General features: G+C 55.7%; 98 protein-coding genes (2 of these 98 only partly in view). 43 read left to right on the plus strand and 55 right to left on the minus strand.

Features of this window, described 5'->3' with window-relative positions; all coding sequences use genetic code 11:
* From QEH53_RS04855 to QEH53_RS04880, 6 genes are all read right to left on the minus strand, one after another.
* Positions 1–857 carry the beginning of an ATP-binding protein gene (locus tag QEH53_RS04855; protein WP_309022012.1) on the minus strand. Its footprint begins 1,048 nt before the window's first position, so the window shows 857 of its 1,905 coding nt (coding positions 1–857); the start codon lies at positions 855–857; its stop codon lies off the left edge, out of view.
* Positions 854–1,414, minus strand: a complete 561-nt coding sequence (locus QEH53_RS04860) for a YfiR family protein (RefSeq protein ID WP_309022013.1) — start codon at positions 1,412–1,414, stop codon at positions 854–856. The genes QEH53_RS04855 and QEH53_RS04860 overlap by 4 nt, the downstream gene beginning before the upstream one ends.
* A 113-nt stretch (positions 1,415–1,527) precedes the next feature.
* Complete coding sequence (locus tag QEH53_RS04865; protein ID WP_309022014.1) at positions 1,528–2,514, minus strand: PmoA family protein; 987 nt, start codon at positions 2,512–2,514, stop codon at positions 1,528–1,530.
* A gap of 40 nt (positions 2,515–2,554) precedes the next feature.
* Positions 2,555–4,117 carry a TolC family protein gene (locus QEH53_RS04870; RefSeq protein WP_309022015.1) on the minus strand — a complete coding sequence of 521 codons (1,563 nt, stop codon included), beginning with the start codon at positions 4,115–4,117 and terminating at the stop codon, positions 2,555–2,557.
* A complete protein-coding gene (locus QEH53_RS04875) occupies positions 4,114–7,185 on the minus strand; it encodes an efflux RND transporter permease subunit (protein WP_309022016.1) in 3,072 nt (1,023 codons plus the stop codon). Before QEH53_RS04875 ends, QEH53_RS04870 begins: the two co-directional genes overlap by 4 nt.
* Positions 7,182–8,366 carry an efflux RND transporter periplasmic adaptor subunit gene (locus QEH53_RS04880; RefSeq protein WP_309022017.1) on the minus strand — a complete coding sequence of 395 codons (1,185 nt, stop codon included), beginning with the start codon at positions 8,364–8,366 and terminating at the stop codon, positions 7,182–7,184. The genes QEH53_RS04875 and QEH53_RS04880 overlap by 4 nt, the downstream gene beginning before the upstream one ends.
* A gap of 185 nt (positions 8,367–8,551) precedes the next feature.
* On the opposite strand from QEH53_RS04880, the gene QEH53_RS04885 reads away from it, so the two are divergent.
* Complete coding sequence (locus QEH53_RS04885) at positions 8,552–9,637, plus strand: amidohydrolase family protein (RefSeq protein ID WP_309022018.1); 1,086 nt, start codon at positions 8,552–8,554, stop codon at positions 9,635–9,637.
* 77 nt (positions 9,638–9,714) lie between these two features.
* Here the strand turns inward: QEH53_RS04885 and QEH53_RS04890 are convergent, their stop codons facing one another.
* Entirely contained in the window at positions 9,715–10,965 is a 1,251-nt protein-coding gene (locus QEH53_RS04890; RefSeq protein ID WP_309022019.1) for a GTP-binding protein, read from the minus strand.
* 111 nt (positions 10,966–11,076) lie between these two features.
* On the opposite strand from QEH53_RS04890, the gene QEH53_RS04895 reads away from it, so the two are divergent.
* Together QEH53_RS04895 and QEH53_RS04900 are read left to right on the plus strand one after the other, a co-directional pair.
* Positions 11,077–13,905, plus strand: coding sequence for an insulinase family protein (locus QEH53_RS04895; protein ID WP_309022020.1), 2,829 nt, complete (start codon positions 11,077–11,079; stop codon positions 13,903–13,905).
* Between the two features lie 123 nt (positions 13,906–14,028).
* Complete coding sequence (locus tag QEH53_RS04900; protein WP_309022022.1) at positions 14,029–14,313, plus strand: hypothetical protein; 285 nt, start codon at positions 14,029–14,031, stop codon at positions 14,311–14,313.
* A gap of 76 nt (positions 14,314–14,389) precedes the next feature.
* Here QEH53_RS04900 and QEH53_RS04905 read toward each other — a convergent pair whose 3' ends face one another.
* From QEH53_RS04905 to QEH53_RS04930, 6 genes are all read right to left on the minus strand, one after another.
* Positions 14,390–17,602 (minus strand): DEAD/DEAH box helicase, encoded by a 3,213-nt coding sequence (locus tag QEH53_RS04905; protein WP_309022023.1) that lies wholly within the window; start codon positions 17,600–17,602, stop codon positions 14,390–14,392.
* Between the two features lie 129 nt (positions 17,603–17,731).
* Positions 17,732–20,506, minus strand: a complete 2,775-nt coding sequence (locus tag QEH53_RS04910; protein WP_309022024.1) for a tetratricopeptide repeat protein — start codon at positions 20,504–20,506, stop codon at positions 17,732–17,734.
* An 84-nt stretch (positions 20,507–20,590) separates the two neighbouring features.
* Positions 20,591–21,292 (minus strand): hypothetical protein, encoded by a 702-nt coding sequence (locus QEH53_RS04915; protein WP_309022025.1) that lies wholly within the window; start codon positions 21,290–21,292, stop codon positions 20,591–20,593.
* A 73-nt stretch (positions 21,293–21,365) separates the two neighbouring features.
* Entirely contained in the window at positions 21,366–22,289 is a 924-nt protein-coding gene (locus tag QEH53_RS04920) for an SDR family oxidoreductase (RefSeq protein ID WP_309022026.1), read from the minus strand.
* A gap of 65 nt (positions 22,290–22,354) precedes the next feature.
* Entirely contained in the window at positions 22,355–22,843 is a 489-nt protein-coding gene (gene sixA, locus QEH53_RS04925) for a phosphohistidine phosphatase SixA (protein WP_309022027.1), read from the minus strand.
* Between the two features lie 71 nt (positions 22,844–22,914).
* Positions 22,915–23,940 carry an NAD-dependent epimerase/dehydratase family protein gene (locus QEH53_RS04930; RefSeq protein WP_309022028.1) on the minus strand — a complete coding sequence of 342 codons (1,026 nt, stop codon included), beginning with the start codon at positions 23,938–23,940 and terminating at the stop codon, positions 22,915–22,917.
* A 140-nt stretch (positions 23,941–24,080) separates the two neighbouring features.
* On the opposite strand from QEH53_RS04930, the gene QEH53_RS04935 reads away from it, so the two are divergent.
* The 3 genes from QEH53_RS04935 to QEH53_RS04945 all read left to right on the plus strand — a co-directional run bounded on the left by QEH53_RS04935 (position 24,081) and on the right by QEH53_RS04945 (position 27,994).
* On the plus strand, positions 24,081–24,773 hold the full coding sequence (locus QEH53_RS04935) for a hypothetical protein (protein ID WP_309022029.1): 693 nt from the start codon (positions 24,081–24,083) through the stop codon (positions 24,771–24,773).
* Entirely contained in the window at positions 24,774–25,088 is a 315-nt protein-coding gene (locus tag QEH53_RS04940) for a hypothetical protein (protein WP_309022030.1), read from the plus strand.
* 92 nt (positions 25,089–25,180) lie between these two features.
* Positions 25,181–27,994: an insulinase family protein gene (locus QEH53_RS04945; RefSeq protein ID WP_309022031.1), complete on the plus strand. Its 2,814-nt coding sequence runs from the start codon at positions 25,181–25,183 to the stop codon at positions 27,992–27,994.
* A gap of 155 nt (positions 27,995–28,149) precedes the next feature.
* On the opposite strand, the gene QEH53_RS04950 is transcribed toward QEH53_RS04945, so the two are convergent.
* Complete coding sequence (locus QEH53_RS04950) at positions 28,150–29,841, minus strand: Na/Pi cotransporter family protein (protein ID WP_309022032.1); 1,692 nt, start codon at positions 29,839–29,841, stop codon at positions 28,150–28,152.
* Between the two features lie 195 nt (positions 29,842–30,036).
* On the opposite strand from QEH53_RS04950, the gene QEH53_RS04955 reads away from it, so the two are divergent.
* The 7 genes from QEH53_RS04955 (at position 30,037) to QEH53_RS04985 (ending at position 41,327) form a co-directional block, all read left to right on the plus strand.
* On the plus strand, positions 30,037–32,187 hold the full coding sequence (locus QEH53_RS04955; protein ID WP_309022033.1) for a hypothetical protein: 2,151 nt from the start codon (positions 30,037–30,039) through the stop codon (positions 32,185–32,187).
* A gap of 167 nt (positions 32,188–32,354) precedes the next feature.
* Complete coding sequence (locus QEH53_RS04960; protein WP_309022034.1) at positions 32,355–34,178, plus strand: assimilatory sulfite reductase (NADPH) flavoprotein subunit; 1,824 nt, start codon at positions 32,355–32,357, stop codon at positions 34,176–34,178.
* A 265-nt stretch (positions 34,179–34,443) separates the two neighbouring features.
* Positions 34,444–36,870, plus strand: coding sequence for a VIT and VWA domain-containing protein (locus tag QEH53_RS04965; RefSeq protein WP_309022035.1), 2,427 nt, complete (start codon positions 34,444–34,446; stop codon positions 36,868–36,870).
* 102 nt (positions 36,871–36,972) lie between these two features.
* Positions 36,973–37,593 carry a rhombosortase gene (gene rrtA, locus QEH53_RS04970; RefSeq protein ID WP_309022036.1) on the plus strand — a complete coding sequence of 207 codons (621 nt, stop codon included), beginning with the start codon at positions 36,973–36,975 and terminating at the stop codon, positions 37,591–37,593.
* 103 nt (positions 37,594–37,696) lie between these two features.
* Positions 37,697–38,551 carry a hypothetical protein gene (locus tag QEH53_RS04975; protein ID WP_309022037.1) on the plus strand — a complete coding sequence of 285 codons (855 nt, stop codon included), beginning with the start codon at positions 37,697–37,699 and terminating at the stop codon, positions 38,549–38,551.
* A gap of 10 nt (positions 38,552–38,561) precedes the next feature.
* Positions 38,562–39,674 (plus strand): HRDC domain-containing protein, encoded by a 1,113-nt coding sequence (locus tag QEH53_RS04980; protein WP_309022038.1) that lies wholly within the window; start codon positions 38,562–38,564, stop codon positions 39,672–39,674.
* Positions 39,675–39,701: 27 nt separating this feature from the next.
* Positions 39,702–41,327, plus strand: coding sequence for a fatty acid CoA ligase family protein (locus QEH53_RS04985; RefSeq protein ID WP_309022039.1), 1,626 nt, complete (start codon positions 39,702–39,704; stop codon positions 41,325–41,327).
* A gap of 30 nt (positions 41,328–41,357) precedes the next feature.
* On the opposite strand, the gene QEH53_RS04990 is transcribed toward QEH53_RS04985, so the two are convergent.
* The 4 genes from QEH53_RS04990 to QEH53_RS05005 form a co-directional block, all read right to left on the minus strand.
* Positions 41,358–42,569 (minus strand): GAF domain-containing sensor histidine kinase, encoded by a 1,212-nt coding sequence (locus QEH53_RS04990; RefSeq protein ID WP_309022040.1) that lies wholly within the window; start codon positions 42,567–42,569, stop codon positions 41,358–41,360.
* A 115-nt stretch (positions 42,570–42,684) separates the two neighbouring features.
* Entirely contained in the window at positions 42,685–43,200 is a 516-nt protein-coding gene (locus QEH53_RS04995) for a DNA mismatch endonuclease Vsr (RefSeq protein WP_309022041.1), read from the minus strand.
* Between the two features lie 87 nt (positions 43,201–43,287).
* The gene (locus QEH53_RS05000; protein WP_309022042.1) at positions 43,288–44,421 is read right to left on the minus strand and encodes a hypothetical protein; all 1,134 of its coding nucleotides are present in this window, start codon (positions 44,419–44,421) and stop codon (positions 43,288–43,290) included.
* A gap of 130 nt (positions 44,422–44,551) precedes the next feature.
* Positions 44,552–44,746 (minus strand): hypothetical protein, encoded by a 195-nt coding sequence (locus tag QEH53_RS05005; RefSeq protein WP_309022043.1) that lies wholly within the window; start codon positions 44,744–44,746, stop codon positions 44,552–44,554.
* A 210-nt stretch (positions 44,747–44,956) separates the two neighbouring features.
* Here QEH53_RS05005 and QEH53_RS05010 point away from each other — a divergent pair, with 210 nt between their 5' ends.
* The 7 genes from QEH53_RS05010 (at position 44,957) to gmk (ending at position 50,471) form a co-directional block, all read left to right on the plus strand.
* A complete protein-coding gene (locus QEH53_RS05010; RefSeq protein WP_309022044.1) occupies positions 44,957–45,889 on the plus strand; it encodes an HDOD domain-containing protein in 933 nt (310 codons plus the stop codon).
* A gap of 62 nt (positions 45,890–45,951) precedes the next feature.
* Complete coding sequence (locus QEH53_RS05015; protein ID WP_309022045.1) at positions 45,952–46,329, plus strand: Hpt domain-containing protein; 378 nt, start codon at positions 45,952–45,954, stop codon at positions 46,327–46,329.
* 41 nt (positions 46,330–46,370) lie between these two features.
* The gene (locus tag QEH53_RS05020) at positions 46,371–47,636 is read left to right on the plus strand and encodes a hypothetical protein (protein ID WP_309022046.1); all 1,266 of its coding nucleotides are present in this window, start codon (positions 46,371–46,373) and stop codon (positions 47,634–47,636) included.
* On the plus strand, positions 47,637–47,813 hold the full coding sequence (locus QEH53_RS05025; RefSeq protein WP_309022047.1) for a hypothetical protein: 177 nt from the start codon (positions 47,637–47,639) through the stop codon (positions 47,811–47,813).
* Between the two features lie 113 nt (positions 47,814–47,926).
* On the plus strand, positions 47,927–49,288 hold the full coding sequence (miaB, locus tag QEH53_RS05030) for a tRNA (N6-isopentenyl adenosine(37)-C2)-methylthiotransferase MiaB (RefSeq protein WP_309022048.1): 1,362 nt from the start codon (positions 47,927–47,929) through the stop codon (positions 49,286–49,288).
* A gap of 18 nt (positions 49,289–49,306) precedes the next feature.
* The gene (locus QEH53_RS05035; RefSeq protein ID WP_309022049.1) at positions 49,307–49,852 is read left to right on the plus strand and encodes a hypothetical protein; all 546 of its coding nucleotides are present in this window, start codon (positions 49,307–49,309) and stop codon (positions 49,850–49,852) included.
* Between the two features lie 4 nt (positions 49,853–49,856).
* Positions 49,857–50,471, plus strand: a complete 615-nt coding sequence (gmk, locus tag QEH53_RS05040) for a guanylate kinase (protein WP_309022050.1) — start codon at positions 49,857–49,859, stop codon at positions 50,469–50,471.
* Positions 50,472–50,570: 99 nt separating this feature from the next.
* Here gmk and QEH53_RS05045 read toward each other — a convergent pair whose 3' ends face one another.
* From QEH53_RS05045 to QEH53_RS05055, 3 genes are all read right to left on the minus strand, one after another.
* Positions 50,571–52,322 (minus strand): DEAD/DEAH box helicase, encoded by a 1,752-nt coding sequence (locus tag QEH53_RS05045; RefSeq protein WP_309022051.1) that lies wholly within the window; start codon positions 52,320–52,322, stop codon positions 50,571–50,573.
* Positions 52,323–52,431: 109 nt separating this feature from the next.
* On the minus strand, positions 52,432–53,556 hold the full coding sequence (locus tag QEH53_RS05050) for an ATP-binding protein (protein WP_309022052.1): 1,125 nt from the start codon (positions 53,554–53,556) through the stop codon (positions 52,432–52,434).
* A 2-nt stretch (positions 53,557–53,558) separates the two neighbouring features.
* Complete coding sequence (locus tag QEH53_RS05055; RefSeq protein WP_309022053.1) at positions 53,559–54,410, minus strand: HDOD domain-containing protein; 852 nt, start codon at positions 54,408–54,410, stop codon at positions 53,559–53,561.
* A gap of 415 nt (positions 54,411–54,825) precedes the next feature.
* Here QEH53_RS05055 and QEH53_RS05060 point away from each other — a divergent pair, with 415 nt between their 5' ends.
* The 3 genes from QEH53_RS05060 (at position 54,826) to QEH53_RS05070 (ending at position 56,816) form a co-directional block, all read left to right on the plus strand.
* The gene (locus QEH53_RS05060; RefSeq protein ID WP_309022054.1) at positions 54,826–55,317 is read left to right on the plus strand and encodes an RNA polymerase sigma factor; all 492 of its coding nucleotides are present in this window, start codon (positions 54,826–54,828) and stop codon (positions 55,315–55,317) included.
* A 21-nt stretch (positions 55,318–55,338) separates the two neighbouring features.
* A complete protein-coding gene (locus QEH53_RS05065) occupies positions 55,339–55,929 on the plus strand; it encodes a hypothetical protein (RefSeq protein WP_309022055.1) in 591 nt (196 codons plus the stop codon).
* Between the two features lie 110 nt (positions 55,930–56,039).
* Positions 56,040–56,816, plus strand: coding sequence for a type 1 glutamine amidotransferase (locus QEH53_RS05070; RefSeq protein WP_309022056.1), 777 nt, complete (start codon positions 56,040–56,042; stop codon positions 56,814–56,816).
* 14 nt (positions 56,817–56,830) lie between these two features.
* Here the strand turns inward: QEH53_RS05070 and QEH53_RS05075 are convergent, their stop codons facing one another.
* Positions 56,831–58,123, minus strand: coding sequence for a UDP-N-acetylglucosamine 1-carboxyvinyltransferase (locus tag QEH53_RS05075; protein ID WP_309022057.1), 1,293 nt, complete (start codon positions 58,121–58,123; stop codon positions 56,831–56,833).
* Between the two features lie 220 nt (positions 58,124–58,343).
* Between QEH53_RS05075 and panB the strand changes: the two genes are divergently transcribed.
* The 8 genes from panB to ftsY all read left to right on the plus strand — a co-directional run bounded on the left by panB (position 58,344) and on the right by ftsY (position 64,310).
* Positions 58,344–59,156, plus strand: a complete 813-nt coding sequence (gene panB / locus QEH53_RS05080; protein ID WP_309022058.1) for a 3-methyl-2-oxobutanoate hydroxymethyltransferase — start codon at positions 58,344–58,346, stop codon at positions 59,154–59,156.
* Between the two features lie 4 nt (positions 59,157–59,160).
* A complete protein-coding gene (gene panC, locus QEH53_RS05085; RefSeq protein ID WP_309022059.1) occupies positions 59,161–59,934 on the plus strand; it encodes a pantoate--beta-alanine ligase in 774 nt (257 codons plus the stop codon).
* A complete protein-coding gene (locus QEH53_RS05090; protein WP_309022060.1) occupies positions 59,931–60,728 on the plus strand; it encodes a type III pantothenate kinase in 798 nt (265 codons plus the stop codon). Before panC ends, QEH53_RS05090 begins: the two co-directional genes overlap by 4 nt.
* 19 nt (positions 60,729–60,747) lie before the next feature.
* Positions 60,748–61,119 carry an aspartate 1-decarboxylase gene (gene panD / locus QEH53_RS05095; RefSeq protein WP_191615397.1) on the plus strand — a complete coding sequence of 124 codons (372 nt, stop codon included), beginning with the start codon at positions 60,748–60,750 and terminating at the stop codon, positions 61,117–61,119.
* A 101-nt stretch (positions 61,120–61,220) separates the two neighbouring features.
* Positions 61,221–62,303 carry a 3,4-dihydroxy-2-butanone-4-phosphate synthase gene (gene ribB, locus QEH53_RS05100; protein WP_309022061.1) on the plus strand — a complete coding sequence of 361 codons (1,083 nt, stop codon included), beginning with the start codon at positions 61,221–61,223 and terminating at the stop codon, positions 62,301–62,303.
* Positions 62,304–62,418: 115 nt separating this feature from the next.
* On the plus strand, positions 62,419–62,889 hold the full coding sequence (gene ribH, locus QEH53_RS05105) for a 6,7-dimethyl-8-ribityllumazine synthase (RefSeq protein ID WP_309022062.1): 471 nt from the start codon (positions 62,419–62,421) through the stop codon (positions 62,887–62,889).
* 4 nt (positions 62,890–62,893) lie between these two features.
* Positions 62,894–63,343, plus strand: a complete 450-nt coding sequence (gene nusB, locus QEH53_RS05110) for a transcription antitermination factor NusB (protein WP_309022064.1) — start codon at positions 62,894–62,896, stop codon at positions 63,341–63,343.
* 40 nt (positions 63,344–63,383) lie between these two features.
* Positions 63,384–64,310 (plus strand): signal recognition particle-docking protein FtsY, encoded by a 927-nt coding sequence (gene ftsY / locus QEH53_RS05115; protein WP_309022065.1) that lies wholly within the window; start codon positions 63,384–63,386, stop codon positions 64,308–64,310.
* 11 nt (positions 64,311–64,321) lie between these two features.
* On the opposite strand, the gene QEH53_RS05120 is transcribed toward ftsY, so the two are convergent.
* Positions 64,322–65,746 carry a hypothetical protein gene (locus QEH53_RS05120; RefSeq protein WP_309022066.1) on the minus strand — a complete coding sequence of 475 codons (1,425 nt, stop codon included), beginning with the start codon at positions 65,744–65,746 and terminating at the stop codon, positions 64,322–64,324.
* A gap of 181 nt (positions 65,747–65,927) precedes the next feature.
* Here QEH53_RS05120 and QEH53_RS05125 point away from each other — a divergent pair, with 181 nt between their 5' ends.
* Entirely contained in the window at positions 65,928–67,814 is a 1,887-nt protein-coding gene (locus QEH53_RS05125) for a TRAP transporter large permease subunit (protein ID WP_309022067.1), read from the plus strand.
* 8 nt (positions 67,815–67,822) lie between these two features.
* Here the strand turns inward: QEH53_RS05125 and QEH53_RS05130 are convergent, their stop codons facing one another.
* The 8 genes from QEH53_RS05130 to QEH53_RS05165 form a co-directional block, all read right to left on the minus strand.
* Positions 67,823–68,047: a hypothetical protein gene (locus tag QEH53_RS05130; RefSeq protein ID WP_309022068.1), complete on the minus strand. Its 225-nt coding sequence runs from the start codon at positions 68,045–68,047 to the stop codon at positions 67,823–67,825.
* 98 nt (positions 68,048–68,145) lie between these two features.
* A complete protein-coding gene (locus QEH53_RS05135) occupies positions 68,146–69,726 on the minus strand; it encodes a peptide chain release factor 3 (RefSeq protein ID WP_309022069.1) in 1,581 nt (526 codons plus the stop codon).
* A 133-nt stretch (positions 69,727–69,859) separates the two neighbouring features.
* Entirely contained in the window at positions 69,860–70,702 is an 843-nt protein-coding gene (locus tag QEH53_RS05140; RefSeq protein WP_309022070.1) for a carbohydrate ABC transporter permease, read from the minus strand.
* Positions 70,703–70,758: 56 nt separating this feature from the next.
* Complete coding sequence (locus QEH53_RS05145; protein WP_309022071.1) at positions 70,759–71,688, minus strand: sugar ABC transporter permease; 930 nt, start codon at positions 71,686–71,688, stop codon at positions 70,759–70,761.
* Positions 71,689–71,743: 55 nt separating this feature from the next.
* Positions 71,744–73,138 carry an ABC transporter substrate-binding protein gene (locus tag QEH53_RS05150; protein ID WP_309022072.1) on the minus strand — a complete coding sequence of 465 codons (1,395 nt, stop codon included), beginning with the start codon at positions 73,136–73,138 and terminating at the stop codon, positions 71,744–71,746.
* 100 nt (positions 73,139–73,238) lie between these two features.
* Complete coding sequence (locus tag QEH53_RS05155; RefSeq protein ID WP_309022073.1) at positions 73,239–73,583, minus strand: hypothetical protein; 345 nt, start codon at positions 73,581–73,583, stop codon at positions 73,239–73,241.
* A gap of 310 nt (positions 73,584–73,893) precedes the next feature.
* Entirely contained in the window at positions 73,894–74,742 is an 849-nt protein-coding gene (locus QEH53_RS05160; RefSeq protein ID WP_309022074.1) for a universal stress protein, read from the minus strand.
* Between the two features lie 74 nt (positions 74,743–74,816).
* A complete protein-coding gene (locus tag QEH53_RS05165; protein WP_309022075.1) occupies positions 74,817–76,295 on the minus strand; it encodes a SulP family inorganic anion transporter in 1,479 nt (492 codons plus the stop codon).
* Between the two features lie 179 nt (positions 76,296–76,474).
* Between QEH53_RS05165 and QEH53_RS05170 the strand changes: the two genes are divergently transcribed.
* The gene (locus QEH53_RS05170) at positions 76,475–77,533 is read left to right on the plus strand and encodes an ABC transporter ATP-binding protein (RefSeq protein ID WP_309022076.1); all 1,059 of its coding nucleotides are present in this window, start codon (positions 76,475–76,477) and stop codon (positions 77,531–77,533) included.
* Entirely contained in the window at positions 77,530–78,357 is an 828-nt protein-coding gene (locus QEH53_RS05175; protein WP_309022077.1) for an ABC transporter permease, read from the plus strand. Before QEH53_RS05170 ends, QEH53_RS05175 begins: the two co-directional genes overlap by 4 nt.
* Before the next feature lie 59 nt (positions 78,358–78,416).
* Here the strand turns inward: QEH53_RS05175 and QEH53_RS05180 are convergent, their stop codons facing one another.
* From QEH53_RS05180 to QEH53_RS05190, 3 genes are read right to left on the minus strand one after another with little or no spacing between them, the layout of a single operon-like run.
* Positions 78,417–79,262, minus strand: coding sequence for a sulfotransferase family 2 domain-containing protein (locus QEH53_RS05180; RefSeq protein WP_309022078.1), 846 nt, complete (start codon positions 79,260–79,262; stop codon positions 78,417–78,419).
* A 34-nt stretch (positions 79,263–79,296) separates the two neighbouring features.
* Positions 79,297–81,276 (minus strand): glycosyltransferase, encoded by a 1,980-nt coding sequence (locus tag QEH53_RS05185; RefSeq protein WP_309022079.1) that lies wholly within the window; start codon positions 81,274–81,276, stop codon positions 79,297–79,299.
* Entirely contained in the window at positions 81,273–82,460 is a 1,188-nt protein-coding gene (locus QEH53_RS05190; protein ID WP_309022080.1) for a glycosyltransferase family 61 protein, read from the minus strand. The genes QEH53_RS05185 and QEH53_RS05190 overlap by 4 nt, the downstream gene beginning before the upstream one ends.
* Positions 82,461–82,668: 208 nt before the next feature.
* Here QEH53_RS05190 and QEH53_RS05195 point away from each other — a divergent pair, with 208 nt between their 5' ends.
* Both QEH53_RS05195 and QEH53_RS05200 read left to right on the plus strand, forming a co-directional pair.
* The gene (locus QEH53_RS05195) at positions 82,669–83,562 is read left to right on the plus strand and encodes an ABC transporter permease (RefSeq protein WP_309022081.1); all 894 of its coding nucleotides are present in this window, start codon (positions 82,669–82,671) and stop codon (positions 83,560–83,562) included.
* Between the two features lie 22 nt (positions 83,563–83,584).
* Complete coding sequence (locus tag QEH53_RS05200; RefSeq protein ID WP_309022082.1) at positions 83,585–84,841, plus strand: ABC transporter ATP-binding protein; 1,257 nt, start codon at positions 83,585–83,587, stop codon at positions 84,839–84,841.
* 243 nt (positions 84,842–85,084) lie between these two features.
* Here the strand turns inward: QEH53_RS05200 and QEH53_RS05205 are convergent, their stop codons facing one another.
* Genes QEH53_RS05205 through QEH53_RS05220 form a run of 4 tightly spaced genes read right to left on the minus strand, consistent with a single transcriptional unit; the run spans position 85,085 to position 89,550 of the window.
* Positions 85,085–86,023 (minus strand): hypothetical protein, encoded by a 939-nt coding sequence (locus QEH53_RS05205; protein ID WP_309022083.1) that lies wholly within the window; start codon positions 86,021–86,023, stop codon positions 85,085–85,087.
* Positions 86,020–87,258, minus strand: coding sequence for a polysaccharide pyruvyl transferase family protein (locus QEH53_RS05210; protein WP_309022084.1), 1,239 nt, complete (start codon positions 87,256–87,258; stop codon positions 86,020–86,022). The genes QEH53_RS05205 and QEH53_RS05210 overlap by 4 nt, the downstream gene beginning before the upstream one ends.
* Positions 87,249–88,274, minus strand: coding sequence for a sulfotransferase (locus tag QEH53_RS05215; protein ID WP_309022085.1), 1,026 nt, complete (start codon positions 88,272–88,274; stop codon positions 87,249–87,251). Before QEH53_RS05215 ends, QEH53_RS05210 begins: the two co-directional genes overlap by 10 nt.
* 10 nt (positions 88,275–88,284) lie before the next feature.
* Complete coding sequence (locus tag QEH53_RS05220) at positions 88,285–89,550, minus strand: glycosyltransferase (RefSeq protein WP_309022086.1); 1,266 nt, start codon at positions 89,548–89,550, stop codon at positions 88,285–88,287.
* A gap of 322 nt (positions 89,551–89,872) precedes the next feature.
* Between QEH53_RS05220 and QEH53_RS05225 the strand changes: the two genes are divergently transcribed.
* On the plus strand, positions 89,873–90,592 hold the full coding sequence (locus QEH53_RS05225; protein WP_309022087.1) for an RsmE family RNA methyltransferase: 720 nt from the start codon (positions 89,873–89,875) through the stop codon (positions 90,590–90,592).
* A gap of 18 nt (positions 90,593–90,610) precedes the next feature.
* On the opposite strand, the gene QEH53_RS05230 is transcribed toward QEH53_RS05225, so the two are convergent.
* From QEH53_RS05230 to QEH53_RS05270, 9 genes are all read right to left on the minus strand, one after another.
* Positions 90,611–90,967: a hypothetical protein gene (locus QEH53_RS05230; RefSeq protein WP_309022088.1), complete on the minus strand. Its 357-nt coding sequence runs from the start codon at positions 90,965–90,967 to the stop codon at positions 90,611–90,613.
* Between the two features lie 148 nt (positions 90,968–91,115).
* Positions 91,116–93,185: an elongation factor G gene (locus tag QEH53_RS05235; protein WP_309022089.1), complete on the minus strand. Its 2,070-nt coding sequence runs from the start codon at positions 93,183–93,185 to the stop codon at positions 91,116–91,118.
* A gap of 179 nt (positions 93,186–93,364) precedes the next feature.
* Entirely contained in the window at positions 93,365–93,922 is a 558-nt protein-coding gene (locus QEH53_RS05240; protein WP_309022090.1) for an RsmD family RNA methyltransferase, read from the minus strand.
* A 14-nt stretch (positions 93,923–93,936) separates the two neighbouring features.
* Positions 93,937–94,665: a MotA/TolQ/ExbB proton channel family protein gene (locus QEH53_RS05245; protein ID WP_309022091.1), complete on the minus strand. Its 729-nt coding sequence runs from the start codon at positions 94,663–94,665 to the stop codon at positions 93,937–93,939.
* Positions 94,666–94,712: 47 nt separating this feature from the next.
* Positions 94,713–95,459, minus strand: a complete 747-nt coding sequence (locus tag QEH53_RS05250) for a hypothetical protein (RefSeq protein ID WP_309022092.1) — start codon at positions 95,457–95,459, stop codon at positions 94,713–94,715.
* A complete protein-coding gene (locus QEH53_RS05255; RefSeq protein ID WP_309022093.1) occupies positions 95,456–98,119 on the minus strand; it encodes a tetratricopeptide repeat protein in 2,664 nt (887 codons plus the stop codon). The genes QEH53_RS05250 and QEH53_RS05255 overlap by 4 nt, the downstream gene beginning before the upstream one ends.
* Before the next feature lie 106 nt (positions 98,120–98,225).
* On the minus strand, positions 98,226–99,092 hold the full coding sequence (locus tag QEH53_RS05260; RefSeq protein WP_309022094.1) for an HDOD domain-containing protein: 867 nt from the start codon (positions 99,090–99,092) through the stop codon (positions 98,226–98,228).
* Positions 99,093–99,283: 191 nt separating this feature from the next.
* Positions 99,284–101,020, minus strand: coding sequence for a sodium/solute symporter (locus QEH53_RS05265; RefSeq protein ID WP_309022095.1), 1,737 nt, complete (start codon positions 101,018–101,020; stop codon positions 99,284–99,286).
* 201 nt (positions 101,021–101,221) lie between these two features.
* Positions 101,222–102,007, minus strand: a complete 786-nt coding sequence (locus tag QEH53_RS05270) for an AAA family ATPase (protein ID WP_309022096.1) — start codon at positions 102,005–102,007, stop codon at positions 101,222–101,224.
* 166 nt (positions 102,008–102,173) lie between these two features.
* On the opposite strand from QEH53_RS05270, the gene QEH53_RS05275 reads away from it, so the two are divergent.
* The gene (locus QEH53_RS05275) at positions 102,174–104,237 is read left to right on the plus strand and encodes a M3 family metallopeptidase (RefSeq protein ID WP_309022097.1); all 2,064 of its coding nucleotides are present in this window, start codon (positions 102,174–102,176) and stop codon (positions 104,235–104,237) included.
* A gap of 29 nt (positions 104,238–104,266) precedes the next feature.
* Here QEH53_RS05275 and QEH53_RS05280 read toward each other — a convergent pair whose 3' ends face one another.
* The 5 genes from QEH53_RS05280 to mtnN are packed head-to-tail and all read right to left on the minus strand — an operon-like array spanning position 104,267 to position 108,126.
* Positions 104,267–104,743 (minus strand): GNAT family N-acetyltransferase, encoded by a 477-nt coding sequence (locus tag QEH53_RS05280; protein WP_309022098.1) that lies wholly within the window; start codon positions 104,741–104,743, stop codon positions 104,267–104,269.
* Between the two features lie 5 nt (positions 104,744–104,748).
* Positions 104,749–105,762: an adenosine deaminase gene (gene add / locus QEH53_RS05285; RefSeq protein ID WP_309022099.1), complete on the minus strand. Its 1,014-nt coding sequence runs from the start codon at positions 105,760–105,762 to the stop codon at positions 104,749–104,751.
* Positions 105,759–107,114 (minus strand): hypothetical protein, encoded by a 1,356-nt coding sequence (locus tag QEH53_RS05290; RefSeq protein WP_309022100.1) that lies wholly within the window; start codon positions 107,112–107,114, stop codon positions 105,759–105,761. The genes add and QEH53_RS05290 overlap by 4 nt, the downstream gene beginning before the upstream one ends.
* Entirely contained in the window at positions 107,111–107,374 is a 264-nt protein-coding gene (locus tag QEH53_RS05295) for a hypothetical protein (protein ID WP_309022101.1), read from the minus strand. Before QEH53_RS05295 ends, QEH53_RS05290 begins: the two co-directional genes overlap by 4 nt.
* A complete protein-coding gene (mtnN, locus tag QEH53_RS05300) occupies positions 107,371–108,126 on the minus strand; it encodes a 5'-methylthioadenosine/S-adenosylhomocysteine nucleosidase (RefSeq protein ID WP_309022102.1) in 756 nt (251 codons plus the stop codon). The genes QEH53_RS05295 and mtnN overlap by 4 nt, the downstream gene beginning before the upstream one ends.
* A gap of 219 nt (positions 108,127–108,345) precedes the next feature.
* Between mtnN and QEH53_RS05305 the strand changes: the two genes are divergently transcribed.
* From QEH53_RS05305 to QEH53_RS05315, 3 genes are all read left to right on the plus strand, one after another.
* The gene (locus QEH53_RS05305; protein ID WP_309022103.1) at positions 108,346–108,516 is read left to right on the plus strand and encodes a hypothetical protein; all 171 of its coding nucleotides are present in this window, start codon (positions 108,346–108,348) and stop codon (positions 108,514–108,516) included.
* Positions 108,517–108,772: 256 nt separating this feature from the next.
* Positions 108,773–110,317, plus strand: a complete 1,545-nt coding sequence (locus QEH53_RS05310; RefSeq protein WP_309022104.1) for a DUF2868 domain-containing protein — start codon at positions 108,773–108,775, stop codon at positions 110,315–110,317.
* The gene (locus tag QEH53_RS05315; RefSeq protein ID WP_309022105.1) at positions 110,314–111,702 is read left to right on the plus strand and encodes a GTPase/DUF3482 domain-containing protein; all 1,389 of its coding nucleotides are present in this window, start codon (positions 110,314–110,316) and stop codon (positions 111,700–111,702) included. The genes QEH53_RS05310 and QEH53_RS05315 overlap by 4 nt, the downstream gene beginning before the upstream one ends.
* 152 nt (positions 111,703–111,854) lie before the next feature.
* On the opposite strand, the gene QEH53_RS05320 is transcribed toward QEH53_RS05315, so the two are convergent.
* Entirely contained in the window at positions 111,855–112,172 is a 318-nt protein-coding gene (locus QEH53_RS05320; RefSeq protein WP_309022106.1) for a hypothetical protein, read from the minus strand.
* A gap of 178 nt (positions 112,173–112,350) precedes the next feature.
* On the opposite strand from QEH53_RS05320, the gene QEH53_RS05325 reads away from it, so the two are divergent.
* Positions 112,351–112,521 (plus strand): hypothetical protein, encoded by a 171-nt coding sequence (locus tag QEH53_RS05325; RefSeq protein WP_309022107.1) that lies wholly within the window; start codon positions 112,351–112,353, stop codon positions 112,519–112,521.
* A 242-nt stretch (positions 112,522–112,763) separates the two neighbouring features.
* Here QEH53_RS05325 and QEH53_RS05330 read toward each other — a convergent pair whose 3' ends face one another.
* Positions 112,764–113,612 carry a rhomboid family intramembrane serine protease gene (locus QEH53_RS05330; RefSeq protein ID WP_309022108.1) on the minus strand — a complete coding sequence of 283 codons (849 nt, stop codon included), beginning with the start codon at positions 113,610–113,612 and terminating at the stop codon, positions 112,764–112,766.
* 326 nt (positions 113,613–113,938) lie between these two features.
* Between QEH53_RS05330 and QEH53_RS05335 the strand changes: the two genes are divergently transcribed.
* Entirely contained in the window at positions 113,939–114,109 is a 171-nt protein-coding gene (locus QEH53_RS05335; protein WP_309022109.1) for a hypothetical protein, read from the plus strand.
* A 227-nt stretch (positions 114,110–114,336) separates the two neighbouring features.
* Here QEH53_RS05335 and QEH53_RS05340 read toward each other — a convergent pair whose 3' ends face one another.
* Positions 114,337–115,343: the 3' portion of an acyltransferase family protein gene (locus QEH53_RS05340; protein ID WP_309022110.1), read on the minus strand. 241 nt of this gene lie beyond the right edge of the window; 1,007 of the gene's 1,248 nt are visible here — the last part of the coding sequence; the start codon falls outside the window, past its right edge; its stop codon occupies positions 114,337–114,339.

Below are 115,343 nucleotides of genomic sequence, written 5' to 3' on the forward strand. Positions count from 1 at the left end.
ATCTCGACGTATCCGATGATTGGATTCAGAGGCGTCCGTAGCTCATGGCTGATCACGGAAAGGAAGTCGTCCTTGGCCCGACTGGATGCCTCCGCATTGTCGCGAGCCTGTATGAGTGCTCCGGAGCGATCTTCGATCTCGGCCATCATTTCGTTGAAAGCGTCCACCAGCTTACCGGTTTCGTCATCGCTCATTCGCTCTTGTCTCGTAGAGAAGTCGTGATCCTTCGTGATACGCTCCGCTGTTTCAGCAAGCTCGATAATGGGTTGTGAAACGTGTTTTCCGACCCGCTTTGCGATTATGATCGCAGTCCCCAGAGAAGTGACACTGATCGTCAGGAATATGACGATTCGGGCGAGGACGAAGTCGTTGAGTTCCCCGACCTCTGCTTTGAAGACGAGGTATCCATCGAGGTTTCCTCTTGGGGCGATGGGTTGGTTTACGGTTATATAGCCATCGGATATTCGTGTGGTTTCGGATACGGCCGGAAAGTCTGTTCGCGTATCAGCGTTTTCACGACGGAACTTGGCGAGCGCGGTCCCATCGACAAGATAGACGATGGCGCAGGTGATTTGCTCTCTCTGCGAGAGCACCTTTATCATATCGTGGGCGTCATACTCGTCTCGGAAGCTGACGGAGGTCTCCAAGTTGCTCGCTGTCATTCGGGCTGTGCGTTCATACTCCTCGAGGAGGCGCACGCGGAATGAGGTCAGCTCGATTATGGAGGAGACGAGCATGGAGACGAGCGTGACGAATCCGGCTACGGCGGATATCAATACGACTATCTTTTTTCGTATGGATAAGCCATTGAAGCGGTTGAACAACGGACTTTTGGTGCTTGGGTCTGTGTAGCTCATTCTTGCACGATCCGTGTTGCGAGCCTCAGCAGCTTGGCTCGGTATTCTATGCCGCGTCGGTTGGAATTGTCCAAATGGATTTCGAATCCGAGGCGTTTCTGCTTCTTTACGATGTTAACAAGACCACCTTGCTCTAGGAAGTCTTCGAACGTGCCGATCAGAACGATGGGACGGTTTTCGAGCCGTTTGATGATTCGAGGAATTTCCCTAGGGTCGGGGTCGCTGAAGAATATGGCGTCGTAACTGAAAAGAGCTTCATTCGGAGTCCCCGAGTCGACCCGATCGATTGCGAAGCGTCCCGCGAAACGCGGATCGGTCAGCAGGGCTTTAAAGGCCACATATGTCGGCTCCGAATTCATGATTCCGATGGTTCTCGGAGTGGATTCGTCTGCGGGTTCCTTATCCGGCCACTCGGTGAATCCGAGCAACTGGAGGGTCATGGCTGCTTCCACGGTGTCTTGTTCGATGGGCTGCGTGAAGGCGTTTACACCCAGCATGCTTATCAGCAGGCAGGCAACAAAACGGGTGGCCTTGATTCCACGCGGAAAGAAGTTCATCGGTTACGGCAGGGCGAGAGCAAGAGTTAGTCTCTCGTTCTAGGGCTTAGCAGAGCTAAGTCGATAGCGAAGAAAGGCTTCCGGTCTGGGTTTTTACCCTATCGCTCTGTCTTTCAGGACTCTTGGGCGAATCGGTCCCACTCCGAGTCGATCGCTTCCGCAGAAATCTCGCCGGAATAAATGATCATTCGATAGCGGAGCGTGTAGGCTTGGCCTGGCTCGAGCACCCAGTCTTGTGTTTTGGTGGGCGCGAGATTGATGAGGGTGGCTCCATCATGGTTGTCTCTTGCCCAAACGCGCAGCGGGGTTGGACTATTGTAGTTGCTCGGGTGTGACAGGATGGCGATCCCGGCGTTTTTGCCTTCGAGCGGGCCTTCGCTGAGAACCCAGCGGGCGCGTGTCCCATCCGTCGTTTCGCGATCGGTTCCTTCTGAAGTGAGTAGGGTGCTGTTGGCGCTGTTCCAAGACTCGGGCCCGCGCCATGCCATGCCTCCGTAGCGATACTCCACGATAGTGAGTGGTTCCTCGGTGCCGCAGCTATATTCTGACTCGACGTCGAGAAGGTAGGCATTCGGCAGGGAGGAAGCGCTTACGCGAATGTCCTGCTTTTCGACGAGGGCGATGGTTTCTGTGGCGTCTTCGTCAAAGACGACGTGTTCATGTGTGACGCGGATCGCGGCAAAGTTCGGACCTTGGCTTAACTTTTCGAGGCCAGAGAAGCGGACAGTGCCTTGCTTCTTCTTTAGATTCCAGAAGTCGACTTCCTCGCCGCGGAATGAGGTGCGTGTCCAAGGATTCCAAATACCGTAGTGGTGATAGTGGTCGGCTGGCTGGATGCGGGTCAGCAACTGGCCGGCAACGGTATTCACAGGGTGGATAAATCCGCTGCGGGCGAAAGCGGGATCCTCACCTTCCGGGGCGGGATAAATCGCGTGCTGGTAGCTAAGCAATGTTTGGCCGTCTTCCTTGACGAAGTCATAGCGACCCTCTTGGTCGACGACTTCGACGAAGGATTCGTGCGGTGCAGAGCAGGAGGCGAGTAGTAGGAGGAGAGAAGCGTGGAGGGTTAAGCGTGAGCACTGGAAGAGTTTGCGGTGCATGAGGTGGAGAGGTTGGGGATTGAGAGGAAGAGTAGGAACGTTAGGGTAGCGAGATGCCGCGGCGTTCGAGAAGGCTGCCTTCGGCGAGGTAGAGATCTATGAGAGCGAGTCGATAAGAGATGAGCGCTTCCACTTCCTGGATACGGCTGGCGAGGAGGTCGCGCCGGGCGGCTGCGACTTGCAGGGCGGTGGTGGAGCCTACTTCGAGGCGTTCGACTTCGCCTTGTACCGTTTCTTCGAGGTGGATGCGGATTTGGGCGGTGGCTTCGATTTGCTGGCGGGCGCGTTCGACCTCGTTGGCGGCGAGGCGCACGTCGAGTCGGACGATTTGCTCGTGGTTCAGGACGGCGTCGGCGGCTTGTTCTCGGTTGGCCCGGGCGATGATGTCGCGACCTCGGTTGGCGGAGTTTCCGATGAATTGGTTGAAGCGAAGGCCTGCGGTGACGTCGTAGCTGTCATCCTGGATGTTTTCGAAGGAGTCCACAAACGTGTCTGCGTAGCCGGTCTTGCCGAGGGTGACGAAGAGTTCTAGGCGCGGTAGGAGTCCGTTTTTGGTGACGATGGTCTCGAGTCGGTCTTGAGCGAGGCGGAGGCGGGCCTCGTTGAGATCTGGGCGCTTGTTCAGGGCGAGTTCGATGCGTTCCTCCAATTCGTGCAGCGGTTCGTGGTCAACGTCTGGCTCGCTGCTGGCCGTGATTTGGAAGTCGAGGGAGCCGTCGAGGTTTGCATTGAGGAGGCGGACGAGGCGGAAACGTTGCGCGTCGAGGTAGGCGTTTGCATCGATGAGGGCGCTCTCGCGTCGAGCGACTTCGCCCCGGGAAAGGGCGCCATCGGTTTGGGAGAGGGAGCCTACTTCGATGCGGCCGGCTATTTCGTCTCGTTCGCGCCGCGCGAGTTCCAGAGAGCTATCGAAGATGGCGATTTCTTCGCGTGCCAGCACGTACTGCCAGTAGGCGCTTTCGACTTCCGCAACGAAGGCTTCGACGTAGCCGCGTAGCTCGTATTGGCTAGCGAGCGTATCCAGTTTGGCCTGACGGATGGAAGCGAGGTTGACTGCGGGGCCGAAGCCTCGAAGGAGAGACTGAGTGACGCTAAGACCGAGACGGGCTTCTTGCTGCTCGGGTGTACGATTGGAAATAGAGCGATCCTGCTCGACGGAAACTTCGATATCGGTACCGGAGGCTAGGTTTTGGCGGATGCCGATCTCACCTCTGGCGTCGCGGCCCGTGACGCTGAATTGCTCGCCTGTGGCTCTTGAATTTTCGGAAACCTCTTCTTCTCCTGCTTGCAGGACGCCGTAGAGTTCGGGTTGGAATTGGCCACGCTCGATGAGCTCGAAGGCTCCGGAAATGACGGGTTCCAGTGTTTGGATACGCAGTTCTCTATTTCGTTCTAGGGCGGTGAATATCGCGTCTTCGATGGAGAGGGTGAGCGTCTCGCCTTCCACGGAAAGCGGACGTGGATTCCACTCAAAGTAGGGAGTGATGCTACGATCTTCCGGTTTGGCGATGATTGTCGCTGGATCGAGTGGGGGCGTTTCAGATACGGAGGCACAACCGCCGAGGAGGGTGGTTGCGAGGAGAATTGAGAGAGTGGGTTTCATTGAGCGTCGCTGCTGCTGCGCTTGCTGTGGACAATGGAATAGACGACGGGTGTAAGGAGGAGGGTGATGACTGTCGAGCCGACGAGCCCACCGATCACTGCTCGAGCAAGCGGTGCTTGGGCGTCGGCCCCTTCGCCGATCCCGAGGGCTAGTGGAAGGAGTCCGAGCACCGTGGTGAGTGTGGTCATCAAGATAGGGCGGAGTCGCCGCCGCCCAGCTTCGGCCACCGCATCGCGAGCTCCGGTGCCTTCCAGTCGGAGTTGGCTGGCTTGGTCGACGAGCAGGATAGCGTTGTTGACCACGATACCACCCAGCATGATGCAACCGATGCCCGACTGAAGATTCATGGTGGTATCTGTGATGATGAGAGTGATAATCACGCCGATCGCTGCCATGGGTACGGCCACCATAACGATGGTGGGGTCGCGCAGGGACTCGTATTGGCAGGCGAGCACCATGTAGACGAGCATGATGGCGAGGCCGAGGGCTATAAAGAGTTCGTTGAAGGTTTTTTGCTGCTCCTCCCAAGAGCCGGTGATGCGGAAGGAGTAGTTGGCTGGGCGAGGGATTTGGTTGAGGATAGCCTCTATTTCCGCGGATACGTCGCCGAGGGCGCGTTTCTCGAATTCTGTGTCGAGGGTGACGAGACGTTGTTGGTCGCGCCGCTCGATTTCCTCCGGAGCGCGTCCGAAGTCTGAAGTGACGAGGTTACGCAGCGCGACGAGTTCACCCGACGGTGTACGCAGGGTTAGGTCGAGGACTTCGTCGATGGAGAGCTGTTCGGCGTCGGCCATTTGCACGAGAATGCGATAAGAGTTACCGGAGGTGCGGTAATCTCCGGCTCGTGATCCAGCGATGGCGGTTTGCAAGACTTCCGAAACATCGCGAGCGGAGAGGCCGAGGTCGGCAACCTTGTCGCGGTCGATAGTGATTTCTTGGCGGGGAGTGCCCTCATCAAAGCTGGTATCGACGTCGGTAACGCCTTCGAGAGTCTCGATGCGTTCTTTGGCTTCGAGTGCTAGCTTTTCGAGAGTGGGAATGTCGGGGCCGCGGACTTCTACTTCGATACCTTGTCCACCACCGCCTAGGAGGCGGTTAAGCAGGTTTTGCCCTCGCGGTGCCCATGAGCCTGCCCTTACTCCGGGGATTTGCCCTTCGAGAAGTAGTCGTAGGTCCTCGGCGATTTCTTCGTTGGAGCGCTCCCGCTGGCTGGCGGGCACGAGAGTGAAGTTGATTCCCGCTCCGTCGCCACGGGCGTCGGTGACATGCGATACGGCTTCGGGCACGGCTGGTATGGCTATCTCCTCGAGTCGTCTGGTCAGTTTATTCACGATCTCGAGTCGCGTCGAGTTTTCGGCACGCATCCAGACGTTTACTTCCCCTTCGTCGCTCGGTGGCATGAATTCGCTGCTGATCATTGGGGAGAGAAAGAAGCTGAGCACTAGGGTGGAACCTGCTCCGGTTAGGACCCAGCGTCGATGGCGCAGGGCTTTGTTGAGCAATTTCTTGTAGCTGCCTTCTAGAGCTTGGAACCAGCGCTCAGAGGTTTCGGAGAGCCGGCGGAAAGGGCTTTTCTTTTGCTCCTCGAGCGAGATTTGCCCTCGCAGGATCCTGGCGGAAAGCATGGGCACGAGGCTTAGCGAAACGACAAGCGAACAGATTAGGGAGAAGGACACAGTGTAGGCCAACTCGCGGAAGAGTATCCCGGAGACGCCGGGGACAAAGATGAGGGGCAGGAAAATAACGAGTGTGGTGATGGTGGAGGCGATGATGGCAGTCGCCACCTCTCTTGCTCCATTGGCCGCGGCGACGCTTGGCTGTTCTCCTTCCTCATCTCTCCGTCGGAAAATGTTTTCCAACACCACAATGGAGGAGTCGACCATCATTCCGACGCCCAGGGCAAGTCCACCGAGTGACATCATATTTAGCGTGAAGCCCCCAAAGTAGAGCAGTGCGAAGGTGGCTATGATGGAGATCGGGATGGCGAGCGAAATGACGAGGGTAGATCGCCAATCACGCAGGAAGAACAGCAGTACGAGGATGGCGAGACCGCCACCGTAGAGGACGGAGCGAGATACGTTTTGGATGGAACGCTCGATGAAGTTGCCCGAGTTGGAGACGGGCACGATGTTGATGAGCGGGTAGTCTTTGTTTGTGCGATCGATCTCCTCGAGGATGGCTTGGGAAACCTCGACGGTGTTCGCATTGTCCTGCTTGCGGATAGCGACTCGGATGCCTTGCACGCCGTTGACGCGCACGATGCGGGTCTCCTTTTCGTAAGTATCCTTGATGACTGCGACTTGTTCGAGGGTGACGGTGGCGCCTTCTCGCGTGTCGACTACCGTGTTGCGGATTTGGTCGAGGTTTTGGAATTGGGCAGGGGCGCGGAGGGAGACTTCGTAGCGGCCCTCTTGGATGGATCCGGATGGACGGTCGAGGTTGGAGTCACGTATGGCTTGCAGGATCTGGTTTAGGGGGATGCCGAGGGCTTGCAGGCGCTGGCGGTCTATTTCCACACGAATCTCTCGATCGAAGCCGCCCCATAGGTCGACTTGGGCCACTCCCGGCACGCGGGAGAAGCGGAAACGGATCTCGTTGTTGATGATATCGGTCAGCTCGACCGGGTCGATGTCGCCGGAGACGCCGAGTATAACGACAGGGAAGGAGTCCACGTCGAACTTGGATACGCGTGGTCGCTCGATATTGTCCGGCAACTCGTTGAGCTCGTCCTCAAGGGTTGCTTGGAGTTCGAGCGCTGCGGCGTTGACTTCGGTGCCCCAGGAGAATCTCACGCGCACGCGGCTGCGGCCCTCGCTAGATTGGGAGGTGACCTCCTCGACGCCTGGCACGGTGGAAACGATTTCCTCGATGATCTGGGTGACTAGGGTTTCCATGACCTCGGGACTCGCTCCCGGGTAGCTGGTGCTGATGGTAATGGTGGGCAGCTCGATGCTCGGAAAGAGGTCGATCTTCAGCCGAGCGAGTGAAACGGAGCCGAGGACCACCACGATGAGGGTCACCATCGTGGTGAAGATGGGGCGTTTGACGCTAAGGTCGGAAAGGCTCATAGCTCGATCGATAGAGTTGAGTCGTCGGGGATGGTGATAGTAGATCCGTCATCTAGCAGATGTTGGCCTAGAACGACGACGCGGCCGTCGAGATCTGCCTCGAGGATCTGCACTGTGTCTTCGGAGCGGATGCCGGTTTTTACCTTATGCCAGCGCACCGTTTTCGAGTCTTCGGAGACGATGAAAGTCCCGGTGTCAGATCCTCTGCGAGCGAGGGCGGCGTAGGGGATTACGGTGGCTTCCTCGACGCGGTCGAGCGTGATGTTTGCCCGAACAAACATGCCTGGCTTTAGCGAGTGGTCTGGGTTGGAAAGGGAAAGTTCGACACGAGCTTGGCGGCTGTTTTCGCGGAAGATGGGCGAGATGCGGTCGATTTGCCCCTCGAAGACCGTGTTAGGGAAAGCGTCGGTACTGAAGCGGGCGACCTGGCCTGGTTGGAGAGAGCCGTAATCACGCTCGGTGACGTAAATCACAGCGGTGATGGGATCCAACTCGACGATCATGAGCAATGGCTCGTTGGCGGAGACGGTTTCCCCTTCGTCCACGTAGCGCTCAGCGACCACGCGTCGATCTTCGTCTCCCGACCAATCGGCGGTGATGCTTGTGTAACTGAGGCGGATACGGGCAGATTCGAGCGAAGACTCGGCACGGATGACTTGGGCCTCGGCGACTTTGACTTGGGCTTGGCGGGCGAGGAGCTCTGCTTGCACGTTGTCGTACTCGGTTTCCGAAGCGATGCCTCGCTCGCGAAGGGTAGTGGTTCGCAGGTCGGCACGAAGGGTGATTTCGAGAGAGCTTTTGGCTTCGGCGAGGTTGGCCTCGGCTACGGCGAGATCGGCTTCAGCTTGGCGAACAGCTTGGTCGAACTCAGCTGCGTCCAGCATGACAACGGTATCACCGCGCTGGACGACGTCGGAGATGTCGACAGGAATGTCCTTCACGCGCCCTGCTACCTTGGGAGCGACCACAAATTTGGAATGGGCTTCAAGCGCTCCGCTGAAGACGCGTCGCAGCTCGATGGGCCTGTGCTCGATAGGGGCAACCGCTACTGCGGCGGCTCTTTCGCCGCGGCTTTCTTCTTCATCCTCGCTGGAGGACTTGAAAATAAAGAAGCCGAGGATGCCGAGACCTGCGACTGCGAGTAGAATGAGAGGGAGTTTTGATTTTTTTTCTGAGGACATGAGCGAGGTAAGTGGGAATTCCCACACATGTGGGACTTACGACTGCGATGCTTGCATGAATGCTGTCTTTTTGGCGAGTTTGGAGCTGTATAATGGCGCTACAAAATCGGATCGTCAGATTCTTGGCTAAGCCATCCCTGTTTCACGGCTTGTAGCAGCTTGGGATTTCGGGCTTGGTTGGACTCATGGGTCTCCTCTTTGTGCTGCTTTCGATCTTGGGCGCTGTCCTGCTTTTGCGAATACTATTATGGAAGGGGCCGATCGGACCGGTTTCGGAGCGTTTACCGATGGGCGTAGTCGACATGCACTGCCACACGGCAGGTATCGGAGCGGGCGGTAGCGAAGCTCGGATCTCCGAGGCTCTGCGTGGAAGCTGGCGGTTTCGCGTGTACCTGAGGATCTTTGGGACCAGCGAGAAAAACTTGATGGCTGGAGGTGATCGCTCGCTTATGGAGGATATTGATCGGGCGATCTCGGATTCCGAGCACGTTAGGTCTGCGGTGATTCTCGCGATGGACGCGCCTCACAAAGATGACGGAAGCCTAGATCTGGAAGCGATTGAGGTTTGGGTGCCGAACCGCTTTGTGGGGGAGGTGGTGAAGGATTTTCCAAATCTGCTGTTCGCGGCGAGCGTGCATCCACTGCGTGGAGATGCACTGGAGGAGCTGGAGTGGTCGAAGGCGAATGGCGCTGTATTGGTGAAGTGGTTACCCAATATCCAAAACATCGATCCGAGTGACGAGCGACTGGTGCCGTACTACGAGAAGCTGGTGGAGCTTGATCTGCCGTTGCTTACGCACACGGGGCATGAGGATTCGTTCTCCCGCACGGACAATTGCCTAGGTGACCCCAAACTCTTGGAGTTGCCCCTTCGTTTGGGTGTGCGAGTAATAGCTGCTCACGTGGCGAGTGCAGGTAAGAACGAAGGGCAGTGTAACGTAGAGAGGCTGCTGGAGATGATGCCTCGGTTTCCGAACTTGGTGGCGGATATCTCGACGCTGACACAGTTTAACCGGAAGCGATTCTTGCCGCGGGTCTTGGCGGATGAGCGTTTGCGAGGAAGGCTTCTGTACGGGACAGATTACCCCTTGACCAACACGCCTATGGTATCGCCTTGGCTGTATCCACTTCGTCTGACATTTGGTAAGATGTTGCGGATTTCTCGGGTCAAGAATCCGTGGGACCGCGATGTAAAGCTGAAGACGGCTTTAGGCGTTCCGGTGGAAGTCTTTGAGGAGAGCGGGCGGTATTTGTTGGGTTCCTGGAACTAGGATGAATCGGCGCTCGCCGCGAAATCGGGGGCAGCTTGAATAGGCTTTGCGGATCACGTGAGAGTGGTCCCTCCCTTTCAGTCGACGAGGCAAGCGTCCAGCTCGGCTTGCAGGCGGTCGCGGTCGAGCTTAAAACCGATAAATACGAGCTCTTGGCGGCGGTCGCCGTGTGGAGCTTCCCACTTCTTTTCCACTTCGGCCGGGACTTGCGAGCGGTCGATGTTCCCTTTTTCGAGCGCGGTGATCCACCAACTGCCGATGAAATCGCAGCGGGTGGTGGAGCCGGCAATGGAGAGGAAGCCGACTTGCTGGTCGTTTCCTTCGATCCAACAGTAGCCTTTGGCGCGAAGCAGTCCGGGAATGGAGGTGTTGATGATGTTGGCAAACGTGTCTGCCTGGAAACGTTTGCGGGAGCGGTAAACGAGGGTGACGAGTCCTTGCTGGGCTTTAGCGATGGGGTCGAGGGCCTTGGAGATGCTGGGGAAGAAAAGCGAGCTGGGTGAGGAGCTGACTTTTCGAAAAAGGGTTGGGGCGGGTCGCTCCTCGATCGGGTCGGCGGGTCCGGAGTCTCGGTCTTGTTTGTCGAGGCTTTGAAGCCAGCTGGCGCCAGATAGGGTGGAGTCGAGGTCGAAAGAGCCGTTGTGCAGGATGTCAGAGTTGGGCAGCTTGCCGTTCTCGCACTCGTGCTTGATGGCGCGTCGGTTGAGCTCGTCCAAGATGACTAGCACCTCGCTACGTTCGTCTGCCGTGACTTGGTCCATCTTGTTGAGGACGAGCAGGTCCGCGCACTCTATTTGCTCGATAATCAGCTCGAACACGGGCCGCTCGTCCTCTTGGCGTAGAAGCTCGCGGGAGGTGCCCTTCGCAGCGTTGGCCTTCCATTCGCGGAGGAAGAAGGCAGCGTCGACCACTGTCACCAAACTGTCGATACGAACGACTTCTTCGAGCGATTTGCCGTTGGGTCCGGGTGTGAGGAAGGTGTGGACGATCTGGGTGGGCTCCGCCACGCCAGTGGATTCGATGACGATGTGGTCGATGTTACCCTTTTTGGGCAGATCCATGACGGCGAGGGCGAGATCGCCCTGGATGGTACAGCAGATGCAGCCGCCGGATAGTTCGACGACCTCGTTTTGAGTTTCGCCTTCGAGGGTTCGCACTTCGCTCTGGATGAGCGCGGCGTCTATGTTGACCTCGCCGATATCGTTTACGATGACAGCTATTCGTTCGCCGTTGGCATTTCTGAGCAGGTGATTGAGCAGAGTGGTTTTGCCGGCGCCGAGGAAGCCGGAGAGGATGGTGACAGAGAGTTGTGGCGTCGATTCGGGCATTGCGGGTCCGTTTTTAGGGGGAGGGTCTTGAAAGGAAAGGCTATTTGGGGAGGAACGAATTGCTAATTCGTTTTTCTAGGCCAAGGGTTATCACCTTTGTCCCCTATTTAAATGCGTTTCATATCCAAGCTTGTAACCGTTTTCCTTTTAATTGCCCTTTCCTCGACGATCTGGGCTCAGCTTCCAGAGGATTTCGACCTGTCGGCTCCATTGCCGGTCGACCCGAATGTACGCGTCGGCGAGCTGGACAATGGCTTGCGCTACTACATCCGCAAGAACCCGCGACCGGAAAACCGCGTTTCGCTGCGTCTGGTGGTCAATGCTGGCTCGTTGCAAGAGGATGACGACCAGCGGGGGATCGCCCACTTTCTCGAGCACATGGCCTTCAACGGGACGAAACATTTCGAAAAGCATGAACTCGTTAACTTCCTGGAAAGCATTGGGATGCGTTTTGGCCAGCACCTCAATGCGAGCACCTCTTTCGATCAGACGATCTACAAACTAGAGGTGCCTTGGGACGATCCGGAAACGATCGACAAGGCGTTTCTGATCTTGGAGGACTGGGCTTCGAACATTTCGCTCGATCCGTTCGAAATCGAGGCGGAGCGTGGGGTCGTGGTGGAAGAATGGCGCTCGGGCCAAGGAGCTGGGCAACGCATCCGCGACCAGCAGTATCCGCTCGTTTTCTTCAATTCGCGCTACGCTAAGCGACTTCCCATCGGTTCGATGCTGGTAGTGCAGAACGCCCCTGCTGAGCGCTTCGCGGATTTTTACGAGAAGTGGTACCGTCCGGACTTGATGGGCGTGATCGCGGTCGGAGATTTCGATCCAGAAGAAGTTGAGCGTCAAATTATCACGCGTTTTTCCAGGCTCGAGAATCCGGAGGACGCGCCGGAGCGTGTGGAGGCCAAAGTGCCGGACCACGAGCAAACTTTATTCTCGGTCGTCTCGGATCCAGAAATCACCAGCATGTCGGCGAGGGTTTATCTCAAACTTGACCCAGACAGCGATGAAACAGGGGAAGACTATCGTCGCCATCTCATCGAACGCATCTACTTCTCTCTTCTCAACAAGCGCTTGAGCGAGCGTACCCTCGAAGCGAATCCTCCCTACATCAGTGCTAGCGTAGCAGCCACGGGACTGGCCCGAACCAAGCGAGCTTACGTCATGTCGGTGGGCTTAGTGCAGGGAAAAGTGCAGGAAGGGATCCAGCTATTGACTGCGGAAGTGGCTCGGGCGAGTAGAAATGGGTTCAGCCAAAGCGAACTCGATCGCGTCAAAGCGGACATGATTCGCGGAATGGACCGAGCATATGAGGAGAGGGAAAATACGCCCTCGAGCGTTTTTGCCAGCGAGTACACCCGGGCTTTCACAGTCGATGAACCAATTCCCGGCATCGCGCTGGAGCGTGCTATGCACCATGCTTTTTTGAAGGACCTCGACGTGGAGGAGGTCAATCGAGTGGGTGACGTTTTTCGTACCGAGAAAAACAGGGTCATCCTTTTCACCGCGCCCGAGGCAGAAGGGTACGAATTGCCAGCAGAGAAAGAGCTCTTAGCCGCTTTGGAAGCTGGCCGGGCGATGGACTTGGGCGAGTACGTTGACGATGTTTCCGATGCCCCGCTGCTTGCGGAAGTCCCCGAGCCTGGCGAAATCGTGGAGGAGCGTTTCCACGAAGCGGTCGAGGTTCACGAGTGGACGCTGTCTAACGGAGCACGGGTCGTCATCAAGCCCACCGACTTCAAGAATGACCAGATCCTCATGTCGGCTTACAGTGAAGGGGGCAGCAGTCTCGTGGCGGACGACGAATTTATCCCCGCGATGACCGCGACAATGCTGCTTGGCGAGGCTGGAATTGGCCCCTTCAGCACAATTCAGCTGGAGAAGAAGCTAGCTGGCAAAACGGTGCGACTCTCGCCCTCGATCGGCTCCAGCGCTGAATCGCTCAGTGGCTCGACTTCGCCGCAAGATTTGGAGGACTTCTTCAAGCTTGTTTACCTGCAGATCACCGACCCGAACGAAAAAGACCTCGATAAGGCGTACGAGTCGGTGAAATTTCGCCTCTCGGAAATGGTCGCCAATCGCGACAAGTCGCCCGGATCGGTTTTCCAGGACGCGATTGAGGAAGAGTTTTACGGAGACCATCCGCGCCACCAACCGCTCGACCTTGAACGTCTCGAGGAGATGGAAGCCCGTTTGTCGTTGGAGATCTTCAAAGATCGGTTCCAGAATGCCGGTGATTTCACCTTCGTCTTCGTGGGTGCGATCGAACTGGAGCCGTTCCGCGAGTATGTTCGTACGTACCTTGCAAGTTTGCCGACCCGAGACCGTCCCTCGGAAAAGGCCCGCGAATTGGGCGACAAACCGAAATCGGGTCGCCTCTCGGTCGATATCAAGAAAGGGCTCGAAGAAAAGACGACGGTGCGGGTCTTCTTCAATGGCGATGCAGAGTGGACGCCGGAGAACCGCTACGCTTTGGCTTTCGCTCGTGGGTTGCTCAACATTCGCATGCGTGAAGTACTTCGCGAAGACAATGGCGGGGTGTACGGCGTGAGCGTGTTTGGTTCGCTGGGACGCTTGCCGGAAGGCTCCTACTCCACCGGTTTCGGTTTCTCCTGCGATCCTGGAAACGCGGAGAATTTGGTGCGGCTTGGTTTGATGCAAATCATTGAACTGCAAGAGGAAGGAGCTCGTGCGGAGAATGTTCAGAAGGTTCGCGAGCTGCACCTTCGCGAGCACGAACGCGGCATCAAGGAGAACGGATTCTGGTTGAACAATTTGGTGGGCATGGTCGCCGAAGGGCGGGAATTCGAGGATATTTTGGAATTTCCGGAACGCGTCAGAGCATTCGATGCGAAGGCGGCTCAAGAAGCGGCAGTATTATATTTCGATATGCGCAATCTATTGGTCGCCTATCTTCGTCCAGAATATGAGGAGTAGCGAGATGGATGACTGAGCCTAGGTTCGGCCCCGATCAGAGGCTAGGGTACAAATTCCCGATGAACTCTACTAGGTTTCCAGGGTCCAAAGAGCGACTTATCATAATCTACGAAGACCCCGCCAATGACCGACACAACTACATCACGAGACCTTGCCAAGAAGATCGAATGGATCGGCTTGCGCAATTTGTCTTATCACGAAAAGGAGCGTGTACGGAACGAACTTGTTGAAGTGAGTTGCTACTTGCCCCGTCTCTTGGCCCTTGCTCTTTGGAGCTACTATGGCCGACGCCCACCCGAGTACATGGTAACCAGAGGTTCCGAAAGTAGCCTGCAAACCTACCGTGAACGGGAAAGGACGAAAAGCTACATCCGCGAGCTCATGGCGGACTATAGGGAAGAGGACTAGAATTGATTTTAGCGAAAGGCCGCCAGCTGGGCGGTCTTTTTTTGTTCGTAGCGCGGAGCTACGGGGTCGCCTCAGCCTATTGGCTGAGCACGCGCTTGAGGTTGTCGAGGTCGAGGATGTCGGAGAGGGATTCTTCGCGCACGATCTCGTTGGCGAGGTTTTCCTTTTTCACCTGCAAGGATTGGATCTTTTGCTCAACGGAGTCTTTCGCAATCAAGCGGTAAGCGTTCACTGTGTTCTTCTGGCCGATACGGTGGGTACGATCGATTGCCTGCGCTTCGACGGCTGGATTCCACCATGGATCATAGAGCACCACGTAGCTGGCTGCGGTCAGGTTTAAACCAGAACCAGCGGCTCGGAGCGAAAGCAGGAAGGCGGTAATGGATTCGTCATTCTGGAATTGATCGACCAGTTCTTCGCGATTCTTGGTTTGTCCGGTGAGGGTGAGGTGCTTACAGCCGATGCCGTCGAGAGCCACGGCGATGATCTTGAGCATCTCCACGAACTGGGAGAAGATCAGCACCTTGTGGCCCTCCTCTTGCAGCTCGGAAACGAGGTCGACGAGGCCTTCCAGCTTAGCGCTTTTGACGGTCTTGTACTCGGGGCTGATGAGAGCGGGATGGCAGCAAATCTGGCGCAAACGCAAGAGAGAGGCGAGGATGTTGAATCGTTCTTTTGCGAACGCGGATTGGGAGTCGATTCCGAGGACCTTTTGCTGAGTGAGCTTGAGCTCGGCGAGATAGAGGTCCTTTTGTTCGCCTTCCATCTGGCAAACGAGGGATTCCTCGATGCGGTCCGGAAGGTCGGTGGCTACCTGCTTCTTGCTACGGCGTATCATGAAATGCGATACGCGATTGGCGAGTCGGGCAGGAGTTTGTGGGTCGGTTTCCTTGTAGTGCTTGGTGAAGGAGGTCTTGCTGCCAAGCAATCCGGGCATGGCGTAGGAGAAAATGGACCAGAGGTCGGTGGCTTTGTTCTCGACGGGGGTACCAGTGAGTGCGAGGCGGTGTTCGGCCTTGAGGTCGCGGGCTGCCTTGGCGGTTTGGGAAGTAGGGTTCTTTATGTACTGAGCTTCGTCGAGGATGGTGACGGTCCACTTGACTTGGTGAAAGAGGTCCTTGCGGATGCGCAGCTGCGAGTAGTTGGCTACGAGAATGTCGGCTCCGTCGAGCTGCCAGGTGGCAGCGAGGTGGACGTCGGGATCGAAGATGGCGATCTTTAGCACGCTAGAGTGGATTTCCACTTCCTTGTGCCAGACGTGCATGACGGACTTTGGACAGACCACGAGACACGAAAAGCGAGGCTCGTCCGCAGGGCGGTTGAGCTTGAGCCAAGTGAGCCAGGTAAGAGTTTGCAGGGTTTTACCAAGACCCATGTCGTCGGCGAGCACGCCACCGAAATTGTTGTGGGCGAGATAGGCTAGAAACTTGAAGCCTTCCACCTGATAGGGGCGGAGTTCGGAAGTGATGCCCTTCGGAACGGCGGCGGCAGTTTTGGCAGTGAGTTCTTTGGAACGCTTGCGGATGGCCTCGCGCTGCTCTTCGAAGGCAGTTTCTTCGAGCTTGGCTTCGGCGAGCTGGAGGGTGTGGAGGGAGTGTTGACCGGTACCCGCTTCGTCAAAGTGGACGCCGAGGGTGTCGAGCAGTTGCTTGTCGGTGTCGACCACTTCACTTTCGAAGCGTTTCCAGCCTTTGCCAGGCAGGTAGGTGTATTCGCCGCGGGCTCGCATGACGAGCTGTTGTTCTTCTTCGGAGAGATTCGTATCCGCGAACTGGGCATCGAGTTTCAGGTTGAACCAATCCGCGTTGTCGTCGGGGGAGACGGTGAGAGCGTATCGCCCGGCGGGGCGTCCGTCTACGAGGGTGTCTAATTCCTCGTCGGGGATGAGCTGGATGTCGTCCGGTATCTCCTGTATCCAATCGATGAATTCGCGTGCGAAGCCTTGCTCGATGGTGCGGCTCCAAATGCCCTCGTCTTCATCCTCCTCGAGGTCGAAGGCTTCGAGGACTTCAGGAACGTAGTCGCTAGGGGGTTGCTCGAAAAGGGTGCGTTCAGGGGCGACCGCGACGTCGCCCTCGTCTTCCGGGTTGCTGCTGGGTGTCCATCCGTCGCTGGTGAGTAGGAACCAGAATTCTTGGTCCGGCGAAACGGAGAAGAGGCGACAGTCGAGCCAAGTTTTCTTGGCCCACTTTTCTTCGTTTTTGCGGATTTGGCAGTAGAGGCGTGCCTGCATGGGAATGCAGACAAGATCGTCGCCGACTGATTCCGGTAGCGGCAATTTCTGGTTACGTAAGAAGAGAAGGCCTTCGGGTGCTTCGATAGCAGCCGCGGGAATGGTGAAGAGTTTGTTCGGTCGCTCGTTGGGGCGGAGTAGGGGGGGGCCGTGGTAAAGGGTGTCGCTGCAGAGGTAAAGTGGGGTCTCGCCTGCTAGGTAGACGAGAGGGAACGGAGCGGCGTTGCCGTCTTCGAGTTCGAGTTGGAGAACGTAGCAACCATCGTCGCCTATGCCGTTTTGGATGCCAGTCCAACGTAGGGCGGTTTCGGATACGTTGAAAGGGAGGTCGTTTGTGCCGACAATCTGGTCCTTGGTGATGGGGTGGTGGAGCAGCTTGTTGAGAAAGGAGCAGTCCTCAGGTTTGTCCAGGTCGATGCGGGCGCGCTGGGTGGACTTGTAGTACTCTTGGAAGAGGGCGCAGAGGGTGAGGCTTTGCGGGGCGAAACGTTCCAGGAATCCATAGTCCTTGGAGAGCCATTGCCCAAAGTCTTTGGCGGTGATGTTGAAGTACGCCTCCTCTTCCGATTGGCGGCCCTCCCACTTGAGCGTTTTGCCGTAGAGCTTGAGGCGTATCTCGAGGGTGGAGACCGGGGTGACGTATTTACGCTGGGAAAGGTTTCCGAGACGATTTCGCCAGAGTCGGGTCTCTTTGACGCGGGCTCTCTCGATAAGGGCTTGCTCGATCGGAGTCGTATCGATGAGCGAACTGAGGAAGGCTGGTACCGGCGCGTCGAAGCGTTGCAGAAGGAAGGCGATGTACTGCAGGAGCTCCAGCTCAGTTTCCGGTTTTTGGACCCAAATGCCGTCGCTGATGGGCTTGCTCGGATCGGGGACCTTGATCTTGATCTCGGGGTCGAAGGGTTCGAGGTCCTTTGCGTAAAGTGCTTCGCGCCAGTCAAACTCCTCCGCAAGGTCGCTGATGACCTGCATTTGTTGGCGTTCGCTGGTAGTGAAAGAGCGCCCGAGTTTGTCTTCGAGTTCAGCTTTCCAGTTATTCGATTCTTCGGAAGACATAGATCTTGGTTTAGGAAGGGGGCTATTACGAGGGTCTCTCATTGGGGCTCAGAGTCGAGCTTCCGATTGGAAATGCAGGCAGGTTTTTTTGCTGCGGAGCAACAGTTCGATGGGAAAAGTGCGTTTTGCTCAGGCGACATCGAGGTCGATGGCTCCGTCGAAGCCGTCATCTTCGCCTTTGCGCTTGGGGTCAATCTCTCGGTGGGGTGGCTCGGAGTCGGGATCGATAGGGATCCCTTTTTCCTCGAGTAGCTCCTGGGACGCTTTGTGGCCAGCGGTGGCGGCATCTCGGAGGAGTTTGACTGCTCTTTCCTGAGTGAGCGTTGGGTAAGTGCCGTCGAAATGTCGGGCGGCTGCGAAGTGTTTGGCCTCAGGGAGGAGAGTGGCGCTTTCGAGGATCCAGCGCCAAGCTTCGCCTACGTTGGTTTCTACGTATTTGCCGTTTAGGTACATTCTGCCGAGCTCAAATTGGGCTTTTTCATGGCCGAGTGCGGCTGCGGTTTGGAACCATGGAATTGAGTCCTCGGGTTTCGTTTTGTTGACTTTTCCTTGCAGTAGGAGCTTGGCGATTTGGTAGCAGGATTCAAGTCCTGCGGAGATGAGCTCTTCGTCCTCGAAGATGACGGGGATCTCCCGATCCTTCAGCTCGTCGGTACTTCCGTAGTATTTTTCGTAGGAGTCGCCGAGCCGAGTTTTTAATTCGCTTCCTACAAGCTTAGCGGCTTTGAGGAATTTTTTGTACGCCTTTTTATCGTTTTGCTTCAGGCCGACTCCATCGAGGTTCATAAAAGCTAATTCGTATCCAGCGAGTGGGTACCCTCCGAGCTCTTGAGCTCGGATGTCCAATATGGCAGTGGGAAAGGATCTGGTTTTGTCCGGGAATCTGAGACTAAGTATCCAAGTCCTGAGGTTGGTGCGTTCGTCGGGATAGTAGCTGAGGCGCGACGATTGGGCATAGTAGTTCTCGGCCATGGAAATGTTTTGCGGAACGCCTGAACCATCGCGGTAGGCGTCACCCAAGCGAATGAAGGCGCCTCTGATGCGGTACTCGGCGGCTTGCTCCCAGTGGGCGATGGCTTCCTCCCACGCGCGTTCGCCGAGCTTTCCGCTGGCGAGGAGGTTACCGAGAGTGAACTCCGCGTAGTAGGAACCGAGGTCGAGGGCTTCTTGGTAGAGCTGGTAGGCTTTGGGGGCGTCGATTTCCACGCCGTGTCCGTACTCGTAAGCGATGCCGAGGTTGAGGGCTCCGATCGCGTCTTCGTTTTCCGCGGCTTGGCGGAAATAGCTAAGAGCCGTTGGGTAGTCTCGCTGCACGCCGTTGGCGTCGCGGTAGAACTTTCCGATTTTATAGAGGGATTCGATATGGCCGAGCGAGGCCGCCTTTTTGTAGTGTTCGATAGCGATCTTATACCGCGCATTTTGCTCGGCTTTCTGGCCGAGGTGGTGGATGGCGGGTGGGTAGCCTGCATCGGCTGCAGCTTGGATGGCTTTGTCTTCCTCTGTGGCTCCGAGCCAGGCGAAGTCCTTTGCGACATAGACACCGTAGAAGTAGCGGGCTTGGGCGTTTCCGAGTTCGGCGGCTTGGAGGATGAGGGTTTTCGCGTTTTCGAAATCGGAATCCATGCCGAGTCCGAAGAGCTTGCGGCGGCCGAGGCAGTAGAGGGCGTCGGGATTTTTATTATCCGCTTCTGTGGTGACGAGTTTGATGGCTTCGCGCTCGGTGATGAATCTAGCGTCAGCAGGGTTTTTGTAGTGGATTGCAGGATACCAGCTGCTTTTTGCCGCTCGATCGATCAGGGTGGCTCCTCGCTCCGGATCCGCAGGTCCACCTTGTCCGTTGATGAGCATGACACCTAGGTTGTATTTAGCCATGGTGTTTTGCTTGTGGGCGAGTTCGAGGAGCTCGCGGGCTTTTGGGAAATTTTGTTCGGTGCCTTCTCCTTGGTAGTAGAGATTGGCGATGCGGGAGCAGGCGAGCGGGTTTTCTTTGACGGCGACGGATTCGAGCCAGACGAAGGCTTGGGCCGGATCGAAGAGATCCTCCTCATCGAGGAGCGAGACGCCGAACGATGTCTGCATAGTTTGGATACGCTTAGTCATCTGATCCTCGTAATTTGCCACCAGCCGGTTGAGAGATTCATTGATGGCTTGGCGGTCCATGCCCTGAAAGTAGGTTTGGCTGTAGGAGTTGTGCATCTTGTTGACGGCGGCGACCTTGAAGCGCTCGAGATAGGAGAGGGACTTGTCTTGGTCTTGCTCGACACCCTCTCCGCGGGCGTAGCGAATGGCGAGAATCATGGCTGCCGAGGGTTCGTTTAGTCGATCCGCTTGCAGGAACATTTCCGTCGCCTTTTTATTGTCGAAGTGGACGACATCGTCCTCGTCGCCATAGATCAATCCGAGGTAGAAGTAGGCAGAGGCTCGAGCGTTGCGAACGGTGCCGAAATCGTCGGGGCTAAGGTTTTTGGAGGTGGAATCGTCGACGACCGCGAGCAGAAGCTCCGCAGCTTTGGCGTTATCGACGGGGGTACCGCGTCCGGCGAGGTATGAGTATCCGGCGTTGTACTGACCGAGGGCATCGCCGAGCTCAGCTGCTTGCTCAAAGCTGCGCAAGGCTTTGCGGGGGCTGCTGAAAAATCCGTTTCCTTCCAAGTAAAGCAGTCCGAGCATATTGTGGGCGGGAGCGAACCCACGTTCGGCTGCCTTTTTGAGTCGGGACATCGCATCAGGGCGACTCGGCTTGTATCCGTCGATTCCGTACAGATGTTGCAAGGCTTCATCGTAGAGCTCGGTCGGACTAAGCTCCATTTCGCCATAGTCGAAATCTTGAGCGGTGACGCTGATTACAGCGATCAGGGGTAGGAGAAATGAGGGTGAGATTCGGTTTAAAAAAGATCGGATCACCCCACATTTAGTATCCAGGAGTCTTATGGGGACAAGCGGAAATATTTGATGCGTGGCCTGCTTTACGGCAGCGGCCTGGGGCGACTAGCGTCGCTGGTTCCACTCGTCCGAGTCGAACTGGTCGGTAAGGGCAAGCTCTTCTTCTGGACGCCAGGAAGGGGAGCTGACGTACTCGATCTCGGCTTCCAGCAAGGCGGCGAGTCCCATCGTGAAATCGTTGTAGAACTGCTCCCAGCTAACCTTGCTGGCGAGCGGCTTCCAAATGGACCCCTGCAACATGTAGCCGTTTTTCGTGCGTTTTTGGGCGGCTCCGGCGAGCTTGCTAGGCAGGTTTTTTAGGATGACGTCGTAGAGTTCAGCTTTGTTGAAGCAAACGCTAGGCGTGATCTTGTCTGGTGCGGTTAGGTTTAGCTCGGAGTGGAGGTCCTGTTTTTCCATGGCGTCCACGATGCATTGGTGTACGGCTCGGTAGCTCTCGACGGGCTGTCCTCTGGAAAAGGGATGGCTGCTGGGAATAACCAAGGTGTAGGTCCAGTCGTTGGTATGGTCGACGAGACCGCCTCCGGTTGGACGACGCACGATTTCTGCGCTGTGGTCGGACACTTCTGAGGTAACGTACGAATAGTGTTGGCTAAGGCCGAAGGTGTACGCGGCGCGGTTCCACTCGTAGTGGCGGAATCGGATGGCGTCTTTTGGCTCATAACGCTGCAGCAGCAGAGCATCGAAAGCCATGTGCTGGGCGGCAGATCCAGTTATGTCGGGGATGATGTGAAGAGAGTGCGCCATGTGTCGGGAGCTACAGTTGGCCAAAGTCTGCTTAGGTCAATTATTTAGGTGATGGGTTATGGGTTCTCGACGTTCATGGCAGGGCGTTGAACCAAGAGCGGACGGGCTTGGGAACGATAAGGGCGTCGAGCTGGTCGCTGAAGGCCTGCGGCTGGGTCTTGAGTTTGCTCGCTAGCGGAGTGAGGTCGAAGACGAGCCGAGCCTGGCGATTGGCGAAGCGGGGGTTGTCGCCACGCTCGGCTGCGACTACGAGTTGTTCGGCGGGCAAGCCGAAGTGTTTGGCGATGCGTTGGCCCATCTCGAAACGGGAAAGGGACTTTTCGCCCGCCCAGTGGTAGACACCTTTGAGGTCCGGGCGTTCGCAGAGCTCGACCATGGCAGCGGCGGCGTTTTCGACAAGGCAGGGCTGGCGGTATTCGTCGGTGAAGAGGGGGGTGGGTCGGCCTTCGGACCAGCTTAGCAAGAGGCGTTCGTGCAAGCTGCGGGTGCCGGTGAGGCTGTTGCCCATGAGGAGGGGAAGGCGCAAGGTGGAGGTGAATTCGGCGGCAAGCTCGTTGACGCGGTGTTCGGATTCAAGCTTTTGGCGAGCGTATTCGTTTGGTGGGGACGGCGGAGAGTCGCGGTAGTAGAGTTCAGCGGTTCCGTCGAAGACTTGCTCAGAGGAGATGTGGATGAAGGTGGCGAAGAGGTGGCGGGCTAGCAGGGCTAGCTTTTCCGGCAGGGCCACGTTGATGAGACGACTGGAGGAGGGATCCCGCTCGCAGGATCTGGGTTCGGAGATGGCGGCGCAATTGACGATTGCATCCGGGAATTGCTCAAGGATGAGTGCTTCGAGTTTGACGAGATCAGATAGGTCGAGCCGCTTCTTTTCGGCGAGTCCTTCGAGGGGTCCTTCGTATTGTCCTATGATTCCAACTACATGGTGGCCGCGGCGCTTGGCGGCTTGGGCGAAGGCGGTTCCGAGAAGACCGGAGGCACCGGTTAGGAGGATTTTCATTTGTTAGGTTCTTGGGTGACGGGTTTCGGGTGCCGGGTTGATGGATCGCAACCAAGAGGCCGCTCCTACTTGAAGTGCTTGTGGCTGAGGTGCCAGACGATTTGCCAAGGGGTCGCTTGGGTGCCGGCTTTCATGCGGCTAAGGCAGAGGATAGAGGCTTTGGGGAAGACGACTCGCTGGAAGCTGTCGTGGCCTGCGAGGAGGAGAGAGGCGAGGTAGGAGAGGTTGGGTTCGTGTCCGGCGACGAGGCAGCTTTGGTCGAGAGCGTTCATTTCGGCGGCGATTGTTGTTGGGTCGTCGTAGGGGGCGAGGCCGTCTTTTTGAACGAGGTGGGTGCCGAGTTTGAGGCCATTGGCGAGCGCTTCGGCGGTTTCGAAGGCGCGGACGAGGCCGCTGTGCCAGATGGTACTGGCTTGGATCATCTGGTTCTTGGAAAACGCTTCAACGAGACGGGAGCACTGGCGATGGCCTTTGGGGCTGAGCGGACGAAGAGCGTCGGTTGGGGCATCGCTTTCAGCGTGGGCGTGGCGTACGAGATGGAGGTGTTGGAGCATCTTTTGGCTTCTCAGTGGACTGGGTTGTGTTCTCTTGCATAGCGGACGGGGTGGAACCCGTCCCTCCGGATTTACTTCGAGAGGAGGCGGGCCATGCCTTCGGCCATATTGATACGGGGGCGGTAGCCGAGGTCACGTTGGGCGGCGGAGATGTCGAACCAGTGGTCCTTGGCGAGTTCGCTGGCGACAAAACGTGTCATGGGGGGCTCGCCGTGGAGGCGGAGGAGTTTCCAGAGGGTCTCCATGACTGCTCCGATGCGGCGGGCGTTGGGGAGGCTGATGCGGCGGTGGACCCGGGGTATGTCGTGACTTTCGAGCAGCTCGTTGATCCATTCCCAGAGTTTGACGGGTTCGCCATTGGAGATGAAGTAGGCTTTGCCGCCTGGGTTGTGCTCGGTTCGGTCGAGGGCAGCTTCGGCGAGCAGGTGGGCGTCGACGACGTTGTCGACGTGAGTGAGGTCGACGCGATTGTCGCCATCGCCTACGATGCGGAGCTTGCCAGCCCGAGCGCGTTCCACGACGCGAGGGACGAGGTTCGTGTCGTCGTTGCCCCAGATAAGGTGGGGGCGCAGGGCCACGGTTTTGAGGTGGCCGGGCGGCAAGTCATGAGCGGCGAGAACTGCTTTTTCGGCAATGACTTTCGTAGTGGGATAAGGGCACGGGATGTTTTCTCCGTAGGGGAGGGATTCGTCTTGGCCGGCGATACTGCGGCCGTTGAAGACAACGGAAGGAGTGGAGGTATAGACAAGTTTTTTGACCTCGAAGTCACGGCAGCCATTGATGATGGCTTGGGTGCCTTCGACGTTGGCGGCTTGGAAGTCTGTGAGCTTGCCCCAGATGCCGACTTTGGCGGCGACGTGGAAAACGGTATCGCGGCCTTGGCAAGCTGCCCGGATGGCGGAGGCATCGGCGAGGTCTGCGTAGATCATCTCGATGCGGCATTTTTCGAGGTCGGGGCGAGGCTTGCGGCAGATGCCTGCCACTTTACAATCTTGGGCGAGCAGGCGTTTGGCGAGTTTGAGGCCGACGAATCCGCTAACACCGGTGACGAGCACAGATCGTGGTGGGAGGGCGATTGGTTCGGGAGCGGAAGGCATGGGGCGGAATGGTGAAGAGTGAAGTGTTAAGGGTGAAGATTGAAATGTAGAAGGGTCAGGATTATTAGGATGAGCTTAAGGGATGGTTGGAATTGGGTTGCGTGGCGGGAGAGCTTTCATAGCTAGGCGGAACGGTTTCCATGAAAAATGACGAAGTGAAAGTGTTGGTAAGCTCGCTGGCGATTGTGGGCAGGACGCGGGGAGAGGTGCGACGATTGGCAGCCTTCGACAAAAAGCGTCACACGGTGCCGGATCGGGTTTGCGGAGCCACGCAGGCATTTCTAGAGAAGCTTTGTGAGGAGGAGCTGACAGGGGAGGCCGAAGAACTATTTCAGGCGGTACGGGAGCAGTTCGGCTACAAGCGAAAGGAAATTTCGCTGGATGTGGGAGCTGGCTTTGCCCGGTTGCAGACCAAGGATTTTGTTTTGGAGATTCGCTACGAACTCGAGGAGGAGGATCCGGGCGATTACGTGATCGAGACCAGTGTGAAGGATGTGGCGAGTCGCGATTTGCTGGAGTCGGCTCCATTTAACGCATCGGTGGGGCGGCGTTTCGACCGCTTGCGCTGTAGCTTGTCCGGCCAAGTCTCGGTTGAGTCGGTGATCGATGCTGTCGAGGAAGATGAGAGCGGAGAGACGCGAGTGGATTATCCGTCGGATTGCTCCAACTGCACGGTGACGATCGAAGGCGTGGCGGGCGAGGTGTTCGTGGATGGTTTGGTGCTGGAGGTGCGTTACGGCAAGCTGACCTCGGCGGGAGCGTTGATGGAGACGTTTGAACGGATCGGGGCTCAGTTTTTGGCAGCGGCTGGGTTGGGGAGTTTTTTGAAGTAGATGGACGACGAGCAATTGAAGAGGACGAAGGCTTGGGTGGGAGACGCGGTTTTGGCGTTGTTTGCTCGGGAGTGGATTTTACGCCAGACGGACATAGCTCTGGGTGAGCGGGCAACGGTTTTCAAGGCAATGACTTGCAACCAGTTTCTCTCGAGTTTTGGTCAGCCGACTCAGGTGGAGGCGGATATCGGGATAGTTTACGAGCGTGAGGGGCTGCAAGCCGCATTTGAGTATATGGAGGAGCGATTGTTACCTGTATTCAAGAAGCAGCGACGGAACGCTCGGCAACCGGGCAACTGGAAAAAGCGTCGCTAGGACCTCAGCTGTTAAAGGAACAGAGGCGGATTGGGGGTTGTCTTCTTGGGGCTAAGGACAAGTGTGTCCCGATTAATCCCGTACCCTTTTCCATGTTAAAACGACTTTTTGCCTTCCTTTCACTTTCGATCTCCCTATCCGTCCTCACCCCTATCGTGGATGCCAGCAACGCATTTGCGGGTCAGTGGCCGCTACTTCCCGAAGGCAATAGCCCCGAAGCGGGGGAGATCTGGGGCGAGTTACCCAACGGGCTCCGCTATGTGATCGTGCCAACTGACTCGGCTGCGGAGGCGGTGAGCCTACGGCTCATGGTTGCAGCTGGGCGAGCGCAAGAGGAAAAGGGCAAGGCAGGTGTCTCGCAGTTGCTTATCGACCTGGCGAATTTCGGGACGAGCGGTGTAAGTCGCGATCAGCTTGTGCAGTTCAAACTTGCGAACGGAATTAACCCGCAGTCCGGTTTCTTTTCCGAGGTGGATCTGCGCCACACCTTGTTTCGGCTAGACCTAGAGGAACCGCGCTCTGGGGGAGTGGATATCGGGTTAGGGCTCTTGTACGAGATCGCTGCTGCTCCTAGGTTCGATGAGGTATCTTTTGGCGAAGTGAAGGCTCGCATGGAATACTTTTCGGGACTGGGAATTTCTGGTTACGAACCGAAACAGGCCGTGAAGGAGAGGGTACTGTTACGTTCGAGTCCGTATTCAAAATTGAGTGACACGGATATCCGAGCTTCGCTTCCGGGTATAGAGCTGAGCGATGTGAAGAGCTTTTGGTCAAATTGGTACAAGGCAGATCGGATGGTGCTGGTCGTGGCGGGAGTAGTCGAATCGGAGCAAGTGGAGTCACTGATTAAGGAGAAATTCTCGACTTTGGAAAGCAGTGCCGAGCTCGTGCCGCTCCCGAGCAAAGATAATAAATTTCGTTCTGGTGGGGATGTCGAGACCGCAGATTCCCGGTCGAGTACAGCCGGTCTTTGGATTTCGAATACAGTTGAAGTGGGTAGCTTGTTTAAACGTGCCTCAGAGCTTGAATATTACACTTTGGACTTCATCGGACGCATAGCCCAGTCGTATGCGACAGACAGTGAGAGCTTACCGAATAGCATCGTGGAAATGTATGGGGATTTTGCTGCGGTGAGCATCAACAGACGAGGCCCGGTCATGAGTTTGCTCGAACAGATACTGAGCGCGGACAAGGCAGTTCACCGAATCGCTCAACATGGGGTGAGGGCTGAGGATCTTGAGCTAGCTAAGGCCGAGTATTTGAATTTACGCTACAGCTACGATATGGAGGTCAGCTCTAAGGAGTGGTCGCCTCTGGTCGCGGACCGGCTCGTCAGGTGTGTTTTGGAGCAAATCCCGTTTCGCTACGGAGCAAAGTTATCCGATTACCTGCAGGGAATCATTTCGAGAATGACCTTAGAATCGGTGAAGGAGCGTTGCGCTCAGTTGTTCCGCGAGAAGGCGCTTAGCTACTACTTGGAGTTACCAGATGGAGTGCCTCTCGGCGCGAAAACTATCGCCAAGCGCCTCAAGGGCATGCGCAAGTCCTACGACTTTACTTGGGAGCAGGCAGGCAGCGCTGACCAGGACTGGAATTTTGGCGCGGGTTTCGAGTCAGGAGGAATGGTTAAGTCCACTGAGATTATCAGGTTTGAGGAGTATCCAGTTTTAAAGTACGAGTTTGCCAATAATCTTCGCATGAATCTTGTCCGTAGCGACGCTTTCAAAGGACGGGTGCAGATGATGGTCTCCCTCGGAAATGGAACTTCGGAAATGGGAATTGCGAATCCTGCCTATGACGCGCTGCTACGTACCCTGATGCTCAGTACGAAGATCGGCAACGGAGTGGAGGCTCCCACCGTGAAGGATGTTCTTCGGGACAAGGGGATCGATAATATCGAAGCGGGTGTGACGAAGGATCATCTTTACTGGAGCGGAGTGGCGAGCGATGACGCTGCTGTGGAGTCTTTTTTCTCCACCATCCTTATCTGGATGGTTACGGGAAACCTTAATGAGGAGAATTTTAACGACGAGTTGGAGAAGCTCGAGACGCTTGTTGAGGATAGCTTTGAGGAGAACAGCTCTGTGCAACTGGATACGTTGTTGTACGCTCAAGACGATCGGCTGCGAAACTTCTTCAGCAAGGAGGATGTCGAGGCTCTAAAGTTCAGCGACATGCAGCAGTGGCTGGGAGCGGTCCGAGAGAACGCCTACATTGAAGTGACGGTGGTCGGCGACGTGCTGCCACGCACTGTGTTGCGAGATGTGCGAAAGACATTCGGTTCGGCTCCGAGTCGCTCGGGTAAAGTGCTCCAACCTCGCCACGGCAAGAAGGTAAAGTGGAATGAACCGGGAGTCTCTCGCGATACTTTCAAGAAAGGTATTACAGTTGGAAACATAACTCTGCTCTTTCCGCAGGTGGGAGAGAAGTCGTGCACGAGCGATCGTGTCGGTTCTGTTTTATTGCCTTTGTTCGAGGAACATCTCAAGAGGGCTTTAGCGTCGAATCCGGCTTTTGCCGGAAATCTTTCAGTTGAATTGGTGGGTGAGCAAATGATACCGCTTTCAAATGCAGTGAAGGTTCGACTGTTTTGTTCAAAAGAAGACGCAGCCGAAGCGGAGGCTATGATGTTGCAGGCTGCGGGAAGCTTCGAGGCGTCTTTGACCGAGCCGCTTTTGATTGCAGCGGAGCGGAATGCTCTACTGGGACTTAAGCGGATCGCCCGCTCTCAGCCGTCTTTGGTGAATCTATTCAAGCAGTCTCAGGGCAAGCCGAACACATTGGGCTGCGTCGTGGATCTGCTGGAGAATGGGTTTGGCCTTTCATTCGACGAGTACAAGGACCTTGCGGCTCGCCAGTTCTCAGAAGAGAACGTGCGTGGGGTTTCGCTGATGCCAGCGAAGTAGTTTGAATGGCGTTCGATCTCGTCGCCTTAGGTTAACGATGAATTGCGGCTCGCGGAGCGGAGGACCCATTTTGACCGACTTCCAGCTGAGCATGAAAAGGCCGCCCCAATAAAGAGGGCGGCCTGTGTTAGGAATTCTGATACGACCGTCTGGCGCTAATCGTGCGACTTGGGCAGTCCTTGCATAATATTGCGGGAGTGGTTGGCGATGCGCTCGAAGGTATTGACGATATCGATGTAGAGCAGCTCCGGCTTTACGTTTTCTGGCGACTCAATCATACGGTTGACGGAACGCTTGCGAAGCTCCTTGCGCTTTTCGTTGATCGCCTTTTCGAAGTCGAGGGTGAGCTCCATATCTGCCGCGGAGACTTCTGATGAGAGCTTGGAGCTGTAGAGGTCGATGAATCGTTCGACGAGCTTGCCGAACTGGACGACTTCCTTCTCGGCGAGCTCGGTGACGAGGCGGTCTTTCTTGTATCGACGCACGGCACGGTTGGTCATGCGGTGGCAGCAGTCACCGATTTCCTCGAGCTCTGCGGCGACGCGTAGGTAGGAGTAGGCGATTTGTCGTGTTTCTTCGGATACTTCGTCGGATGTACAGCGGATGAGGTATTCTGTGAGTTCGTCGGTGAGGGCGTTGCTCTCCTTTTCGAGGACGTCGATTTCCTTAACTTGCTTGGACATGTCTTGGTCCGGGTGCTCGTAGATTTCGATGAACTTCTTAAACATGTTCTTGGTGAGGTCTCCTAGACGCTGCACGGCTTTCGTCGCTTCCTGGAAGTTCAGCTCGCCGGTGCCCAGAGTGAAGGTGCGCAGGTAGCGGAAGGTGGTTTGGCGGGCGGCGTCGGGGCGGTCTTTGACCATGCTCGTGACGAGGTTGGCGATTTGACGGGTGAATCCGACGAGGATACAGATGTTGAAGAGGTTGAACATCGTGTGGAAGAGGGCGAGCTTGGTGGTAAGCTCATTGCCCTCGAGGAGTAGGCCCGGGGCTACTCCGGACACGGTGTCGTAGACTGAGAGAACCAAGTTGCTGAACGGTGTGATCAGGATGAGCATCCAGGTGACCCCGATTATATTGAACATGAAGTGAGCTCGAGCGGCTCGCTTGGCGGCGACATTGGCGGGAAGGGAGGCGAGGAAGGCGGTGATGGTGGTACCAATGTTTTCGCCGAGAATGATGGCGGCGCTTTGCTCGAAGTTGAGCCAGCCGAGGGATGCCATGGTGAGGGTGATTGCCATGGCGGCTGAAGAGGATTGGACGATTACGGTGAGAGTCGTGCCGACCAGGATGAAAATGATGAGGGAGAAGAATCCGTAGTTAGAGAGGTCGGCGATCCATGCCAGCATTTCTACATTGGCCTTAACATCGGGCACGGAGCCCTTCAGTTCGCCTAAACCCAGGAAGAGCAAGCCGAAGCCGGTGAGAAAGTTGCCGAAATGGCGGAACTTCTGGCCTTTTAGAAAACTGAGGACAACGCCGATGCCGATGATGGGAATTGCGACGGAGGCGAGGCTGAACTTGAAGCCGGCCGCTACGATCCAGGCGGTGATGGTGGTGCCGAGGTTGGCTCCCATGATCACTCCGATGGACTGGGTGAGGGTGAGCAGCTGGGCGTGTACGAAGCTGACAACCATGACGGTTGTTGCTGACGAGGATTGGACGAGGCTTGTGATGAAGAGCCCGGTCAAGATACCCATAAAGCGGTTGGTGGTCATCGAGCTCATTATCGAGCGGAGCTTCTCTCCGGCGAATTTGAGGATGGACTCGCTCATCAGCTTCATGCCGAAGATAAAAATACCCAAGGCGCCGAGGACCTGGAGGAGGAGCATCAGAGTGTCGTACATTGTGTTGCTTTATGGTTACGGGAGGAGATCGAGCCGCTACGGGGAAACTCGATGGGCGAGAGGAGAAGAAAGCTGGGGGCAGGGGGCAACGAGAAATGTTACAAATTCGTACCCCCATTCAGGGGTCTCGTTCTTCGACTTCGCAACAGTGCTTGCTCTGCCCCGAGGATTGCGCGATGGACCACGCTTTCTCGTATGGAAAAGCCAGCTCAGAAATTTGGAACGTTTGGTGGGGTGTTCGTGCCGAACGTGCTTACTATCCTCGGCGTCATCCTCTTCTTGCGTTCCGGCTGGGTGGTCGGAAATGCGGGCCTCATTGGCGCGATCGCTATGCTTTGCATCGCCAACCTGGTGACCTTCATCTCGGCGCTGTCGCTGTCGGCGATCGCCACCAATACTAAAGCCCAGGGGGGCGGCGCGTATTTCCTGGTCTCCCGAAGCCTGGGCTTGGAATTCGGTGGAGCGATCGGCTTGCCGCTTTACTTGGCCCAAGCCATCTCGGTGGCATTTTATGTGGTCGGCTTTACGGAGTCGGTGCAATACCTGTTTCCGGATTTGGATGCCCGCAGCTTTTCCTTGATCACGCTCGGAGCAATCACTGCGGTCGCTTGGATCGGGGCGAGCGTGGCGGTGAAAACGCAGTACATTATCTTAGCTACCCTTGCGGTCTCCTTGATCTCGTTTTTCGTGGGTTTCCAAATCAGCGATGGTTGGGAAGCTCGCTCGGAACCAGCGTACATCGAGGGGCAGTCCTTTTGGAGCGTGTTCGCGATCTTCTTTCCAGCGGTGACTGGGATCATGTCCGGTGTAAGCATGTCGGGAGATTTGAAGGATCCGACCAAATCGATCCCGCGCGGAACGCTTTGGGCGGTGGGATTTACCTTCGTAGTCTACCTTTTCCAGCTGGTTTGGCTGAGCTTGGGTGCGAGTCGCGAGGACTTGATAGGCAACGCCCTGGTCATGAAGACCATCTCGGTTGCCCCGCCACTGGTCATCGCTGGCCTTTGGGCGGCGACTTTGTCTTCGGCGCTCGCTAGTTTGGTCGCCGCTCCGCGCACGATGCAGGCCTTGGCCAAGGACCGCGTGATGCCGCGTTTTCTCTCGAAGGGGCATGGCCCGAGCAAGGAGCCTCGCATCGCGCTGGTGCTGAGCGCTGCGATCGGCGTGGTCTGCGTTTGGGTGGGGGACCTGAACCTGATTGCTCCCCTGATCTCCATGTTCTTCCTCGCCACCTACGGAGCGGTCAATCTCGTGGCCGCTCTGGAGAGCTGGACGAGCAACCCGACCTACCGTCCGACCTTCAAGGTACATTGGCTGGTGTCGCTGGTAGGAGCGATCGCCTGTTTCAGCATCATGCTCTTGCTCAATCCGTTAGCGACTTTTGCAGCGGTGGCGCTGATCGTGACCTCATACACGGTGCTCGCGCGCCGCTCCTACCGGACGGCCTGGGGAGATATGCGCAGCGGATTTTGGTTCGCGGTCGCTCGGATGGGCTTGCTCAAGCTCTACTCATCTCGCCAGCACCAGCGCAATTGGCGGCCGGCGATCCTCATGTTGATGAGCAACCTCAAGGAAAACAGCCAGCTGCTGCGTTTCGGTCGCTACCTAGAAGCCAATAAGGGAGTGCTTTTCCTTTCCCACATCATTCTCGGGGATTGGAAAACCTCCATGGAACGCCAAAAGGCCCTGACGCGCCAGATGGACGAGCGTATCCGTGAGGAAAAAATGTCGGCCTTCTCCAAGGTCGTGGTGGCCAAAGACTTCGAGCAAGGCGTGACCTCTTTGCTGCAAGGGTCCGGCCTTGGCAACCTTCAGCCCAACACCCTCATGATCGAGTGGGGCAGCGGCTGGTTGCGCGACCACGACTTTCCCAGCACGGTGCACCAAGCCCTCGAGATGGAGACGAACCTGCTGGTTTACTCCAAGGCTAAGGAACCTGACTCGCATCTTTACTCGGTGATCGACGTTTGGTGGTCGGCCCGAGCCAACGGCTCCATGATGATCACGCTGGCTCACTTGATGCAGAGCAATCGCGCTTGGCAAGACGCTCGGATCCGCATCTTGCGCATTATCCGCGACGAGGACGGGCGGGAAGCGGCTGAAGTTGGGATGGCGGATTTGCTCAAGGACTCGCGGATCGAGGTTGAGCCCGTGATCGTTGTCTCCCAGGATCCGCCTTTAGAATCGATCGCTCGCGAAAGCGCTCGTTCGGCGGTCACATTCGTCGGCGTTTCAGTTCGCACATTGGAGGAGACAGCTGGCCCTCTATCCAGCTACGCCCCGCTGGTGGACGGCATTCATGGGCACCTCTTTCTCACCAAGAACTGGCACGACTTGGAGTTGTAGGGTTTGCTCTCTATTAGAGGCTTGCCAAAAATTAGCCTCTGGCTTTTTTACTGCCCTCCCTGCCGGTCATATTTCCTGCTGACACCACCCTTTGGTAAGGCACCTGCTGACAGTTTTATCTTGTGGCATCGCAGACGCCACCGATCTTGACGGACTTTTTTAAGCTTATGAGCAACACGCCTACTCAATTCATTCCTGCCGACGCTCCTTTTGCTCCGGAGCAGACGGCCGCGCTGAACGCTATACTTGGTTCGGCCAATGCCCAGCAAGCCGCCTGGCTCAAGGGCTTTTTCTCTGGCCTCGTCGCTGGCGATCAAGGGTTTGGCTCCGCTGTTGCCGCGGCGGCCGCGGGTGGCTCCGCTCCCTTGACGATCCTCTTTGGATCCGAGTCCGGCAATGCCGAGGGGCTGGCCGACCGCGTCAAGGACTCAGCCACTGCGGAGGGGTTTAAGTGCAAGGTTGTCGATATGGCTGACGCTAAGCTTGACGATCTCGCCAAGGCAGAAAACCTGCTCGTACTCGTCAGTACTTGGGGCGAAGGCGAGCCGCCATCCCGCGCCTCGGATTTCTACGACGCGATCATGGCCGACAAGGCTGTGCTATTGGATGGAGTTAATTTCTCCGTGCTCGGTCTGGGAGACAGTTCCTACACGCAGTTCAACCAGATGGCCAAGGAGTTCGACAAGCGCTTGGAAGAGCTCGGCGGCACTCGCATCTACGACCGCGTCGAGTGCGACGTCGATTTCGAAGGCGCTTACAGCGGCTGGGCGAATGGCGCTATCGCCAAGCTCAAGGAAATCGCCAAGCCCGTGGCCAGCGGAGCCCCGGTGATCGCCTTTCCGGGCGGCGCCGCAGTGGCGGCTCCGATTGCCCCAGCTTACAGCAAGGCAAATCCGTTTCCTGCGGAGATGCTCTCCTGCATCAATCTCAACGGAACGGGTTCCGCCAAGGAAACCGTCCACGCTGAGATTTCTCTCGAAGGCTCTGGCCTCACCTACCAGCCGGGCGACGCTCTGGGCGTGATCCCTGAGAATGCTCCAGACTTGGTCGATGAATTCCTCAACGCGGCCAAGCTCAATGCCCGCGAAAACGTTTCCTTTAAGGACGATCTTTCCGTTCCGTTTGGCGAAGTGCTCCGCAAGAGCCTAGATCTGCGCACGATCAATTCGGTTATCCTGAAGAAATATGCTCAAGCCTGCGACCACAAGAAGCTGCTCAAGATGTCGGAGGATCGTGATGCGGTGAAGGACTGGGCGTGGGGCCGTGACATTGTGGATCTCGTGAAGGAGTATCCGTCTTCGTTACGTGCTGGAGATTGGGTGTCTCTTCTCCGTCCGCTCTCGCCCCGCCTCTACTCGATCGCATCTGCGATTTCGGCTCATCCAAACGAAGTGCACCTCACCGTCGGTGCAGTTCGCTACGAAGGTTACGGCCGTAAGAAAAAAGGCGTTTGCTCCACCTTCATCGCTGACAGCTGGAAGGAAGGCACAAAGGCCGGCGTCTATTTCCACAGCAATAAGAACTTCAAGCTCCCCGCTGATCCCAGCACTCCGATCATCATGGTTGGGCCCGGCACCGGCATCGCTCCTTTCCGCTCTTTCGTGGAGGAGCGGGCGGCAACGGGCGCGACGGGCGAGAACTGGCTCTTCTTCGGAGACCAGCGCTACACCTACGACTTCCTCTACCAGACCGAGTGGCAAGACTACCTCAAGAAGGGAGTCCTCACCAAGCTCGACCTAGCCTTCAGCCGCGACCAGCCCGAGAAGGTCTACGTCCAGGACCGCATGCGGGAGAATGGGGCGGAACTCTGGGAATGGCTCGACAAGGGCGCTTACTTCTACGTCTGCGGCGACGCGACTCGTATGGCCAAAGACGTGAACCAAGCCCTCATCGACATCGTTCAGGAGCACGGCAAGATGAGCGAGGAAGACGCGAATGCTTACGTGAAGCAGATGACCAAGGAACGCCGCTACGGCCGCGACGTTTACTAGTCGAAAACCTGCGAGTCCGGAAAGCGGATACATTTTCAAGCCCGGATCCCAATGGGGATCCGGGCTTTTCTGTGCGGAGCCGGTTCGGTGGATCGGGTAAGGACTGGATTTTAACCATACATAAATAGTATAAATTGTATGGGCATAAAACGTATGTGATTTCGGACTAACGATTTGAAAAGTGCATAAGTTGTTGACTGTCAATGTTTGAATTCTTCTTGGCATCAGGTGTGCGAGAGGGTGAGCAGCAAAACGCTTACCTATCATGAAAAAAGAAACACATACACTTGGCCGTGGCCTGCTTTTGGGCTTTGGCATCGTAATCAGCTCGGTCGCGGCTTCCGCGGCGGGTCTGCTTTCCCCGGTTTCCTCTACGGACCACTTGCTTGATTTGCAGAGCCACCATGTTCGAGTCGTCATCAACAATGGATTTGCCCGCACCGAAGTGGAGCAGGTTTTCTCGAATCCAAACGACCATGAACTAGAGGCTATTTACACGGCGCCGGTACCGGAAGCGGGGTCGCTGGCGGAACTCACTATCCACGCGGGCGAGCGCGTCTTGGAGGGAGAAGTCGTCGCCAAAGCGGATGCGGAGCGAATCTACGAGGACGAGAAAAGCCAAGGCAACGATGTTGGCAAGGCTGACAAGAATTCGTATCAGAATTTTGAATTCAGTGTCTACCCAGTGCCGGCTCACGGCAGCGTGCGCATGCGTTACGTTTATTATGAGCCGCTGAAAATCGATACCGGAGTGGGGCGCTACACTTATCCTTTGGAGGAGGGTGGTACCGATGACGGGGCGACTGCGTTTTGGACGCAGAACGACGTGGTGAGTTCCGACTTCAGCATCCAGGTCGAGCTAAAGTCGGCCTATCCGGTGGCGCGTACTCGCGTACCGGGATTCGGTGGCGTTGCCCAAGCTCAGGAGGACGGAACCTTGCTCTACCGCTACGAAAACCAAGGGGCGGTGCTCGATGAGGATTTTGTCTTCTACTACATATTGGAGGAGAATTTGCCAGGACGCCTTGAGATGCTGACGTATCGGGAAAATGAGGACAAGTCCGGTTCGTTCATGATGATAATGACTCCGGGCGTCGACATCAAGCCGCTCGAAGGCGGGGCGGATTTCGTTTTCGCTCTCGATGTTTCGGGTAGCATGCAGGGTAAGCTGCACACCTTGGTCTCTGGGGTTAAGAAGTCGATTGGGCAGCTCAAGCCGCAAGATCGCTTTCGGATCATCGCTTTCAATGATACCGCCTTTGACCTGAATCGTGAGTGGGTAAGCGCCACGCAAGCGAATATAGATCAGACTTTGCTTCGACTTGACCAACTGCAGTCGAGCGGTGGTACGAATGTCTATGCGGGGGTACATCTCGCCCTTGAGCGATTGGATGCGGATCGGGTGGCGACCTTGATCCTCGTGACCGATGGCGTAAGCAATCGCGGGATCGTTGACCCGAAAGAGTTCTACAAGATCATGCAACGGCAGGATTTGCGGTTCTATGGATTTTTGCTCGGAAACAGCAGCAATTGGCCGCTTATGCAGCTAATGTGCGATGCAAGCGGAGGCAGCTATCGCGCGGTTTCCAACAGCGACGACATTATCGGTGAGGTCTTGATTGCGAAGAATAAGATCGCGTTCGAAAGCATGCGTCATGCGGAAATAAGTATCGAAGGAGTGAATACGCACGATGTGAGTGATTTCAAGATTGGAAAAATCCACTTCGGCGACCAGCTTGTGCTCTTTGGGCGCTACGAGGAAGGCGGTCCAGCCCGCGTGACTTTGAAGGCTCGCGTCAATGGAGAGGATCGGACTTATTCGACCGAGTTCGTATTTCCAAAAGTGGATCAGTCCCACCCAGAACTCGAGCGCATGTGGGCGATGGATCAGGTGCGCAAGATTCAAGTGAACCAGATGGCGGGCTTCGTGGAGGAAGGCGAGGCTACTGCGGCGATCCGCGATATAGGTGTGGCCTATCAGATCGTGACCGATGAGACGTCGATGATCGCTCTCGATGCGGCGGGACACGCACGCCATGGAATCGACCGTCGGAATGCGGAACGGGTTGCACACGAGATGAAGGCACGCCAGGCGTATTCATCATCGACGGGTGCCCAGCGAGTAGATACAAACGCCCCGATGTACAAAAAGAAGTCCCACTCCATGGGGGGCGGTGCGGGCGCTATCGAGCATTGGTTTTTTGGTTCGATTGCGTTGGGGGCGGGCGTGTTGTTGTTTCGCAAGCATCGCCGTTCTGCGGCTAACGCTGCAGTCGTGGGAGCTATCGTATTGGGCGGTATGATGGTCGGTGAGCTGGAGGCGGGTGATTTGCGAGGGACTCGTTGGACGGAACGCCAGCCAGCGATGACGGCTCCTTCGGGATCGATCGATCATTCTATCGCTCAGTTCTGGGAGGTGAGCGAGAAGGACGCTAGGGAAGAGCCTCGACGTCAGCCGCCGGTGGCGGGTTATGTGGCACCACCGGTTAAGCAGGTTGCGAGAAGCTGTGTGAGTCCAGTCTACGAATACGACGATGGACGGGACTCTCATCGGGTGAAGCAAAATCGCGACAGGGGAAGTCGCCGCGGGCATTTTGGATTGAATCTTTTCAATGCGATTCCGTTGGTCGACATCGTCTGGGGAGAGGATCGATTGGATGAGTCTGACTCCTATTCTGGGATCGTTAGATAGTAGGCCAAGGTTAGGAGGGGAAGACAGCGACGAAGCGGTGATAGCTTCGTCGCTTTAAGGTAAATACACAACGGAATGGCGAAACTCGCTTCTCGGGAATTTATGAAAATCCAAACACGGATCCCTTGGATCACCTTGTTACTGGGCGCATTCGCAGCCCTAGCGTTTGCGGGCGGTACGGCGACTTTCGAAGCGCTCGCATGGCGTGCGGACTGGTTGCAGTCGGGCGAGTATTGGAAGGTCGTGACCGGACACTTTGCCCATGCGTCGGCTTCGCATTTAGCATGGGACTTGAGGGCGTTCCTGATTTTGGGAGCCTGTGTCGAGCGCAGATGCCGTGGGCGTCTGCTGGCTTTGCTTGGCGGAACGATGCTTCTTTCGGAGATCGCTCTTAGCTGGAGCGGACGTTTCGCACTTTACTGTGGCTTGTCGGGCCTTGACGTTGCTTTGTTCGCAGCGGCTGCGTTCCAGCTTCTTCAAAAGGGGAAGATGGAAGGAGATCGCGTCTTGAAAGGCCTGGGCGCTGGAGCATTGGTTCTAGCGATCTGCAAGGTCGGGCTAGAGGTTTTCGGAAGAAGCCCCTTTTTCGTAAGTGGCTTGCAGGCGAGTTTCTCGGTGGCTTGGGAGGCTCACCTCGCGGGGCTTGCCGCCGCGTTGCTCGCAGGGGGTTATTCTCTATCGCGGTCTGGCTCACTGACGATATCTAACGAACGGCTTGGCTGACGCCTCGATGCGACGTGCCAAATTGGGGTCGCTTTTGGGGCTGTAGGGAGTGGCTCTGACTCGCCGTTGCAATTCGAGCAAAGTTCGCCCATGGTCCTTAAGCATGCTGATTTTTTCCGACAAGCGCTGTTTGGCTTACGAGGCTCTCGGACATCCGGAAAGGGCGAAACGCGTCTCGCGTACGGAGAAACATCTTCGGGACAGGCATCCGGATTGGAAGTGGCCCACATTCGAGGCCGCGGTCGAGGCTGATTTGCTGAGGGCTCACTCTGTATCTCACCTAGAGCGCTTGCAGGTGGCCGAGCATTTTGACGCGGATACGGCCTACCACGAAGGGATTTACGAGGTCGCGAGCCTTGCCTGCGGAGCATCCTTGGCCGCGGCGGGCGCGGCAATGGCGGGTAGCAACGCCTTCGCTCTCATGCGCCCTCCAGGGCATCATGCGGAACGACAGAAAGCGATGGGGTTTTGCTATATTAACCACGTGGCGGTTTGCGCTTTGGCAGCCCTGGCGAAAGGGATATCGCGGGTAGCCGTATGGGATTTCGACGCCCACCATGGCAATGGGACTGAAGCGATCCTCTCAGGGGTTGGAGGCGCTTTGTATGTATCTGTGCATCAGGTGCCATGTTATCCTGGAACAGGCTTGGTTTCGAAGGCGAACTGCCGGAATTTTCCAGTGGCTCCGGAGGGTGATCCGGCCGAGCATATTAGAATATTGGAGGAATCTTGGCGCGAGGTCCTTCATTTCGAGCCAGAACTCGTACTTGTATCCGCAGGATTCGATGCCTATGAACACGACCCAATTACCCAGATGAGTTTGCGCATGAACGATTTCAGAACCCTTGGCCAATGGATGGCGGCGAATAAAACGCCGACCATGGCCTTGCTTGAAGGCGGTTATAGCGATGATCTACCGGAGTTGGTGGAGGCGTTTCTCGAGGGTTGGAACGATTGATTATCCCTGTATGCAAGAAGACGGATTCATCTACGTAGACAAGCAAATCGACTTGGAAAAGCTGTGCGACCATCTCGCGGGTGAATCGGAAGTCGCTTTAGACAGTGAGGCGGACAACCTGCACCATTTCGAGACCAAGCTTTGCCTCCTGCAGCTCCGCTTCGCCGATACTATCTATCTGCTGGACGTCACGGCGGATCTCGATCTCGAACGGTTTTGGGAGATCCTCTCAGGCTTGCACCTCATCATGCATGGGAGCGACTTCGACCTGCGACTTTTTGAAGAGTTTTGCCAATTTGAGGCTAAGAGCCTTTTCGACTCCATGCTCGCGTCTCAGCTGCTGGGTATCAAACGCATCGGCTTGGCGGCATTGCTCGAGGAAAATTTCGAAGTCAAGATTCCGAAAGATAGCCAGAAGAGCGACTGGTCGCAGCGTCCATTGACACCTAAGATGCTCAAGTATGCGGCGACGGATGTACTCTATTTGCACGAGTTGCGCGACAAGCTGATGGCTCGTATCAACGAGCTAGGCCGCGCGTCTTGGCTCGAGCAGCGGTGTAACAACCAGATCCGAATTGCCAAGTCTGGCTTCCCTCGCAACGACGAGAATTCCTGGCGTATTTCCCGCTCTGATCGTCTAGACGAGCGCGGTCAGGCCGCAGTCTACGAGCTTTGGCACTGGCGTCAGAATCTGGCCAAGCGCCTCGATCGCCCGCCATTCAAGGTGTTGGGCAATGACTACATCATCGCCTTGGCGGAAGGCGTATCCGAGGGCAACTGGGAGTTCGTTTTCGAAGGGCTTCCCCAGGGTATCCAGCGTCGCGCTCGCCAAGGGCTCAAGGACGCCCTCACGCTCGGAGCCTCCCGCGACGTGAAAACCTTGCCGCAACGCCCTCCGCGCCCCGAGCGGCGGGCTCCGCTTTCGCAGCAGGAGCTCGATCGTCAAGATACGGTGAAGGCGTTTCGCGATAAGCTCTCCAAGGAGCTTGAGATCGATCCCACTTTGATTGCGACTCGCAGCCAAGTTGCCCAAGTTGCCCGCGATCCGGATGACCTCAGCGGGTTCCTCGATTGGCAGCAGCAATTGCTCGCTCCTTGCCTCGAGGAATTGAAGGCTCAGTAGTTGTTCGGGTGCTGTAGTTGATTTACAATGATGATCGCCAATGTGTCCCGCTTTCTCGACGAGAAGGCGCAGTCCCAACCGGAGATCCCCGCCCTAATGGTGCCCCGTGGGCGTACGGCGGATGGAGCGATCGACTATCTCAGCCTTACGTTTCGCGAACTGGCGGCTGAGCAAAACGAGTGGGCTCGGCGCTTTCGAGCTAAGGGTATGGGCAAGGGCTCGCGCGTGTTGCTGATGGTAAAGCCTGGCCTGCCATTGATCGCGATTTGCTTCGCCCTTTTCAAGATTGGAGCTGTCCCGGTAGTGATCGACCCTGGCATGGGCTTGAAAAGCTTTCTTAACTGCGTACGGCGCTCTAAGCCTGAGTACTTGGTCGGCATTTCGCTAGCAATCTGGGTTTCGCGTGTATTCAGAAAATCGTTTCGTTCGGTAAAAGCTAAGACGAAGGTTGGCGGGCCGTTGGATCGAGTAGCGGAGTCTTTCAAAGAAGTGTCAGCTGAATCGACGTTAAGAGACGATCTGGCGGCGGTGCTTTTCACGTCCGGTTCCACCGGAGCTCCTAAAGGTGTTTGCTACGAACACGGCATGTTCGAGGCTCAGGTAGAAGCCATTCGTGCACAGTATCAGATTCAGCCCGGTGAAGTCGACCTGCCCATGCTGCCGATTTTCGCCCTTTTCAACCCGGCCTTGGGCATGACGACGGTGGTTCCTGAAATCAATCCCAGCAAGCCGGCTACGGTGGACCCGAGGAAGATTGTGCAAGCCATCCAACAGTGCGGGGTGACGAACTCGTTCGGCTCGCCAGCTCTTTGGGCGAAAATTGGAGTGTATTGTGATTCTCATGACATTGAGTTGCCAAGCTTGAAGCGAATTTTGATGGCAGGAGCTCCAGTGCCACCACCTCTCATGAAACAGTACCAGCGTATCTTGCCAAATGGGCATGTGCATTCGCCTTATGGAGCGACTGAGGTGTTGCCCGTTTCATCGGTGGTGGACGAAGAGGTTTTGCAGATAGCAGCTGAGCGTTCGGCTCGGGGCGAGGGAACCTGCGTAGGAAAGATCCTGCCTGGCGTCGAAGCGCGAATCTTGCCCTTGAAGGAGGGAGCGATGGATGCGAGCGATCTGGCGAACGCTTTGCCAAACGGAGAAATCGGCGAGATCGTGGTGACGGGTCCCAGCGTGACCAAGGCTTACGACCAATTACCGGAAGCGACTCGTCTCTCGAAGATCGAAGAGAGCGAGCGCGTGTGGCATCGAATCGGCGATCTTGGATATTTGGATACAGATGGATTCCTCTGGTTTTGTGGTCGCAAGATGGAGCGGGTTGAAACGGATGAAGGCATTTTTTATTCGGATCGCTGCGAAGGCGTCGTCAATGTTCACCCGAAGGTTTTTCGCTCTGCTTTAATTCGTTTCGAGGAGGTTGGGGGAGTTGTACCTGCCTTGGTGGTGGAACCATTTTCGGATGTGTATCCGAATGATAAATTCGAGGAAACTGCCTTGCTGGACGAGGTTCGCGAATTAGCGGCTGCATGCCATGTGACGCAGGGGATTCGCCACTTTTTCTTGCACAAGGGATTTCCTGTGGACGTGCGTCATAACGCCAAAATCCACCGCTTGACTTTGGCGAAGGAATTCGCCGGTAAGCGATAGAGGTTGTATTCTGCTTTGCAGGCTGCGGGCTTAACCGTCAGCGGGTTCCCGGGCGGGTATCGTGAGAACTGCGGTGGTGCCACCACCGTATTCAGAGACCAATACAAGATTTCCGCCGAGGCGTTTGGCGAACTGCTTGCAGAGAGTAAGGCCGAGGCCGGATCCGTGTTCGCCAGCGGTACCGGAGGAGCTGTAGGAGGACTCGGACGTTAAGATGTTTTCCAAAACGTTTGCTTTGATACCCTTTCCGAAGTCTTGGACACTGATTTTGACGTTTTCTCCGTCGGAAGTAGCGGTCAGTATGACCTTGTTGCAGAGCGGGGAGAACTTTACCGCGTTGGAAAGGAGGTTTTGGGTAATCGACTGCAAGAGCCTTGGGTCTGCCCAAGCCGTAATTGAGGGGTCGCAGATAGTGAGGATGTCGATTTTTTTGCTTCTGCAAGCACCGGAGAGAGAACTCTCGCTTGAGCTGAGTATTTCTCGAATGACGACTGTTTGCGGATCGAAGTTGAAGCGGCCTTCCTCGAACTGGATGAGCCCTAGAAGGTTTTCGGCAGTTTGGGATGTGACGCGAGCGTTGTTGAGGAGATGCTTTTTGAATTCCTCTTCCTGGGTTGCGTTCAGTCGGGAGTCTGGGTCGACGAGTAATTCTGCAATGGAGAGAATGGAGTAGATGGGAGAGCGGAGATCGTGAGCTAGCACAGAGAAAAACTTGTTTTTCGCTTCGTTGAGTTGCTCCAGCTTTTTGCGAGCGAGACGAAGTTCCAGGTTGGCGCAAACTTGCTTGGAAAGGTGGCGTAGGGCCTCGCGCTGCTGTTCGGTCAGTTCGCGGGTTTTCGTATCGATTACGCAGAGTGTGCCGAGTGGCTGACGGTCGTGGGTGACGATAGGAGAACCTGCGTAGAAGCGAATGTCAGGCTCTCCGGTGACGAGGGGATTTTCTCGAAAGCGCGGATCGATGCTGGCGTCTGTCACTACTAGGAGGCTTTCGGGATCGAGGATGGCGTGGGAGCAAAACGCGTATTCGCGTGGCGTTTCTTGGGCGTCGATTCCGATCCTTGACTTGAACCACTGGCGTTCTTCGTCGATGAGGCTAATCAGGGCGATCGGTACATCGCATATCGTAGCTGCGATCTTGGCGATGCTGTCGAATAGCTCCTCTGCCTCGGTATCGAGAATGCCGTATCGCTTTAGTGCTTCGAGCCGGTCTGGCTCGTCTTCTGGGAAGGGTGCAATGGTCATTTACGATTTGTGAGGCTGGACGCTGAACTGCACTGATTGAATGCTAGCTTCTTTCCGGATGCAACGAGGCGGCCCGCTTTTTAGCGAGAGTTTACAAGAAGATAAGTATTTTCCGCTACTTCTCGTGCGGTGCTCGGAAGGTCGCGTAGGCGGATTGGGTTTCCGCAACGAGCTGTTGGTCGTCTAGGTCTTCGGGCAGATTGAGAAATTTGGCGCGGGGAAGGGAGTTGACGAGGCGGGCGGCCAGTTGGTCGAGTTGCTTGAGTTCGCACTCCCAAATGGTGATGGTCTGCCAGCCTTGTAGGAGGAGTGCAGCTTCCGTCTGGCAGTCTCGCTCGATGTTACGGGCGAACTTGGCATCCCAGTATGCGGTATTGCTTTTCGGTGTGGTAGCGATTTTGCAGTCCGCATGGCGGTGCCAGAAGCAACCATGCACGAAGACGGCGATTTTGCGCGAAGGGAGCACGATATCTGGGCGTCCGGGTAAATTCTTGTTCTTCGGGCCGTTGACCGTGAAGCGGTAACCGAGGCGATGGAGTAAGCTGCGAACGAGGCGTTCGGGCTTTGTGTGCTTGCTGGCGACTCGCGACATGAGCCAAGAGCGTTTCGCCTTCGAGATTTTGTCCGCCATCTTTCGTTGGGTTCCGCAAGCGGGGATCCAAGTTCCAAATATTTAAGTGCAAGCGCTTCGCATGACAATCACGCTCCTACGAGGTACTCAGAGCCAGCGGATGATGGCGTGTAGGGCGGTGAGGTTGGTCAGGCTGAGAGCTGTCCAGAAGAAGGTTTTGCTACTAGAAGAAAGTAAGATGTTGAAGGCGATGGTGAGGGGCAGGGCAATGCGGCAGCCTGCCCAATAACCTCGCCAGACGGCGTCGCCGAGAGTGAGGAAGAGGCAACCATAAACGATGCCGAGGAGCCAGAGCCGATTTTTCGGCTGCGGCTTTGCCGCCAGATATACGAATTGAAAGAGAAGGCCAGCGATGGCGACGATGCGAAAAAGGTAGCGATCGGAGAATCCTTTTGCGGCTAGCTGTTGGATGGCGTCGCTGACTCCGCGGTATAGCCCAGCGAAGGGTAGGCCGATGTTGTCCGCTGAGTTGACGGTTACAGGAAAGATGGAGGAGACGTAGAGCATCCATAGCCCAAGACTGGCGAGGGCGGTTGCTCCGGCGATACATCCTTGGAGGAGCCGGCGATTATTTGGAGTAGGGTCGTTTCTGCTCGGTGCCAAGAACGTGATGGCGTTGATGAGCGAGGTTTCCTTGCTGAGCGCGGCGAAGGCGTTAGTGCCGATGGCGGACTTCATGCGACCCTTGTCGATCAATGTGATAGTCGCGAGGGCTAGGGTGGTCGCGGGCAGGTCGGCGAGGGAGTAGCGAACGCTTTCCAAGGCTCCCATAGAGAAGATGCAGGACGCCCAGCGGGCAAAGTTTTGCCAGCTGTCAGGGGGAAGCCAGCGGAGGAGCAGAACCCCACAGACCGCGAGGCAGGCGACATTGAGCAGTGAGTGGACCTGTAAGACGAGCGCAGGCTGGCCGAAGCCGAGCACATAGGAGAGGGCGGGCTGCAAGATGCGGCGTGCCCGGTAGGAGGGGTGGTCGACAGCGTTCGCGAAAGCGGGGTCGGAGAGGCTGGGGTCGAGGGCGAACTGGACATAGAATTGCCCGTCGTACCCGGTAGAGTCGGGTTTTTCGTAAACCGTAAGTTCTTTGAGGGCGGCGATCTGCGGGCGTTCGTAGTCTTGGCCGAAGCCGGCGAGCTCGCTAAAGCCGTACTCTGCGTCAAACTTGTTGGCGAGTAGGGCTAGAAAGAAAAGGGCTGCTATGAAATGGGGGAAGTATCGTCTCACACCGGGAGTCAGTGGCGGTGAAACTTTTATAGGCGCGGTCGCTTGGCGAGTCCAAAGGACTAGCGGATGCTTGCGCGACCTCGCGAAGCGGGGGTTTGGAGGCGTGTGCTTCGGTAGGCGAGTACGATGGCTAGTTGAGCGAAAATGCGTGCCCGACCATGCCGCGAGTGCTGTCGCAAATATCGTCGTCAACCGACATTACCATGCAGCGTTGCATCAAAGAGATGCGCGCTAGCTCCTCCGGGGAGGATTGGATGCTGTCCGCCGCGGCGTTCAACATGGACCACTCGTCTTCGTCTAACTGGATTTCTATTCGTGTCTTCACGATCCGAATAATCGGTATTTGAGTAGAGGAGTTTAGGCTTTCGTACAAATCTTGTGGGTATTTTACTCTACGTTCACATGCGAAGGAGGTCCAAGGGGCTGTCGTGGAGTGCTCGATTAAATTGGCCTACTAGAATAAATTCATCCGGTGAATAGCTCAACTTTGCCTACGAGGGGTCGATGTCACCCTACGAATAATTTTCGGCCTACTATGATCAACTACCCTTTAAATGTAGAAGAGCTCGTATGCGACCTAGAGGAGATGTCGGTCGCACCGCAGATTTTGCCTCAGTTGCAGGCGATGGTCTCGGACTGCAATACGAACCCAGACGAAATCCGCGAGATGATCCGCCTCGATGCCGCTCTCAGCTCGATGATTTTGAAGACGGCCAATAGTGCCTATTTCAATCCAGGCTACCACATCGACTCGATCGACGACGCGATCATGCAGCTGGGATTCAACGACGTTTACCAGATCCTCACCATGCTGGCGTTTTCCGACATCATGGCCAAGCCGCTCGAGACCTACGCTCTCGGCCCGGGGCAATTCTGGCGTCGCTCTGTAGCCTGCGCTCTCGCGATGGAACGTCTCGCCCGCAAGTACGGCGAAGATCCGGGCGTGGCATACACGATCGGTCTCCTGCATGGGATCGGCATGGTCTTCATCGAGAAGGAGCTTTCGTCACGCGGCAAAGAGGTCGCTTTTCAGAATTCCCTTCCGGAAGACGTAGCGATCGCCTCCGAGGAAATGGAAATTTTTGGACTCACCCACGCCAAGGTTGGAGCCGCCGTAATGCGCCGTTGGGGCTTTTCCGACGAAATCGTGGTTCCCGTCTACAACCAGTTCGAACCTTCGGAAGCGGGTAACCACGAACGGATGGCGTGTCTCATCTCCTTCGCGAAACGCATGATCGGAACCATCATCGACGATGGTCTCGGCGGCGTTGCGATGCCCGGCCCGGATCCCTTGCTCATCGCATTGCTCCATTTGAGCAAAGAAGAGTACCAAAAGGTGGTGCTGGCTCTACGAGAAGGTTTCGCGAAGGCGCAAGGTCTTGTCGGCGACGTCACTCCAGGCAAGAAGGGCGTCAAGAAAGCGGTGGAAAGCAAGCTAGGCTACGGCAACCGGCGCATTGGCAGCTGAGACAGAACCTCCGCGATTATTCTCACTTTACAATCCCAACAGCAAAACAGTAATCAACAGCAATGAGCGACTCAGAACTTATCGACTGGGAACAGTTGGAAATGATCTTTGGCGAAGAGGAAGACGAATTCGACGAAGACATGGCAGAGCTATTCCATGAATTCGTAGAAGATGGCAACGGCCAGTTTGGCAAGATCGACGCAGCGGAATTCAGCACCGACCGCGTCATCATAGCCAAGGAGTCGCACAAGCTCAAAGGATCGGCTAGCAACTTTGGATTTACCCGCGTGGCGAATCTGCTCGCTCACATCGAAGACGACATCGAAACGCTGACGGCCGAAGACTTTGAAAAGAGTCTAGAGTCGGCACGCGCGGATTTCGAGAAAAGCATCGAGACGGTGATGGCTCGTTATCCCGGACTTGCCGCGGGTGCGAACTAGAGCATATCGGCTTTCTATTAACTTTAGGAAAGGGCGAACCGTTGAGTACGGTTCGCCTTTTTTATGACGTAGCTCTCGAGCAGGTAAAAGAACCTGCTCCGGCGGAGCTCGACAAATGCGAGCCCAACTCATCTTTTGGGCTCATGCTTCGTGTCTCCTTTTGGGTTATCCTTTTATTTCTCTCGCGAGCTTTGAGTGGGGGGGCGGAGCCAGATCGTTTTCTCGATTTCGAGCGATCTCAGATCGAGCGGATCATTGAGATGGGCTACAATATGGATCCGCGGACAGCGGCTGAGATTAATACCTTAAAGAATGCGTTTCCAGAGTCGCTGGTGCCAGGACTATTAGATGCGGGGTATCTGTATTGGATGCAGAACTACAAAGCTTGGGATGAGGTTGCTAAAGCAACGTTCGAGGAACATTCGGAAACGGCGTTGGAGCGGGCGAAGGATTACCTGGAGGCCCACCCTGAAGACCCTGATGCGCGCTTCGCGGTGGCAATGGTGGAGCTGATGCAGGTGATATATTACGTCGACCATCATCGTTGGTGGCCGGCTTTTTGGAAGTCGCGTTCGAGCTTGAGGACCATGCGTCGTCTACATGCGGAGTATCCGAATTACCATGACACTAAACTGCCGCTGGGAATGCACAATTGCTATATGTCTCGTACACCGGCGTACTTGAAGCCTTTGGCGTTTTTGATGCGTTTCAAGGGGGATTGGGAAACTGGGATTCGTTACATGGAGGAAGCAAGGGAAAGCGGACTCCTCTGCAAGGTGGATGCGGGTTATTACTTGTCAGCGATCCGCTTGGAGCTCGAGGGGGATCGGCAAGCGTCACGCGACGAGATGGCAAAGCTCGTTGAGCTTTTTCCGGGAAATTTGAAGTTTCGTGCGATGTTGGCGGAGCTGGAGAGAGGACTCGGCAAGCAGGAAGTCGCGATGTCGGAGGCTTTGGAGGTGATGGGCGACGAGCGGTTAGGGCAGTTCCCGGGGATCGAAGGGCGGACCTATGTGACCTTGTTGTGGAGTTCTTTGGGAGCGAACGCGTTGGAGATTACCATGGACACCGCCGAATCGGTGCGAGAGTTTGCGGGGGCCCACGAAGGTTTCGACAACGATTTAACGTGGGTAGATTTCGTCGAAGCAGAGGCATCGTGGGGCCTAGGCCGGTTCGAGGAGGCAATCAGGCTATGGAGATTGGCGGCGAAGGGGAGTGACGCGGAATTAGCGGCGACAGCTGAGGCACGCTTAGCGAAGGCGGCGAAACCACCGAATTCGGTTGAACCTCGGCCGCCCGTTCGCTGAATGCTCGCTGACATGGGAAACAAGAAAAACGGGAAATGGGTGGTCGCTGCGGTCTTAGGAAGCGTGTTGCTGGCAAGTGGCATTGCCTTCGCGGTGCAGCAGATGATAAACGCGAACCAAGGCAAGCCGCCTCGTTCGCAACCCTATCAGCCGGAAGCGGCCGAGCAAACGGGATAGCTTCTCCGAATCTCGTTGCAGTGCTTCAGCTGGTGGCTGAGGCGTTTGGAGGGACAAGCTCTAGGATTGACCTAAATCTGATCACCTCTATGGCGTTTGGGTTCTTTTCGACCATGAATCGTGTATACATCAAGACCTACGGCTGCCAGATGAACGAGCGAGACAGCGAGCAAGTCGCTTCGGACCTACGTCATCGCGGGTACAGCATCGTTGATACTGAACATGATGCAGATGTTGTGCTGCTGAATACGTGCAGCGTACGCGACCAGGCGGAGCAGAAAGCTATCGGCAAGGCGGGCTACCTCAAGAAGAGGAAAAGAGAGAACCCGAACTTCGTGATCGGGGTCATGGGCTGTATGGCGCAGAACCATGGTTCGACCTTGGTGGATCGACTGCCGGACCTAGATTTGGTTGTAGGGACGCAGAAATTTCATCGTGTTCCCGATCACTTGGACAACTTGATCCAAAGCTTGAATGGTCAAGGCCCGCGTCCGAGCTCGATCATTGACCTCGACGCTGAAGAAGGCTCGCAAAACACCATTCGCGACCATCTGGGCAAGAAGGGGCAAGTCAGCGCCTTCGTGTCCATCATGCAGGGTTGCAACATGAATTGCGCGTTCTGCATCGTACCGAAAACCCGTGGCCGCGAGCGGGCTCGCCCGATCGAGGAAATAGTGGACGAGGTGACTCGGGTGGCGGAAAGCGGGGTGAAGGAAGTTACTTTGCTCGGTCAAATCGTCACCAGCTACGGTCGTCGCGAGTTTCCAGTGGTGGGCGGCAAATCGCCGTTTGTGCAGCTCCTTGAGAAGATCCAGGATGTCAAGGGGATCGAACGGATCCGTTTCACGTCGCCGCACCCGCGAGGGTTCAAGCAGGATCTAGTGGAGGCCTACCGCGATCTCTCAAAGCTCTGCGAGTACATCCATCTGCCTTTGCAGTCAGGATGCGATAAGACACTGCGGGCGATGAATCGCCCTTATACCAAGGATCGTTATCGCGAAATCGTCGACTCGCTTCGGGAAATGGTGCCGAGCATGTATTTTTCGACGGATATCATCGTGGGATTCCCGGGAGAGACGGAAGCCGATTTCAATGAAACGGCTGCTTTCTTCGACGAGATTCGCTACGATATGGCATACATATTCAAGTACAGCATCCGCACCGGCACCCCTGCTGAAACGATGCCTGACCAGATTCCTCAGGAGGAGAAGGAGCGCCGCAACCAGGTGTTGCTCGACCTGTTGCACAAACATTCCCTCGCACGCAACGAAGGGCTGTTAGGCACCACGGAGCAGGTCCTTGTGGAAGGACCGGCCAAGAAGGGCGACAAGTATGTGGGTCACACACGAGGCTGGAGAAACGCGATTTTCGACGCGAATCCGCGTCTCGTTGGCCAACTCGTCGATTTGAAGATAGACCGTGCCACAGCTAGCACGGTCTATGGTGACTTGGTGCTTGCCGGGGTGGACGCCTAAACCTTTTCTCATCTCACTGTGGAACTTAGCCTCACCCAATCGTCCCTCTTTTTCGGGCTCTTGCTGCTTGCCGCCGGAGGCAGCCTCCTACTCAAGTACAGCTCGGCCTCGGCCATTGCCCGTAATTTTCCTCGATCCGAACAGGCGGGCAAGGCTCTCATGATCTTGGCCATGGTGTGGACAGGGTGGAAGGTGTGGCACCTCGGTTCAATGGACTATGGAGACTACAAGCAATACATCCTCATAGGGTTTGGAATACTGGGTGTCTTAAGCTTCAAGTATGCAGCGGATTTTCTCTCCGTTCGGGCGAGCTGCATCTTGTATTTGTTTTTTGCGGACATGCTAGTGGATAGCGCTTGGATGCGTTATGAAGAACCTCTGCGTCTCCTTATGGTAGTGCCGGTCTATGCTGGTATCGCTTTGTCGCTCTATTTGGCATATGCTCCGTACCGCTTACGCGATTTCTTCGGTTGGGCGTTTGGACAGGAGTCACGCGGAAAGACGCTGGCGATGGTATTGACGATCTACGGCGTAATTCTCTCCGGCGTAGCATTCACTTTTTAGGGCAATGGTTGCTCCCAAAGAAGACGTCTCACTCCTCCTTGTGCTCGCTGGTCCCGCTGGTAGCGGTAAGACGACGCTTTGCGAGCGAATGGTAGTGGAGCTCGATAATGTGGAGCGGGTGGTGACTTGCACCACGCGTCAGCCGCGGGAGGGCGAGAGGGATGGGGTCGATTATCACTTTCTCGACGACGGGCAATTCGATCGGGCAATCGAGACCGGTGCGTTCCTTGAATGGGCGAAAGTACATACCAACCGATACGGCGTATTGAAAAAATCTATACAGGACAAGCTCGGTCAGCATATTGATATTGTGATGAACGTCGATGTGCAAGGAGTGGCTAATATCAAGGCCGCAGCGGAAGGGGACGAGCTCTTGTCTAAGCGTTTGGTAACGGTCTTTATCTTGCCACCAGATTTGGAGGTCGTGCGTGAACGCCTGCGCGGGCGCGGTAAGGATGACGAAGCTGAGATAGAGCGCCGTATACAGACTGCGAAGGGGGAGGTGACCCTTTGGCCAGAGTTCGACTACGTCATCACGACCAAGACAAAGGACGAGGATTATGTTTCCTTGCTCGGAATCTGGAAGGCTGAGAAGTTGCGGTCCTTGCGCTTAGGATAGGTTGGGAGAGATTTATTTTCCCCACGAAGTGGGCCAAGAAGCACCGAGATTGATTGGTCTTTTTTGTCTTTCGAAGACAAAATTCTCCAACCTTCTCTGTCAATGAGTCACCGACCGGAGCTCTTCCGCGAATATCTTTTCGGTGATTTTCCAGAACTTTCCCTGTTTGCGGCCGATCACGAATGCGGGCATTCTGAGTTGTGGCTGCATTTGCACAATCTCGTCCACTGAGCTGATGTTGAGCGTCATCTCTGGACGCTTCAGGTGCGATCTCAGAAAGTTGACATTAAACTTCTTGAGGCTCGTTTGATTGTTCACGTAGTGCATCTCGGAAAGGTAACGGGCATCGTAATCGTAGTACCTGACCTGCAGGTAGGCATTCCCATTCTTGTCGAAACGTTCCAGCATTTCGATTGAGTCCGGCGTGAGCACATGTGCGCTTTTGGAAAGCTTAGCCTGCTTGAGTTTTGTGTCCGGATCGATAAGCACGCTGCCGCAGCTATGGCATTCTTGGGCGGAGATATCGTTTTGAGCCGAGCATTGTTCACAGACCTTGAAGCGAAAGCGATATCCACACGGGATGAACACGTAGGTATCTGGATTTTGAGTACCTCCGCGACACTTCCGGCCGAAGTGTTCGATGACGTTTCCATCGTCATCGACTCTGCCCCAGAAATCGTTTATGAATCCGCACTCAGGGCAGGGCACTTGCACGGCCACCGACTCAGGCACTGGTTTCCTCTCGCCTACCTCGGGGCTGAAGATGCTATGGCCCATTCCCGTGTAATCCAGGACGAGGCAATCCTTCTTGCCTGTATCCAAACGAAGGCCACGGCCGATAATTTGCTGGTACAAGCTGATGGACTCGGTGGGCCGCAGGATCGCGATAACATCGACGTGGGCTGCGTCGAAACCGGTAGTGAGAACGGATACGTTCACCAGGTACTTAAATGCTCTCTTCTTGAACGCTTCTATAATCTGGTCGCGTTCGCTATCGTCCGTATCGCCCAGGACGAGTCGGGCTTGCCCGTCGGGAAGACTCTCCATCACTTCCTGGGCATGCTTTACTGTGGAGCTGAATATCATCACGCCGCGCCGCTGGTAGCTTTCGGTGATGTCGACGATGTTTTTGATGATTAGAGGCGTAAGGCGTCTTTGTTGCTGCAGCGCTTCTTCGAGTTGGGCCATGGTGTAGGTTTTGCCTCCCTCCACAAGTTCGGAGAAGTCGTAGGACGTGACCGGAATGTCGACCTTGACGGGTGGCGTCAGGTATTCGTTCCGAATCATATATTGCAGGGGCAGTTCGTAAATGCAGTGCTTGAAGAAGCGAAGCTCCTGCGTTTTCACCTCTCCGCGGAGGGCGACGTTGTAGATCCAGCCTAGTCCGAGGCGGTACGGGGTGGCGGTTAGGCCGAGGATGCAAATGCGACTGTTGTTCAGCTTGAGCTGTTTGATTACTTTCGCGTACTGACTGTCCGGCTCGAGGCCCACGCGGTGGCACTCGTCGATCACAAGGAGGGTGAAGTCTTTAAAGAAGTCGGCGTTGGCGTTCGCGACCGATTGGATGCTGCCGAAGATAACCTTTCGCTTGCTGTCCTTTTGATTCAGGCCCGCTGAGTAGATCCCCGCCTGCAGGCCGTAGCTTTCGTATTTCAGGTGGTTTTGCTCCACCAGTTCCTTGACGTGAGCCAATACCAAGACGCGGCCCTTTGCGATTTTGGCCAGTTCCGCGATCACGAGGCTCTTGCCCGCTCCAGTCGGCAAAACGATCACTGCCGGCGTCCGCTTTTTCCTGAAGTGTTGGAGGGTGCTATCAACAGCTTCCTGCTGGTACGTCCTGAGTTTGTACATAAGCCGGGCAAGCTATTTTAAGACCTTACCCAAGTATAGGAAATTTAGGCTGTTTTCTGACGAGAGGAGCTCCCGGAGCGGGACTACGACCAAGGTCGCTCCTGACCAATTACAGAGGAAAGTTGAGCCTGATAGTTGTGCCTTGCTCTTGAATCGACACGCCTTTCCCCGCTTCTTGCGAAGCGATACTTATGGCTCCGCCACTCTTCTCCACATAGCGCTTTACGAGCGGCATGCCAAATCCGGTGCCGGCTTCGTTTGAGGTGCCAGCCCTTGACGTTTTTGCCGCGTCCCTGAAGACGTTTTTCAAAATTTCGGGAGGCATGCCGATACCGTAGTCGCGGACTTCGATCGTGCAAAACTGCTCAGTTGGGTCCTTTCGGCCGCTCATCTGGATCTGGCTGCCCTCGTGCGAGAACTTGATCGCGTTGGTAAGGAGATTGTTGAGAATGTTGTGCACGAGCACGACTCTCTTTATCTCGAGTTGAAGCCCATCCTCGCATTTCAGCTCCAAACGGATCTCTTTCTTCGCGAGCCTTTCACCGAGCGTGCTACGAGCTTCCTCGAAGGCTTCGCGCAAGTCTACGGTTTCGCTCCTGAATTGTTTGTTTGTTTTTACGAGCGAGTGTTCCTCGCGGACATGGGTGACGATGTCCAAGGCACTTTGGCAACAGCCGATTACGGTTTTAAGTGTGCTCTCGTCTACCGGTTTTCCGAGGCTGTGTTTCAGGTCGAGGAGGCTGTGGGCGGCGAAAATCGGATTGACAAGGTCGTGACAGAGGACGCGAAGGAGCGCTTTTTGTTCCGCTATCTGCGCGGTGTTTTCAATGCGCAGCCTGTGCATCTGAATATGTATCCGTACTCTGGTTACGAGTTCCTCTGGGTAGAATGGCTTTAATAGGAAATCAATACCGCCGGCTTTCAGAGCGGCGACGCGCTTAGTTGGATCCTTCTTAGAGGATAAAAAGAAAACAGGGATGTTTTTCGAGATAGGAGCATTCTTGAGGGACTCACATGCTGAGATTCCTACGTCGCTATCTTCGTTGTCCTCCAAAAGTACTAGGTCTGGCGTGGCTCGTGGGACGTTGCCAAGGAGGCTCGGTAGGTCGGAAAACAGCGTGACGTTGCAAGGCAGGTTCTGTTCGAGGCTGTATTTCGCAATGTTTCGAGTGGACGGACTGTCGTCAAGTATCGAAATATTGAATACTCCAGTTTTTTTCGGTGCTTCACTCATTTCTAACACTCTTTCAGACTTGCATATACTTCTTCGACATGAGCTTCAACCTCCGATACTTCCTTTATCAACTCGGGGGCGGACGTACGTAACTTGGCTTGGGCGGGGTGGGATCCAGCTTTGCAAAGGGCTCTCAGACGTGGTGGATCTATGAGGTGGTTGGCTAGTATGCGAGCGTAGTCTAGTATCGAAAGGAGAAGGTCGCCTTTTTGGGCGACTGAGTCGTTTTGGGTCTCGATACGGGTGCAAAGATCAGCTGGGAAATCCCAAAGGCCGAGGAGGAGTGCACCGGCTTTTTGGTTGGTGAAGCCGATCATCATCAACTCCCACTCCTTCTCGGGGATGAACCTATCCCAGAAAACTTCGATTTCGCGAGTGTGCAAGATCTCGTTAACGACGACGCGTCCGATACTGTGCAGCAGTCCGAAGAGGTAAGCTTGGTCGCTGTCGATCCCGAGATTCTTGGCCTGGCGTTCGAGGAATACAGCGGTGAAGTAACTGTATCGCCAATAGCTGTCGGCGGTAATTCCGTACGATTCCAGGTCTCTCATGAAGACCTGCTTGGAAAGGGCCATGCCAACGAGTTTGAGGGCTTGGTTGTAGCCGACCTTTTGAAGGGCGGTGGCGATGTTATCGCTCTTTTCGCCGAAACCGAATAGGGGGCTATTGCTGATTTGGACGATGGTGCCGGAAATTGCTCCGTCAGACTGGATGAGGCGCTCGGGCTCAGAAATATCGGTATCTAGGTTTCTAAGCACAGCGTCGAGTTTCGCGAGAACTGCCATGTTTCCGTGCAGGTCTCCGATGCTTTTGACGGTTTCTTCAAAACTGTTGTCCGTGGGTGAGGGGTCCATTGGGTCGTTAGCCTAGGGTATCGGCAGAATGCTACTTGATGCTTAGTAGCTTATCGGGATTTTTTGCCAATTGCCACTCAGCATGTCGAGCGAGCTCTTTGCTTGGCTTAGTGTTTGGAAGAAAAACTCTTGGCCGTATTTCAGATGTTGCTTCATTGAGAAGATAAGTATCCCTGCTGACATGCCAACTGGAGAGGGTTGAACTGTGGCTCTCGGTTAGGAGCGCTTCGAAGGAATAATTTGCTAGCTGTTAATTTCGGCAATCAGGCGAATTCTCGGGGCGTTTGCTCAGCAAGCGGAGTCCTGCACTGGTCGTCCCGCCATCCGCCGACACTCCAGAGGCGAATAGAATTTAAGAACCGAGTTGATCATGAGCGCCGAAGCCCTTACTTTTCCCAATTTATCTAGCGAACCGATGACCTCCTCCAACACTGCTCGAAAGTCCCTCACTGAGACCGAGCTCGTTCAGGCGGGCTATCGTTATGCGCTCTCGATTGCCCGTCATCACCAAGATGCGGAAGATTTGGTGCAGCAGGCGTGGCTCAAACTGATGCGAGCCTACGGCCGTGTCGAAGGCACCCCCGTTCTTTTTAGGACGATTAGAAACCTTTTTTATGACATCAAGCGCCGCGACAAAATCGTGCAGTTTGAACCGCTCGAAAAGTCGCCGGAACCCGGCAAGGGCGAATCGAACGGCGTCTCCCTAGACATGGAGCTCGTCCTCGGTAAGCTCCGTCCAGAGGAGCGGGAAGCAATCTATCTCAACGTGGTGGAGGGCTTCACGGCAACCGAAATATCAGAACAGACCGGTTCTCCGCGGGGAACCATTCTCAGTCACATCCACCGAGCCCGCCAAAAGTTAGCCAAGGCATTCGGAGGAGAGTTTCGTGACGCAAAGAAGAAGTAAGTTACTTCTCATTTACAAAAGATGACTACGAACGATCAACAGTTAGACCAGAAGATCCGCGAGTGTTTCATGGCGGAAAGCCTGACGGCAGCTTCAGTCCAAACCATACTCGCCCGCGGCCAGAAAGCTAAAGAGCTCCATGACAGAGCGTGGTGGCGGCCTTGGCTGCCGGTAGCAGCAGCGGCAGTTTTCGTGATGCTCGCCTCTTTCCAAATTGGAAAGAACTACGACGTGTCCAAATTTGCGACCAAGGTGGCAGGAGAAATCGCGATGCGCCACAATGGCGTGCGTCCGTTTGACGTTGAGGCTCACTCTTTCGACGAAGTACAAAATGGGTTGAAGGACCTGGCTTTTTCGGTGACTCCACAGGTTAAGCAGGGGCTTCTTTCTGCCTATGAAGTGGTGGGAGCTCGCTATTGCTTCCTCGAAGGACAGCAAGGTGTGCACATGCGGGTTCGGAATCGGACCACGGGCGTGCTTTGCAGCCTCTATATTGCTTCGCTCGACGGTTCGCTCAGAGAGCTGAAAGCTTCGGACCGCGAAGTGCATCTCGCGGCGAACGACGTGACGCTGTGGGAAGATAGCGACCGGCTCTTCGCTCTCGTTGAATGAGCCTACTGTCACCCAAGGCAATTTAAAATCGTGTGAAAGGGCGTTCTTAGTGTTAGGCTATGTCGCCTTTTTTTATGGTGCGCTTAATGGGTTTCCAGCAAGGTGTACTCATGTCCAAACTGCTCATAATCGACCCGCTGGACCTGTCCCTAAAGTCTGAGGACGGATCATCGCTGTGGAGCTCGCGCTCGTGTTTCGAAGCCTGCTTGCGGGATGTCGAAGGCTTGGTTTGCGAGTACACGACTGCCAAGGATGCGGAACTCTGCCGAAGGGCAATGAAGGCGGATGGCGTGATTCTTGGAGGCTCGGAAGCGTCTGCTTGGGTAGATACGGTTTTCAATGACCATCTGCTCGATCTGATCGCGATTTGTAAGAACAACCGAATCCCGCTCTTCGCGATTTGCTACGGAGCTCAGCTTTTGGGGCGTGCCCTGGGAGGGCATGTTTCCCGCCATCCCGAGGGGATGGAGCTGGGAGCGCCAGCCATCCGTATTTCAGAAAAAGGGAAGCAGCACTTCGTTTTCGAAGGAATCGGAGGTGGTTGCATCTGGTCTGTGGAAACCCACAACGACGCGGTTATGACCCTGCCGCCCAAATGCGAGCTTCTTGCCTCTACCGCTCATACTCCGGTCCAAGCGTTCTCCTACGACGGACTTTTGACAGGAGTCCAGTTTCACCCGGAGATGGACAGCGAAGATCTTCGCTACCTCTGGCAAGCCTTTGAAAAGAGTGGGTTCGTGGAAAACGTTCCCACCTCCTACCAGCAGCGCATCAATGCCTGCGAGTGCGAACGCCAGGGGCGGATGTTACAAAACTTCGCCAAGCGTGTCCGTTCCGCCAGTAGGCAAAAGAAAAGCGAGTCGAGCTTGAGCCTAAGGCGATCTTAGTAGCGACCGGCGCTTCATCCGTCCCACTCTATCTCGGCGCCCAGCTTGCGCAGGTTTTCTGCAAATTGCGGGTGGGCGCGGCGGATGGGATCCGCATTTTTAACGATGCTGCGTCCTTCGATGCTGGCGGCCGTCATGTACAAGGCGACGGCGGCTCGAATGATGTAGGGAGCCTCGACTTCGGCGGGGCGCATGGGGCGTTGGCCAAAGATTATTATTCGGTGCGGATCGCTCAAAACGGCGTGGGCACCGAACTTCACGAGCTCGGGAAGCCAAGCGAATCCGCCTTCGTAGACCTTGTTCCAAAAATGCATCACGCCCTCCGCTCTGGTAGCTAGAGCGACCATCGGCGGAAGCAAGTCGACGGGGAAGTATGGCCACGGGGCTGCTTCTATCTTTGGTAGCAAGTTAGAGGTGAAGGGCTGCTGAATTCGCAGGCTCTGCTTCGGGCCGCAAATGGCGGTGTCGCCTTCGTAGGTGATGTTGACCCCGAGTTTTGCGAAGCTTCGGTTGATGAGCTCAAAATGCTTGGGGACGGATTCGGAGATCCGAACGTCGCCGCCAGTGATCGCTCCCAAGGCTAGGAAAGTCGCTACTTCGTGGTGGTCGGATGAGATGGCCGCTTCCGTGCCGGTAAGGGATTCGACGCCTGTCACTGTCAAGACGCTGGTACCGATACCTTCAATTTGAGCGCCCATGCTCTGCAGGAATCGGCAAAGGTCTTGTACGTGCGGCTCGCTGGCGGCGTTGGTTAGGGTAGAAACGCCTGCGCCTGTCGCTGCAGCCATGACGAAAGTTTCCGTGGTGGTCACCGACATGTAGTCTGCCCAGTGCGAGGCGGCTTTGAAGTTGTCCTCGATGCTGAGTCGTAGTTCGCCAGTGTGGGCAACTTTGGCTCCGAGGCAGGTTAGAATTTCAAGATGAGGGTCGAGCTCGCGGATTCCTAGGGCGCAACCCTTGGGGTTGGAGTCGAGGAGGATTTCCTTAAAGCGTTGCAGGAGAGGGGCGAAGAGCAGGACCGCTGAGCGCATGCCCTGCGGCAACGTCTGCGGGTCGAAGTCTGAGCCAAGATCCGAGTGGTCCAGCTGCATCGTCTTGGCGTCGCGGTCCCAGTCGATTCGCGAACCCAATTCACGGAAGAAGCTGACCAGCTTTTCGATATCGGTGATAGCGGGCACATTGCTCAACACCACCGGCTCGTCCGTCAGGAGCGTAGCGCACAAAATCGGCAAGACCGCATTTTTATTGCCCGATGGGGTGATGGTTCCGGAGAGAGGTTTGCCGCCGTGTACGATGAGGTTTGCCATGTAGGATGATTCGCCTCGGAGCTTCGCGATCCGCCCAGCGCATTTCAACCGGAAAGCAGGGCCGAATGTGAATCAATCCGTTTTGCGTTGAAAAAATGGGTTTCGTTCGTTTGTTACATCGACCTCGAGCGTTGAGAGGCTTTCTCCAGCGACCCGAGGCACCAAGAATTCAGTATAAACTCAAATTAGGATCCTGATCCCTGTGACAGGCACCCGAACTATGAAAAACATACCTGACTTCCAGAAGTGGAAGGCGGACGGCAAGGCGATCACGATGGTGACCTGCTACGATGCCGCGACCGCGAAAATTGTTAGCGCGACGAGCGTTGATTCGATCCTTATTGGCGATTCTTGTGCCATGGTCGTACATGGATTCGACAGCACTGTTCACGCGACCGTCGAGATGATCGCCTCGCATACGGCTGCAGTGCGCCGTGGCGCGCCAGACAAAGTGATCGTTGCCGATCTTCCTTTTCTCTCCAACCGCAAGGGTATCGACCTAGCCATGGACGCCGTGGACCAGCTGATGAAAGCGGGCGCCAATGCGGTTAAGCTCGAGCGCCGCAAGGGCAACATCCAGCTCGTGGAGCACATTGTCGAAAGCGGCGTGCCCGTGATGGGGCATCTCGGTCTGACACCCCAATCGGTCAACGAATTCGGCGGATTCAAGATGCAGGGCAAAAGCGATGCCGCTGCCCGAGCATTGATCGAAGACGCCCAGATGCTTGAGCAAGCCGGTTGTTTCTCGATCGTTTTGGAGTGTATCCCGGGTGATGTCGCTGCGCAGGTGACCAACGCAATCGCTATACCTACTATCGGTATCGGCTGCGGTCCGGATGTTTCCGGCCAAGTTTTGGTCATCAATGATTTGCTTGGCATGGATGCCAGCTTCCAACCACGTTTCGCTCGCAAGTACGACACGCTCAGCGAGCGCATCGGCCACGCGGTCGATCGCTACTGCGCGGACGTGCGCGGAGCGGCGTTCCCTGCGGAGGGAGAGTACTCCTCCCGTATGGCGAAGCTCGGAAACTAGGGCCATGACGACTGTTTTGCAGACGGTAGAGGCCTACCGTTCCTGGCGTAGTGAAACTGTGGGTACCGCCTCGCTCGGTTTTATCCCAACCATGGGTGGGCTGCACGAGGGCCACCTTGAACTGGTGAAGCGCTCCCTGGTCGAGAATGATCACGTAGCGGTGAGCATTTTCCTCAACCGCACCCAGTTCAATAAGCAAGAAGACTACGACAAGTATCCGGCTGTATTCGAAGAGGACTTACGAGTGCTCGAGGAGCTCGGGGTTGATGCGGTATTCGCCCCATCCTACGATGACATGTATCCAGATGATTATCGCTACAAGATTAGCGAATCGCAACTGTCGACTGAGCTTGAGGGAGAACACCGCCCCGGCCACTTCGATGGAGTGTTGACGGTGGTGTTGAAACTTCTGATGGTGGGCAACGCCACACGCGCTTATTTCGGCGAAAAGGACTGGCAGCAACTGCAGTTGGTTAAAGGGCTAGTAGAGGCTTTTTTTCTGCCGGTTGAAATCGTTGCTTGCCCCACTATTCGAGAAGAGAGCGGACTGGCTATGAGTTCGCGAAATCGCCGCTTGTCTGCGGAAGGCTTGCAGCTAGCGGCACGTTTTAACCAAGTTTTGAATACGGCGGAAAGCGAGGAGGCTGCGATGGTTGCTTTGTCGGCTGCTGGGTTTGAACCCGAATACGTCGCTGATCGAGGAGATCGGCGGCTCGGGGCGGTCGTGCTCGAAGGGGTGCGCTTAATTGACAATGTAGAAAGAAAGGTGGCTCGATGAATCTTTGTATCGATGTCGGTAATACGCAAATGCATGGAGCTGTCTATGACGGTGATCGTCTGGTAACGCAGTTTCGCAAGGAAAGCTCTCACTCCTCTCGCGATGAGATCGGGCTCTTTTTGGTAGCCGTCTTGCGTGAGCATGGAGTCGACCCTTCACGGGTCGAGCGGATCGGGATCAGCTGCGTGGTGCCGGATGAAGTGCATTCGTTGCGAAATGCCTGCCGCATTTATTTCGCGCTGGAACCGCTCTTCTTGGAAGCGGGCGTGAAGACGCGTTTGAAGATCAAGACGCGCAATCCGCTGGAAGTAGGAGCAGACCGCATCGCCAACGCGATTGCGGTGACAGAGATGTATTCAGAAAGCAATGTCGTTGTTGTTGATTTTGGTACGGCGATCACTTTGGACGCGGTATCGGCCAATCGCGAATATCTCGGCGGGTCGATTTGCGCGGGTTTGGGCTTGGCCATGGAAGCCTTGGGTTCCAAAACGGCTAAGCTACCGTTCGTGGAGATAAATGCTCCAAAGCGGGCTGTGGGTCGCTCGACCACCGAGGCGATTCAAAGCGGCTTGTATTTTGGCTACCTTGGAATGATCCGGGGGTTGGTGGAGCGAATTCGCGATGAAGCATTTGGCGACGAGCCGACGCGTATCGTGGCGACCGGTGGGTTCTCCCAGCTCTATCGAGATGCGGGTTTGTTCGATGAAATCGTGCCCGACCTCGTGTTGCGCGGCGTGAATGCGATGCTGGCCTGGAATCCAGCCGAACCTGAAAAGGAAGAGGCGGAAGCCTGAAGATGAGGAATTTTTTGATATGAAGCGACACATGTTAAAGTCGAAGATCCACCGAGCTACGGTCACGGATGCGGATCTGAACTACGAAGGCTCGATCAGCATCGACCCCGTCTTGTGCAAGGCGGCCGATTTGGTGGAGTTCGAAAAGGTGGATGTCTATGACATCGACAATGGAAACCGCCTCACCACCTACGTGATTTGGGGCAAGCCTGGCGAAATTTGCCTCAATGGCGCGGCGGCTCGCTTGGTGCATCGCGGAGACAAAGTGATCATCTGTAGCTTCCAGGAAGTGGACGATGCGGATATCGACGCTTTTAAGCCGAAGCTGGTGATGGTAAACGCGGACAATTCCATCAAGCACGTCGGCGAGCCACCGATTCGTCGGCCTTAGGGGAGGGCAATCGCTAGATTCTCCGCGTAACGCGGGCTAATACTCCGCGCTACGCTTATCGGGTTGTCAGGATCGTTGGGCGAGGTTTTGCTGGCGAGATTATGGCGGATAACGCAGATGAAGTAGTTTTTGATTCGGTTGAAGATGCGATCGCTGACATCGCAGCGGGCAAGCCGGTGATCGTGACCGATGACGAGGATCGTGAGAACGAGGGCGATCTCGTTTTCGCCGCGTCGAAAGCGTCGGTGGAAAACGTGAATCTGATGATCCAGCACGCCCGCGGCCTGATTTGCGTACCTTGCACTCCGCACCATTTGCACCGCTTGGGAATTAGCCCCATGGTGCAGGAAAATCGCGAGTCGCATAAGACCGACTTCACCGTTTCTGTCGATGCGGCGGAGGGTATCACTACCGGGATCAGCGCTTACGATCGTTTTCACACCATCGAGTTGCTCGCCAATCCGGACACCCGTCCAGACGAGCTGGTGCAGCCGGGTCATGTATTTCCTTTGAAGGCGAAATCGGGCGGCGTGCTCGAACGAGCTGGCCACACCGAAGCCGCCGTGGATTTGGCGTCGCTCGCGGGCCAATTCCCGTGCGCGGTGATTTGCGAAATCCTCAACGACGACGGGACTATGGCTCGCACTCCGCAGCTCCACGAGTTCAAGAAACGTTTCGGCCTAAAGCTCATCTCGATCGCCTCCTTGATCGAATACCGCCACGAGCGGGAAAACCTGGTCGAGCTGGTGAGCGAGAAGCCTTACGCCAGCGAGCACGGCGATTTTACGATGAAGGTTTTCCGCAGCCTGCTCGACGGTCGCGAGCACGTGGCATTGGTGGCGGGCAAGATTGGCGAAGGGCCGACGCTCGTGCGGGTGCATGCGGAAAACGTGATAAAAGATATCTTTCATCCAAAGGGAAACCCGAGCGAGGACTCCATTGGCTTGGCGATGAAGCGCATCGCGGCGGAAGGCAGCGGGGCTATCGTTTACATTCGTCGCCCGGGCGGGGGATTGGTTAACTCCCCGGAGGACAAGACGATGAGCCTGCGCGAGTACGGGATTGGCGCCCAGATTCTGTCTGCGATCGGGCTGAAAAAGATCCGCTTGCTCTCCCAGACAAGCCGCAACGTGATCGCCCTCGACGGCTATGGCCTCGAGATCGTAGAAACGGTGGGTCTTTGAACGAGGGTGCGGTGAATCGGAGTTGGAATTCTGATTCGCCTTTTGCCTTTACAACAAGGGGTAGGGTCGCAAGTTGCCCTTCCTCTCACGTAGCTGTTCTTAATTTGTTCTTATCATGAGCCAACTATCGCCATCCGCGCTGAAAATAGACGGGTCCGACTTTCGGATCGGTGTCGTGGCAGCCCGATTCAACGAAGAATATGTCGCGGGCTTGCTCGATGGAGCGCTCGCCGCTCTCAAGCAGGCTGGGGTAGCCGAAGATGCAATTGTCGTGGAGCGCGTCCCGGGAGCTAACGAGCTGCCAGTGGCAGCCAAGTTCTTGGTCGACTCGGGTAGGTTCGATGCGGTGATAGCATTGGGCGTCGTCATCGCAGGAGGCACGCGCCACTACGAGATGGTGTCTGACTCGGCGAACCATGGGCTCCAGCAGGTGGCGGTTTCGACCGGTACGCCGGTAGTAGCGGGCTTGATTGTGGGAGAAAATGAGGAACAAGTGCGCGAACGCTGCATCGGATCGATCCCGAAGGGTTCAGAGTTTGGGCAATGCGCCCTCGAAATGGCGAAGCTGCGCCGCAACTATTTATAAAGACATGTCTGAGGGAAAAAAAACTCAACGCCGTCAGTGTCGCGTCGCCGCGATGCAGTACATTTACGCTTGGTCCATCAATCGTCCGACCGACCTTGCCAACGATCTCACGGTTTTCTTCGAAGGCCTCGAAGAGAAGCGCGACTACTACAATTTCGCTGAGGAGATGATCCACGGCATCATCGAATACTCCATGGAGATCGACGACCAGATTATGGGTCTGGCCAAAAACTGGGAATTCGAGCGCATAGCCAAGATCGACCTAGCGATCCTGCGCCTTGCGGCTTACGAGCTGCTCTACCGCAAAGACATCCCCCCAGTCGTGACGATCAATGAAGCGATCGACTTGAGTAAGGAATTTTCTACTGCGGAATCTCGCCGATTCGTAAACGGTATTTTGGACAAGCTTAAGGGCGGTCTTGATCGTCCTTCTCGCACGGCGAGTTGGGAGTAGCTAATTAGCGGGTACAATGCGTTTATAGAGGCTAGTTTCTATGCTTTCGATTTTTAAGAAATTCAAAGACGGTCTCGCCAAGTCGGCAAAGAACATTGCCGAAAAAACCGGCGGGATCTTTAGTCGCAAGAAACTCGACGCTTCTTCGATCGAAGAGCTTGAGGAAGCGCTTTTTGCTTCTGACTTCGGCTACGAGACGACGGAGGAAATAATCGAGGAAACGCAAAAGGCTTATAAGAAAGACAAAGACCTGCGGGGGAAAGACGTAGCCGGTATCGGCGCTTCGGTACTCAAGCGAGTGCTCGGTGGATCGGAAGGGCGTATCCAGTTTGTGGATGGTTCGCCGACTGTAATTTGTTTGATTGGTGTAAACGGCTCCGGCAAGACCACGACAACGGCCAAGCTAGGCTACCAGTACAAGCAGGACGGTCGCAACCCGATGGTCGCCGCTTGCGATACTTTCCGCGCTGCAGCGATCGAGCAACTGAAGGAGTGGTCTTCTCGCCTCGGTCTCGACATTATTGCGGGCCAGCACGGAGCGGATTCAGCAGCGGTTGCCTTCGACGCCTATCAAGCTGCTAAAGCTCGCGGACATGATACCTTGATCATCGATACGGCAGGGCGCTTGCATACGAAGAGTAATTTGATGGACGAGTTGTCGAAGATTCGCCGGGTACTGCAGAAGCATGACGAGGCGGCACCGCACTATAGTCTACTCGTGGTGGACGGTAGCCTCGGTTCGAACTCGATCGAGCAAGCTCGTGTATTCAACGAAAAGTTTGGCCTCGATGGCCTGGTAGTCACTAAGCTCGATGGCACGAGCCGCGGCGGTGCTTTGGTCGGCATCTATCGCGAGCTCAAGCTCCCGATCTTCTTCCTCGGCTTCGGAGAAAAGCCAGAGGACCTTCAGGAGTATCGAGTCGACAACTACGTCGATGCGATCTTCGGAACGGAAGAGGACGAATGATAGAACTCCCGCTACTCCGCTAGCATCTTCTCCGCCCAGCGGATAAAGTGCTTCATGTTGGATTGGGACTCGTGGCCACCGTCGTGCTGGCGCCAGGCGAGTTCGCCGTCTAGCAGGTCGGTGTTGGCGGGTGGCATCTGGGATTCGCGATAGTCTGCGGTTTCGCTGATACCGTCTGCTCCGAGTAGCTCGAAGGCTGGACTTGCCGCTACGGTCGCCATGTAACTGCCCTGCTGGTCGAGCCAGAGCGCGTCTCCGTTTTCGGGGATACCGTAGCTGATGAAAGTGGGTCGTGGGGCGCAGAGTGCGATGAGCTGATGCGAGTCGACGGGTAGGTCGTTGGGCGTCATGCTGCCAAAACTTGATTCCGAGGTTGCGTACTTCAAGTAGTTGCCGGCGAACCAATGGTAAGCTCCAGAACTGGTCAGGTTTTCGGTGGATTCGCCGAAATCGCGGCGGTGCAGGGCGACTCCACCTGCACCCGAGGAGGCGATCAGTCCCATGGCGAAACGTTGGTCGAATGCGTGAGTCACGAGGGCAGCCTTGCCGTAGCGCGATACGCCTTCGATGCCGACTTGCTTGGAGTTCACTTCGGGGAGGGTCTCAAGGTAGTCGAGGCAGCGGGAGGCACCCCAAGCCCAAGCTCGTAGGACGCCCCAGTCGTCGGGCTTGCGAGCTTGGCCCTTGTTGGCGAGGCCGATGATGCCGCGGGTGAGTCCCGCCCCGTTGTCGGCTTGGTATGAGGTGGGCTCTAGGTAGACAAAGCCCCAACCGGCAGCAATCAATTGGGTGAAAGAGGGTGGGTCTTGGTTGAAGCGAGGAGTGGTGCCATCGAGGGCGAAAGGGGCGCTAGGATCTTCGGGCAGTTCTAAGGGTTTCCAGCCGATCATGATGAGGACTGGAGCCGGCTGGCCGGTTTCTTTGGGCAGCACGAGCGTGGCGCGGATTGCGACTTCAATTTCTGGATACGAGGAATTGTCGGCCTCACCCGAGAGTTTTTGTACCGTCGCGGGGATGCCGCCGACGGTAATGTCTGAGTAGTTCGTTTCTACAGACCAAGTAACTTTAGGCGTGTCTTGCGGAACACGCCCGTAAACCTCCGATTCGAAGTCAGCGATAATCTCCGGTCTACGGATGGTGTGCCACGCTTTAGCTGTCTTCACGGGTTTGCCATCTTCCGTCATCAGCAGTTCAGGAAGATCTGGGTAGGGATTCGCTTTAGCTTCGTCGTAGTTGGCGGCGTTTTCCTCGCCCGCTTTGGCCCAACCGTTTTTGCCGGGGCGGAGGGAGGTGATGCCCAGCTGGTCCATCATGTCTTGGCGATCTTGCTCGGCGGTCCGCTCGAGGGGAGCTAGAGAAGGGGCGTCGGCAGTAAGCGCAACGGGAAGGATGGAAGTAAGAACGAGGACGATGCAAAGGGGGTAAGGCTTTTTCATACTAGGATTAAGTTTCTAGGTTAGCGAAGGTTAGCTGGCAAACGTGCCTTTGCTACACGTTGCCCTAGCGATAGAATGGGCGAGGTCACAAATTCGTGTCATGTGCTTTCACCTTGCTTCGGTTGGGGGGCTGCATTGCATGGTGAGCGTGTCTGTAGAAATTGGCTCAAAGGATTCTGAAGTGAATTCCCGCAAGTGGTGGGGTCCGGTTTTGGCTGTGTTCAACCGGTTGGAGAATTGGTCGATCGCCATCGCTCTGGGCGCAATGATGCTTCTGCCGCTTTTCGAAATCGTGATGCGTCAGTTTGATTCTGGGATCTCGGGTAATTCCTCCATCCAGCAACACCTCGTGCTTTTCGTGGCAATGGTCGGTGGCGTGATCGCGGCCCGCGAGGCGCGTCTTCTGTCGCTTTCCACTTTCACTGCGTATTTAAAATCTGGGTATGTAGCGGCTGCGAAGAATATCAGCCACACCGTGGCTGCGTTTGTTTCGGCCTCTTTGTTCGCGGGAAGTTGGGCATATATCTTCGGCGAGTTTGCGGACCGTGAGGGCGAGCTGTTTCCGGGCTTTCCGCTTTGGTGGGCGAAGCTGGTTCTGCCCTTCGGCTTCTTAATTCTCACGCTGCGCTTGATCTGGCAGGCAGGCGACCGGTGGTGGTTGCGGTTGATTCCAGTCGTAGCGGGTGCGGGATTGTTCTATTTTGGCTTCTACGAGTTCGAGGAAGTAGAGGGGTTCGTGTGGCCTCTGTTGACGGTGGTGCTAATTGCTACGGTTCTAGGGGCTCCGATATTCGTAACCCTAGCTGGCGCGGCCTTGGTCCTGTTTTGGGGTTGGGGAGGCTATTATCCGGATGAGGTCGGTCCAATTCTAGCTCTGAATTTGTATGACCTTGTGAAGAGTCCGATGCTGGTAACCCTGCCGCTGTTTACGTTGGCTGGATACCTGTTGGCTCAGGGCGAGTCTTCGCAGCGTTTGATCCGGCTAATCAATGCGGTGTTCGGGCGGGTGCGTGGCGGCCCAGCTATCGTGACGGTGCTGGTGTGCACGTTTTTCACGGTCTTTACGGGAGCGAGCGGCGTAACGATTTTGGCTCTGGGCGGTTTGCTCATGCCGGTGCTTTTAGCGGCGGGATATGGCGACCGTCGCAGTATTGGATTGCTCACAGGAGCTGGGTCTTTGGGTGTTCTGTTTCCGCCGTGTCTGCCACTGATATTGTATAGTGTCGTGGCGTCTTCGGCTCGGGTCAGCATATCGTTGGAGGAGATTTTTCTGGGTGGCTTACTCCCCGGGACCTTGTTGCTTGTATTGACAATTGGATACGGAGTGATGCGGCAACCCAAGCATGTTGCTTCGCCTGACGATGCTCCGTTCAACTTTCGCGTTTGGGTTAAGGAATTCGGACGTGCGGCTTGGGGTGCTACCGGTGAGATGTTGCTGCCAGTGGTCGCACTATTTGCCTTGTTTAGCGGATACGCAACTCCGGTGGAAGCTGCAGCGGTATCGGCATTCTATGCGATGATCCTTTATGTCGTCGACGCGAAGCTGGTGCGCAAGGTCTCGATGCTTAAGGAACTGCCGGGCGTGATGGCGGAGTGCGGCCTGTTGGTGGGCGGCGTGCTTTTGATTCTCGGGGTTGCGATGGGCTTCACCAATTATCTGGTGACGGAGATGATACCGGACCAGTTGGTCACTTGGGCGACGGAGAACATCGAATCGCCGCTGGTTTTCCTCCTGTTGTTGAACCTCTTCCTGATCGTGGTCGGCTGCTTGATGGATATCTTCTCGGCGATCATCGTGATCGTACCCTTGATTGTTCCGCTGGGGGCAGCGTTCGGGATCGATCCGGTTCACCTGGGTATCATCTTCTTGGCGAATCTGCAGCTTGGATACATCACGCCCCCGATCGGCATGAACCTATTCCTGGCCAGCTACCGCTTCGAGAAGCCAATGAGCATGGTGATCCGGGCGGCTCTGCCGATGTTAGTGGTATTCGTTATTGGCGTGTTGCTGATCACCTATTGGCCAGCTTTGACGACTTGGTTGCCGGGGCTGGTTCTTGGACGGTAGGTTGGAGATCAAGAAATATTTTTTGTTTCCTTGAGCGAACGAGGGTGCGTGTTCGCAATCGACTGCCTGTAGACGTGCGAAATCGCTTGGCCGTAATTTCCCGTACCGTAAGCGGATTTGTGGGCCGTGTCGTTTTTTGCGAGTTCTTCGGCGAGCTGCTCGGAGGGTTCCGGTGCCGCGCAGCAACCGGTTCGCGACGAAGGAGATGGTGTCCTAGGTGTTGGCAGCTTCATTAAAAAGTGGATACAAAGGAAGGTGAACAGGCGAGGGACCGCGACGCTGAGTTGGCTTAGGCGAGCTGCTCGCGGAGAGGGAGTGGTCGGGCATGCGGCTAGGACCAGGGTTGGGAGGCGAGGCGGATGGCGTCGTTGTTGCGCTGGAAGTACTCGAGTTTCCACTGGGACTCGAAGAGGAGGGCAAGGTTGTCCCAGTCGTCGCGGGCGAGGGCGATGCCGGAGAGGAAGAGGGAGCGCAGGGAGGCTTTGGAGTGGTCGGGGTGGACCCAGCGGGCGACGCTCCAGGGTGCGGTTTCGACGCGGCATTCGACGTCGTACTCGTTTTGAAGGCGGTAGCGGGCGACGTCGAACTGAAGGGACCCGATGGAGCCGAGCAGGGGGGCGTTGGAAAGGGCGTCGAGGGGATGGAAGCGTTGGGCGACTTTCTCTTGCAGGAGCTGGTCGATGCCGGCGCGAAAGCGTTTGAAGCTGCGGGTGTCGGAGTTGCGGAAGTAGGCGAAGGCTTCGGGGGCGAAGCGTGGGATGGGGTCGTAGCGGATGGCGGGGTCTTCGGTGATAGTGTCGCCGATGTCGAGGTCGCTTTGGCCGGTGATGCCGAGGATGTCGCCGGGCCAGGCTTCTTCTTGGGTTTCGCGGTCGCGGCCGAAGAGCTTGTGGGCGAAGGAGAGGCGCACGGGTTTGCCGGTTTGGGCGTGGATGGCACGGAGCTCGCGGCGAAACTGGCCGGAGCAGACGCGCAGGAAGGCGAGCCGGTCGCGGTGGTTGGGGTCCATGTTGGCCTGGATCTTGAAGACGGTGGCGGAGAAGGCAGGGTGGAGGGGGTCGATCTGGCGGTCTCCGGCTTTGCGTGGCTGGGGCGGGGGAGCGTGGCGGAGAAAGCCTTCGAGGAGGAGCTGGATGCCGAAGTTGTTGACGGCGCTGCCGAAGTAGACGGGGGTGAGCTTGCCGGTAGCGATGGCAGCTTCGTCGAGCGGGTGGCCGGCGAGGTCGAGTAGGCCGATGGCGTCGTGGATCTGGCTGGCGAGGGATTCGGGCAGTTCGGGGCTGCGGTCACCGGAGGTGATTTGTACGGGTGCTTTGTAGCGCCCGCCGGTATTTTTATCGAAGCGGTGGAGGCTTTGGGTGTAGCGGTCGTAGAGGCCTTGGAAGGCAGGGCCGGAGCCGATGGGCCAGTTGGCGCAGTAGGTTTGCAGGGAGAGGGTTTCTTCGATCTCGTCGAGGATGGCGAGCGGGTCTTTGCCGGGGCGATCGCACTTGTTGACGAAGGTGACGATGGGGATGTGGCGGGAGCGGCAGACTTCGAAGAGCTTGAGGGTTTGGGTTTCGATGCCTTTGGCGAGGTCGAGCACCATGATGGCGGCGTCGACGGCGGTGAGGACGCGGTAGGTGTCTTCGGAAAAGTCACGGTGGCCAGGCGTATCGACGATGTTGATACAGTGGTCCGCGTACTCGAACTGCATGGCGGTGGAAGAGACGGAGATCCCGCGCTGCTTTTCTAGCTCGAGCCAGTCTGAGGTGGTTTCGCTTTGGTGTTTGCGGTCGCGCACGGAGCCGGCCTGGTCTTTGGCGCCGCCGTAGAGGAGGAGCTTTTCGGTAAGGGTGGTTTTGCCTGCGTCCGGGTGGGAGATTATGGCGAAGGTGCGTCGGCGGCGGGTTTGGTGTTCGAGCTGGGTCATGAGGGACGATGTGAGAGGACTGAAGTTGGCCGGTTTAGTCTGGCGAGACGTGAAGCGGGGAATTTGGAGAGGTCTTGAGGCAAGCCCGCTTCACAGATCTTGTTTACTCCCAAGTCGCGAGCAAGCTCCTCCCTTACCCCTTCGCGCCGGTGGCGGTGATGCCTTGGATGAAGGTCTTTTGGGTGAAGAAAAATAGCACGATCAAGGGGAGAATGATGAGCGTCGAGGCAGCCATGAGGTAGTGCCATTCGGTGCCGCCTTGGCGCGATTGGAAGGCTTGGAGACCGAGGGCTAGCGTGTAGTTTTCTTGGTCGTTGATGAAGATGAAGGGGGCGAAAAAGTCGTTCCAGCTGTGCATGAAGGTGAAGAGAGCGATCACGAGCAGGGCGGATTTGCTAAGCGGCAGGATGATTTGCCAGAAGATGCGGAGTTCGCTGCAGCCGTCGATACGAGCGGCTTCTGTAATGGATTTTGGGATACCGAGGAAGAATTGGCGGAGAAGAAAGATGTTGAAGGCGTTGCCGAGGAAGAAGGGCACGTAGAGGGTCTTGAAGGTGCCGATCCAGTCGAGCTCGCGAAAGAGCGTATAGGTCGGTACCATGATGACGGGGAAGGGGATCATCATGGTGGCGATGCACAGGTAGAAGACCTTGTCGCGTCCGGGCCAGTCGATGCGGGAAAAGCCGTAAGCCGCTAGGGAGCTTGAGAGTACGGAGCCGATAACGGAGAGTAGGGCGACGTAAAGGGTGTTACCTGCGTAGCGCCAAAAGTTGCCCATGGAGTCGATGGCCTGGGTGAAGTTTTCCCATTTCCACTCTGAGGGTATCCACACAGGTGGCAGGGCCATCGTTTCCTCGAGTGGCTTGAAGGCGGTGGATATCATCCACGCGAATGGCGCCGCGAACTGGATGGCGAAGAGGACCAGCAGGGTGTAGAGGAGGATCTTGCCGAAGAGGTTGAGTTGGTGAGTGGGCACTGGACTGGGATTTTTTTAGCCCACGAAGGGGCACGAAGGTGATTGGGTGGCTTCGTCTATTTTCCGGCGTAGTAGACGCGGCGTTCAGATAGTTTCATGAGGGTGATGGTCAGTGAGACGACCAGAAGGAAGAAGATGAGGGCCATGGCGCAGGCGTAACCCATCTCCCAATCTTGGAAGGCTTTTAGGTAGATGTAGGTGGCAGCGAAAAGCATGGAACCGCCGGGTCCGCCGGGGGGCTCGTTGACGCCGTCCATCATGACGAAGGGGACGGCGAAGACTTGGAATGCAGCGATGAAGCCCATGATCATATTAAAGAGAATGTAGGGTGATACCATGGGTAGGGTGACGTGGCGGAGCTTCGACCAGAAACCGGCTCCATCGAGTTCGGCGGCTTCGTAGAGTTCGACCGGAGCCTCTTGCAAACCGGCGAGGAAGATGACCATGGCGTGTCCGAGTCCCCAAACACTAGCGACCACGAGTCCGAGCTTGGTAAAGGCGGGATCTTCGAGCCAGGCTGGAGTGTCGAAAGTGGTGCCGAGCACGGCGTTGGCGAAGTCGGCGAAGGGGCCGATGGCTTGATTGACAAGGCCAACCTCACCGTTGAGTAGCCAGCGCCAGATGACGCCGAGGCAAACCATGGGAACGAGAGAAGGAAGGAAGAATGCGGTGCGGAAAAAGCTTTTTCCGAGAACGTTGAAGTTAAGCAGAACCGCGAGGAAGCAGGCGAGTGCGGTATTTAGTGGGACAGAGATAGCTGCGAAAAAGACGGTGTTGAAGACGGCCTTCATGAAGTTGGTATCGTTGGCCAACTCGGCATAGTTCTCGGCGCCGATGGGTACGGGCGGTGCGAGCACTGAGTAGTCCATGAACGAGAAGTACAAGGTCGCAAGCAGTGGATAGAGGGCGAAGGCGAGAAACCCGAGAATCCAAGGGCTGATGAAGAGCAGTCCTTTAGCTGTATTGAGTTTGTCGGTACGAGTCATGAGATTGAAATTCTATATCGTCCACGAAGTGCGATGGGGTTCTCTATTCAGTGGCCTAGTTGTTCTTCGACGGCAAATTGTAGATTTTTGTTTCGTCGATCTGTTCTTGCCAGAGGTCTTGGTAGCTCTCTTCGACGCGGGACCAGCGGAGTTGCTTTTTGTCGAGGGCTTTTTGTTGTCGGGACTGAATTTTGTCGAGGCCTTCATCGGGAGTGACGAGGCCGTAGAGAAGGGAGTTGGCGGCTTCGTTGGTATCGGTGAAATAGTTTTGATACTGGGCGAGTTGAGGGCGAGCCTTAGCGAAACCGGAGTTGGCGATCTCCAAGAAGACGTCGAGGTAGGGGTGGTCATGCTTGTCGTAGAAATCTGGGGACATTTCTTTAAGGGAGGTCATCTTGCCGTGGGCAAGGGCAAGCTTTTCGAGTCCACCGTCTTCAATGAGGTAGCGCATGAAGGTGAATGCTTCTTGGACATGGTCGGCACCTTTGGGGATGACGGCGAGGTCGGCATCGGCAATTGCGAAGTAGGGGATGTCAGCTTTCTCTGAAGCGGGGAAGGGAGCGACGCCGTACTCGAAGTCGTCGGGGGCGAATGTCTCGATGAATCGATTCATCCAAATGCCTTGCAGGACCATGGCGACCTTACCGTCAAAGAAGGGGTTTTGCGGTGAGGAGAAGCGTCCGAAGCCGGAGCGGAGTTTTATGAGCTCGTCTTTGCCGAAGCGTTGGTGGTACGAGGCGAGCCATTGGGCTGCGTCTTGCCAGCCTTCGTCTTGGAAGAGCATGCGGTCTTCGCCGTCGTACGATCCCATACCAAACCAGTTGGACCACTCAGGACGCCACCACCCCGGCTCGAGCGGGAAGTGCCCGATGCGGGCAATGGATCCGTCGTCTCGTTTTTGCGTAATGAGATCGTTGATACGCTCCAGTTCTTCCAGTGTTTCTGGGGGACGATCATAGCCGACTTCGCGGAAGATCTTTTTATTATAGTGGAGTGTGGTGACGGAGCAAGTGAGTGGGATGGCCCAGGTACGGCCGCGGTAGGTGGCGGTTTCCCAAAAGGTTTTGACGAATTGTTCCGGGGTGATGCCGGCGGCTTCGCTTAGCCCGTCGAGAGGAGTGAGGGCGTTGTTCTCGGCGTAAGGAGCGATGAACTGGTTGTTCATGATGGCGATGTCGGGAGGATTGCCTCCTGCGGTGGCCAACATGATCTTGGTTTGCGGGTCGGTGATGTTGAGAGTGCGGACGTATATTTTGTCTTGGGCGGAGTTGAAGTCTTCGACTACGGAGTCGATGCCAGCTCGTTCGGTTCCGGCCCAGCTTGTCCAGAGGGTGACGATGGTGCGTCCATCTTCTGTGAGGCCGTCTGGGGAGCGGCTACAGCTGGCAAGGAAAAGAAGGGAAGATGCGCCTAGGAACGCAAGGAATGGATACTTGAAAAGGCAGGGCACTTCCTAAGATGAAGTGGCTGGAGAGGGGGTAAAGTCAAGCGCTCTACAGGTCGAGCCGAGTGTGCTCGCGCGGGGTGTTGCCTAAGTTTGGCTCTCTGTTTTAGCAATGCCGTCTTCGAGGACTCTTGAAGGCGTGGTAGGCGGGGCGCTTGTGCAGGGGGCCGTCTTCGTACACGTCCATCAGACCGAAACCCTTGGCGACGAGCTGCCACCAATAAACGCGTTCGGCGAGGTCTGTTTCCATCGCGACGCGGTAGTAATCGGTAAGGAACTTGGCTGCGTCTTCTTCGCTGACGCAGTCGCGTTCGCAGGTGGGGGAGAAAGGGCCTTGGTTTTTGAGCGGCCAATTGACCTCGATGATCCTGAAGCGGCGTTCGGCTTTGTTGGCGAGGCGGACGCAGACGGCGAAATGGAAGATCTTTTGGCGAAGATTGAAGAAGAGCATCTGTCGGCCGGACGGGGAGCCGCGTCAGTCGATGTAGAGGGCGCAGCCGACGGCGTCCCAGCGGATCGGGTAGCCGTGTTCAAGGGCACGGACCAGGGCCATGGTTTCGAAGTCTAGGATACCGGGGCCGCGATGCGAGAAACTTGAACCATGTATCGAGTGCTGGGCAGAGCCCGAACTCAGGAAGGTGGAGTAAGGAACCGGATAAGGTCTCGCTGGCCCAGTCGATGATAAGCGCGGCGCGAGAATTTGCCGGCGTAAGGGTATCAGTTGATCGAATGGGAGCGTCGCGAGCGAGCTTCAAAATCGGCTAGCGAAACATCAGAACAGGTACATGGCAGTCGCGCACGAGAGCTGCGGTGGTGCTGCCGATGAGGAGGCGCTTGTATTTCGAGTGGCCGTAGGCACCCATGACGAGCAGATCTGAGCTGCTGTTCTCCACTTCTTCGGCAATGGCTTTGGCGGGACTACCCTCTTTGAGCGCTACATTGACCTCAAAGCCGGCGTTTTTGAGGCTTTCGCCTGCTTTTTGGGCCTGAGCGTGATCCTTGGCGTTGCCGACGGTGATGACGTTAGCTTTCAGGCCTTTGAGCAAAGGGCTGTTAAGGGCGTATTCGAGGGCTTTCTGGGAGGCTGGGCCACCGTCGTAGGCGAGAGCGAAAGAGTTGATGGGTTTGAAATCACGGGAGGCGACGAGAACGGGGCGGTGGGCCACACGGAGGGTGCGCTCGATGTTGGTGCCGAGGTGTTTCATCTCGATGGACGCGTTCTTGCCGCGTTTGCCGATGACGATGAGTTCCGCTTCCTCGTGGAGGTCTTCGAGCACGTCGACGAAAAGGCCGTGACGCTGTTCGGTGGCAACATATTCAATTCCAGCTGCGTTGAGGCGCTCGGTGGCGTCGGCGAGAATGGCTTCGCCTTTCTTTTGGGAGAGTTGGGCGCGCTGGCGGTCGAAGGCGACCATTTCGTCGAGGAGGGAGTCGCGAGCGTCGAATCCGAGGGAACCGGAGAGGTCGGCCCGGGCGGCGGTTTCGCGATGTGGGTTGAGGGTGTGGATAAGCTGGAGGGAGGCTTGCAGACGTCCTGCGGCCCAAGCGCTGTGGTCGTAGACGCTGGGGGCGTAGCGAGAGCCGTCGGTGAAGGTGAGTATCTTTTTCATAACGGAAGGATGGGATAGGTGGCGGTGTGGTAGGGGGATAAGGGAAATCGAATCCTAAAGGTCGCGCGGGGCGATTAGTGCCCCCCGCTATCGAGGCTGGCTCCCTCTTTGTCGTGAACGGCGAGTTTGCCGACGATGGTGGAGGAGGCTTCGTTCATGCCGATGAGTTCTACTTCTGTACCTTCGCGGCGGAATTTGAGGACGACCTTGTCGAGGGCAGCCACCGCGGAGACGTCCCAGAAGTGAGAGCGGCTGACGTCAATTACGACCTTGTCGAGCACCTCGGTGAAATCAAACGAAAGCGAGAATCGATGGGCGGAAACGAAGAAGAGTTGTCCGTCGACGGTGTAGCGACGTTCCCGCGAGTTCGGTTCGCGTTGTGAGCTGACAGTCATGAGTTGGTCCACCTTGCGTGCGAAGGAGAGAGCAGACAGGAGAATGCCGACCATGACGCCTAGGGCGAGGTTGTGCGTGTAAACGACCACGGCGACGGTGGCGATCATCACGAAGGACGAGAATTTCGGATAAGTCTTAAGGTTGCGGATTGAGGCCCAAGAAAAGGTTCCGATGGAGACCATGATCATGACGGCGACGAGAGCGGCCATGGGGATGCGGGCGACCCATTCGCCGAGGACCACGATTAGAAATAGCAGGAATAGACCTGACCAGAGTGTAGAGAGGCGCCCGCGGCCGCCGGAGCCTACATTGATCACGCTCTGCCCGATCATGGCGCAGCCAGCCATGCCGCCGAAGAATCCGGTGATGAAGTTGGCGAGGCCTTGCCCTTTGCATTCGCGGTTCTTGTCGCTGTCGGTGTCGGTGAGTCCGTCGATGATGGAGGCCGTCATGAGTGACTCAAGTAGGCCGACCACCATCAAAGGGATGGAATACGGAAGGATGATGAGGAGCGTTTCTAGGTTGAAAGGTACGTCCGGCAGGAAGAAAGCGGGGAGTGTCGAAGGAAGTTCTCCCATGTCGCCGACGGTGCGGAGGCTTTCGAGTCCACCCAGCTGGGCGATAAGGGTGAGGACTACGATGCAGACGAGCGGTGAAGGGATCTTGTTGGTGATACGAGGAAGCAGATAGATAATCGCCAGTCCACCTGCCACCATGCCATACATGAGCAGACCTTGGTTTTTGAACTCGGGAACTTGAGCTAGGAAAATGAGGATGCCGAGCGCGTTGATGAAGCCAGTCATCACCGATTTGGATACGAAGCGGAGAGAGTCCCCCAGTTTGAGGTAGCCGGCGATGAGCTGTAGGATTCCAGTGAGGATGGTGGCGGCGAAGAGGTACTGGATGCCGTGGTCCTTGACGAGGTCGACCATCAGAAGGGCCATGGCTCCGGTGGCGGCGGAAATCATGCCTGGCCGGCCACCGGCGAAGGCGGTGATGACCGCAATGCAGAACGATGCGTACAGTCCAAGCTTAGGGTCGACGCCTGCTATGATGGAGAAGGCGATAGCCTCGGGAATCAGGGCAAGCGCGACGACGGTCCCTGCCATGAGGTCTTTTTGCCAGTTTGAAAGCCAATCTTGTCTGAGCGATGTCATTGTAAGTTGTGTGTGTCTTGCGTTGTAGAGCAGCCAATAACTGCTGAATTTCAAGACGTCCACCAAAGCTCCTAAGCTGACGGCACGGAACGGCACGTGGCATTTCCGAAGCCACCAAGTTTCCGCTGGGAAGCGTTAGGGACGAGAAAGGGGCTAAGACGGGAGGGAGGATCGGCGGGATGTCAATTTGTTTAGGGCAAATTGAGATTGGAAGGGGGGTGAAGTCGGACCTTGCTTCGATCTTGCACGGAGAGCGGTGGGAAGCTTTGGTCTGGAGCATGACGGAGAAAGGAGGATGCTCAGCCTTGAGTTTGCGGGGCGTGTCGAAGCGATATGGAAAGTTGACGGCACTCGACACGGTGGATTTGCAGGTGAAGCCTGGTGAGATCTTTGCCTTGTTGGGACCGAATGGGGCGGGAAAAACCACTGCGATCGGATGCGCTTCGGGGCTGATCCAAGATTTCGAAGGGCAAATCGAGATCGGTGGCTACGACGTCCGCAAGGACTATCGCGTGACGCGACGGCTGGTGGGACTTGTGCCGCAGGAGTTGAATTTCGACGGTTTTTTTGGTGCGAGGGAAGCACTCTTTTTTCAGTCCGGTTATTACGGCGTGAAACCGGATCGGGCAAAAATCGAAGGTATGCTACGCAAGTTTTCCTTGTATGATAAAGCGGATACAAATACGCGCCGTTTGTCCGGCGGAATGAAACGGCGCCTGATGGTATGCAAGGCATTGATGCACGATCCAGCGGTGCTGTTCCTAGATGAACCGACGGCAGGAGTGGACGTGGAGCTGCGGGAAGATCTTTGGAAGGTCGTACGGGGATTGCGTGATGAGGGAGTGACGATCGTTCTGACGACTCACTACTTGGAAGAAGCAGAGCAGCTAGCGGATCGCATCGGCATAATAAACGGAGGAAAGATCTTACGGGTGCAGCCGCGCGAAGAATTGATGCTGGAACTGGGTAAGCGTTGGGTAGAGCTTAGCTTTGCCTCGGATGTGGACAGAAGCGTCTTCGCTGAATTAAGGGCAGATCGGATCGAACAATTGAATGGCCGCGTATTGAGAATTGAATACGATCCCGGTGGTGCGATTTCACAGGAGGAGCATGCCGTGGGTGCGATCTTGGACCGTGCTCGAGCGTGTGGCTTGGTAGTGGTCGATATTCGTGCGGGCCGCAGTTCTCTTGAGGACATTTTCAAGGATCTTTTGAGAGACAAAGGAGGTGTGGTGTGAGCTCGGGTTCGCAGTTAGCAACGGAGCGAATACGCCGCACCGCGGAGGCTGCTAAGGGTTCGTCGGGTTGGTATGCAGCCTGGATCTTGTTTCGCCGGGAGATCAAGCGCTTCATGGTGATTTTGGGGCAGAGTGTGGTGAGTCCCGTGATCACTACGATGCTGTACTTTTTGGTTTTTGGGTTCTCTCTGGGAAGTCGGTTGGACGAGATGGGCGGGGTTTCGTATATGGATTTTCTGACGCCGGGACTGATGATGATGTCGCTCATCAACAACTCGTTTATCAATTCTGCGTTCTCGTTTTTCCTTACGAAGGTGCATGGATCCGTAGTGGATGTATTGGTTTCGCCGCTCTCGAACCTGCAGATTATGGTGGCTTATACAGCGGCTTCACTGGTGCGGGGTTTGATGACGTCGGTGATTATTTGGGGGATTGCCGCTGCCTTCGGTGCAAACACGCTGTATGATCCGCTGTTGACCATCGTTTTTATGGTCGTGGTATCGTGTGCTTTTAGCTTGTTTGGCCTGGCGACAGCGGTCGTATCAAAAGAGTTCGAGCATGTAAATCTGGTACCGAACTTCGTGGTTGTGCCGTTCACCTTTTTGGGTGGCGTCTTCTACTCGATTTCCTTGTTGCCTGAAATGTGGCAGACAGTGGCCCTCTTCAACCCATTTCTGTACATGGTGAATGGTATCCGATACGGTATGACAGGAGTAGGGGATGTGGGAATAGTGAGCTGCTTTTTGGTGAGCGGCGTATTCTTTTTGCTGTCGGCGGGACTGGCTTTGACCTTATTGAAGTCTGGTAAGAATTTACGAAACTGATCTCATGCCACGGGCGATCCGTATTGCTACATCGCCGCCGTCTCAAAAGGATATAACTATTAGGAGCTGACTATAGGCTGCTCGAGTGCCCGAGCAGCCTGGTATATTTCTTGGTCGGGACGGCAGATTTCGGTCACCTTCTCCACAACGGCATCGGTGAAAAGGGCTTTGTAGTCTCCGGCTGTACGTCCGCTGGGCTCCATGAACTCCTCCGTCTTTCGCAAGTGGGGGACGGATATTTTAATATTGAGCAGCTCGGATAAGCGTCGCTCGAACTCGGGCAGGTTTTCGAGAAATCCGATACAATCGAACTGTGAAAGTAGCGTAACGGATTTTTCGATACATTCTTGGCTGCCCATGTTGTCTGGGGTTTTATAGCCCCCAAAGTACCTTACATATTTGGTACCCTCTTTTTTTGCTTGGGAGGAGGTGAGATAGTCTTCGAGCTCCTGCCCTATGTTTTTAGGTGCTTGGCGCTTACCGTCTTGAGCCAGTCGAATACGGCTGTAGATGTAGTTGGATTTCCAACGCGCCACCGGTTCCCGGAGTAATGTTACGAATTGGTATTTGTCCTTAGCCGAGTTCAGGATCTGTTGGCTAACTGCAAAGTGTCCTGACAAGTAGGGAGCTTGGCTGGCAATCTTGTAGGAGAGGACAGTGTTTATGGTTTGGAACCAGGAAAAGTCGTCTTCTCGTCCTGAGGGGCGAAAGTCTTGGGCGAGCTGCCAAGCTTCGGTAACTTTATCAAAGCGAATGTTGCCTTCGCGGTCGCGAGGATAAAGCGCTTCGAGAGTTCGATCAAGGCTAGTCCCACCAGCTTTGGGAACGTGAAGGAAAATGAGATTGGGTAGCTTTCTTCTGTTGGAAAATCGAACGGAGGCTTTGCGGTAGAATCTGTTTAGCATGCTTGTCGAGAGGAAGGACTTTCTCAGGAAGTGACTATACGCCTCTCGGTTGGTTTCGATTCAAGAGCGATCCCAGGTTACGGATAGCGGGCCAAATACGGCGAGGTGCGACGCTTTGCACCGAGAGCCTATATGCTTTCCGCTTTCTTGGATTAGCCCCGATGGCTTTGAGCGATGCCCGAAGGGCGCCCTTCCGGTCCGAAACTTGGTAGCGCTGTAGCAGTCGATCGGCGCTGATCGTATGAAACTGGTTTACCAGCTCATGTTGCTCGTAGAGTCGGTGGTATTTTGCGAAAAGTTGCTCTCGAGCTTCCTTGTCTTTGTGCGGGATACGCGAACGACGGTCGATCGAGTGGGATTCGTGGTATCTGGCGAGGACCTGCGGGACAAAGTCGAACTCGTAGAAGCGCGCGACGCGTATCCAGTAGTCGTAGTCTTCCATAGCCGGTATTGTCTCGTCGAAAAAACCGACGACTCGGATGACGTTGCGTCGTATCACGACGCTGGCGGATCCTGTATCGGTGATATTCGTTCGCAGAATTTGAGCGAGGACCTTGCCCTTGTGCTCGGGTGTGAATACTCTCTCGGTTCCGTCATCGTAGCGCTGGACGGAGCCAGTGTAGACGAGCCCGACGGATTCGGGAAGGGTTTCGAACCGATCTATTTGGGCTTCCAGTTTGCCTGGCAGCCATTCGTCGTCGGAGTCGAGAAATGCTATGTAGCGCCCGCGAGCCTCGCGCAGCCCACGATTGCGAGCCGCACTGACGTCCTGATTGGATTGTTGCCTGAAGTAGCGAATGCGGGAGTCTTCGATTCCGGCGACGGCTGCTTCAGTTTGGTCAGTCGAAGCGTCGTCGATCACGAGGATTTCGATATCGGTGAGACTTTGCGAGCGCACGCTCTCGATGGCGCGTACCACCAGTTGGGCGCGATTGTAGGTGGGAATGATGACACTGACCGCAGGGTCCTGAGGAACGTTGTGCGTTGGCAGGTTGGTGCCCAAGGGGCGAGGATTCGTTTGGGCCCGTTGGAAAGCCAGCTTTCCAGTATCGACTTCGAAGTCGAAGCCGCGCTTGCGTTCGGGCCACTTCGAGAACGGGAAAATGTTTCGCCTCGCACGACGTTTCAAACGAGCAATGCGATTTCGTCTCTCGTTTCTCTTGGCCGCCCGTTCTAAATCGTACATATTTAAAATTTGGATACATCGGTTAGCGATTTCGGAGAACTCCTTTTCCCGAGCGTCACGATGTATTTCTTGGAACGTGCAGGCGAGCGGTTCTTGGTAAGCTTCGACCTTGCCGCGTTCCTCGAGCCAAGCGATGAGCTTCTCCGCGACTCGGAGCCGCGATCTCAAGCCTTGGGAGGTGAAGCGCTGGCCGCTGAGCGAAGCGAGCTCCGGGATGCGGCGATAGTAAGCGAATCCCTCGGAGGCTTTTTGAAACGGGATACCTCCTACGAGAGCGCGGCCAGCCAAATCGCCGTCGTCGTTCGGGCAGGTTTCTTCGCTCCAGCCCCCGATGCGTTTGAATGCGTCACTGGACCAGAGGAGGCAGCAGGGAGGGTAGTAACGACCAGACAACCAGCCAGCGAGCAAATCGTCGCCCGCCCGTTGAGGCGGTATGGATGGAGGGCGTTCGACCCATTTATTGTCGATTTGCTCGAGTCGTTGCCACGGGATATAAGCGATCCCCTGGGGCTGTTTCTCGAGGGCGTCCTCGAGCCCCTGTATGGCGTAGGGTGAGAGGAGGTCGTCGGCGTCGAGGAATAAGAGATGGTCGCCGCTCGATAGCTTCGCGCCGAAGTTCCTTGTCTTGGAGGCCATGCCAAAGCTCACGTGGCAGACTTTTACTGGCCGACCAAAGGAGCGTGCGATATCGGCACTGCGGTCGTGAGAATTGTCGACGACCACGATGATCTCGCGCACGGGTCGCGTCTGCTCCAATACGGACCCGATGGTTTGGCCGATATACTCGGCTCCGTTATGGCAAGGGATAATGATCGAGGTACGGCTCATTGTGCGACCTTGGGTTTGGAGGCTGATTGATTGAGAACCGCTTCGAGGGCCTCAGGATCGACGCGCATGTCCTTCTCCAGAGGGTGGCAATCCCCTACGCCTTCGGCTGACACGAGCCAGTATTGGTGGCTCATAGCGCAGGCGACGGCGTAGAAGTTAGGGTTGGGAAAGCTGAGATCTGCCATTTCGATAATCTGAGTGCCCGGTTGACAGAACATCATGTTCGTCAGACCTGCTCCGTGAGGGGCACAGAGGGTTTTCGTTTCTTGCATGAGCGCGACTTGCTCGTCGAAGGACAAAGTTTCCATTCGCACGCGCTCGAATCCCTTTTTTTCGAGTAAGGGCCAAAGTTCGCCCTCGTTGATCAGGCGTCTCCGGCTCGCTCCCTCGCGGCTGATAAAGATCTGTCTGTGTGGTGGAGCGATGGCGGAAGGCATCGCTTTTGGCACCAGCTGCAGCAATTCCGGGCGAAAGCGATCCGTATTAAGCAAGGTGAGGCGGCTAACTTCCAGGATCGTATCAGGGCTGAAGGTTCGGAAGTTCTCAGGGGAAAATCCGGTTTTGCGGAGCGAGTCGTCGATAAATGCAGGGCGTTGTTCCGGCAGCAGGATTTCCTCTGCTAGGCCTTGCTCACGCAGTAGGATTATCTTGGGTAGATGTGCGGTGAACCAGTGTGAGTAGTTGTCGTAGACGCGTTCTAAAACCCAAACACACGAGTCTAAGCGTCTTCGCGGAGCGGTGCGTAGGACGCGATGATGGGGCGCTCGCAGGGCCATTTCCCGCACGAGAAGTGACTTGCCTTCTTGGTTGAGAACGGTGACCCAAAATTCCTTATTGGCATCGACGTGAGGAACGATCGTGCAGTTTGGCAGCTGTGCGAGTTCAGTAGGACCGCTTCGGCGTCTCGGCACGTCGTAGAACGAGTAGCCCCACCAGCCAGGGTCATCAGGCAGCGCATCGCGTCCTACGCAGTTTGCGGGTAGAGGATTCGTTGCTGTACTCTCAGAATGAATACGCCTGTAGCTTGCTTGCTCCTCGGAGGTATAACGTTGGCAGCATGCTGCCAGTGATTCCCTTTCGAGGATTCGGTACTGGAACCGAGCGGGATGGACTCCAGTGCGTATAGCGTAGCGGGCTGCTGCACGTACTCTGGATTTTAGTAGTCTAGCAGTGCTGCGTATCATGGTTGAGGTGGGATGGGATTGGTCATTTTTTCCGGCAAGCTCGAATTCCGGCGCGAGGGGCGACGATCGGCATGGAATCTGTTACTGTCTCGGCAGACCTCTAGCACTGTGCGTGCCGACACCTTCGGCAGATGGCATTCTGGGAGTCCTATTCACAGCCTGAACTTTCATCCTGCACCGCCGCAGCGCGCGGCTCTTTAGCATAATAATGTCCGACGTTTCTCAAAATTCTCCTACCGGCGTTTCGCCGTACCACACCGTGATTGAGCCCAACCAAAGTTGGTGGAGACTCGACTTTCGGTCTTTGTTTCGGGCTCGGGATTTGATTTTCCTGTTCGTGCACCGCGACTTCGTCAGCAAGTATAAACAAACGATCTTGGGTCCGGCCTGGTTTGTAGTGCAGCCCATCCTTACGACAGGGGTATTCATGGTGATCCAAATGCTCGGGAACCTCGGCTCCCGGGAGGTACCGCTTCCACTTTACAATCTAGCAGGCCTCCTAGCGTGGCAGTACTTCGCTAACATTGTGAACAACGCGGGAGCGACCTTCGCCAACAATGCAAACCTGTTTCGGAAAGTGTATTTTCCTAGGCTTTCGGTTCCGATCTCGGTCGCGGTCAGCCAGCTGATGACGCTCGCTGTGCAAGGGTTGTTTTACGTTGTGGTCTTGGGAGCTTACGTTTTTCTCACGGACGCCGGAAAAAACATTAACGCAAGCTGGTCTGCGATCCTACTGTTACCTTTCGTTGTGATGCATATTGCACTGCTGGCAGTGGGTTTTGCATTCTTCACGTCGTGGCTGACGGCCCGTTATCGGGATCTCACCTTCCTGCTGACGTTTGTGGTGCAATTGCTTCTCTACGTGACGCCGGTTATTTATTCGCTAGACGCAGTGGCCGCTCGCCTGCCTGACGGCTGGAAGTGGTTGATCTTTGCAAATCCGATGGCACCGATCGTGGAGTTTTTCCGGCACGCCTTGCTTGGGGTGGGCGGCGTGTATCCAGTTTCTTATGCGTGGTCGGTAGGCCTCACTTTATTTCTATTTTTGGCTGGGATGATGTTATTCCAGCGCACGGAACGCACATTTGTAGACAGCGTTTAAAATTTCCACCGAAGAAAAAGATATGGCAGAACCGATTATTCGAGTAGAGAATATTTCTAAGGCGTTTCGTCTGGGGGTATTGGGCGCAGGGTCCCTGCGTGAGGACGTCGCATCGTGGTGGTACCAGATGCGAAACAAAGGGGCGCGACGTGAGTTGGCGAGTGACTTTTGGGCACTGCAGGACCTTTCGTTTGAGGTGAAGCCGGGTGAGGTCGTGGGCATTGTTGGACACAATGGTGCTGGAAAATCGACCCTGTTGAAAATTCTGAGCCGCATCACAGAGCCGACTTCTGGAAGGATTGTGATGAATGGCCGTGTCGGCAGCCTTCTGGAAGTTGGCACGGGTTTCCACCCCGAGCTCACGGGTCGTGAGAATGTTTACCTCAATGGAGCGATCCTAGGGATGAGCCGAAAGGAGGTAGATCGAAAATTTGACGAGATCGTAGAATTCGCCGAGTGCGCCCGGTTTATCGATACACCAGTCAAGCGGTACTCTTCTGGCATGCGGGTTCGGGTTGCTTTTGCCGTGGCTGCTCATTTGGAACCTGAGATTCTAGTTATAGACGAAGTCTTAGCAGTCGGTGACGCAGCATTCCAGGAAAAGTGTATTGGTAAAATGGAGTCCGTTGCGGAGGAAGGCAGAACGATACTCTTTGTGAGCCACAACATGGGTACGATCCGACAGTTGTGTCAGCGTGCGATCGTTCTACAAAACGGAAGAGTAACGGCGGACGGAGATGCTAGTGAGGCAGTCAGCCAATACTTGCAGGATATGGAGAAGGGAGTGAACGAGGCGTTTTCCGAGAACAATCCGAAACGCAAGCTTCGGGGAAAGGCTCGTTTCACCGATCTGCTTATCCTCTCGAAAGAAGGCTTGCCGGTGCAGGACTTGATCGCTGGCGAAACGGTGCACTTCGACCTTTCGTTCGAGAGCGGCGGAGAGCCGATCCACTCTATTCGTTTGGATATTTGGAATGATTTTGGAGTCGTGGCGACGCAGTTGAGTACTCGATTTTTAGAAATGGGCACGATCGATCAGGAACGTGGCACCCTGCGTTTTACGATTGAAAGCCTGCCGTTAACGAGGGGAAGGTATCGGATATCGGCGGTATGCCATTGTCACGAGGATTTGAGTGATTTAGTTCCGAACGCAGCAGTCTTCTCGGTTTCAGGAGGCAGTATCCATTCCTCGGGGATTTCACCGCCAAGCGGACGTTGCACGACAATGATTCCGTTTACATGCGGAATGCAGGCGGTCCGGAGCTTGTCGGGAGTGTAGCAAGAAAAACTGGGAATGCTATAGTGATTTTGCTTCAGAAAGGATTATTGCATTTAGAGCGCTTTCTACACAGAGTGCCTAAAAGGATTTTCGAGAAAATGGGGAGCGGAGGAACTGTCCAGCGACGGCGCTAACGAAGTAACAACAATGCAACTGGTCGTGCCAGTTGGTCAGGCGATTGGGAGGCTTAGTCCGACGAGAGCGCTGGTTGAATTGATCGCTTCGGTTTTCCACTGTAGAGGTCTATCTCGAAGGATGGTAAAGAAAGATCCGGCGTTTTATTTTGCCGAGCATCGATTTAAGATTAGGCTGATGCCTCTTGTTTTTCCTAGGTGCGAGGATGCTGTCGCTATTGTCCAGCTTGAGGCATTCGTTGAGATAGTAGTGGTGGGCTTTGTGATAACGATCTAGCAAAAAACGTCCGTGAGGAGTTGTGGCGTCGAGCGGTCCCGCCGATGAACGCAGCGCTTTAGCTCCGGCATTTACCTCCCGATAGTTGTGTTTCATGTAGTCGCTGAGGCTGGACGAAGTCCAGGACATGTCGTTACCGATGTGGAAGGTGAGGTGCGCCTCCGTCAGCAGCTGAAAAGAGCGGGAGTGGGCGACCACATTGGCGTACGCAATTACTCCGATGCCTTTCGTGCCTATGCAGGTATCTGCTAATTCAAATTTTGGATACGCATCTCGACGGAAAACGAAGCAGTCGAAGCCACCGTGCGTTCGGCCGGCCTCGGCCCACATAAGTGGAATTTGATCCGGGCTTTGGTAGGAATCGCTGATGGTTCGCCGATTGATAACGAGACCATCGTTTTCCTGCAGGAGATTGGCCACCGAGAGGTAGAAGTGGGGCATCAGTGCGATATCTACATTTGTGTAGATGAGATAGTCGGCGTCTGTTGCTTGGTATGCCCGGTCAAGGATATGGCGAAGGATGGGAAGCTTGCGTGGACGTTGGAAAATACCGAGGTCGAGGACTGAAGTCTCGAGCTCAGGAAGAGTGCGAAAGTCGTCCGGAACAATGTCATTGTCTTCTGAATACTGAACACTCATTAGCTCGACGTCGACCAAAGGCGCAGCGATCGCTTTGGCACGCCGCATCGTTTCGAATGTGACGGGTTGGGCGACAAAGAGGTCGGAGTCGGAACCGACTTTGACGGGATTGACTACGTGGGCGATTTTCATGACTCGATATCGAGTCGCGTTTCGACGTCCTTCCACATAGACTCGACCTTCTCCTTTTGCCGTTTGGCTGCGCTTTGGAGAGATTGGCGAAGTGCCCGGTTCTCGCTTGGGTCGAGAATAGTGTCGATCTTCTCTCTGATTTGGTCGGGGGGTAAGTCCGGCTTAATGACGAGATTAGGGCATTCGTAGTCCGAGAACATGGCCTCGTATTTGTGGTTCCATGACGTTCCAATAGCAGGAGTCCCTTGAGAGAGCGAGCTGAGTAGAGCGTGGTAGCGTGAGCCAATCACTGCGTGGGAGGAAGCGAGGTGACCTTTGGTCTGCAAGGCGGAGTCATCGTAAAGGGGAGGTGGCGTTCCACAGCCTTTTTGTAGCTCTTCAGCAAGTGGACGATCGTTTTCCTCGTGCAGGACTAAACGTGTGTCGAATCCGTGGTTTTGGGCTTGCTGAATAGCGGAGCGCATGAGCTCGAAGTAAGCTTCGGCCTGATCTTTGGGGGCCTTGTCGATCATTCGCGCGTTTGGGACGATACAGACGACGTTGCTCCATTCCTCGGGATTTTCTGGATATTCAGGTGGTACTAGATGTGTGATGTCGGGTGCGAGATGGATGCGTTTCGGCTCCAAGTCGAGAGTGAGCAAGTGCTGGAGAGAAGTCTCGTCGCGGGCGTAGATGCGGTCGAAGGGACGTAGAGCGTCCGTGGCTGCTTCTCGAATCGTTGGTTTTTCGAATGGGCCGAAGGCTTGAGGGAGCAGAACGAGAGTGACGCCTCGAGCCTTGAGGTTTTGGTAGTATCGAGCGCGAGTGCGCATGCGGTAGGGTGGCCATTGGTCACCGTAGGCGAAACCGGAGCAGTCGATGAGTCCGGAAAGCTGCTTGCCGTCGAGGATGCGTCGGCGTTGCAACGATTCGGTGGAAGCGAGCCGGAGCCCGACTCCGCGCCGCAGAAGGGATAGGCCTCCCTTTACGGAAGGCTTCCGGGCTGCGTAACTAAAGTCTTGAAGGTTAGGCCGCCAACGAATCTTCAGGAGGTTTGGAGAGGCGGGGAGCACCGGGAGCCCGAGGTTGGAAGATACGGCGAGGCGGCATCGTTCGCCGAGGCGCTGGTGCAGAGCGTGAAGATTGAGGACGTCTCCTTTGTTCAGCAGCCACGGACCGAGGATTTCGATTGCTGGACTCGCGGAGTGCAGGGATGTGGATGACGAGGAGGAACGATTCTGGACAGTTAGTGCCATTGAAAAGAGGGTGATTGGTGCGTGTTGAGGGCGTCGTAGTCGGGTTCGAGAGCGTCGGTATAGTATTCACTGAGACCGGCTAATTCGACGATATTGAGGATGCGGTCGATTTGCTCGGGTCGCAGATTGGATTTCCATTTGGAGAGCTGGGAGTCGGCGTCGCCGCGTAGCTTGCCTTTGACCGATGATGAGGGTCGGTGGAGGCGTTGCCGCATGGGGGTGGTTATCGGAACGTCCAGTCCATGCGTCACCCGCACCAGTTCGGCCTCGCCTCTTTTTACGAGGCGTTCATAGGGTAGCAGCAACCAAGGAGGCGATTCGATGTGACGCAGCGGTATGTAGTAGTCCAGCGCCCAGATGGCCGCTAGCATTTCCTCAAGGGACTGCACGGCCGCTACAACGGGTTCGAAGGTGGAGCGAGTTTCATCCGGGAGGTTGTCGAGTCGCAAGGGGGAGTCGGATTCTTGGATTCTCTGACGGAAGTCGAAGTCCCATTGACCATACTTGAGCATTGAACTGACCACTGAGCATGGGTGGCGGATGACGAGCACGATGCCCTTCGTTTGAAAATTTTGGCAAAACCACGGAAGCATGCGGTTAAGGCGGCAGAACTTCACCAAAAGTTTCCGTCTTTTCGCGTGTTCTTGGAGGGTTTGCCAACGGCTGTCAGATTGTTGGGACCATCGAGCTGTGGCTCCGAGCTTTCCGGAAAGGGTTTGTTTGAGGAATCGACGCTGTTGTGGGGCAACAGCGTCAGGGGAGAGATAAGTCCGGGAAGTAAAGCCGTGAGCTTTTTGGACGCTTTTGTGCAGCAAAGGTTCGTTGAGCGTTTTGTAGTCGGGCAGCTCTTGTAGGGTTTCCTGGACGAGCGTGGTCCCTGATCGAGGCACGCCAGTTACGACGATGGTTTCTTCCTCTCGGCAAGCGCCGAGGCTCCCCGCGGCACGGAAAGCCCCTTGGTATAAAAGGCTGGAGGAGCGGGAGTTGCGAGGAGGGGATAGCTTAAGTCTTGTCATCGTCTAGTGGCTAGAAGGATCCGCTTTTAACCAGTTCCGGCTGGAGCGCCGGTGCTTGTTGCGGGTCTGTCGCTATGTTGCAGAGCTTGAAGTAGAGTGATTTCCAGGCCTCCAGCTGGGTTGGCAGCTGCAGGTTTTGTTCCGCATGTTTACGCCCGTAGAGGCTCATCGCTTCCCAGCTCTCAGGATGCGAGTTGAGCTGAGCCATGCGATCAGCCATCGTCTCCACATCCCGTTCGTCAACGAGGTATCCATTTTTTCCTTCGATGACCACCTCTGGAATCCCGCTGTGTCTGGTGGAGACGATTGGTAAGCCGGAAGCGGCCGCTTCAATGAGCGAAACAGGTTGGCCTTCTTGGTCGCCATCACTAGAGGTCACGCTGTGCTGGGCAAGTAGGTGACAGCGCTTCATCATTTCACGAACGAAATGATGAGGTTTGGCTCCGTGAACTTCCACACTCTCTTGCAACCCGGCTTGCTGGCGAGCGGCGATTAGGGCTTCTTTTTCAGGGCCGTCGCCAATTATATGCAGTTTGAGCTGGATGGAGCGTGGAGTGCGGGCTTTGGCTCTACGAAATGATTCGAGAAGGTATAGTATTCCTTTCTTGGGTACCAGTCGTCCGACGAAAAGCCACTCCACTTGTGAACCGTTGAAACCGCTGGTCGGAGATTGGTAGGGGAATTGCTCCAGATCGACTCCGTTGGCTATCTTCACGACGGATCGCTCGGGTGCTCCGAGTAACCTAACCTTGTTACAGATATTTTCGGACACGCCGACCGATGCAGATTCAGTGCGGCAAAGTTGGGACAGCTGGCCGTGCCAAAAGTGGTCTCGTGGGTACCAGGTGGCGTCGTAGCCGTGAAAAGTGGTAACAAGGGGAATTCCTTCTTTTTCGCTGACGGGTGCGATTTTGGCTCCGAGAGGTCCGAAATGGGCGTGGATAAGGTCCGGCTTTACCGTTTGGACGATGCGGCGGAGGTGACGTCGGCCAGTCAGCCAAAGTGCCCCGCTGGCATCCCCGGTGGATGCTTTCATCCAGACACGTCGAGCCAGGCATTCCAAAGAGCGAGGCGAACTCTTTTTTAGGACGTGAACTCGGGGGAAAGGTCGGGATTTTGGGCGGAGGCGTTCGTGGGTGACCACGTGGTTCTCGATTCCCTGTTGATCAAGCCCTTTCACGAGATCGTAGATGAAAGTTTCGGATAGCGTAGAGAATCGTCCGCAGTAGTGGAGGACTCTTAGTGCGTCGCTATGGGATCTTGGTTGGGTTGGCATCTCGATGGGCGAATTGGATTTCGGTTTCCCGTACCCTTGCAATCGAGGTACCAATTGGCTCCCGCTAACTGTCTTTCGATAAACACGAGCAGATTGACTTGTATAAGTATTTGAAAGTTAGGGGCCTGTACCAGAGAAGGGCGCTTGCCGATTGAATCTGAAGCGGAGCGACATGGAAAAGTTGCGGGTGCAATCTGCACCAGGCAAGGTGCTGTTTGATGGTTAGGTTGCTGCTCCAGCGGAAGCGTTTGACCGTGATCTGCATGAGCTCAGCTGAGATCTAGGAGTTTGACGAGCGTCGACGGTGGTTGAGTATGAGGCGGTGAACATTGTATTATTCGAGGAGAGCGATTTGGGTCGTGAGTTGCCGTTGAGGGATGAACGTGCGGCGCATGTCCTGAAGGTTTTGCGGCGCGGAGTGGGCGACGAATTTGACGCGGGATTGATCGATGGAGCTAGAGGTAAGGCTACCATTAAGAAGATTTTGGATACAGGTCTGGTTATGGACTTTGAGTGGGGAGATGCTAAGCCAGAATTGCTACCGATAGATTTAGTAGTGGGGTTGAGTCGCCCGCAAACCATGCGAAAGATTTTGAACGAAGCGACAACTCTGGGAGTGAGAAGTATCCGTTTCGTGGCGACAGAACGAGGTGAACCGAGCTACGCGGAATCGAAACTGTGGTCGACGGGCGAATGGCGTCGCCACGTGCTGGCGGGTGTGACGCAGGCGTTTACGACAAGGGTACCCCTAGTGAGTTGGGGGATGGCAATGAAGGATGTCTTGGATGAACTGGGCAACGTGGACAGCCGGAAGCTTTGCCTAGATAATTACGAAGGTGTGAAGCGGCTGGGGAAGGTCTTGGGCGGCACACGGTTCTCGGCTGTGGCCTTGGCAATCGGTAGCGAACGAGGCTGGACAGGGTGGGAGCGTGATCTGTTCCGTGAAATGGATTGGACTTTGGTTGGGATGGGGGAGCGCGTCATGCGCACGGAGACCGCCGTGGTTGCGGCGGTCTCCGTGGCGCGGGAGTTGATGGGGTAGTTTTGCGAGGCGACTGGCCTATTTTCGGAAACCGGATTTTAGTTCGTAGTATTCTGCAGGTAGCTCCGCTAGGGGTGCTTTGAGCTTTTCGAGTTCGGTGGCGGAGCCGTGGATTTCGAGGCGTTGCATTTCTGATATGCCCATGGCTTTTTCGATGAGGTCGCCGACGTTGTTGAGATGGAAGAGCAGGCCTTCGGCGTTTCGGTAGCCTTCGCGGCAGTGGATGAGGTTTCCATTGTAGGAGAAGCCGTAGTAGAGGCAGTCGGCTTCGGTTTTTGCGCGTCCGATGAGCTCTTCGATAATTGCGTTGAAGGCGCTTAGGTTCTCGGTGGGAACGTTGAAGTATGGGTGGATGGATACGGAGGTGTCGGTCATGGAATGATGAGGGTTGAAGGATGAAGGCTGAGGTGGCAAGGGGGGAACGTACCTGAGTTTGCTCGCACGCTCCCACATCTGGTTGTGTGTTCTCGACAAACAGTCGTCGCTCGCAAGCGAGCTATGCCGGTCAAGAGGTCGCTATTGCCTAGTGCACGAGTTCGGGTTGTTTCAGAACGCGGGATTCTAGGTTGGGCGCGAGCGGTTCGTAGCGGGCGAAGGATTCGCTGTGCAAGCCGACGCCGCTGGTTAGGGATCGCAGTGTAGTTGCGTAGCGGTACATTTCCATTTGAGGGACCTCCGCTCTGATCGTGCGATACCGAGTTTCACCTTCAATGCCGTGAATGTGACCGCGCCGGGCGGAGAGGTCGCTCATGACGTCCCCGAGGTATGGCTCGGGCACTTTGACTTCGATGGAGAGAATTGGCTCAAGCAAGATAGGGCGGGCATTTTTGAAGGCTTCGGTGAAGGCTTCTTTACCGGCGGTTTGGAAGGCGATATCCTTGGAGTCGACGGTGTGCATCTTGCCGTCGTAAAAATCGATGACGACGTCGGTGACGGGATAGCCTGCGTGGATGCCGGCCTCGCAAGCGGCGTTAACGCCTTTTTCGACGGATGGTACGAAGACTCGGTCGACGTTGTTGCCGCTGAGGGAGTGGGAGAAGTCGATGCCAGTGCCGGGCTCGGCGGGACGAATGCGCAGCCAGACCTCGGCGAATTGGCCGGAGCCGCCGGATTGCTTTTTGTGGCGGTACTTGGCTTCAGCGGGAGCTTGGATGGTTTCGCGGAAGGGGACGCGGGGCTCGACGATTTCGACATCAACATTGAAGCGGCGGGCGAGGCGGGATTTTATGACTTCGAGGTGGAGCTCGCCTTGGCCGGATACGACGAGCTCGTGGGTTTCGGCGTTGTATCCAAAAAGGAATGTCGGGTCCTCTTCGTGTAGGGTGGTGAGTCCGGCGGCGAGCTTGTCTTCGTCGCCTTTGTGCAGGGCGACGAGGGTACCGTGTATATTGGGTTTTGGATACTCGACGGCGGGGAGGCGGACTTTTCGGTCGGGGCTCGTGAGGGTGTTGCCTGTGTGGGTGTCTTTGAGCTTGGCCATGACGCCGATGTCGCCGGGACCGATCTCGTCAATGGCTTGGCGTTCGTGGCCCTGCAGGGTGAAGATCTGGCCGATCTTTTCGGTGACGCCGTGGAAGGGGTTGTAGAGCTCCATGTTTGGGTGGATGGAGCCGGAGTACATGCGGCAGAAGGAGAGTTCGCCGACGTGGGGTTCGGAGATGGTTTTCCAGATGTAGCAGGCTGGGGAAGAGTCGCTGAGGGAGATGTCGCCGCGGTGGCCTTCTTCGTCGACGGCTGGTACGACTTTGCGGTCGAGTGGAGACGAACCATACTTTGAAATGAGGTCCATGAGGCGGGCGACCCCGATATTTTGGGTGGCGGACGTAGCAAAGACGGGAATAAACGTTTCGGCTTGGATGGCGGCATGCACTCCGGAGCGGAGCTGGTCTTCGGTGAGATCGCCTTGGTCGAAGAATTCTTCCATGAGTGTATCGTCGGCTTCGGCGACGAGTTCGATCAGTTCGGCGTGGAGGCGGCGTACGCGGTCTTTCCATGGTCCCTCGGCCGGCTTCTCGGAGTATTCGCCAGATCCATCTCGGGCGTAGTCGACTTCTTCGGACCGGAGCACATCGAGGATCCGTCGGCATCCAGGACCTGAATCGATGGGCAGGGTCATGGGGAAGACTTTGCGTCCGTAGTGTTGGCGGAGTTCGTCGAGCACCGCATCGAAATCGACGTTTTCCTTGTCGATGCCATTGACGACGATGAGCTTTGGGAGGTGGAATTGGTTGGCGTATTCCCAGACTTGGTCGGTGCCGATTTCGGGGCCGGAGCTGGCGTTGACTACGACCATGGCGAAGTCCCCTACGCGGAGAGCCCCGAGTCCTTCGGAGATAAAGTCGAGGTAGCCCGGCGTGTCGATGATGTTGTATTTGGTGCCTTGCCAGTCGCAGTGGAGGAGCGAGGCGTGCACGGATATCTGGCGCTCCTTTTCGGTGGCGTGGTAGTCGCTCACGGTGTTACCCGCCTCGGTCGTGCCCATACGGCTGATGACCGCTGAGCAGGCGAGCATGGCCTCGGCCAGGGAGGTTTTGCCGGCGGATTGATGGCCGACGAGGGCGAAGTTGCGGATGCTTTTTGGAGGATAGCTCATAGCGTCTTTTAAGGTGAGGGGTTGGACGATCCATTTTTGGATCGTACTGATTTCTTGGGGCAAAAGACGTATGTTGCTTGGGTGGGAGCGGCTGACCGCTGGAGTCAAGGTGGCGCGGAAACGGATAAAAGTGAAGGGAGAATTTTGAAGAGTGACTTGCTCGGCTCGAAGGGATGGACCTAGGCACGGCGGAGGAGGCAGGCGGTGGGTTGGTCGATGCCTTTGCCGAGGCGCTTTTTGAGGGTCCAGCCTTCGGCGGCGGGTTCGAAATTTCCGGGGGCTTCGAAGACGACGAGGCCGTCGCGGGCGAGGACTTGATCGAAGACGAGGAAGAGCTTGGGAGTGAGTTGCTCGAGCTGTTCGTAGGGCGGGTCGACGAAGATGAGATCGAAGGCGTCGGCTCCGGCGGGGAGCTGGAATTTGGTGGCGTCGCTGGCGAGGATTTGCGTATTCAGTTTCTCGCGCATGCTTTTAGCTACGATCGCGGCGTTGACCTTGATCATGGCGGTGGCGCGGTGGTTGAGCTCGACGAAGGTACAATGAGTTGCGCCACGGCTGAGGGCTTCGAGTCCATAGGATCCGGTGCCGGCGAAGAGGTCCAGCACGCGGGCGTTTCCCACCCATGCGTTGGCGCTGGAGAAGATGCCTTGGCGCAGCTTGTCCATGGCAGGGCGGTGCACTGCTTTTTGGTCGACGCGCAGGGTGACGCCACGGGCTTTTCCTCCGGAAATTCGCATAGCTCGGTTGTGAGTTACAGGTGATGGGCTAGATGGGAAGTCTCTTTTTGAGGTAGTTGATCGATAAGGTTGTTTGCTTGGCGGGTGGTTTCGGTTATCGCGTTTTGTAGCCGGTTGTTGAAAACGGAGTGAGCGATCATGGCAGGTATGCCGATGCACAGTCCGGTAGCTGTGGTTATTAAAGCTTCGCCGATGTCACCTGCGAAAAGTTCGGGTCGCCCCATACCACCTGTCGCCATGGTTTGGAAACCTCCGATCATACCGCTGACAGTACCGAGCAGGCCGATCATGGGGGCGACATTCGCGACGACACTGAGATAGTGGGTCCACTGAGCAATGGCATTTTCTTCGGAAGAGAGCGCGGCACCGATCTCTGTCTCGAAGGCTTCGAGGTCGTTTGCGGGTTCCCGCGTATTTAGTTTGGGGAAAGCAGCTGTAAGGGAGCGTCCCAAAAGGGTGTCCGAGGAACGGGCTATTTTCTGGCTAGCGGGAATATCCGCGGCTGAAAAATTCTGCGATAGTTGCTGGACCAGATTCGGAGGTGAGAAGTTCTTTGGCCGTGTTTCGCGGTAGCAATGAATTGCGATGTAGAAAAGGGCGAGTGAGCAGGCCGCCAGTGGATACATGGCCCATCCTCCTTGTTGTATCATGGACCAAAGGGAGGAGCTTGTTTGCTCTTGAGCTTGGAGGCTAGGGGTGAGCAAGAGAGTTGCGAGGGAGAGGGTTAGGGGGCGCAGTTTCATTTTGATCGGTTGGGGATTGGAGTTCAGGAATTGGGATCAGGAATTCTTTAAAAAGGAGCATCTTTAGGCTCAAGATGTAGAGGTGTCAGAGGTGTTGAACTTTGGTTTAAGTATGCTGCGGAATGCTCTGTGTATCCTAATTTACGGTACGCTTGAGCTGCGATACTGTTCAACGCGATTTTCTCTTTTTGGGTGAGTTGGTTTGAGTGAGCGATTGGAGTCAGGCTCGCCCAAAGGGCTTTTTCGTAGTCGCCGTTTTTGAGGTAATGTTGGGCCTGGATTTTCCAAGGAAGGGAGCGGCTTTTCGGTGGAGGGGTTTGGGTAAGCCAGTTCTGGGCGTGCACGAGGGCTTGCTCAGGCAGGTTTGCTGCAATCGAGCTATCGATAAGGACTTCTCGGTAGGGAATATCTATTTCAGTGTAATTGTTTTTCGGATGCCAAAGCTTTGCGTAGCTCAAGGCTGTTAGAGGCTGCCCGTCAGATATGAGAAAATTGAGGTAGTCGATTAGTATTCGCCCATCTTGGATTGAAAGTAGGGGAATGAATTTCGAACGTATCTGGGCTTGATGCTCTAGTGATTCGCCTTGGTCGGTGAACTCCAAGCTTTCAATTCGCCGGGGTGAAATGCGGCGTACCGCTTCGCCTTCCAGCTCTGGGAGTCGAATCAGTACGAAGCCGGCACGGGTTTCGACGAGGTCTCCTTGAATTGTTTGGCCGTCCGTCAGTGTTATGGAATCAGCGTGCGTGAGGAACGGAAGGGCGAGGACGACGAGAGCTGAAGCGAAGCGTTTCATTCGAGAGAGGTTTGTTTTTCGGTGGGGTTAGAGGCTGTTTCGACCGAAGAGTCGTGCCACCTTTTAGCGCTGAGGTAGGCGGGATGTTTTGAGAGGTCTGTCTGGGCAATGAATTCTTCAGCTACCCGCCTGGCTTCGATAGATCGGTTTGTAGAATCTAGAATTTGTATACAACTGAGGTAGGATGTTGCGACGTAATCAGTTTCTCCGCGGTAGAGTGTGAAGATGCGTTGATAATATGCATAGGCTTGATTGAGCTTCCCATTGTCTTTTGCGATTTTCGCTAGGGTTTGTAGCGCTTGAGCTTTGTGAGTGGGTGCAGCTCGCCGCTCCGAGAGGATTGTCTCCGCAGTCGCTTGAGCGTTCGCAGTTTGATTGAGCTGGTTCTCAAGTTTCAGCTTTAGAGTTAGCGTCTCGAGGTCGAGGTTTTCTGCCTGTAGTAGATACGCGAGGCCTTCTGCTGGTTTTGAGCGTTTGGTGTGGAATCGGGCGAGACCGATGTAAGCTTTGTCGCGGTCAGGGGAATTTGGATACTCCTCCAAAATTCTGTGAAAGTAATTTGAAGCATCGAGAGAGGAAATCTCGCTTAGCGCGTTACCAGCTTCGGCAAGGGCTGCTGGAGGCAGGTCCGTGATATCGTAGTTTGAGGCAAGCTCTAGCGCTTTTAGTTTAGCCTCTGTGTACCGCTCGTTTTGGCGGTGTGTTTGGATTTCGGTGACAATAAGACGGCTTGCCAGAGTGGGGAATTCTTCCGACGCAATGGGCTGAGCATCGAGAAGGTGCAGAAGTTCTATTATACCGATAGCATCGGAGTCGTTACCATATTCTGATATCGCCGCAGCAATTTCGTTTTGGGCTTCTTGATGCGTAAGGCACTCGGCGAGAAGCTGTGTAAATGATCCGATGTAAGCTGGCAATAGCGGGTCATCTGAGCGGAAGGTTTGCAATGCGTGCAACGCGAGTTCTGTTTGCTCGGTTTCCAATAGGAGGGTACAGCGTTTCTGCAGGGCGATGAACTTAAGCTGTAAGTCTTCTGTTTCGACGCGGGCGTAGGCTTCGATGGCAGCTTCGATTTGGTTGAGCTCTGCAAAAGTGTCGCCTTGCAGTAAGTTCACTTCGGCGGTTCGAGGATGCGTTTGATAGGCGGCGAGCCATTGCTGAGATTGCTGCAATGCTGGCTGGAGCGCGCCGAGGGCGTAGTGGCAGGCTGTCTCCCGAAACGCTGCTTCCGGGTGTAGGAAGCGAGCGTGGGAAACTCCCTGAATGGCGTGGAAGGTAGAGATTGCTGTTTCTAATTCGTTCGTAGTGAACTGGCATATGCCGATCCAGAGATGGGCTTGTGCTGCAACGGGCGATTTAGGAGAAAGCGTCTTACAGGTTTCGAAGGCTTTGATGGCAGTCGTTGTCTGGCGCTTGTTGAAATAGCAAAATCCAAGGTAGTAGTGCGCAGCTGTGGCGATGTCGGTTGGAGGATCTTTGGCGAGAAGAGATTCGAGTGTTGAAATAGCCTCCCCGAAGCTGGCTTGTTCGACTTGAGATAGAGCAATCCAAAGAAGAATTTGCGGAATGTCCTGGTTATCTGGGTACGTCGAGAGAAAGTCTTTAGCGATGGCAGCTGATGCGTCCCATGCATGCATGCTGCGCGCAACGGATATCCACTCTAGGTGTGCGGCTTGGGCGAGTTCGTGTTTACTGCGAGCAATGGGTTGAAGGAGTATCCAAGCTTCCAAGGGGCGGTTGCTCTGGGCGAAGCAACGAGCCTTTCGCAGGTCAATGGCGTAGAGGTAGTCTGGTGCTTCGCGCAGGCGCTCAAGCTGATTTTGAAGCTGCTTAATTGATTGGCGGAACTGATCGCTCCACATGCTCTGTTCGGTCTTGAGAGCTGGGGCGAGGTTTCGGTACTGGTGCTGAAGCTTGAGGATTCGAGTTTTCTGGACTTGTACGAGCTGATCCTTGGGAGAGACAAGCTGGTAGGCTCGTAATGCGGCGCTAGGGTCTTGGTCTGCGAGTTTCTCTGCTGTTTGTGACGCGAGAAAGGATAGGGTTGCGAGCTCTGGCAGAGGGTCGTCGTGCCAGTTTGTATCGAGAAGTTGGATGCTCGCGTTATTGATGTCATCCTCCTCCAGGTACAGTTGGATGAGTCTGAGGCGAGCGAAGCTCGCGAGCCTTGGAGAGGCGGGATCGACTACAACTTCCTGTAGGATCTCGATGGCTCGGGGAGATTCGGAAAGCTCTGCCTCTCGCAAGGAGGCGAGATCGCGGAAGGGTGATTGGCCTGCCAACTTTCTCAGCTCGGAGAAGGCTTCTCGAGCTGCCTCGGTTTGTTCATCGAGCAGGAGGCTGGATGCTAGAGTGTAGCGGGCGAAGATTTCCGAGTCCTCTGAGTCAGTATAGCTTGCGAGGTAGCTCTCTAGTGCAGCGATCGCTTCCGTTTGCAAGTTCGCCTTGTGGGAGGCGAGACCGGCAAGGGGCAGGATCTTGCGGGGGAGCTGGCCTTCGATCCAGATGGGTTCCTCGCTGTAGTTCGCCTGGATTGCGTTGAAGGCGTGAGCGGCTTGAGGAAAGTTTCCTTTAACGAGTGCTTCGCTGCCTTCTCGCAGGAGCTCGGGAAGCGAGCGGAATTCGATCTCCTGCGCAGGGGCATGAAAAAAAGAACACAAGCAAACGCAGGCGAAGGCCAGCCAAGCGATTTTAGGGCTCGGGAGGCGTATCGATTTTTTGGGTGCGCGGGGGCTAGGGTAACGGAGTTGTAGGGTGCGATGCGATTTAGAGGAGCATCGCGAGTTGGTTCTTTCGATCATTTATCTCGAAACGTGAATCATCGAGTAGCGAAGTAAGATCGAGTGCGTCGATGCCGAGCTCCTTGCAGGCGCGTTTGATGGGCTCTGGAGTGGATGCGTCGGGATCGAAGCCGCCAAGCTGGTCGGCGAACCAGATGGCGAGGGAAAGGATACTGGTTGCCCGCAATTGCGATTGGGCGTGGAGGGGGCTGTTCAGGTTTTTGATCGGCTGCCAGATAGACATCTCGAATTGCCAATGGCTAAGCAGTTCGGCGCCCACGCGGTAGTGGCTCATGCCGAGGAGCTCTTGCTCGACGACCATCAATGCGCGGTCTCCGCAGTGTTCGGTAATATCGGAGGCTTTTTCCAGGCGCTCCAGATAGAGGTTGATGGCGAGCTTTCCGATTTGATGGAGCAGGCCGGTAATGTAGGGGCCGGTGGTGTCGAAGCCGCAGCGATTGGCGACGACTTCTGAAATAATTGCGACGTCGAGAGATCGATCGGCGAACTCGGTAGCTGTCTCTCCGTAGGTGGGTAACGCTTGATAGAAAGCTTCGTTATCGACGACCATTTTGAGGATACTGCGAAGCTCGTTGAAGCCGATGCGGCTGATAGCGGTTCCGATCTCGTTGACCTTCATAGTGCCAGCGTAAGCGGCGCTATTGGTAACTCGGAGGACTTGGGCGGACAGGCCGGGGTCCATCTTGACTAGCGATGAAATGTAGTCGAGCGACGCGTCTTCGTTCTGGAGAAGTTGGCTCAAGCGAGCGTATATCCGAGGTGAGGTCGGCAAGCTGGTGGCGTACTCGATGAGGAGCGCGAGATTAATTTTTTCGAATGAATTACTGGCCATGCTTACGATGCATCACTTTGGAAAAGATTATGAAAGCGTGCGGTGTGGAAGCGAGCGAGTAAAATCGAAGCGAGTGAGGAGAGGTGTCTCCGCGGGGTCGGTTGTGGATTGGGGGATGGTGAATCGACCCGCAAAAAGAGCCCGGTCCGTGGGGACTGGGCTCTTGAAAATCGAGATGATGGTGAGGCTTTCTACCAGAAGACCGCGTAGAGGGCGATGGTGGCCGCGACGACAACACCGCCCCAGAACTTTGCGATGGGCGAGGTCTCGAGAGCTATCTCCTTGTTTTCTGGCATCACCACTTTTTGCTGGAGGGGGCTCACGACTGTGAGGATCGCTCCGGTCACGATGACGATGAAGAAGCAGATCGCCATACGGTCGAGGAAGGCCATCGAGTCCGAGTACCACCATCCGTTGGAGACGAGCCAAGGCCCCAGCAGCCACTTGAAGGCGGCGTAGGCAACCACGTTTGTGGCGATGCCGACTGCGCCGAAGTAGCGAGGCGTACGTGGCGAGAAGAAGCCGAAGATGAATACGGCCAACAAGCCCGGGGAAATGAAGCCTTGGAACTCCTGGATATAGGAAAAGATACTGCCGAGGTCGTTAAGGAAAGGAGCGGTGAAGGCCGCCATGATGACGAACAATATTACGAATATGCGACCGACCTTAACGAGCTTGTTCGGATCCTTTTCGCCGCTGAACTTGGCGTACAAGTCCATCGTGGCGATGGTAGAAGCGGAATTCAGCATGGATGCGAGGGAGCTAATCACCGCTCCGCATAGGGCTGCTAGCACGAACCAAGAAATCCAAGGCGTTGGACGAACAAGGTTTCTTACGAGAACGGGGAAGGCCTTGTCGTAGTCGTATTCGCCGGTGGTTGGATTTAGCAGGTCGCCGCTGAATAGGTTATAGGCAAGTATCCCTGGAATCACTACCACGAAGGGGATGATCAGCTTCAGGAAAGCGGCGAACACGATACCCTTCTGCCCTTCAGCTAACGACTTGGAGCCGAGGGTTCGCTGCACGATGTATTGGTTGAGACCCCAGTAGAAGAAATTTGGAATCCAAAGTCCTATGAGAAGGGCGGTCCAAGGAATGTCCGAGTCTTCCTTCGGACGGATCATGTGGACCTTGCCGCCGCTGCCGTTGGGGCCGTTTTTGGCGACCGCTTCTCCGTCCACACCGTCGTTAAGGAGCATGAAGCGCTCCCATCCGCTGGCGCCTTCGAGGTCCTGTACGGTTGCTTCGGAGTTATGCACCTTGGTGAGGATGAGCTCCTCTGCAGGTTTCTCAGCTAGCATGTTAAAGGCGAAAACCATCACCACCACTCCGCCGAGCACAAGGGCCACGCCCCAGATGAGGTCGGTCCAGGCGCAGGCCTTCAAGCCGCCGATAAAAACATAGACCGCGGCGAATGCGGCGATCAGCCAACACATGGCTGTCAGGCTGTTGATCACGGGCACGTCGTTGTAGTATTCAGAGACGAACTTCGCTCCGGAGAAAATGACCGAGGAGGTGGCCACGAAAACCATGGTGACAATCGCCGGTATCGCCATAGCGAGGCGCGCGACGCTGTCGAAGCGGTATTCGAGAAATTCAGGGATGGTGTAGAGGCCCGCTTTTAGGAACTTTGGGAGAAACCAGAACGCGACGACCACCAGAGTGAGGGCGGCCATCCACTCGTACGACGCGATCGCCATGCCGAGCCAGTTGGCAGCTGAGCCTGACATGCCGACGAACTGCTCGGTGGAAATGTTAGCGGCGATAAGGGAGAAGCCCACGAGCCACCATGTGAGTCCGCGGCCGGCGAGGAAATAGTCGCTCGCGCTGCCGCCGACTTTCTTTTCTTTATCGCGGCTTTTCCAAATGCCGAGAGCGATTACGCCTACCACGGCGCCGATGAAGAGGAATACTTCGAGGAATAGCATTTAATTAGGGATTTAAGGGTCAGGTTAAGGGGAAGTGTGTGATGTATGGCTCTAGACTCTAACGGTCAATCATTGGCTGATGACTAACGGCTGTATCTATTTGGATGATCCGACTCTCTTCTATTAATTGTTGAACGGGAGAGACTTGTTTAAGGCTCCCTCTTTTGGGGGATCGGTCGATGCTCGCGCCGGATTGTCGACTTAATCATCGTCTGTCAGGCGGTTCCAATAGCGCTCTGGGGATTGAAGAAAACTCTTGGTGAAGCTGACGTGTTCTAGCTCCGCATAGGTCGTCGTCTCCAAGCCACATTCGTCGAAACTCCAGATCTCAGCTTCGGGCACGCTCAAGATGATGGGGGAGTGACTGGCGATGATAAATTGGCAGCCTTGCTGGGCTAGCTCGAAGACGAAGAGGGCGAAGGCCAGTTGTCGCTGCGGGGAGAGGGCGGCTTCCGGTTCGTCGATGAGGTAGAGGCCGCCAGGATGGATGCGAGACTTGGCAAACTCGAGGAAGCCCTCGCCGTGGGAAAAGTCATTTAGGTCGCGGCCGTAGCGGGCGTTGATGGCGCGTTTGTTTCCCTCCATGTATCCACGAACCCGAGCGTCGTCCTTGAAGTGCTCAATGTATCCGTCGAAGGTTTTCTCCAGCTCCTTGTTGCGTCGGACGAAGTTGAAGAAGTCTTCGGCCCGCAGGAAAAAGCCCTTTCCTGTACGGCGGCTCCAACCCAAGCGAAGCTTATCCGCGAGGGGGCGGATTTCGGCTAAGGTCGGATCCTGTTCGAGGGATGAGTCACCGACGCTTATGCGTCTTGAGGCGATAGCGATCGACTCCAGCAAGCTCGATTTACCACTGCCGTTTTCCCCGACAAGGAATAGCACGTTGGAGTTGATCTCTCGCTCATGCAGACTCGGCAGAAAGGAGAGTGAGAAAGGGAACGCGGAATCGTCAGCAGGAGGCGGGCAATGGATTCGCTTTAGATAGGGCACCTTTGAAGGGTGAGGAGTAATGGATGAAGAGTGAATCGGAAATTGTGGTGATGGCGGAGAAAATGCGACATCCATGCAGCAAGCTCAGGATGTTCGACAAGGTAGCTTCCTACAAATCGCGCTTCTCGGTTGAATTGGTGAAAGCGAGCCCTAGCGTGCTCGGCACATGAATTCAAACACGCACCCTTTTCACAACCCTGCAAGATTGGTCGATTGGTCGACCCTCACCACTGGGAATATTACCTCTGATATCCAAGCCGCGCTCGCGGAAGCCCAGGCGGAAATCGATGCGATCTGCGAGGTGTCACCGCAAGAAGCTACTTTCGAGAACACCTTCCTTGCGCTCGAAGCTGCCGGCGAAACCTTGAGTCGCGCCTGGGGCCGCGTCGATCATCTCACCTCGGTTCAAGACAGCGAAGCCCTCCGCGAAGCGCATCGCGCCATGCTGCCGAAGGTGACCGAGTACTCTTCCCGCATCCCGCTCAATGCCAAGCTCTGGGCGGCATTGAAGAGTTTTGCGGAAAAGCCGGAAGCTGCGGCGCTTACAGGCGTGCAAAAGCGCTACTTCGATGAGACGCTAGCTGACTTCAAACAAGCCGGTGCGGATCTGCCGGATGAGAAGAAGACCCGCTTGGAGGAGTTGAACCAGGAGCTCGCCCAAAAGACCAAGAGCTACTCCGACAATGTGCTCGACTCTACCAACGCCTACGAATTGCTGATTGACGACGAGAGCCGTCTTGCTGGCTTGCCGGACTCCGCCAAAGCAGCTGCTCGTCAAAGTGCTAAGAGCAAGGGGCATGGTACGGATGAAGAACCTGTATGGAGATTTACATTACAGGCACCTTCCTTTTTGCCCGTGTTGAAATACGCGGCCGATTCGAATTTACGCAAAACCATTTACGACGAAGCAGCCCTCATCGGCTATAAGGAAAAGTGGGACAACAGCGAACTGATTTGCGAAATCCTCAAGCTTCGCCAAGAAAAGGCGGAATTGCTCGGGAAGAAAAACTTTGCGGATCAAGTGCTGCAGCGCCGTATGGCGAAGTCAGGCGAGAATGCTCTGGCATTCACCGACGACCTTTTTCTCAAGTGCAAGGACGCCTTCGCTACGGAGTTCGACGAACTGGAGTCCTTCGTGGCTGATCAGACGGGGCAACCTAAGGATCGGCTCGAGCCATGGGATATTAGTTACTGGTCCGAAAAGCTTCGCCTCTCCAAATACGATTTCGACGACGAAGCTTTGCGTCCCTATTTCCCTATCGATGGCGTGCTTAATGGGATGTTCCGCATCGCGGAGCGTGTATTCGGATTGAGAATACAAAATCACGAAGGACCAGAAAACTCCTGGCATCCGGATGTAAAACTCTACGATCTCTACGATGCGGAAGGCGAACTGCTGGGCTACTTTTACGCGGACTGGCATCCTCGGGAGGAGAAGCGTGGCGGAGCTTGGATGAACTATTTGGATACGGGCGCACCGTTAGCTGATGGAGGTCGTTCGCCGCATGTCGGACTCATCACTGGCAACATGACTGAGCCAGTCGATGGCAAGCCTGCCCTCTTGCTTCACCAAGAGGTGGAGACAGTATTCCACGAATTTGGCCACCTGTTGCACCACTTGCTGGGACGGGTGGATATCAAATCGCTCAATGGTGTAAACGTGGCATGGGACTTCGTGGAACTGCCTTCGCAGATCATGGAGAACTGGTGTTGGAATCGCGAGAGCCTCGACCAATTTGCCCGCCACTACGAAACAGGCGAGCCGATCCCGCAGGACCTTTTCGAGAAAATGGTAGCAGCCCGAAATTTCCAGAGCGCGTCTTTCATGATGCGTCAGCTCAGCTTGGGCAAGATGGACCTCGAGCTGCACGTGAACCCAGAGCACTACCTAGAGGGAGACTTGGATGCGAAGATTCGCGAGTCTCTGGCCGGTTATTTGGCTAATTTGAAAACCACTCCGAAGAGCCTCGTGCGTCGTTTCGGTCACTTGTTTTCCAGCCCGGTTGGATACGCGGCAGGTTACTACTCCTACAAGTGGGCGGAGGTGCTGGACGCGGACGCGTTTACCCGTTTCGAGAAGGAAGGAATCTTTAGCGAAGAGGCTGGGCGCGCATTCCGCGAGTGTATCCTGTCAAAGGGTAATTCTGAAGATCCGGCAAAGCTCTTCAAGGACTTCATGGGACGTGACCCCGATCCTCAAGCCCTTCTCAAACGCTGCGGTTTGATGTAGTTGAAATATAGCTACGCGATAGGGAGTCCCTAAAGCTCTTTATCCATTGTCACGTGCTCGATTCCGATCAGTAGGAATCGAGCACCGTTGCGTTTGTATCCAAGCTTCTCGTAGAAAGATTTAACCTCCAACCTCGCAGACAGAGTGATTTGTTTGTAACCTCGCTCTCGCAATATGTGCTCTGCTTTGGTAATGAGAACCCTTCCGAGTCCGCAACCTCGGGTAGATTGATCGACCACCATTTGGCGCAATTTCAATCGATCGTTGTCCAGGGGCTTTAGTGTAACACTCGCTAAAATGTTCGGATCCTCAAAAAGTCCGAAGTGCAATTGCTGGTCTTCGCCCGATGTATCCTGCTCGGAAAGGTCGAGTCCGAGCGGGGCACGGAGGTAAGCGTTTCTCAGATCCAAGGATAACTTATAGGCGAGCTCACTGATAGTGAACTCTCGGAATTCGAACCGCGGAGCAGTCTCACGATTTTGGGGTTCCTCACGCGGTGTATCCATGAGCTTCACGTTACAGCTGCCTTGTTAGCAAAGCGAGTGATTAGCTCGCTGCGTTCAGTGCCAGAGAGAAAGGCGGTGGTGAGCGCGTTTTCTTGGGCACGGCGAGCGTGGGTGGGAGTGACGCCAGCTAAGGGGGCGACATTAGCAAACTCGTGGCGGAGATCGATGCCGCTGATTATGGGATCGTCGGTGTTGATCGTGGCGAGCAATTCTTGGTCGAGGAAGTATGCGATGGGGTGTCTATCCAAACTGGATACAGTGTTGGTTTGAAGGTTACTGGTGAGGTTAATTTCAAGTCCGATGCCGCGCTCGCGGATAATATCGAGCAGCTCGGGATCCTCGGTGGCTCGGATGCCATGGCCGATTCGGGTCGCCCCAAGCTGTTCGATGGCGTAGCGGACGTTGGCGGCGCCTCCTGCTTCGCCCGCGTGCACGGTGATTTGCCAACCAGCGTCGCGCCCGAGGCGAAAGTGGTTATGGAAAAGTTCGCCCGGCCAGCGGGCTTCGTCGCCGGCGAGGTCGAGGGCCCTGAGCTCGTGCCGGTGAGCTAGGAGGGCTTCTAACTCCCTTTGGCAGCTTTTCGGTCCGTAGGTGCGGCTCATAATGCCGATCAGGCGAGTCATCACGCCGAACTGACGTTCCCCAGCTTTGACTCCGTCGACTACCGCAGCGACGACATCTGCGGGAGCAAGCTTGTGAGGCTGGGCCATGAAGAGCGGGCTGAAGCGTAGCTCGAGGTAGTCGATGCCTTCCTTGGCCGCGTCTTCGACGCTTTCATAGGCGATGCGCCGGCACGCGTCGAGATCGGCTAGCGAGTAGATCATCCAGTGGAGGTGATCGAGAAATGAGACGAGGTCGGCTTGCGGTCCATCCATCACGACATGCGGTCGAAGGGTTTCGACCGTTTCACCCGGTAGGTGAAGCCCGTGCTGGGAAGCGAGGTCCAGCATTGTTTCCAGCCGCACGCAGCCCTCAAGATGGCGGTGTAGGTCTATAAAGGGTAGCTTGGGGTCGATCATGTGTGTGATGAGTCGGGCACGGCCCATTTGTGTGACGCCAGCAGCAGCAGGGACAACAGTCCGTAGCCAACGGCGTAGGGCCAGGCGGGAAAGACGCTGGCCCATCCCTGGAAAGAGAATTGCCCAATAGCAAGGTCTAGTAGTGGTAAATTAATGACAGTGTCGCTGGAGGTAAATTTCCATGCGTGCATGAGTCCGAGCAAGGTGATCGTAGAAGCGAACAAGCTCCAGGCTGCTGCTTTTAAAAACTCGCGTTCCACGATGAAGAAAGTGATGGCTCCCCAGATAAGGGAGGCGTAGAGGAATCCTTGCTCGAACGCGAAAGCTCCCTCCGCGAATATGCGTTCGCGTTCCAGAGTCTCCAGCAACGCGGGCGAAAAGGCAGGTCCGTCAGGTGTGCCGTAGCCGACCGCTCGCAGGGCGCCTTTTATCAGCATGGCCGCCCATGCCCCAAAGACGGGAAGCATGCAAACGACGATGGCTGAGTAGTGCTTTTTCTCCGACACCTCGAAGGCTTGCATGGAAATGATAAGGCCGATCCATATGATCACGGCGAGTCCGGCGTCGACTGGGATGAACCATGCTGCCAGAGATGCGGTTCCGGTGAGACAAAGCACAGTGACGAAAAGGCCGTTGAGTGTACTGTATCCCGCTCGCGCTCCCACGGCTTTCCAGCCGGGATGTCCAATATAGATCGACATGGGGAAGGCGGAGCCGAAGCAAGCGGCGGCGATCGTTCCTAGTCCATTGGTGGTCATGGCGGGTCGTACGGGATAGGAGTCGCCAGCAGCCTCTGCAGATTCGATGTTTTGCAGCGAGGCCAGTCCGCTGAGGAGACCCATCGGCAGGATGATAGAAAGGCTGGCGAGTAGTTGGCGTCCGGAGAAGCCGGCCCAGAGGTCGCCAATCACGGGTTTGGGCAGGGCGAGACCAACGCTGCTCAGTGGATCCTCGCCGACGGGAGCGATCTTGATGATCCAGCAGAGTGCGGTGCCAACAATGACAGCAAGTGCGATGCCCGGCATGCCGCGGCCGAAACGGACTCTGCCGAAGTAGAGCACGAACATGATGCCCAAGGTGACAATGCCGACGATCGGGTGGGAAAACGATTCGAGTAGGAAACCTATTCCGAGAAGGGAAAGTCCGATGCCGCCGAGGGTGGCGATCATAGCGACGCGAGGCGTGACGCGACGTATCGGTTCTGCAACTACAGCTGCCATGAGTTCGATGAGTCCGCAGGCGAAGCATGCGACGAGGCCCGCCTGCCAGGCTGCGCGACTGGGGTCCTCCATTCCGGTGGCGATGGCATACTCCTGGGCCGGGCGCATGACCAAGAAGACGAAAGCGATCATGGTAGGCGTATTGATGCCGTAGGGCAGGCGCAGACGTCGGTCCTGCCAGTTTCCTTGGCCAACTTCAGAGCGGCTCGGGCGTAGAGCATATTTCCCACCAGGAAGGAAACGGCGACACCGGGCAGGATCGTTCCAAATATCAGGCTATTGTCGAACCCCAGTACGCCTTGGCAGAGTCCCACGATCAGGACGATCTGGACGACGTTGTCGAGAGCGAGTCCGAGGAAGCCGTCGATATCGCCCTTAACAAAAGGTTTCATGCGAGGGATCGGAAAAGGTGGAGGGCGAAGAAGGCGGCTTGGCGAGCCGCGATTTGGCCGAGGCGCTTGTAGTCTTCTCCTGGACTGGGTTGGGCTTGGTTACTGCCGCCGCGTATCACGATGTGGGGAACTTCGAGTTCGTGGCAGACTTGGCCGATGGCGGCTCCTTCCATCTCGACGAGGTCGCAAGCGAGCTTGGCTCGAATGTCGGCGATCTTGACGGCGGTCATGCCAAATACATCACCGGCACATATGAGCCCTGGGCGAACGGTGGGAAGATAGGTCGAACCGTTGACGGTGACCTCTTTTGTTTGATGGGTCTTGGCGGCCGTAATGGCGGCCTTCAGCAGTACCTTGTCCGCGTCGTAGCGAAAGTGTGTTTGTTTTTTGGGTACAGGCCCGATGATCTTTCGATAGACCATGCCGTCTTCTTGCCAGCTTCCGGCATCGTGGTGGTAGGTGCGTTTACCGATAATGACATCGCCTGTACGCAACTCTGGGTTAAGCCGGGCGGCACTGCCGGTGTAGACTAAGCGCACCGGTTTGAACGCGGCGATAAAGAGTGTGGCGATCATGGCGGCGTTTGTCTTGCCGACTCCAGTGAATGCAGTGACGACTGTGTGGCCCTCGATCTTGCCTCTGTGGAAAGGAAAGCGTTTTAGCGTGTCTTTGCGGGGCGATTTCATGGCGGCGATGATCGGTTTGATCTCCCAGGGTACTGCGCCGATGATGAGGGTGATAGGGCTAGGCATAGGTGCCGCCGGAGAGCAGTTACTATGCCGTAGATCCTTTAGGTTAGCCGAAAAGATCGGTGAGATTTGAGGCACTTTTTTATGCGGCGGACCGCATCTTTCGAGATGCAGATTACCTCCTTTTAATAGGTTTATCCTATGGAATGTAGAGTTAACAAGTATTTCCGTTATTGGTAAAATTGTTGTATAGTATGCCCCAACAACAGAAAGAAGACCAAGATGAACGCTCTCAACACTACCAAGCTATTCGGCGCCGCCCTTATCACAGTCGCAGTTATCGCGACCACCGCGGTATTCCTCCCAACAGCAGGAATCCTAGGCATCGCGGGAATGATCGGAGCTGGCTTGCTCACGATGGCAGCTTTAGAAAACAGGAAGCGCGCTTACTAAGCCACCCGTCGGGGGAAAGCGTCTCGAAGCGAGCCTCTCCCTCTGACTCACACTTTTGGGGTAACATACAAAACAGATAGCACATAGGGATTAGGGGTAGTCCCGCTATCAAAGAGAAGCCCGCACTGAGCTTAGCTCAGGCGGGCTTTTTGCTGTCTCGATCGTTGGGCGGCTTGAGGCGGTTTCTCGGCATTCAGTCGGGCTGGAAAAGTCTTGTTTTGCGTTTCTCGGGGAATCTGGAGAATGGCTTGAGTAGATGAGTGGAAAAGGGAAAAGGAATGCGACTCGCTGGAGTTTGGACCAGCTAGTGGGCTACGAATGCGCACTGGCGAAGGATGAATCAGAGGATTGGCAGAGTTTGAAGGCCCAGGATGCCGAGACCCATTTGGAAGAAGGTCTCCTATTAAGTGGTGATCGGCGAGCGATCGCGGCTGGGTGGCTGAAGTTGCGGTTGGAGGCGTCGCCGGAAATCAAGTTGGCTTCGGACAGCGTGATGCAGTCTTTGAAGGCAGCTGGGCAATTACTGGGAGCCGGGGGGCTGTTGTTGGGGCTGGCCTCCGCGACTGCGGCACTGGCTTACACTGGCGAAGCGCCGATCAATGTGTCCGCCTTCTTCAGCTTGTTCGTATTGTTGCAGGCGGTTTTGGCGGTGGTTCTGCTCCTGGTTTTCGCGGCTCCGCGCTCTTGGCGTGAACGACTCGCTTTCGGACCTTTGTTTCGGGCAACTCGGTGGATTTTGGAATCGATCTTCTCGAAGCTACAGGCACTTTCGGCTCGATTTTTGTCGGGGCAGCAGCGTCAGGACGCGGCCGAGTGGGCGGGTGCGGCGCGGCGTTCTTTGGCATTGCATGGGAGCGTGGCGAAGTGGCTGGCGTTCACGAAGATACAGGCGGCTGCCCTCTGCTTCAATTTTGGGGTTTTGGCGGCCTTGCTCGTTTCAGTCGTTTTCTCCGATCGCGCCTTTGGTTGGCAAACCACTTTGGAGACGGAATCGGAGTCGGTGGGACAGTTGGTTGAGGTGGTTTCGCTGCCGTGGGCTTGGGCGTATGGTGAAGGCGAAGGATATCCGAGTCTGCAGCAAATCGAGGGTAGTCGGATTGTACTAAAAGAGGGAACCCGTGGTCTGGAGAGCGTCGACCTTGCCGCTTGGTGGCGCTTTTTGGCTCTGGGCGTGCTCAGTTACGGTGTCCTGCCCCGGCTGATCTTCTATTTCTTGGGCAAGTGGCAGATACGGGCATCCCTGGCTCGCTACGATTTCGGTAATGCTTCTGCGGAGCGCTTGATGCAGCGTCTTCGTCCCGAGGGGCCCCGTTTCGACGCAGAGCGAGTAGAGCAGGGAGCGGAACAAATCGCGAGTGGGGTGGGCGGAGTAGACCTGCAAGCTACAACGAGACAGCGAGTGCTTTGCCTTTGCTCCCGTGAGTTGGGCGAGTCCTTTGATTTGGAGGCATTGCGAACTCGTTTGGCGCAGCGGTGGGGAGTGCGGCAAGAGAGTGTCGAGGTGAAGACTTACGAAAATGGGCGAATTGCTGCGGCCGCGGCGGACCTCTCCGAGGAGAGGCAATTTGTAATAGTATTCGAAAGTTGGATGCCACCGATTCGTGAAATAGAAAGGCAAGTGCGGGAGTTGCGGGCCCAGATGGATGAGCGAAATCTGCTCAAAATCGTTTTGCTGGGAATTCCAGATTCTGCCGGTGAGGCTATTTCCTTACGTCCCGAAAAGCAGTACGCGGAAGCGTGGCACTCTTTTGTCCAACGTCTGGGCGATCCTTACTTAATCTTAGACAACCCTGCGTTATGAAGTCTCTCCCTAGATTTGCCATTATCGGTCACCCGAACGAAGGAAAGTCTTCCATCGTGGCGACGCTTTCCTTGAACGACGGGGTTGCCATCAGCGCAACTCCTGGGGAGACGATCCAGCAGCAACGTTTCGATTTGAAGGCGGGTGAACAGACGATTATCGAGTTTGTGGATACGCCGGGCTTCCAGAATCCGCAGGCCACCTTGCAATGGTTTCGCGAGAATGAAGAAGCAGGGGATGGACGGGTAAAACGTTTTATCGAAACCCATGGCGATGATCCTGACTTTCATCACGACTGCGAGTTGCTGCGCCCGGTATTGGAAGGAGCAGGGATCCTGTACGTCGTGGACGCTTCGCGTCCAATGACTGCGGTTGATACGGCGGAGATGGAAATCCTGCGCCTGACGGCTCGGCCACGCATGGCGATTATTAATCCGAAGTCGAACGAGAGCCGCTTTCTGCAGAGCTGGAAAACGACCTTCCGTCAGCACTTCAATTCGGTGCGCACCTTTAACGCTCAGACGGCTCGCTACTTGGATCGTATCGAACTTTTGGAGGCGCTAAAGAGCATCGACCAAGATTGGGAACCGGCCCTGAGTGAAGCGGTGGAACTGGTGCGCATGGATCGGCAACGTTCGACGGAGCGTGCCGCGGAGGCAATCGTCGAGCATTTGGAGCAATCGCTTCGCTGCAGCTGCAGTTCTTTCTTGGAACACGAGAGCGGGGTGGAGCTGGAGAAACGGAAGCTGGAAAGCGAGTACCGGGCGAAGCTGGCGAAAATCGAAAAGCGCTTCCGCGAGCAAATCCGCGACGTCTATTCGGTGCGGAAAGTCGCGGTAGAGTTACCCGAGAATTCGGTCCTCGCGGAAGACCTATTTTCGGAGCGGGCTTGGCAAGCTCTGGGCCTGACTCAGAAGCAGCTCGCTATCGCGGGGGCTCTGCTGGGTGCCGGAATTGGCGTCGGAGCGGACTTGGCTGCGGGCGGTATTACCTTCGGTGTTTTTGCTTCAATTGGAGCGGCGATTGGAGCGGGATCAGCTTTGTGGAAAGGCAAGGATTTGGCTCGAGCGAAGATCAGCCAACTGCCCCTCGGAGGTCTTAAGGTAACGGTCGGCCCCAACGTATCCGAACAGTTTCCCTTCGTGCAGCTGGACCGCTACTTCCTGTACGTTGAGTTTGTCTCTAATTGGGCACATGCGCGGCAGGAGGCGGAGGTGCATTTGGTCGAGTCTAACGAAAAGGCTGGCTTGAGTTCCACGTGGGAGCAAGGAGACCTCAAGGTCGCGACCCGTTTCGTGAAAGCCGTAAAAAGCAGAAACGCGGAAGAGTTAGAGTCCAGCGGCCGGGCATTGCGTCAGTTACTGGTGGGCGTCTTGGGCGCTTAGGCCGTTTCTAGAGAAAGGGGTAACGCCGAACCAAGTGGTAAACTTGCCTTTTAATCGAGGCAGGCAGGACTGGATGACCTTCTTGCTCTTGCGAGCGGCTGCGAAACTGTATTGGCCGAGGCAAATCCGGGATAGGGTAACGGGATCGGTCTCTATTTCGCGGCTTCGCCTTCGCTTTCGCCCCAGTCTCTAAAAAGGCGCAGGGTGGCCTCCACTTTTTCGGGGCCGTTGTCCATTTGCGTGAGGGTGTTGTACTGGCCGAGGAAGGTGGGTGGGTCAGAGTTCGGTACTTGCTGGGTTGGGCTTTTTGTTTCAGTCGTTGCATACGGCTCTTTTGCTTCAGTACCAGAGGAGGTCGCTGATGGTTCGGTCGCCTTTGGTTGGTTGAGGTTCAGCTTGGAAGAGACGAACAAGAGCCCTACTACGAGGCAAAGGCCGCCGAGGAGAGTGACGCTGGAGGTAAGCTTCATTGGATCGAGGCTGGGGAGCGAAAACGTTTCGCTTAGGAAAGCGGCGGTGCGACTTCGTTCCCTTGGGAGTCTGGACGAGATATAGGGAGAACCTATGAAAAGTAGAGGTAACAAGTATTTCTCATTATGACGTTTTGTTCGTATAGTAAGCATGTCCAACAACAAAACAGACACGAACATGAATACACTAACTACTACTAAGATCATCGAAGCTACAGTCGCCGCAGTTGTGATACTCGCAGGCGCGGCACTGATCATCCCTGCTGTGGGAGTGCTCGCAGCAGTTGGCCTAGTCGCCGGTGGACTCGCCACTATGGCGGCACTAGAAACTAAGGAGCGCGCTTACTAAGCCGCCCGTCGGGATGGGTGGCCCGAGAGCCACGCCGCCTGCCTTACACTTTTTGGGGTAACATACAAAATAGATAGCATATAGGGATTAGGGGTAGTCCCGCTATCAAAGAGAAGCCCGCACTGAGCTTAGCTCAGGCGGGCTTTTTGCCATTCAGTTCTCAAGGATTCGGCGACTAGGTCCTCATTTAGTTAGCGGGAAGTTTGCCAATAGTGAGGTGGATTGTGCTTGGAAGTCCAGGATCAGGGCTTTTTGCGGTTGCTGTAGCGAGAGCTGCTTTCGTCGAGTATGGCCTTTTCTTCGGGAGTGAGGCTTTGGAAGCCAGTTTCCGAAATCTTGTCGAGGATGACGTCGATCTCCTTGGTGCGGGTGATGCTCTGAACGGTGTTTTGCTTTTTGGGGCTAGATTTCGATTTGGTGACAATCTTGATGTTCAGTTTTGCCTGAATCCATCCTGTCATGAAATGGCAACTACGCACACCTTCTATATGGAGTATGGTGAAGGCGGCAAGTATTGAGAACCAGAGCGCGGCTAGGCTGCCCCACGATTTGTAGCCGAGATACTGTAGGGTTTGCACACCGACGATGAATAGTACGAACCACTTTACTTGAATGTTGAACCACATCGCGGCACTCGGATACATCAAGGCGAAGCCGACAAAGATCGCGAAGTGAACGGATCCCTCGCCCACGAGTGGCAGGTCTCCGATAAAAGGTGAGAGGACGAAAAGTCCGAGAGCTGGCAAGGCGGTTAACGCCGCGTAGAACCAAATGAACTTTCGAGTGCCGAGCAGGTTTTCCACCTCACCGCCGAAACGCCAGAAGAAGTAGAGCCCGACAGCGAACCAGATGTCTATCGCGTGAACGAAGGGATAGCTCAACAGCGTCCAGATGCGAAATTCTTTCAGAGCGGTGGCCGAGTAGACGAGTTCGTTGAACCAGGTGGCCGCTGCCCAACCGGAGCCGAAGGTGACGACGAGAGCGGTCAAGGCGTGGAGCGCGACGAGCGTGTTGGTCGCGTCCATGGGTATCTTCCCCAGGTAAAACAGGGGCTGATGTGTTTGGGTGGAGCGAGTAGCGTTGAAGGTCATCTGCGTCTAATGCGGATTATTGATGCCACCCTAGGTACGGAGCATGGGGTGTCAAACGGTGAGCCTATTCGTGGTGGCATTAAATTTGTAGTGGTTTGTGGATACGTAAAGTGTTGCCTATGGAGAGCGCACGGCTCTGGTGCACATGGCCTTACGAAGGAGCTACTCCTTGGATTTCATGGAAATGAGCTTCCGAATTCCGTAGGTTGGAGGATGGGGCTTTAGGTCGAAGTCATAGGCAAAGACTATAAAATGTAGAGACAACAAGTATTTCACATTATAGCCGAAATCCCGTATAGTGTGTTCAGAAACAGAAAGAAGATAAGATGAATACAGTAAATAAGACACAGTTGATTGAAGCCACCGTCGCCACCGCCGCGGTGATCGGACTCGCAGCAGTCGTCATACCCAACCTGGGAATCATGGCCGCTGTGGTTGCAGTAGGAGCAGGGCTCGCCGCAATGGGCGCCCTTGAGACCAAGAAGCGCGCTTACTAAGCCGCTCGTCGGGAAGGCGTCTCGAGTTCCGTCGATAGGTACAGGACCTGAAGACGAGCCGCGCCACTGACACACACAGTTTTTTGGGGTAACACACAAAATAGATAGCACACAGGGATTAGGGGTAGTCCCGTTATCAAAGAGAAGCCCGCGCTGAGCTTAGCTCAGGCGGGCTTTTTGCTACTATAGTGGGTAGGCTAACTTCGCGGACACAGGGCCAGGAAGATTCAGGACGGTATCCTCGAGCTATTTATTCTGGTGAGTTTGCCGGGAACCCTTCCCAGGAGATAGGATGGTTTCCTCCTGCCGTTGAGGATCTTGCCGACGAACGTGGGGCGGATCAGGAGGTCGTAGATGAAGAGGGAACCTCCGATGGTGATCAAAGAGATGGCGGTGAGCTTGATGGACCAGTGATAGGGAAGCTCAGCGAAGGCAACCTGCAGCCAGACTACAATTGGCAAGTGCACGAGGTAGAGCCAGTAAGAGGCGTCGGCGATGTAGCGCACAACGCTATTAGGGCGGTGGCAAAATTTCTTGAAAAGTCCGATGGAAAGAAAAACAAGGCTAAGCATGGTGTAAGCGTAGGCATATATAAAGCCGACGTGGAAAAGGGTGTAGAACTCGTGGGTGTATTCCCTTTCAAATTCCGAAAAAGCGATGATGGTAGCGATGCTGCCCAGGCAATTGAACGCTCGGACCCAGCTAAATCGGCAGAGGCTGTCGAGCAATTCCGCTTGGCGGTGCAGGGTCCAACCGAAGGCGAAGAAGCCGCCGTAGATAGCGAAGGTTGGCAGGTGGGGTAGAAGTGACTTGTCTGGTGTATCCATTCCCCAATGACTCATGAACCAGAGTCCGCAAGCGATGGGTGCTGAGAGAAGGAGAAGAGCCAGCTTGGAGTGGGCGAGCCATCGTGTTACGCCGTCTGTTAGCGTGGTAGCATAGCCGTATGCAGTTGGGATGAGCTCTATGAAGCTGCGGATTGCCAAGGTGGCGGCGGTGATGACGAGCAGGTAGTAGAGGAACCAGAGATGCGTTCCGACCAATATGCCTGCGGGGAGTGTATTCAGTGTTTGGAAACCATACTTGAAGCCTTCGAGTATGTTGACATCTCCTTGGAGGCTTGCTGCTCCCATGACCCAGCCGCTTACCAATAGAGGACGGAGGATGAACCAGCCAATAACGAAGGGGATGCCAATGCGAACGATTCGTGATTGGGCGAATGAGGAGAAGCCGC

It is taken from the genome of Pelagicoccus sp. SDUM812002 (assembly GCF_031127835.1).
Classification (GTDB): Bacteria; Verrucomicrobiota; Verrucomicrobiia; order Opitutales; family Opitutaceae; genus Pelagicoccus.

Excerpts from the sequence above, each read along its gene's own strand:
- QEH53_RS05320 (WP_309022106.1), bottom strand. The coding sequence starts at position 112,172 with ATGAAGCTTACCTCCAGCGTCACTCTCCTCGGCGGCCTTTGCCTCGTA.
- QEH53_RS04965 (WP_309022035.1), top strand. The coding sequence starts at position 34,444 with ATGAAAAAAGAAACACATACACTTGGCCGTGGCCTGCTTTTGGGCTTT.
- QEH53_RS05065 (WP_309022055.1), top strand. The coding sequence starts at position 55,339 with ATGACTACGAACGATCAACAGTTAGACCAGAAGATCCGCGAGTGTTTC.
- QEH53_RS04975 (WP_309022037.1), top strand. The coding sequence starts at position 37,697 with ATGCTGATTTTTTCCGACAAGCGCTGTTTGGCTTACGAGGCTCTCGGA.
- nusB (WP_309022064.1), top strand. The coding sequence starts at position 62,894 with ATGTCTGAGGGAAAAAAAACTCAACGCCGTCAGTGTCGCGTCGCCGCG.
- QEH53_RS05220 (WP_309022086.1), bottom strand. The coding sequence starts at position 89,550 with ATGCCAACCCAACCAAGATCCCATAGCGACGCACTAAGAGTCCTCCAC.
- QEH53_RS05190 (WP_309022080.1), bottom strand. The coding sequence starts at position 82,460 with ATGATACGCAGCACTGCTAGACTACTAAAATCCAGAGTACGTGCAGCA.
- QEH53_RS04955 (WP_309022033.1), top strand. The coding sequence starts at position 30,037 with ATGGAAAAGCCAGCTCAGAAATTTGGAACGTTTGGTGGGGTGTTCGTG.
- QEH53_RS04930 (WP_309022028.1), bottom strand. The coding sequence starts at position 23,940 with ATGCCTTCCGCTCCCGAACCAATCGCCCTCCCACCACGATCTGTGCTC.
- QEH53_RS05135 (WP_309022069.1), bottom strand. The coding sequence starts at position 69,726 with ATGACCCAGCTCGAACACCAAACCCGCCGCCGACGCACCTTCGCCATA.
- QEH53_RS04990 (WP_309022040.1), bottom strand. The coding sequence starts at position 42,569 with ATGACCATTGCACCCTTCCCAGAAGACGAGCCAGACCGGCTCGAAGCA.
- QEH53_RS04875 (WP_309022016.1), bottom strand. The coding sequence starts at position 7,185 with ATGAGCCTTTCCGACCTTAGCGTCAAACGCCCCATCTTCACCACGATG.
- QEH53_RS05330 (WP_309022108.1), bottom strand. The coding sequence starts at position 113,612 with ATGACCTTCAACGCTACTCGCTCCACCCAAACACATCAGCCCCTGTTT.
- QEH53_RS04880 (WP_309022017.1), bottom strand. The coding sequence starts at position 8,366 with ATGTCCTCAGAAAAAAAATCAAAACTCCCTCTCATTCTACTCGCAGTC.
- QEH53_RS04945 (WP_309022031.1), top strand. The coding sequence starts at position 25,181 with ATGTTAAAACGACTTTTTGCCTTCCTTTCACTTTCGATCTCCCTATCC.
- QEH53_RS05050 (WP_309022052.1), bottom strand. The coding sequence starts at position 53,556 with ATGAGTGAAGCACCGAAAAAAACTGGAGTATTCAATATTTCGATACTT.
- QEH53_RS05325 (WP_309022107.1), top strand. The coding sequence starts at position 112,351 with ATGAATACACTAACTACTACTAAGATCATCGAAGCTACAGTCGCCGCA.
- panD (WP_191615397.1), top strand. The coding sequence starts at position 60,748 with ATGAAGCGACACATGTTAAAGTCGAAGATCCACCGAGCTACGGTCACG.
- QEH53_RS05130 (WP_309022068.1), bottom strand. The coding sequence starts at position 68,047 with ATGAAGCTGCCAACACCTAGGACACCATCTCCTTCGTCGCGAACCGGT.
- QEH53_RS04895 (WP_309022020.1), top strand. The coding sequence starts at position 11,077 with ATGCGTTTCATATCCAAGCTTGTAACCGTTTTCCTTTTAATTGCCCTT.
- add (WP_309022099.1), bottom strand. The coding sequence starts at position 105,762 with ATGATCGACCCCAAGCTACCCTTTATAGACCTACACCGCCATCTTGAG.
- QEH53_RS04905 (WP_309022023.1), bottom strand. The coding sequence starts at position 17,602 with ATGTCTTCCGAAGAATCGAATAACTGGAAAGCTGAACTCGAAGACAAA.
- QEH53_RS05235 (WP_309022089.1), bottom strand. The coding sequence starts at position 93,185 with ATGAGCTATCCTCCAAAAAGCATCCGCAACTTCGCCCTCGTCGGCCAT.
- ribH (WP_309022062.1), top strand. The coding sequence starts at position 62,419 with ATGAGCCAACTATCGCCATCCGCGCTGAAAATAGACGGGTCCGACTTT.
- sixA (WP_309022027.1), bottom strand. The coding sequence starts at position 22,843 with ATGCTCCAACACCTCCATCTCGTACGCCACGCCCACGCTGAAAGCGAT.
- QEH53_RS05055 (WP_309022053.1), bottom strand. The coding sequence starts at position 54,410 with ATGGACCCCTCACCCACGGACAACAGTTTTGAAGAAACCGTCAAAAGC.
- QEH53_RS05060 (WP_309022054.1), top strand. The coding sequence starts at position 54,826 with ATGACCTCCTCCAACACTGCTCGAAAGTCCCTCACTGAGACCGAGCTC.
- QEH53_RS05075 (WP_309022057.1), bottom strand. The coding sequence starts at position 58,123 with ATGGCAAACCTCATCGTACACGGCGGCAAACCTCTCTCCGGAACCATC.
- QEH53_RS05310 (WP_309022104.1), top strand. The coding sequence starts at position 108,773 with ATGAGTGGAAAAGGGAAAAGGAATGCGACTCGCTGGAGTTTGGACCAG.
- QEH53_RS05170 (WP_309022076.1), top strand. The coding sequence starts at position 76,475 with ATGTCAATTTGTTTAGGGCAAATTGAGATTGGAAGGGGGGTGAAGTCG.
- QEH53_RS05120 (WP_309022066.1), bottom strand. The coding sequence starts at position 65,746 with ATGAAAAAGCCTTACCCCCTTTGCATCGTCCTCGTTCTTACTTCCATC.
- QEH53_RS05090 (WP_309022060.1), top strand. The coding sequence starts at position 59,931 with ATGAATCTTTGTATCGATGTCGGTAATACGCAAATGCATGGAGCTGTC.
- panB (WP_309022058.1), top strand. The coding sequence starts at position 58,344 with ATGAAAAACATACCTGACTTCCAGAAGTGGAAGGCGGACGGCAAGGCG.
- QEH53_RS05025 (WP_309022047.1), top strand. The coding sequence starts at position 47,637 with ATGCTCGCTGACATGGGAAACAAGAAAAACGGGAAATGGGTGGTCGCT.
- QEH53_RS04995 (WP_309022041.1), bottom strand. The coding sequence starts at position 43,200 with ATGGCGGACAAAATCTCGAAGGCGAAACGCTCTTGGCTCATGTCGCGA.
- QEH53_RS05265 (WP_309022095.1), bottom strand. The coding sequence starts at position 101,020 with ATGCTATTCCTCGAAGTATTCCTCTTCATCGGCGCCGTGGTAGGCGTA.
- QEH53_RS05275 (WP_309022097.1), top strand. The coding sequence starts at position 102,174 with ATGAATTCAAACACGCACCCTTTTCACAACCCTGCAAGATTGGTCGAT.
- ribB (WP_309022061.1), top strand. The coding sequence starts at position 61,221 with ATGGCGGATAACGCAGATGAAGTAGTTTTTGATTCGGTTGAAGATGCG.
- QEH53_RS05290 (WP_309022100.1), bottom strand. The coding sequence starts at position 107,114 with ATGATCGCTTTCGTCTTCTTGGTCATGCGCCCGGCCCAGGAGTATGCC.
- QEH53_RS05200 (WP_309022082.1), top strand. The coding sequence starts at position 83,585 with ATGGCAGAACCGATTATTCGAGTAGAGAATATTTCTAAGGCGTTTCGT.
- QEH53_RS05295 (WP_309022101.1), bottom strand. The coding sequence starts at position 107,374 with ATGAAACCTTTTGTTAAGGGCGATATCGACGGCTTCCTCGGACTCGCT.
- ftsY (WP_309022065.1), top strand. The coding sequence starts at position 63,384 with ATGCTTTCGATTTTTAAGAAATTCAAAGACGGTCTCGCCAAGTCGGCA.
- QEH53_RS04915 (WP_309022025.1), bottom strand. The coding sequence starts at position 21,292 with ATGGCGCACTCTCTTCACATCATCCCCGACATAACTGGATCTGCCGCC.
- QEH53_RS05180 (WP_309022078.1), bottom strand. The coding sequence starts at position 79,262 with ATGCTAAACAGATTCTACCGCAAAGCCTCCGTTCGATTTTCCAACAGA.
- QEH53_RS04885 (WP_309022018.1), top strand. The coding sequence starts at position 8,552 with ATGGGTCTCCTCTTTGTGCTGCTTTCGATCTTGGGCGCTGTCCTGCTT.
- QEH53_RS04985 (WP_309022039.1), top strand. The coding sequence starts at position 39,702 with ATGATGATCGCCAATGTGTCCCGCTTTCTCGACGAGAAGGCGCAGTCC.
- QEH53_RS05210 (WP_309022084.1), bottom strand. The coding sequence starts at position 87,258 with ATGGCACTAACTGTCCAGAATCGTTCCTCCTCGTCATCCACATCCCTG.
- QEH53_RS05145 (WP_309022071.1), bottom strand. The coding sequence starts at position 71,688 with ATGACTCGTACCGACAAACTCAATACAGCTAAAGGACTGCTCTTCATC.
- QEH53_RS05230 (WP_309022088.1), bottom strand. The coding sequence starts at position 90,967 with ATGACCGACACCTCCGTATCCATCCACCCATACTTCAACGTTCCCACC.
- QEH53_RS05335 (WP_309022109.1), top strand. The coding sequence starts at position 113,939 with ATGAATACAGTAAATAAGACACAGTTGATTGAAGCCACCGTCGCCACC.
- QEH53_RS04900 (WP_309022022.1), top strand. The coding sequence starts at position 14,029 with ATGACCGACACAACTACATCACGAGACCTTGCCAAGAAGATCGAATGG.
- QEH53_RS04960 (WP_309022034.1), top strand. The coding sequence starts at position 32,355 with ATGAGCAACACGCCTACTCAATTCATTCCTGCCGACGCTCCTTTTGCT.
- QEH53_RS05260 (WP_309022094.1), bottom strand. The coding sequence starts at position 99,092 with ATGGCCAGTAATTCATTCGAAAAAATTAATCTCGCGCTCCTCATCGAG.
- gmk (WP_309022050.1), top strand. The coding sequence starts at position 49,857 with ATGGTTGCTCCCAAAGAAGACGTCTCACTCCTCCTTGTGCTCGCTGGT.
- rrtA (WP_309022036.1), top strand. The coding sequence starts at position 36,973 with ATGAAAATCCAAACACGGATCCCTTGGATCACCTTGTTACTGGGCGCA.
- panC (WP_309022059.1), top strand. The coding sequence starts at position 59,161 with ATGACGACTGTTTTGCAGACGGTAGAGGCCTACCGTTCCTGGCGTAGT.
- QEH53_RS05045 (WP_309022051.1), bottom strand. The coding sequence starts at position 52,322 with ATGTACAAACTCAGGACGTACCAGCAGGAAGCTGTTGATAGCACCCTC.
- QEH53_RS04890 (WP_309022019.1), bottom strand. The coding sequence starts at position 10,965 with ATGCCCGAATCGACGCCACAACTCTCTGTCACCATCCTCTCCGGCTTC.
- mtnN (WP_309022102.1), bottom strand. The coding sequence starts at position 108,126 with ATGCCTAGCCCTATCACCCTCATCATCGGCGCAGTACCCTGGGAGATC.
- QEH53_RS05160 (WP_309022074.1), bottom strand. The coding sequence starts at position 74,742 with ATGAAAAAGATACTCACCTTCACCGACGGCTCTCGCTACGCCCCCAGC.
- QEH53_RS04860 (WP_309022013.1), bottom strand. The coding sequence starts at position 1,414 with ATGAACTTCTTTCCGCGTGGAATCAAGGCCACCCGTTTTGTTGCCTGC.
- QEH53_RS05155 (WP_309022073.1), bottom strand. The coding sequence starts at position 73,583 with ATGCTCTTCTTCAATCTTCGCCAAAAGATCTTCCATTTCGCCGTCTGC.
- QEH53_RS05245 (WP_309022091.1), bottom strand. The coding sequence starts at position 94,665 with ATGAAACTGCGCCCCCTAACCCTCTCCCTCGCAACTCTCTTGCTCACC.
- QEH53_RS05070 (WP_309022056.1), top strand. The coding sequence starts at position 56,040 with ATGTCCAAACTGCTCATAATCGACCCGCTGGACCTGTCCCTAAAGTCT.
- QEH53_RS05250 (WP_309022092.1), bottom strand. The coding sequence starts at position 95,459 with ATGAAACGCTTCGCTTCAGCTCTCGTCGTCCTCGCCCTTCCGTTCCTC.
- QEH53_RS04950 (WP_309022032.1), bottom strand. The coding sequence starts at position 29,841 with ATGTACGACACTCTGATGCTCCTCCTCCAGGTCCTCGGCGCCTTGGGT.
- QEH53_RS05010 (WP_309022044.1), top strand. The coding sequence starts at position 44,957 with ATGATCAACTACCCTTTAAATGTAGAAGAGCTCGTATGCGACCTAGAG.
- QEH53_RS05195 (WP_309022081.1), top strand. The coding sequence starts at position 82,669 with ATGTCCGACGTTTCTCAAAATTCTCCTACCGGCGTTTCGCCGTACCAC.
- QEH53_RS05240 (WP_309022090.1), bottom strand. The coding sequence starts at position 93,922 with ATGCGAATTTCCGGAGGAAAAGCCCGTGGCGTCACCCTGCGCGTCGAC.
- QEH53_RS04865 (WP_309022014.1), bottom strand. The coding sequence starts at position 2,514 with ATGCACCGCAAACTCTTCCAGTGCTCACGCTTAACCCTCCACGCTTCT.
- QEH53_RS05185 (WP_309022079.1), bottom strand. The coding sequence starts at position 81,276 with ATGAGCCGTACCTCGATCATTATCCCTTGCCATAACGGAGCCGAGTAT.
- QEH53_RS05205 (WP_309022083.1), bottom strand. The coding sequence starts at position 86,023 with ATGAAAATCGCCCACGTAGTCAATCCCGTCAAAGTCGGTTCCGACTCC.
- QEH53_RS05165 (WP_309022075.1), bottom strand. The coding sequence starts at position 76,295 with ATGACATCGCTCAGACAAGATTGGCTTTCAAACTGGCAAAAAGACCTC.
- QEH53_RS04940 (WP_309022030.1), top strand. The coding sequence starts at position 24,774 with ATGGACGACGAGCAATTGAAGAGGACGAAGGCTTGGGTGGGAGACGCG.
- QEH53_RS04870 (WP_309022015.1), bottom strand. The coding sequence starts at position 4,117 with ATGAAACCCACTCTCTCAATTCTCCTCGCAACCACCCTCCTCGGCGGT.
- QEH53_RS04980 (WP_309022038.1), top strand. The coding sequence starts at position 38,562 with ATGCAAGAAGACGGATTCATCTACGTAGACAAGCAAATCGACTTGGAA.
- QEH53_RS04920 (WP_309022026.1), bottom strand. The coding sequence starts at position 22,289 with ATGAAAATCCTCCTAACCGGTGCCTCCGGTCTTCTCGGAACCGCCTTC.
- QEH53_RS05015 (WP_309022045.1), top strand. The coding sequence starts at position 45,952 with ATGAGCGACTCAGAACTTATCGACTGGGAACAGTTGGAAATGATCTTT.
- QEH53_RS04935 (WP_309022029.1), top strand. The coding sequence starts at position 24,081 with ATGAAAAATGACGAAGTGAAAGTGTTGGTAAGCTCGCTGGCGATTGTG.
- QEH53_RS05305 (WP_309022103.1), top strand. The coding sequence starts at position 108,346 with ATGAACGCTCTCAACACTACCAAGCTATTCGGCGCCGCCCTTATCACA.
- QEH53_RS05215 (WP_309022085.1), bottom strand. The coding sequence starts at position 88,274 with ATGACAAGACTTAAGCTATCCCCTCCTCGCAACTCCCGCTCCTCCAGC.
- miaB (WP_309022048.1), top strand. The coding sequence starts at position 47,927 with ATGAATCGTGTATACATCAAGACCTACGGCTGCCAGATGAACGAGCGA.
- QEH53_RS05280 (WP_309022098.1), bottom strand. The coding sequence starts at position 104,743 with ATGGATACACCGCGTGAGGAACCCCAAAATCGTGAGACTGCTCCGCGG.
- QEH53_RS05315 (WP_309022105.1), top strand. The coding sequence starts at position 110,314 with ATGAAGTCTCTCCCTAGATTTGCCATTATCGGTCACCCGAACGAAGGA.